The sequence below is a fragment of the Dokdonia sp. Asnod3-C12 genome, from assembly GCF_045063975.1.
Taxonomy (GTDB): domain Bacteria; phylum Bacteroidota; class Bacteroidia; order Flavobacteriales; family Flavobacteriaceae; genus Dokdonia.
In genome coordinates, this window is the sequence record NZ_JBEFNY010000003.1 from 3,015,684 (window position 1) to 3,131,026 (window position 115,343).

At 37.2% G+C, this 115,343-nt stretch carries 105 protein-coding genes (2 of these 105 cut by a window edge); 44 read left to right on the plus strand and 61 right to left on the minus strand.

What is annotated here, in order from left to right:
• Positions 1 to 1,973, minus strand: partial view of an ATP-dependent DNA helicase RecG gene (gene recG, locus ACJJVW_RS13620; RefSeq protein WP_405252557.1) — the 5' portion only. Its footprint begins 130 nt before the window's first position; only the first 1,973 of its 2,103 coding nucleotides appear in the window; the start codon lies at positions 1,971 to 1,973; the stop codon falls past the left edge of the window.
• Between the two features lie 82 nt (positions 1,974 to 2,055).
• Between recG and ACJJVW_RS13625 the strand changes: the two genes are divergently transcribed.
• Entirely contained in the window at positions 2,056 to 4,152 is a 2,097-nt protein-coding gene (locus ACJJVW_RS13625) for a M1 family metallopeptidase (RefSeq protein ID WP_405252559.1), read from the plus strand.
• Here ACJJVW_RS13625 and ACJJVW_RS13630 read toward each other — a convergent pair whose 3' ends face one another.
• The 20 genes from ACJJVW_RS13630 to ACJJVW_RS13725 form a co-directional block, all read right to left on the minus strand.
• Positions 4,153 to 4,671, minus strand: a complete 519-nt coding sequence (locus ACJJVW_RS13630) for a hypothetical protein (RefSeq protein WP_405252561.1) — start codon at positions 4,669 to 4,671, stop codon at positions 4,153 to 4,155.
• A gap of 164 nt (positions 4,672 to 4,835) precedes the next feature.
• Entirely contained in the window at positions 4,836 to 6,155 is a 1,320-nt protein-coding gene (locus ACJJVW_RS13635; protein ID WP_405252563.1) for an MFS transporter, read from the minus strand.
• Between the two features lie 189 nt (positions 6,156 to 6,344).
• On the minus strand, positions 6,345 to 6,851 hold the full coding sequence (locus ACJJVW_RS13640; RefSeq protein ID WP_379953092.1) for a hypothetical protein: 507 nt from the start codon (positions 6,849 to 6,851) through the stop codon (positions 6,345 to 6,347).
• 1 nt (position 6,852) lies between these two features.
• A complete protein-coding gene (locus ACJJVW_RS13645) occupies positions 6,853 to 7,764 on the minus strand; it encodes a helix-turn-helix domain-containing protein (protein ID WP_379953093.1) in 912 nt (303 codons plus the stop codon).
• Positions 7,765 to 7,893: 129 nt separating this feature from the next.
• Positions 7,894 to 8,853, minus strand: coding sequence for an SDR family oxidoreductase (locus tag ACJJVW_RS13650; RefSeq protein ID WP_379953094.1), 960 nt, complete (start codon positions 8,851 to 8,853; stop codon positions 7,894 to 7,896).
• A gap of 112 nt (positions 8,854 to 8,965) precedes the next feature.
• Positions 8,966 to 9,481, minus strand: a complete 516-nt coding sequence (locus ACJJVW_RS13655; RefSeq protein WP_405252566.1) for a GNAT family N-acetyltransferase — start codon at positions 9,479 to 9,481, stop codon at positions 8,966 to 8,968.
• 286 nt (positions 9,482 to 9,767) lie between these two features.
• Positions 9,768 to 10,346, minus strand: coding sequence for a hypothetical protein (locus ACJJVW_RS13660; protein WP_339844881.1), 579 nt, complete (start codon positions 10,344 to 10,346; stop codon positions 9,768 to 9,770).
• 212 nt (positions 10,347 to 10,558) lie between these two features.
• Positions 10,559 to 11,251 carry a hypothetical protein gene (locus tag ACJJVW_RS13665; protein WP_405252569.1) on the minus strand — a complete coding sequence of 231 codons (693 nt, stop codon included), beginning with the start codon at positions 11,249 to 11,251 and terminating at the stop codon, positions 10,559 to 10,561.
• 71 nt (positions 11,252 to 11,322) lie between these two features.
• Positions 11,323 to 12,183 carry a glycerophosphodiester phosphodiesterase family protein gene (locus ACJJVW_RS13670; protein WP_405252571.1) on the minus strand — a complete coding sequence of 287 codons (861 nt, stop codon included), beginning with the start codon at positions 12,181 to 12,183 and terminating at the stop codon, positions 11,323 to 11,325.
• A gap of 117 nt (positions 12,184 to 12,300) precedes the next feature.
• Complete coding sequence (locus ACJJVW_RS13675) at positions 12,301 to 12,795, minus strand: hypothetical protein (RefSeq protein ID WP_405252573.1); 495 nt, start codon at positions 12,793 to 12,795, stop codon at positions 12,301 to 12,303.
• A gap of 289 nt (positions 12,796 to 13,084) precedes the next feature.
• Entirely contained in the window at positions 13,085 to 13,459 is a 375-nt protein-coding gene (locus ACJJVW_RS13680; RefSeq protein ID WP_144783768.1) for a hypothetical protein, read from the minus strand.
• Positions 13,460 to 13,570: 111 nt separating this feature from the next.
• A complete protein-coding gene (locus ACJJVW_RS13685; protein ID WP_405252575.1) occupies positions 13,571 to 14,608 on the minus strand; it encodes a DUF4369 domain-containing protein in 1,038 nt (345 codons plus the stop codon).
• 94 nt (positions 14,609 to 14,702) lie between these two features.
• Positions 14,703 to 15,242 (minus strand): hypothetical protein, encoded by a 540-nt coding sequence (locus ACJJVW_RS13690; protein WP_405252577.1) that lies wholly within the window; start codon positions 15,240 to 15,242, stop codon positions 14,703 to 14,705.
• A 182-nt stretch (positions 15,243 to 15,424) separates the two neighbouring features.
• Complete coding sequence (locus ACJJVW_RS13695; protein WP_405252579.1) at positions 15,425 to 16,171, minus strand: hypothetical protein; 747 nt, start codon at positions 16,169 to 16,171, stop codon at positions 15,425 to 15,427.
• Between the two features lie 63 nt (positions 16,172 to 16,234).
• A complete protein-coding gene (locus ACJJVW_RS13700) occupies positions 16,235 to 18,052 on the minus strand; it encodes a metallophosphoesterase (protein ID WP_405252580.1) in 1,818 nt (605 codons plus the stop codon).
• The gene (locus tag ACJJVW_RS13705) at positions 18,045 to 19,067 is read right to left on the minus strand and encodes a hypothetical protein (protein WP_405252582.1); all 1,023 of its coding nucleotides are present in this window, start codon (positions 19,065 to 19,067) and stop codon (positions 18,045 to 18,047) included. Before ACJJVW_RS13705 ends, ACJJVW_RS13700 begins: the two co-directional genes overlap by 8 nt.
• Before the next feature lie 2 nt (positions 19,068 to 19,069).
• The gene (locus ACJJVW_RS13710; RefSeq protein WP_405252584.1) at positions 19,070 to 20,290 is read right to left on the minus strand and encodes a hypothetical protein; all 1,221 of its coding nucleotides are present in this window, start codon (positions 20,288 to 20,290) and stop codon (positions 19,070 to 19,072) included.
• 233 nt (positions 20,291 to 20,523) lie between these two features.
• Positions 20,524 to 21,120, minus strand: a complete 597-nt coding sequence (locus ACJJVW_RS13715) for a hypothetical protein (RefSeq protein WP_405252586.1) — start codon at positions 21,118 to 21,120, stop codon at positions 20,524 to 20,526.
• Positions 21,121 to 21,329: 209 nt separating this feature from the next.
• Positions 21,330 to 21,887 (minus strand): hypothetical protein, encoded by a 558-nt coding sequence (locus ACJJVW_RS13720; RefSeq protein WP_405252588.1) that lies wholly within the window; start codon positions 21,885 to 21,887, stop codon positions 21,330 to 21,332.
• 272 nt (positions 21,888 to 22,159) lie between these two features.
• Positions 22,160 to 22,771, minus strand: coding sequence for a GNAT family N-acetyltransferase (locus ACJJVW_RS13725; protein ID WP_405252589.1), 612 nt, complete (start codon positions 22,769 to 22,771; stop codon positions 22,160 to 22,162).
• A gap of 139 nt (positions 22,772 to 22,910) precedes the next feature.
• On the opposite strand from ACJJVW_RS13725, the gene ACJJVW_RS13730 reads away from it, so the two are divergent.
• The 3 genes from ACJJVW_RS13730 to ACJJVW_RS13740 all read left to right on the plus strand — a co-directional run bounded on the left by ACJJVW_RS13730 (position 22,911) and on the right by ACJJVW_RS13740 (position 25,374).
• Complete coding sequence (locus ACJJVW_RS13730) at positions 22,911 to 23,576, plus strand: Crp/Fnr family transcriptional regulator (protein ID WP_405252591.1); 666 nt, start codon at positions 22,911 to 22,913, stop codon at positions 23,574 to 23,576.
• An 82-nt stretch (positions 23,577 to 23,658) separates the two neighbouring features.
• Positions 23,659 to 24,735 (plus strand): hypothetical protein, encoded by a 1,077-nt coding sequence (locus ACJJVW_RS13735; protein ID WP_405252593.1) that lies wholly within the window; start codon positions 23,659 to 23,661, stop codon positions 24,733 to 24,735.
• A 114-nt stretch (positions 24,736 to 24,849) separates the two neighbouring features.
• Entirely contained in the window at positions 24,850 to 25,374 is a 525-nt protein-coding gene (locus ACJJVW_RS13740) for a TlpA family protein disulfide reductase (RefSeq protein WP_405252595.1), read from the plus strand.
• Here ACJJVW_RS13740 and ACJJVW_RS13745 read toward each other — a convergent pair.
• From ACJJVW_RS13745 to ACJJVW_RS13765, 5 genes are all read right to left on the minus strand, one after another.
• Positions 25,371 to 25,835, minus strand: a complete 465-nt coding sequence (locus tag ACJJVW_RS13745; RefSeq protein ID WP_405252597.1) for a hypothetical protein — start codon at positions 25,833 to 25,835, stop codon at positions 25,371 to 25,373. The genes ACJJVW_RS13740 and ACJJVW_RS13745 overlap by 4 nt on opposite strands.
• A 37-nt stretch (positions 25,836 to 25,872) precedes the next feature.
• Complete coding sequence (locus tag ACJJVW_RS13750) at positions 25,873 to 26,454, minus strand: tRNA-(ms[2]io[6]A)-hydroxylase (RefSeq protein WP_108879296.1); 582 nt, start codon at positions 26,452 to 26,454, stop codon at positions 25,873 to 25,875.
• Positions 26,455 to 26,489: 35 nt separating this feature from the next.
• Entirely contained in the window at positions 26,490 to 28,394 is a 1,905-nt protein-coding gene (locus ACJJVW_RS13755; protein ID WP_405252599.1) for a DNA polymerase III subunit gamma/tau, read from the minus strand.
• A 58-nt stretch (positions 28,395 to 28,452) separates the two neighbouring features.
• Positions 28,453 to 28,626, minus strand: a complete 174-nt coding sequence (locus ACJJVW_RS13760) for a hypothetical protein (RefSeq protein WP_405225157.1) — start codon at positions 28,624 to 28,626, stop codon at positions 28,453 to 28,455.
• An 82-nt stretch (positions 28,627 to 28,708) separates the two neighbouring features.
• A complete protein-coding gene (locus ACJJVW_RS13765) occupies positions 28,709 to 28,873 on the minus strand; it encodes a Lacal_2735 family protein (protein ID WP_144783786.1) in 165 nt (54 codons plus the stop codon).
• Between the two features lie 159 nt (positions 28,874 to 29,032).
• On the opposite strand from ACJJVW_RS13765, the gene ACJJVW_RS13770 reads away from it, so the two are divergent.
• The 5 genes from ACJJVW_RS13770 to ACJJVW_RS13790 are packed head-to-tail and all read left to right on the plus strand — an operon-like array spanning position 29,033 to position 31,920.
• The gene (locus ACJJVW_RS13770) at positions 29,033 to 29,317 is read left to right on the plus strand and encodes a 2TM domain-containing protein (RefSeq protein WP_339844845.1); all 285 of its coding nucleotides are present in this window, start codon (positions 29,033 to 29,035) and stop codon (positions 29,315 to 29,317) included.
• 6 nt (positions 29,318 to 29,323) lie between these two features.
• The gene (locus tag ACJJVW_RS13775; protein WP_298324540.1) at positions 29,324 to 29,635 is read left to right on the plus strand and encodes a 2TM domain-containing protein; all 312 of its coding nucleotides are present in this window, start codon (positions 29,324 to 29,326) and stop codon (positions 29,633 to 29,635) included.
• Entirely contained in the window at positions 29,635 to 29,979 is a 345-nt protein-coding gene (locus ACJJVW_RS13780) for a 2TM domain-containing protein (RefSeq protein ID WP_298324543.1), read from the plus strand. The genes ACJJVW_RS13775 and ACJJVW_RS13780 overlap by 1 nt, the downstream gene beginning before the upstream one ends.
• The gene (locus ACJJVW_RS13785; protein WP_405252601.1) at positions 29,976 to 31,112 is read left to right on the plus strand and encodes an amidohydrolase family protein; all 1,137 of its coding nucleotides are present in this window, start codon (positions 29,976 to 29,978) and stop codon (positions 31,110 to 31,112) included. The genes ACJJVW_RS13780 and ACJJVW_RS13785 overlap by 4 nt, the downstream gene beginning before the upstream one ends.
• A gap of 49 nt (positions 31,113 to 31,161) precedes the next feature.
• A complete protein-coding gene (locus tag ACJJVW_RS13790) occupies positions 31,162 to 31,920 on the plus strand; it encodes a LytTR family DNA-binding domain-containing protein (protein ID WP_013752352.1) in 759 nt (252 codons plus the stop codon).
• On the opposite strand, the gene ACJJVW_RS13795 is transcribed toward ACJJVW_RS13790, so the two are convergent.
• Both ACJJVW_RS13795 and pepT read right to left on the minus strand, forming a co-directional pair.
• Entirely contained in the window at positions 31,917 to 33,110 is a 1,194-nt protein-coding gene (locus ACJJVW_RS13795; protein ID WP_405252603.1) for an LETM1-related biofilm-associated protein, read from the minus strand. The genes ACJJVW_RS13790 and ACJJVW_RS13795 overlap by 4 nt on opposite strands.
• A gap of 58 nt (positions 33,111 to 33,168) precedes the next feature.
• Positions 33,169 to 34,410, minus strand: a complete 1,242-nt coding sequence (gene pepT, locus ACJJVW_RS13800) for a peptidase T (protein ID WP_405252605.1) — start codon at positions 34,408 to 34,410, stop codon at positions 33,169 to 33,171.
• 107 nt (positions 34,411 to 34,517) lie between these two features.
• Here pepT and ACJJVW_RS13805 point away from each other — a divergent pair, with 107 nt between their 5' ends.
• The 3 genes from ACJJVW_RS13805 to ACJJVW_RS13815 are packed head-to-tail and all read left to right on the plus strand — an operon-like array spanning position 34,518 to position 36,432.
• A complete protein-coding gene (locus ACJJVW_RS13805; RefSeq protein ID WP_405253111.1) occupies positions 34,518 to 35,552 on the plus strand; it encodes a quinone-dependent dihydroorotate dehydrogenase in 1,035 nt (344 codons plus the stop codon).
• Between the two features lie 44 nt (positions 35,553 to 35,596).
• On the plus strand, positions 35,597 to 35,758 hold the full coding sequence (locus ACJJVW_RS13810) for a hypothetical protein (RefSeq protein WP_013752348.1): 162 nt from the start codon (positions 35,597 to 35,599) through the stop codon (positions 35,756 to 35,758).
• A 56-nt stretch (positions 35,759 to 35,814) separates the two neighbouring features.
• The gene (locus tag ACJJVW_RS13815; RefSeq protein WP_405252607.1) at positions 35,815 to 36,432 is read left to right on the plus strand and encodes a LysE family translocator; all 618 of its coding nucleotides are present in this window, start codon (positions 35,815 to 35,817) and stop codon (positions 36,430 to 36,432) included.
• On the opposite strand, the gene ACJJVW_RS13820 is transcribed toward ACJJVW_RS13815, so the two are convergent.
• The gene (locus tag ACJJVW_RS13820) at positions 36,429 to 38,123 is read right to left on the minus strand and encodes an alpha-glucosidase (RefSeq protein WP_405252609.1); all 1,695 of its coding nucleotides are present in this window, start codon (positions 38,121 to 38,123) and stop codon (positions 36,429 to 36,431) included. The genes ACJJVW_RS13815 and ACJJVW_RS13820 overlap by 4 nt on opposite strands.
• 125 nt (positions 38,124 to 38,248) lie before the next feature.
• Between ACJJVW_RS13820 and pyrR the strand changes: the two genes are divergently transcribed.
• The 11 genes from pyrR (at position 38,249) to ACJJVW_RS13875 (ending at position 47,116) form a co-directional block, all read left to right on the plus strand.
• Complete coding sequence (gene pyrR, locus ACJJVW_RS13825; RefSeq protein ID WP_405252611.1) at positions 38,249 to 38,788, plus strand: bifunctional pyr operon transcriptional regulator/uracil phosphoribosyltransferase PyrR; 540 nt, start codon at positions 38,249 to 38,251, stop codon at positions 38,786 to 38,788.
• A gap of 5 nt (positions 38,789 to 38,793) precedes the next feature.
• Complete coding sequence (locus ACJJVW_RS13830) at positions 38,794 to 39,723, plus strand: aspartate carbamoyltransferase catalytic subunit (protein ID WP_298324571.1); 930 nt, start codon at positions 38,794 to 38,796, stop codon at positions 39,721 to 39,723.
• Complete coding sequence (locus tag ACJJVW_RS13835; protein WP_405252613.1) at positions 39,723 to 40,058, plus strand: ribonuclease Z; 336 nt, start codon at positions 39,723 to 39,725, stop codon at positions 40,056 to 40,058. The genes ACJJVW_RS13830 and ACJJVW_RS13835 overlap by 1 nt, the downstream gene beginning before the upstream one ends.
• An 8-nt stretch (positions 40,059 to 40,066) precedes the next feature.
• Positions 40,067 to 40,984, plus strand: coding sequence for a ribonuclease Z (locus tag ACJJVW_RS13840; RefSeq protein WP_405252615.1), 918 nt, complete (start codon positions 40,067 to 40,069; stop codon positions 40,982 to 40,984).
• A 6-nt stretch (positions 40,985 to 40,990) separates the two neighbouring features.
• A complete protein-coding gene (locus ACJJVW_RS13845) occupies positions 40,991 to 41,407 on the plus strand; it encodes a hypothetical protein (protein ID WP_298324579.1) in 417 nt (138 codons plus the stop codon).
• Between the two features lie 129 nt (positions 41,408 to 41,536).
• The gene (pdxH, locus tag ACJJVW_RS13850; RefSeq protein WP_339844825.1) at positions 41,537 to 42,181 is read left to right on the plus strand and encodes a pyridoxamine 5'-phosphate oxidase; all 645 of its coding nucleotides are present in this window, start codon (positions 41,537 to 41,539) and stop codon (positions 42,179 to 42,181) included.
• Between the two features lies 1 nt (position 42,182).
• Entirely contained in the window at positions 42,183 to 42,665 is a 483-nt protein-coding gene (locus ACJJVW_RS13855) for a SixA phosphatase family protein (RefSeq protein WP_405252617.1), read from the plus strand.
• A 2-nt stretch (positions 42,666 to 42,667) separates the two neighbouring features.
• Complete coding sequence (ppk1, locus tag ACJJVW_RS13860; protein WP_405252619.1) at positions 42,668 to 44,734, plus strand: polyphosphate kinase 1; 2,067 nt, start codon at positions 42,668 to 42,670, stop codon at positions 44,732 to 44,734.
• Positions 44,734 to 45,627 (plus strand): Ppx/GppA phosphatase family protein, encoded by an 894-nt coding sequence (locus ACJJVW_RS13865; RefSeq protein WP_405252621.1) that lies wholly within the window; start codon positions 44,734 to 44,736, stop codon positions 45,625 to 45,627. Before ppk1 ends, ACJJVW_RS13865 begins: the two co-directional genes overlap by 1 nt.
• 61 nt (positions 45,628 to 45,688) lie before the next feature.
• A complete protein-coding gene (locus ACJJVW_RS13870; protein WP_298324592.1) occupies positions 45,689 to 46,294 on the plus strand; it encodes a porin family protein in 606 nt (201 codons plus the stop codon).
• Positions 46,295 to 46,450: 156 nt separating this feature from the next.
• On the plus strand, positions 46,451 to 47,116 hold the full coding sequence (locus tag ACJJVW_RS13875; RefSeq protein WP_405252624.1) for an outer membrane beta-barrel protein: 666 nt from the start codon (positions 46,451 to 46,453) through the stop codon (positions 47,114 to 47,116).
• Positions 47,117 to 47,188: 72 nt separating this feature from the next.
• On the opposite strand, the gene ACJJVW_RS13880 is transcribed toward ACJJVW_RS13875, so the two are convergent.
• The 4 genes from ACJJVW_RS13880 to tsaD all read right to left on the minus strand — a co-directional run bounded on the left by ACJJVW_RS13880 (position 47,189) and on the right by tsaD (position 50,960).
• Positions 47,189 to 47,962, minus strand: a complete 774-nt coding sequence (locus tag ACJJVW_RS13880; protein ID WP_405252626.1) for a CDP-alcohol phosphatidyltransferase family protein — start codon at positions 47,960 to 47,962, stop codon at positions 47,189 to 47,191.
• A gap of 116 nt (positions 47,963 to 48,078) precedes the next feature.
• On the minus strand, positions 48,079 to 49,008 hold the full coding sequence (locus ACJJVW_RS13885) for a hypothetical protein (protein ID WP_405252628.1): 930 nt from the start codon (positions 49,006 to 49,008) through the stop codon (positions 48,079 to 48,081).
• Between the two features lie 204 nt (positions 49,009 to 49,212).
• Entirely contained in the window at positions 49,213 to 49,917 is a 705-nt protein-coding gene (locus tag ACJJVW_RS13890; RefSeq protein ID WP_405252630.1) for a 16S rRNA (uracil(1498)-N(3))-methyltransferase, read from the minus strand.
• Between the two features lie 2 nt (positions 49,918 to 49,919).
• Entirely contained in the window at positions 49,920 to 50,960 is a 1,041-nt protein-coding gene (gene tsaD, locus ACJJVW_RS13895) for a tRNA (adenosine(37)-N6)-threonylcarbamoyltransferase complex transferase subunit TsaD (RefSeq protein WP_339844806.1), read from the minus strand.
• A 21-nt stretch (positions 50,961 to 50,981) separates the two neighbouring features.
• Here tsaD and ACJJVW_RS13900 point away from each other — a divergent pair, with 21 nt between their 5' ends.
• The 4 genes from ACJJVW_RS13900 to ACJJVW_RS13915 all read left to right on the plus strand — a co-directional run bounded on the left by ACJJVW_RS13900 (position 50,982) and on the right by ACJJVW_RS13915 (position 58,645).
• Positions 50,982 to 55,442: a translocation/assembly module TamB domain-containing protein gene (locus tag ACJJVW_RS13900; protein WP_405252633.1), complete on the plus strand. Its 4,461-nt coding sequence runs from the start codon at positions 50,982 to 50,984 to the stop codon at positions 55,440 to 55,442.
• A gap of 199 nt (positions 55,443 to 55,641) precedes the next feature.
• Positions 55,642 to 56,628, plus strand: coding sequence for a 6-phosphofructokinase (pfkA, locus tag ACJJVW_RS13905; RefSeq protein ID WP_339844802.1), 987 nt, complete (start codon positions 55,642 to 55,644; stop codon positions 56,626 to 56,628).
• A gap of 16 nt (positions 56,629 to 56,644) precedes the next feature.
• Positions 56,645 to 57,646: a type I glyceraldehyde-3-phosphate dehydrogenase gene (gene gap / locus ACJJVW_RS13910; RefSeq protein WP_298324610.1), complete on the plus strand. Its 1,002-nt coding sequence runs from the start codon at positions 56,645 to 56,647 to the stop codon at positions 57,644 to 57,646.
• 132 nt (positions 57,647 to 57,778) lie between these two features.
• The gene (locus tag ACJJVW_RS13915) at positions 57,779 to 58,645 is read left to right on the plus strand and encodes an N-acetylglucosamine kinase (protein WP_405252635.1); all 867 of its coding nucleotides are present in this window, start codon (positions 57,779 to 57,781) and stop codon (positions 58,643 to 58,645) included.
• Positions 58,646 to 58,660: 15 nt separating this feature from the next.
• Here ACJJVW_RS13915 and ACJJVW_RS13920 read toward each other — a convergent pair whose 3' ends face one another.
• Genes ACJJVW_RS13920 through ACJJVW_RS13930 form a run of 3 tightly spaced genes read right to left on the minus strand, consistent with a single transcriptional unit; the run spans position 58,661 to position 61,361 of the window.
• On the minus strand, positions 58,661 to 59,089 hold the full coding sequence (locus ACJJVW_RS13920; protein ID WP_405252637.1) for a hypothetical protein: 429 nt from the start codon (positions 59,087 to 59,089) through the stop codon (positions 58,661 to 58,663).
• 40 nt (positions 59,090 to 59,129) lie between these two features.
• Positions 59,130 to 60,269: a GNAT family N-acetyltransferase gene (locus ACJJVW_RS13925; RefSeq protein ID WP_405253113.1), complete on the minus strand. Its 1,140-nt coding sequence runs from the start codon at positions 60,267 to 60,269 to the stop codon at positions 59,130 to 59,132.
• Positions 60,270 to 60,287: 18 nt separating this feature from the next.
• The gene (locus ACJJVW_RS13930) at positions 60,288 to 61,361 is read right to left on the minus strand and encodes a transporter (RefSeq protein WP_405252639.1); all 1,074 of its coding nucleotides are present in this window, start codon (positions 61,359 to 61,361) and stop codon (positions 60,288 to 60,290) included.
• 30 nt (positions 61,362 to 61,391) lie between these two features.
• Between ACJJVW_RS13930 and ACJJVW_RS13935 the strand changes: the two genes are divergently transcribed.
• From ACJJVW_RS13935 to ACJJVW_RS13945, 3 genes are all read left to right on the plus strand, one after another.
• The gene (locus ACJJVW_RS13935) at positions 61,392 to 61,661 is read left to right on the plus strand and encodes a DUF4834 domain-containing protein (protein ID WP_108878692.1); all 270 of its coding nucleotides are present in this window, start codon (positions 61,392 to 61,394) and stop codon (positions 61,659 to 61,661) included.
• Between the two features lie 89 nt (positions 61,662 to 61,750).
• Positions 61,751 to 63,313, plus strand: a complete 1,563-nt coding sequence (locus ACJJVW_RS13940; RefSeq protein WP_405252641.1) for an NAD(P)/FAD-dependent oxidoreductase — start codon at positions 61,751 to 61,753, stop codon at positions 63,311 to 63,313.
• 138 nt (positions 63,314 to 63,451) lie between these two features.
• A complete protein-coding gene (locus ACJJVW_RS13945; protein WP_405252643.1) occupies positions 63,452 to 64,276 on the plus strand; it encodes a hydroxymethylglutaryl-CoA lyase in 825 nt (274 codons plus the stop codon).
• A 53-nt stretch (positions 64,277 to 64,329) separates the two neighbouring features.
• On the opposite strand, the gene ACJJVW_RS13950 is transcribed toward ACJJVW_RS13945, so the two are convergent.
• The 6 genes from ACJJVW_RS13950 to ACJJVW_RS13975 all read right to left on the minus strand — a co-directional run bounded on the left by ACJJVW_RS13950 (position 64,330) and on the right by ACJJVW_RS13975 (position 72,491).
• Entirely contained in the window at positions 64,330 to 66,507 is a 2,178-nt protein-coding gene (locus tag ACJJVW_RS13950) for a B12-binding domain-containing radical SAM protein (protein WP_405252645.1), read from the minus strand.
• A 90-nt stretch (positions 66,508 to 66,597) separates the two neighbouring features.
• On the minus strand, positions 66,598 to 67,071 hold the full coding sequence (locus ACJJVW_RS13955) for a nuclear transport factor 2 family protein (RefSeq protein ID WP_405252647.1): 474 nt from the start codon (positions 67,069 to 67,071) through the stop codon (positions 66,598 to 66,600).
• Between the two features lie 5 nt (positions 67,072 to 67,076).
• Complete coding sequence (locus tag ACJJVW_RS13960) at positions 67,077 to 67,967, minus strand: dienelactone hydrolase family protein (RefSeq protein ID WP_405252649.1); 891 nt, start codon at positions 67,965 to 67,967, stop codon at positions 67,077 to 67,079.
• A gap of 83 nt (positions 67,968 to 68,050) precedes the next feature.
• Positions 68,051 to 69,601 (minus strand): M20/M25/M40 family metallo-hydrolase, encoded by a 1,551-nt coding sequence (locus tag ACJJVW_RS13965; RefSeq protein ID WP_405252651.1) that lies wholly within the window; start codon positions 69,599 to 69,601, stop codon positions 68,051 to 68,053.
• 118 nt (positions 69,602 to 69,719) lie between these two features.
• A complete protein-coding gene (locus ACJJVW_RS13970; RefSeq protein ID WP_405252653.1) occupies positions 69,720 to 71,456 on the minus strand; it encodes an alpha-amylase family glycosyl hydrolase in 1,737 nt (578 codons plus the stop codon).
• A gap of 78 nt (positions 71,457 to 71,534) precedes the next feature.
• On the minus strand, positions 71,535 to 72,491 hold the full coding sequence (locus ACJJVW_RS13975) for a tRNA dihydrouridine synthase (protein WP_379953118.1): 957 nt from the start codon (positions 72,489 to 72,491) through the stop codon (positions 71,535 to 71,537).
• 154 nt (positions 72,492 to 72,645) lie between these two features.
• Between ACJJVW_RS13975 and ACJJVW_RS13980 the strand changes: the two genes are divergently transcribed.
• Entirely contained in the window at positions 72,646 to 73,446 is an 801-nt protein-coding gene (locus tag ACJJVW_RS13980) for a helix-turn-helix domain-containing protein (RefSeq protein ID WP_405252655.1), read from the plus strand.
• A 64-nt stretch (positions 73,447 to 73,510) separates the two neighbouring features.
• The gene (locus ACJJVW_RS13985) at positions 73,511 to 74,662 is read left to right on the plus strand and encodes a serine hydrolase domain-containing protein (RefSeq protein WP_405252657.1); all 1,152 of its coding nucleotides are present in this window, start codon (positions 73,511 to 73,513) and stop codon (positions 74,660 to 74,662) included.
• Positions 74,663 to 74,775: 113 nt separating this feature from the next.
• On the opposite strand, the gene ACJJVW_RS13990 is transcribed toward ACJJVW_RS13985, so the two are convergent.
• The 7 genes from ACJJVW_RS13990 to ACJJVW_RS14020 form a co-directional block, all read right to left on the minus strand.
• Positions 74,776 to 76,044, minus strand: coding sequence for a nitrate/nitrite transporter (locus tag ACJJVW_RS13990; RefSeq protein ID WP_405252659.1), 1,269 nt, complete (start codon positions 76,042 to 76,044; stop codon positions 74,776 to 74,778).
• Between the two features lie 105 nt (positions 76,045 to 76,149).
• Entirely contained in the window at positions 76,150 to 79,290 is a 3,141-nt protein-coding gene (locus ACJJVW_RS13995; protein WP_405252661.1) for a DUF3427 domain-containing protein, read from the minus strand.
• A gap of 198 nt (positions 79,291 to 79,488) precedes the next feature.
• A complete protein-coding gene (locus ACJJVW_RS14000) occupies positions 79,489 to 82,941 on the minus strand; it encodes a pyruvate carboxylase (protein ID WP_405252663.1) in 3,453 nt (1,150 codons plus the stop codon).
• Between the two features lie 180 nt (positions 82,942 to 83,121).
• A complete protein-coding gene (locus ACJJVW_RS14005; RefSeq protein ID WP_144783846.1) occupies positions 83,122 to 84,936 on the minus strand; it encodes an acyl-CoA dehydrogenase family protein in 1,815 nt (604 codons plus the stop codon).
• Between the two features lie 176 nt (positions 84,937 to 85,112).
• A complete protein-coding gene (locus tag ACJJVW_RS14010) occupies positions 85,113 to 86,306 on the minus strand; it encodes an acetyl-CoA C-acyltransferase (protein WP_298324660.1) in 1,194 nt (397 codons plus the stop codon).
• 155 nt (positions 86,307 to 86,461) lie between these two features.
• Positions 86,462 to 88,870, minus strand: a complete 2,409-nt coding sequence (locus tag ACJJVW_RS14015; protein WP_405252665.1) for a 3-hydroxyacyl-CoA dehydrogenase/enoyl-CoA hydratase family protein — start codon at positions 88,868 to 88,870, stop codon at positions 86,462 to 86,464.
• Entirely contained in the window at positions 88,870 to 89,325 is a 456-nt protein-coding gene (locus ACJJVW_RS14020) for a MarR family winged helix-turn-helix transcriptional regulator (protein ID WP_013752306.1), read from the minus strand. The genes ACJJVW_RS14015 and ACJJVW_RS14020 overlap by 1 nt, the downstream gene beginning before the upstream one ends.
• A 301-nt stretch (positions 89,326 to 89,626) precedes the next feature.
• Here ACJJVW_RS14020 and ACJJVW_RS14025 point away from each other — a divergent pair, with 301 nt between their 5' ends.
• From ACJJVW_RS14025 to ACJJVW_RS14035, 3 genes are all read left to right on the plus strand, one after another.
• Positions 89,627 to 90,829, plus strand: coding sequence for an ATP-binding protein (locus ACJJVW_RS14025; protein ID WP_405252667.1), 1,203 nt, complete (start codon positions 89,627 to 89,629; stop codon positions 90,827 to 90,829).
• A gap of 211 nt (positions 90,830 to 91,040) precedes the next feature.
• Entirely contained in the window at positions 91,041 to 93,959 is a 2,919-nt protein-coding gene (locus ACJJVW_RS14030) for a PEP/pyruvate-binding domain-containing protein (RefSeq protein ID WP_405252669.1), read from the plus strand.
• Positions 93,959 to 95,206: a serine hydrolase gene (locus ACJJVW_RS14035; RefSeq protein ID WP_405252671.1), complete on the plus strand. Its 1,248-nt coding sequence runs from the start codon at positions 93,959 to 93,961 to the stop codon at positions 95,204 to 95,206. Before ACJJVW_RS14030 ends, ACJJVW_RS14035 begins: the two co-directional genes overlap by 1 nt.
• A gap of 61 nt (positions 95,207 to 95,267) precedes the next feature.
• Here ACJJVW_RS14035 and ACJJVW_RS14040 read toward each other — a convergent pair whose 3' ends face one another.
• The 4 genes from ACJJVW_RS14040 to ACJJVW_RS14055 all read right to left on the minus strand — a co-directional run bounded on the left by ACJJVW_RS14040 (position 95,268) and on the right by ACJJVW_RS14055 (position 101,503).
• Entirely contained in the window at positions 95,268 to 98,111 is a 2,844-nt protein-coding gene (locus tag ACJJVW_RS14040) for an Npt1/Npt2 family nucleotide transporter (protein WP_405252673.1), read from the minus strand.
• Positions 98,112 to 98,137: 26 nt separating this feature from the next.
• A complete protein-coding gene (locus ACJJVW_RS14045; RefSeq protein WP_298324686.1) occupies positions 98,138 to 99,034 on the minus strand; it encodes a serine hydrolase in 897 nt (298 codons plus the stop codon).
• A 159-nt stretch (positions 99,035 to 99,193) separates the two neighbouring features.
• The gene (ggt, locus tag ACJJVW_RS14050) at positions 99,194 to 100,885 is read right to left on the minus strand and encodes a gamma-glutamyltransferase (protein ID WP_405252675.1); all 1,692 of its coding nucleotides are present in this window, start codon (positions 100,883 to 100,885) and stop codon (positions 99,194 to 99,196) included.
• A 33-nt stretch (positions 100,886 to 100,918) separates the two neighbouring features.
• Entirely contained in the window at positions 100,919 to 101,503 is a 585-nt protein-coding gene (locus tag ACJJVW_RS14055) for an ACP phosphodiesterase (RefSeq protein ID WP_405252677.1), read from the minus strand.
• A 207-nt stretch (positions 101,504 to 101,710) separates the two neighbouring features.
• On the opposite strand from ACJJVW_RS14055, the gene glmM reads away from it, so the two are divergent.
• The 3 genes from glmM (at position 101,711) to ACJJVW_RS14070 (ending at position 105,110) form a co-directional block, all read left to right on the plus strand.
• Positions 101,711 to 103,099: a phosphoglucosamine mutase gene (gene glmM, locus ACJJVW_RS14060; protein WP_405252679.1), complete on the plus strand. Its 1,389-nt coding sequence runs from the start codon at positions 101,711 to 101,713 to the stop codon at positions 103,097 to 103,099.
• A gap of 58 nt (positions 103,100 to 103,157) precedes the next feature.
• On the plus strand, positions 103,158 to 103,514 hold the full coding sequence (locus ACJJVW_RS14065; RefSeq protein WP_405252681.1) for a hypothetical protein: 357 nt from the start codon (positions 103,158 to 103,160) through the stop codon (positions 103,512 to 103,514).
• Positions 103,515 to 103,604: 90 nt separating this feature from the next.
• On the plus strand, positions 103,605 to 105,110 hold the full coding sequence (locus ACJJVW_RS14070) for an aminotransferase class V-fold PLP-dependent enzyme (protein WP_405252683.1): 1,506 nt from the start codon (positions 103,605 to 103,607) through the stop codon (positions 105,108 to 105,110).
• A 5-nt stretch (positions 105,111 to 105,115) separates the two neighbouring features.
• Here the strand turns inward: ACJJVW_RS14070 and ACJJVW_RS14075 are convergent, their stop codons facing one another.
• Positions 105,116 to 106,021, minus strand: coding sequence for a lysophospholipid acyltransferase family protein (locus ACJJVW_RS14075; RefSeq protein ID WP_405252684.1), 906 nt, complete (start codon positions 106,019 to 106,021; stop codon positions 105,116 to 105,118).
• Between the two features lie 64 nt (positions 106,022 to 106,085).
• Between ACJJVW_RS14075 and ACJJVW_RS14080 the strand changes: the two genes are divergently transcribed.
• The 3 genes from ACJJVW_RS14080 (at position 106,086) to ACJJVW_RS14090 (ending at position 107,693) form a co-directional block, all read left to right on the plus strand.
• Positions 106,086 to 106,718, plus strand: a complete 633-nt coding sequence (locus ACJJVW_RS14080; protein ID WP_144783869.1) for a rhomboid family intramembrane serine protease — start codon at positions 106,086 to 106,088, stop codon at positions 106,716 to 106,718.
• A 49-nt stretch (positions 106,719 to 106,767) separates the two neighbouring features.
• Positions 106,768 to 107,451, plus strand: coding sequence for an SIMPL domain-containing protein (locus ACJJVW_RS14085; RefSeq protein WP_405252686.1), 684 nt, complete (start codon positions 106,768 to 106,770; stop codon positions 107,449 to 107,451).
• A gap of 62 nt (positions 107,452 to 107,513) precedes the next feature.
• Positions 107,514 to 107,693: a hypothetical protein gene (locus ACJJVW_RS14090; RefSeq protein ID WP_405252688.1), complete on the plus strand. Its 180-nt coding sequence runs from the start codon at positions 107,514 to 107,516 to the stop codon at positions 107,691 to 107,693.
• Positions 107,694 to 107,792: 99 nt separating this feature from the next.
• Here the strand turns inward: ACJJVW_RS14090 and rluF are convergent, their stop codons facing one another.
• On the minus strand, positions 107,793 to 108,575 hold the full coding sequence (gene rluF / locus ACJJVW_RS14095; protein ID WP_405252690.1) for a 23S rRNA pseudouridine(2604) synthase RluF: 783 nt from the start codon (positions 108,573 to 108,575) through the stop codon (positions 107,793 to 107,795).
• 96 nt (positions 108,576 to 108,671) lie between these two features.
• A complete protein-coding gene (locus tag ACJJVW_RS14100) occupies positions 108,672 to 108,866 on the minus strand; it encodes a cold-shock protein (protein WP_013752291.1) in 195 nt (64 codons plus the stop codon).
• A gap of 250 nt (positions 108,867 to 109,116) precedes the next feature.
• Between ACJJVW_RS14100 and ACJJVW_RS14105 the strand changes: the two genes are divergently transcribed.
• Together ACJJVW_RS14105 and ACJJVW_RS14110 are read left to right on the plus strand one after the other, a co-directional pair.
• Entirely contained in the window at positions 109,117 to 109,356 is a 240-nt protein-coding gene (locus ACJJVW_RS14105) for a DUF1456 family protein (protein WP_013752290.1), read from the plus strand.
• A 267-nt stretch (positions 109,357 to 109,623) separates the two neighbouring features.
• The gene (locus ACJJVW_RS14110) at positions 109,624 to 110,376 is read left to right on the plus strand and encodes a hypothetical protein (RefSeq protein WP_379953127.1); all 753 of its coding nucleotides are present in this window, start codon (positions 109,624 to 109,626) and stop codon (positions 110,374 to 110,376) included.
• A 2-nt stretch (positions 110,377 to 110,378) separates the two neighbouring features.
• On the opposite strand, the gene ACJJVW_RS14115 is transcribed toward ACJJVW_RS14110, so the two are convergent.
• From ACJJVW_RS14115 to ACJJVW_RS14135, 5 genes are all read right to left on the minus strand, one after another.
• The gene (locus tag ACJJVW_RS14115; protein WP_405252692.1) at positions 110,379 to 111,554 is read right to left on the minus strand and encodes a THUMP-like domain-containing protein; all 1,176 of its coding nucleotides are present in this window, start codon (positions 111,552 to 111,554) and stop codon (positions 110,379 to 110,381) included.
• A complete protein-coding gene (locus ACJJVW_RS14120) occupies positions 111,554 to 112,651 on the minus strand; it encodes an AI-2E family transporter (protein WP_298324722.1) in 1,098 nt (365 codons plus the stop codon). Before ACJJVW_RS14120 ends, ACJJVW_RS14115 begins: the two co-directional genes overlap by 1 nt.
• Positions 112,652 to 112,673: 22 nt before the next feature.
• The gene (locus tag ACJJVW_RS14125; RefSeq protein ID WP_405252694.1) at positions 112,674 to 113,102 is read right to left on the minus strand and encodes a TrmH family RNA methyltransferase; all 429 of its coding nucleotides are present in this window, start codon (positions 113,100 to 113,102) and stop codon (positions 112,674 to 112,676) included.
• A 96-nt stretch (positions 113,103 to 113,198) separates the two neighbouring features.
• Complete coding sequence (locus ACJJVW_RS14130) at positions 113,199 to 113,534, minus strand: hypothetical protein (protein WP_405252696.1); 336 nt, start codon at positions 113,532 to 113,534, stop codon at positions 113,199 to 113,201.
• Between the two features lie 28 nt (positions 113,535 to 113,562).
• Complete coding sequence (locus ACJJVW_RS14135; protein ID WP_405252697.1) at positions 113,563 to 114,210, minus strand: DUF4159 domain-containing protein; 648 nt, start codon at positions 114,208 to 114,210, stop codon at positions 113,563 to 113,565.
• A gap of 238 nt (positions 114,211 to 114,448) precedes the next feature.
• On the opposite strand from ACJJVW_RS14135, the gene ACJJVW_RS14140 reads away from it, so the two are divergent.
• Positions 114,449 to 115,343: the 5' portion of a pitrilysin family protein gene (locus ACJJVW_RS14140; RefSeq protein WP_013752284.1), read on the plus strand. It continues 425 nt past the right edge of the window; the window shows 895 of its 1,320 coding nt (coding positions 1-895); it begins with the start codon at positions 114,449 to 114,451; its stop codon lies beyond the right edge, outside the window.

A 115,343-nucleotide genomic window follows, 5' to 3' on the forward strand; every position in this document is an offset into this window, starting at 1 on the left:
TTAAGAATATCATTATCTCTTATAATATCGGCTATCTTGAGGTTTAAGGCGCCACTTTGTTGAGTTCCTGTAATATCACCAGGACCACGTAGCTTGAGGTCAACCTCGGCAATCTCAAAACCATCATTGGTGCGTGTCATCGTTTCTAAACGCACTTTACTGTCACTTGACAACTTATGACTAGTCATCAGGATACAGTAACTCTGCTCTGCACCACGACCTACACGACCACGTAATTGGTGTAGCTGACTTAAACCAAAACGTTCTGCGCTTTCTATAATCATCACTGAGGCGTTGGGAACATTTACGCCAACTTCAATAACGGTAGTGGCGACCATGATTTGTGTTTCGCCTTTGATAAAACGATTCATTTCAATCTCCTTATCGGTTGGTTTCATTTGTCCGTGGACGATGGAAATTTGATATTTTGGCATGGGAAATTCTCGCGAAATACTTTCATATCCATCCATCAAATCTTTGTAATCCATTGCCTCAGATTCTTGGATTAATGGGTACACAATATAGACCTGTCTTCCTAGTGCAATTTCGTCTCTAATAAACTTGAAAACTTTGAGCCTATTTGAGTCATATCTATGCACTGTTTTTATGGACTTTCTACCAGGTGGAAGTTCGTCTATAACACTCACATCTAGATCACCGTAAACGGTCATGGCGAGGGTGCGCGGAATAGGGGTGGCGGTCATCACAAGTACATGTGGAGGGTACTCGTTTTTATGCCATAATTTACTTCGTTGTTTTACCCCAAAACGGTGTTGCTCATCTATCACAGCAAGCCCAAGATTCTTAAATTTCACCTTGTCTTCTAGCAGTGCATGAGTCCCGATAAGGATGTTTAACTCGCCATTTTCAAGCTGTTCGTGTATGATTTTACGTTCTGAAGTTTTGGTTGAACCTTGTAGTAGTGATATACTGGTATTCAGTTCTTTACATAATTCTTTTAAACCGTGGTAGTGCTGCACTGCCAGGATGGCAGTAGGCGCCATTAAACAAGCTTGAAAACCGTTGTCAAGTGCCATAAGCATTGACATGAATGCCACAATAGTTTTTCCAGAACCTACATCTCCTTGTAAAAGACGATTCATCTGTGCATTTGTACCTAGATCATGACGTATTTCTTTGAGCACTCGTTTTTGTGCACCTGTCAATTCAAAGGGTAAATGGTCGTTATAAAAGGTGGTGAAATTAGGTCCTATTTTCTCAAATGGATACCCTTTTATTTTAGTTTTATGGTTAACATTTTTGAATGCTAATTGTAGCTGAATGTAAAAAAATTCTTCAAATTTTAAGCGGTATTGTGCCCTTGCTAAATGCTCTTGAGATTGCGGGAAATGAACGTTCAAAAGTGCCTCTCTTTTTGGCATCAATTTAAGTTCAGTTAAGATGGGTTTTGAGAGGCTCTCAAAGAGGTGATTTTTACACTCTAAAAAGAGGGTTTGCATCACACCATTTACCACCTTATTTGTGACTCCTCGATTGCTCAATTTTTCGGTAGATGGATAGACCGGTTGCATCGCAGATTTGATACTTTTTTCATGATCTGCAAGTAGCTCCATTTCTGGATGAGGCATGGAAAAATTACCATTGTAATAATTACATTTTCCAAAAATTACATAAGGAGTATTGAGCTTTATACTCTCCCTAATCCACTTATGTCCTCTAAACCACACAAGCTCCATTTGCCCAGTTTCATCTTTAAAAGTAGCAACGAGTCGTCGCCCTTTTCCCTCTATCATTTTGAGTCCTGAAAACTTACCTATTATTTGCACATCGGCATTATTACGTTCTAGTTCGCCTATTTTGTAATACTGCGTTTTATCGATATATCGATTAGGAAACAAGTGCATCAGGTCTTGAAAGGTATGAATACCCAGCTCAGAACGGAGCAAATCTGCTCTGTTAGGACCTACGCCTTTGAGGTAATCTATGGGAGTTTGTAAAAAAGTGGGATTCATTAAAGTAAAAATAAGGTCTTTAATTCAGATTTTCGAATTGATATTTAAAAGATAGTGGCTTAAAAGTTGTTATTTTTAAAATATGAAATACCTATTCCTGTTTATAATCACTTGTTGCGCTTTCGCGAAAGCGTATTCTCAAGAGATATCTGCACAAACCGCTACTGTTGATTTTAAGACCATCAATGCATCCTTGTCTTTAGATTTTGACAGTAAATCCATTTTAGGATCCGTTGAAACTACATTTACGATATTACAAAATGTAGATCAAGTAGTCATGGATGGCGTCGCAATGAAGGTTGTAGATAAAACACCGTCAATCACTGTCACTGCTACAGATAGTACCATTGTGCTCACTGGGGAATTTAAGGCAGGTACGACTTACAAAGCCCTATTTGATTACCAAGTGAAACCATCACAAGCGGCATATTTTATAAATAATAACGGCAAAAAAGAATTCTGGACGCAGGGACAGGGAAAGTACACATCACACTGGTTACCGAGTATAGATGATATGAACGATAAGATTGTTTTTGACTTAAAAGTAGCTGGACATAATAGCAAGACGATTATAGCAAATGGAATAGGAAATAGAGTTTTAAAGGATTATGGGGCTCTATTTTCTTCTTTTGATATGCAACAGCCTATTTCTAGCTATCTCGTTGCGCTCGTAGCAGGAGATTATGTTATGAAAAGCGAGACTGCTAGTTCTGGTGTTCCGCTAGAATATTATTATCGCCCTGAGGATTCGCTCAAAGTCGCGACCACTTACAAACACTCTAAAGAGATTTTTGACTTCTTAGAAACCACAATTGGAGTACCATTTCCTTTTCAAGATTATAAGCAAGTTCCCGTAAAGGATTTTCTATATGCAGGGATGGAAAACGCAAGTATCACTGTGTTTTCAGATAGTTTTATGGTGGATGAGATAGGCTTTACAGATCGCAATTATGTAAATGTAAACGCACACGAGTTGGCGCATCAATGGTTTGGAGATTTAGTAACAGAAACTAGCAGCGAGCATCACTGGCTGCATGAAGGATTTGCTACGTATTACGCATTGCTAGCAGAGCGTGAGATTTTTGGTGATGATTATTTTTATTTCAAGCTTTTTGAAACCGCAGAGCAACTGCGTGAACTCAGCGATATGGGCGAAGGGCAGAGACTCGTAGCTGCTGGAGGGAGTAGCCTCACGTATTATCAAAAAGGCGCGTGGGCAGTGCATATACTACGAAAACAATTAGGAACCGAAGCTTTTGATACCGCAGTAAGAAATTACCTGACTAAATATGCTTACAGAAACGTAACAACGGACCTATTTATGGCAGAAGTGGCCGCAGTAACAAGCGTGGATCTCACTGCATTTAAGAAAAACTGGTTGTATCAGAGCGCTTTTCAAGCTGAGGAAGCGCTTGCTTCCCTCAAGGAAAACGCATTCATGCAGCAGTATTTCCAATTGCAGTCGGGTAGAGCAGTGGCGCTTTCTTCTAAGTTTACAGCGCTTATGAATGCCATAGCTACAGATAACGATTATCTAGGCGCTGAGGCAATCTACCAACTCTCACAAGAATCAATAAATGCTACGCTTCCGGCATATAAAAGCGCCATGGAAACAGAGAATGTTTTTATAAGACAAGCTATCGCTAGTTCGCTTGAGCAAGTTCCAGAAGCGCTGGTACTTGAGTTTTATGAACTACTTAGTGATAAGAGTTATATCACACGTGAGCAGGCCATGATTAAATTGTGGGTATATCACCAGCAGCGCAATGACCCTAAGTCACAACGTAAAGTACTCGACCTTATGGATAATCAGCTGGGGTTTGCAGATGGCAATATAAGAACGCTGTGGCTTGCGTTATCCCTCGCGACACCACAATATAAGCCTGAAGAATCTTTAGCTCGTTATAAAGAGCTTATAGGTTATACAGCGCCATCTCAACCGTATCAGCTACGGGAGAATGCATTTAACTATTTAAGACAGCTAGGGTCTTATGAGGAGGAGAGCCTGCATAATCTTATAGAAGCTAGTGTACATCACGTTTGGCGTTTTCGCGAAAGCGCAAGAAAGCTACTTACTAATGCCCTTGAAAGTCCAAAAATAGCCGCTATGCTTCTAAATATAAAAAGCGACCTCTCAGAACAAGAAATCGCTTATTTGCAACGTATAATGGCGTTATAATTAGATAATCTCGCTTACTTCTTGCTTGATAAATTGTAAAGCCGTGTCGCTAGGAGCTGGGGTGTCCATAAGATCACGTAAGATGGTCTCACGCAATTTATCACTGGTATCCACTTTATCACTCATATTCGTTTTACGTATGAGGGCTGCAGTTGTACTTTTGGCAGTGCGCACCACGTTCCAGCACTCTTGAGTAATATAGATTTGCTGTGATAAGTTATGCTCAAATTCCTCTGTAATGGTTCGTAATAAAAGCGCTTCATATTCATTTGCATCATCACTGTAAGGCTTTACACGCGATACTAGATTGCCTGGGGAGATTCGCTCAAGAAATAGCGTTATACGTTCATAGGCTTGTAATTTTTGAGGTAACGCATTTGCCTGATTGGCTTTATGAAGTTGAAATCTGCGTTGTCCATCTTGCTCCTTTATGTATTGGCTAAAAAAGTAATATGCCAGCAACGCAACGATCACTGCGGGTAGAAGGTTAAAGGCTAGATTAGTAAGGTCTTGTGTCATGATAAGTAGGTTCTGGTTGCTATGTTCTGGATGAATAACAAACTTACTTGCTTTTTAGTATGCAACCAAATGGGATGTGATTATTCGCTTTCGCGAAAATTGGATTTGCATCAACCCATGCCATTAGATTTGAAATGAGAACTCAGTAATAAGTTGGCTCATAATTACCCGTTCACTTTTTCGACATTAGGTAAGCGGTAGCTTTTTATGGCACCCCAAAAGCCTAAAATAGATAGTACAACGATAACAACCTCTACGGATATCAAGGATAGCACAGCGCTCAATCCTCCTGTAAAAAGCAAAATGATCCCTATGATGGTGTTACTTACAGAGACATAATTTGTTCTTTCATTACCCTTTGCCATATCTAAAACATATGTTTTTCTACCTTGACGCACCCCACTGTGCGCAATACCGAGGATAAAGAAAGCCAAGGGATATAACCATAACTGTGCTTTTAAACTAGATGAAAAGCTTACAAGAATGACTAGTACAATACCGCAAAGCGAGGCTATAGTAACTGCATATGCCATCGTATTTTTACTAGATTTATCTGCCAGTTTTCCCCAAGATGGCGAACTCACAATAGATGCAAGTCCATTTGAGATAATGAGTAACCCTAAGAGATAGCTAGTTCCCTCAACGTTATTTTGTGCTAATGTGACGTAAAACGGTGCAGATAGGGCAGAGCAGAGTAGTAACGATCTTGCAATGACGAAGTTTCTTAGGTGGCTATCTTCTTTAAGTAGTTTAATATTATCTAGAATACTGTTTTGCTCACTCTTGTCTGCTGTAATGTCTGTTGGAAATTCTTTTATAAAAGCATAAATCACCGCTGCAATGATCCACATGGAAGCTGCAAAAAATATGAGGTTTGTATAAAACTGTATATCCTCATTAGTTTTAGACTTATAGGTAATGTACAAGCCTGCAGCAAGAACTAAAATACCAGCAAATGAGGAGGTATATCCTCCTAATTTTCCTCTCCTCGTTTTTGGGATAGTTTTTCCTTTTACATCCTTAGAACTCACAGAAGCTAGAGCACGCGCAAGGCTAAAAATGATTAAACATATAATAATTAACCACCCTGCAGTTTGTTTTTCAAATTGTAATGCCACAATCCCTATTGCAGCAATAGCAAGACCTTGAATAATAGCACCTAGCACCCATATGTACTTACGTATGGGTTTCTTTTTTACGTAATTTGAGATAGCAACTTGCGGGATAAGCGCACCAGACTCACGTATAGGGACAATGAGACTTATGAGAAAAACCGGTGCTCCCACATAATTCATGAGCCATGTGAGCACTGTTTTAGGATTACTTAGTGTATCACCTAGTTTTGTAAAGGTGTGTGTAAAGAGTATACTAAAGTAGTTTGTAGCAACATGTTTACAGGCCTCATCTGTAATGCCTTTACAAACCCGCTCATCGCCTTCATTATTTAAGTACTTGTAGAGATTATTGAGGGAAGATGATGGCATAAAGCGTATTGAGAAAATTACATAATAACAAAGCGATAAATATACGTTTATTATGTCTTTCAGTCTTTAATGGAAGTTATTGATGGATTAGTGCGCTTTCGCGAAAGCGTACTACTAGTGAAATAATGGTATTTGAATACGAGTATGCTAGTAACTTAATAGAGGTGTATATTATTGCTGGATTATAATTTATGACTGTGTAACATCAATCTGTAATTGTCTATGATATTCCTTTAACCTTTCATTTGCGTTACTATCTATAAGTAATATTACAAGCATCATTGCGATAGTTGTAATGCAACTAGCCCTCCAGTTGTTTTTGTCAATGAATACGATAAGTAAAGCTGCAGCAACTATAATAATAGGAATTACTTTAAAAACTATTAATTTGTACTCGTTCATAGACTTTTCTGTACGCTTAATTTCGGATGCTATAAATGCTGTAGTATTGGTGTTATAGTCCGTTTCAAAACTTGTAATTCTTTTATTATTTGCATAGAGTATACCAGTACCTACAACCAAGAGTAATGCTCCGGCTACTGCAGTTGGGATAATATATGCTTTTGCAATTTCTGTTTTTCCTAGGTGCCAAAATCCCACGCTCCCAGCTATAAACAGTATGGCAAAAAGGATAAAAAATTTTGAAGAAAAGACTTCAGCTTTTGCCCACTCAATGGCAATTTTTAAAATTTCCATATTAATTCATTTGGTGTTTTTGTCTATATGTACTCGGACTCATTCCTTCTTTCTTTTTGAATAATCTAGAGAAGTAAGCTGGATACTCAAACCCAAGATCATAAGCTACTTGCGAGATGGTCTTATGCGGATCTAATAAAACATTCTTGGCTTCGTCTATTAGGTAAAGTTGTATATGCTCTGTAGAGGTTTTACCTGTTTCCTTTTTAAGCGTATCACTTAGGTAGCGCTTTGATACAGATAGATGGGTCGCAATATCATCTATACTAGGGATTCCTTTTTCTTGTAGCTGGCCAGATTCAAAATATTGATTTAAGTAATTATTAAATAATTTAAGAAGATCATTAGATAGTTTTTTTCGGTTTATGAACTGTCTTTCATAAAAGCGGTTTGCATATTTAAGGAGCGTGCTTAGTTGTGATATGATAATATCTTTACTAAATGCATCTTGATTATTGTTGTATTCAAGCGCTATGTTATCTACAATGGATATCATCTGCTTTTCTTCCTTAGGAGATAGGTGTAAAGCTTCATTTACAGAATAAGAGAAGAAACCATACAATTTGATTTGCTTTGCTAGCTCTGTACCGTTTAAAAAATCTTGATGAAAATTAATAGAAAATCCCTTTTGATCATATACTACGCTATTATCCCATTGTAATACCTGCCGCGGAGCGATACATATAAGTGCACCATTTGTAAAATCATAGGTAGTGCGACCATAATTGAGCTCGCCTTTCATTATTTTTTTGAGACTTATGCTATAACAGTCATTTGTGATTGGAGGAGAACTATCTTTTGGGCAAGGTAAAAACCCATCTCCATGTGTAGTAAAAACGCTTAACATAGGGTGCTCTGGCATTGGTAGTTCTATATATTCTAAATACGCAGATAGTGTTTTAAAATGTTGCATGATGAGTCGTGAAATTAATGATACATCCGAAAGTCAATAAACCTTCTATAATTTAAGTAATTAAAGTAATCATTTTAAAGATATGGTATCGCAGAAAATAACACCTTCTTTAAAAGAATGTATTGATTATTATGATTTTAGATCCCATTTGAAATTGGTGGCTTTCTCTGATACCTGCCATAATTGTTTCATTACTGCTTTATCTTGAGCATGTGATTCTAGAGTACATTCACCCACAGGTCCCGTCCATTGCATTCTCCCTGTAGGACCATAATATCCTTTAAGATTTAGTAGTCTTTCCTCCTCTGTAGCACACATCACTTCTGGATATGCACCCTTTCGTGCAGATTGTACTAGTGGAGTAAGTGACATTAAGCCAAAAATGATCCTATCTTTAAGGCCACCGCTGTTTTTAATTAGTGTTGTGGCAGATGCTCCAGGATGGCATACATACACATTTACATTTTTTTTCGCAGCTTTAATTTTGTCTTGAAGCTCATATGCAAACATCATTTGAGCTAGTTTACTGTGACAGTACGTTTTATTAGGATGATAATTCTTATTCCAATTCATATCTTCAAACTGAATTGTTTTAATCCCCATTTTATAGCCTTCACTTGCTACAACTACAATACGCCCCTTTGAACTCTCAATTTTATCAAACAATAAACCACATAGTAAAAAATGTCCATAGTGATTGATACCTAAATGACTCTCAAAACCATCTGCTGTAAATGTTTGTTTAGGAAGCTGTGCGACAGCTGCATTACATAGAAGCGCGTCAATTTTAGAAATCTTATTATTTATAGTTAAGGCAGCTTTCCTTACAGATTCAAGATTTGCCAGATCCATTTTGATAAAAGAAACATCTACCTGAGCACCGAACTCATCTTTTAGAATAGTAATAGCATCTTCAGATTTTTTACTGTTCCGATTGAGCATAACGACTTTTGCATTTTTTTCTAACAATAGTCTAGCTGCTTCAAAACCTGCACCAGTATTTGCGCCAGTAATTAAAAACGTTTGATTAGTTAAGTCACCTATTCGCTCCGGTGTCCATCCTTCTTTACCAAATATAGTTGCACTCATAATTATTACTTTTTAGCTTAAGATTTATGAGGGCAAAATTAGTTGTAGCTATCCTTACTTCTTGTATACACATTTTCATAATACGTATACTTTTTGGTTTAATTGTTTATAATCAGTGCTTAAAGAGGTTCTTACCTAAGATAATGCGCTCGCCTCTATCTACAGATGTTACTTGATCCATATACTTCATATCAAGTTTTTCTAATACTCTTCTAGATGCTAGGTTGTGCGGACTTACAGTGGCTATAATCTGGTCAAGTTGTAGGGTCTCCGCTGCATATAAAATCCAGTGGTGACCTATCTCTGTGGCAAAACCTTGACCCCAGTGACTATCGTTTAATATAAAACCAAACTCACAATACTCTTTATCTTGATACTTAATTTTATGGATACCAGAGACTCCTATAAAACGATTGCTCTCTTTTAATATGACGCACCAGAAGCCAAATACAGGTTCTTGTTCATTTATAAAATCTGTATGAAGTAAGGAATCAAATTCGCTTCTAGTAAAAACGCTGCCTTTTAGTGTAGATGCCATAACCCGATTATTAGTGCAAAACATATCTGCAACATCTTCTAGATGTTTTGGAGATATTGGCTCAAACCTTAGTCTGATAGTTTCTAGCATAAATAATAATCAAAGATTAGGGAGTGGAACTTTATGGATTCTAACCTGCCAATAGTGATTAGCAGTTTATCTTACATTAAATATACAAGAATTTATGGTGAAGTATACGCTTTCGCGAAAGCGCAACAGCCATTGAAATATCTGTAAAAAAACAAGCTCTTAATACAATCATGAGCTACAACTTATAGCGCGAGCCAAAGGTTTATAATGGCATAGATTGAATTAAAAGCTTGTAGTAATGGACTAGAATGCTAACTGCTTAGTGCAGCTTTTTTATTCTAATGTCTTATTCCTCATCTTCATCTTCTTGAAACTTGAATTGGTGCGCTTGCTCTAATTTGGCTAGCTGTGTTAATTCGTTCAAGTAATTCTGCTCTTGAATAGAAAATGTAGTCATCATTTTTGAAGAGCCTCCAGATAAGATAAATGCGATTATTTCATCAATAAGGTTTATAATTTTATCCAACCATTTAGGCAGTTTGATACCTATCATATCAAGAATAGCGTAGATAATCTTTTTAATTTCTTTGATAATTCTATCAATTCCAAGTTTTCCTACGAGGGAGCCTATGCTAGGGAACATCCCTTTTGCATTTTTGGCAAGTGATACACCTGAGCTTATTTTTAAAACTTCTAGTACATCTCGTTCTTGTTGCTTAGATGACTTTTTTGAACCTTCTCTAATAAACTGATTGAGTTCAAAAATTTGATTATTAAGTGATGGTGCAAATGATTGTATCACCGCCTTTTCATCTTCGTCCTCTGCATTTTTTAATGCGTGCTCGGTGATTCCGGATACTAAGGTTTCAAATTCGCTTAAAAATTGTTCAAGAACGTTGTCTGATTTTTTTGTTTCTGTAGGCATGTCAAAAGTTTTATGATTTATATTGACACAAAACTATCTTTAGAGCATTGATATTTAGTTAGTTAATTGCTCATCTTCATTGAGCGTAATCTCCCTTTATACAGCGTGAAACAACTATTGGTTTAATAGGTTTTGTGATTAGATGATGGTTTTGAGGTATGGCAAAGTGTTAGATTTTACAAACTCAACTTCAATTTCAACTTCAACGAACCCTACCCACCAATTAATTCATAAACAGTACTATCGTTTATTGCAGAAATAGGCAATAGCTTCTTATCTAAATTCGTTGTTTTCTTCTTACCAATAGTGGACACTCTTTTACCTTCTATAAAGTTGGAGCTTATGTTTCCTGCTCCATCTTTTGCGGCGTTGCCGTAGTTGTTATATTCGGAGCCTATGAGCATATAGTCGTTGTATGTTTTGTCATATTTGATTTGTAACTCATAATCATGTCTCATCGATTCGTGCTTCACACTGATCACATTTGCTCTGGCAACTTTTATTCTTCGGTTAGGGTTTACATGTAAAAAGGCCGAAGTCAAATTACCGGTTTGGCTTTTGAGTACGAAAGAACCATCTGCTTGTCCTTCAAAAATCGCAAGTCGCACGTCTTTTGTGTTTGAGTAGTCTCTGTCGTTTTTTCCGCTGGCTAGTAATACCGCATAATCAGAAACGCCGTCTTTATTAAAATCTGACATTACTTTATTGAGTTCATTTCTAGAAATCACAAGTTCATAATCGCTCGGGATGAAATCATTAAAACGTTTGATTTTGCTTTTAACTTCCTCTATGGATTTTATTGTTGGTTGTACAACTTCCTTTTTCTCTGGAAGCTGCTCTTTCTTTTCGGTGTTGTTGCAAGAAATTAATACGATTGAAAGGAGTAGAAGTGTTAGTCTGTTCATTGGTGTGGTAATCTAAGGTCGTAAATGCTGTTGCTGGGTTATTTTAACACTAGGTGTTGCTGGTTGATTTGCTACTTTGAAAGCGCTTTTTGCACTTCAAGTGGTCTATCGGTTGCAAAAACGTCTACGCCAAGCTTTGTCCATTCTTTATAGAGTACATCGCCTCTTGCTTTGGCTTTTTTATCAAGGTTTCCTAAAGTTCCTAGCATGCACATCACTCCCTGTTCATGTAATTTGGCATATAATGATGGATCTGATTCTATGGTTCCCGTAAAAGCGACCATATTTTTCCATGGAATGCCAGAGCTAGCTGCCGTATCAAACTCTTTCATATTTCTAATGCTAACAGAAAGTACAACCTCAGGATTTAACTTGTAAAGTTGTTGTGCCGTTTCCATAGAGTAAGTAATAATTACCGATTGTTCTAAGGCATCATGTTCCTCTATAAAACGAAGTACAAGCTCTGGATCAACGCTGCGCTTAATGTCAACCGTGAGTATGGCGTTTTCCTTTTTTGCCCAGTCTAACACGTCTTTGAATAACGGGATTTTATAATTAGTGATGGAGTCAAAATCATCTTTTAGGTGGAGTTGTGAGAGTGTTGCCCAATCTTTTTGATCAACTCTTCCAGAGCCTGTTGTTGTTCTTTCTAGGGAACTGTCATGCATAAGAAATAGAACGCCATCTTCACTACTTGCCACGTCAATTTCAAACAACGCGTTTGGAATAGACTCTTTGATGTATTTCATGGTTTCTAAGCAGTTCTCAGGGTAGCCTGCATAACTTTTACCACCACGATGCGCACTGATTAAGGTCTCGCCATTCTCAGTATAACTAAAGAACTCTTGTAGCGTATTTGTTTTCTCTGTAGCCGGATTGCATCCTGCAATAAGAATTCCAACTAGGAGTAGGGGAAGTAGTAGTTTTTTCATTGGTGTGGTTGAATTGGGATTTTGGTTTTGTAAACTTAAAAATAAGGAATTGTAGAGGTTGTTAATCAGGGTTCTGTATTATTGTTAGCTATTCTTAATAAAATCTTCTTTTTTTGATTATCTAGTTTTCGATTGATCAATTCCTTTTTTTAATCTCCAGATGCCAATTCCAATTAATAATAGTGGTATTATACCGATAAGAGCTCCTGAATTTAATAAGAGTAAACCAAAGATCAATGGTAGTATGATCATTGCAATTCCTATAGCAATATTCTCTTTACCTTTTGCTTGAAGACTAATATGAATCAATTGAGCATATTCAGGACTAATATTATAGTCCTCTTTTAATTTTATATCAATTTCATCTTCTGGCATTAATGATTTTCGATAGCTTAAAATAGTATCAAATAAAGCATCATCTGAAATATGATATTTAATAGAAATTAAATATTTGGTTATATCTAATGCTCTATGTACTTCATTTCTATTAATAAGCTCTTCTTGTAGTAAAGGAATATATTCAGGCTTTATAGACTTAAGCTCTAGCACTAGTTTTAATAGTTCTTCCGTAGTAAAATTTTTATAATTTTCCTTTATTGAATTGCTTTCCATTTCTTTTCAAGAAGTATTATTGGTGGGTTATTAGGCTTTGTATACCTTTTAAATTGGAAATTATAAAATCACCTTCGTTTCACCTTCAATATGCATAAATTTTAAGTAGTGCGACCAACTTGATATAATGTTTTCATTTTCTGATATCCGAAACGTTGTTTCGGATATCAATAACGCAGACAACGTTTTCGGTTTGTTCTTTTTATATTTTGTAGAGAGCTTTTCGGATTTCTCATAAGTCAAATAGAACTTACGCATATTCTCTTAATTATCTAAAAGAATAAACCCTTTACTCAATCTTCAATGACAATAACACCCTTTGGTTTTCTATGTCTACATCTATTTCGTAGGCATATTTCCCATTTTCTAAGAGTCTTTCTCCTACATAATCTATAGGCTGATATGTAAAAGTTTCTCCATCAATTTGAAACTCAACAAAACCATATCTGTAAGCCGACTCAAAAACAATATACTCAGAGCTAGTGCCAGCAGCTAAATCCCCAAAATCAACTAAGTCGCCAGTGGTGCTAACTTGTATATTGTCATAATCAAAAGTGCTTACGTTTGTAATTCGTAGTTGTAAATTGTCTGGACTTGCATCATCATCTGATGAACATGCTAATAAAGTGAAGCTGATGAGTACTAAAAACAATAATTTTTTCATGATTAATTTTTGATTGTAATGAATGGTTTGTGAGTTGTTAGGTGATAGTAAAGTCTCGTATAAGTCTTACCGAGCGTAAATTATAAAATTACTTTTTAAATAAAACTATGACTACTTCAAAAGCTTATTAATCTCTTTTTCAATCGTGTTTGAGCCATCAGTAAAGCCTACGAACGATTTAATGATAATACCGTCTTGATTAATTAAAAAGCTATTAGGAATAGCGGTTACGGCATATTTTGAGACATTATCACCTTTCATTCCTTGTAAATCGGAAATATTAAGCCAATTAATATCATCCTTTTCGCTTGACTGTTTCCAGCCCATTTTATCAGTGTCAAGGGAATAACTTATGAGAACAAAATCGTCTTTGCTATATTTTTTAACCAACTCAGGAAACTCCTTTTTGTTTTGTAAACGGCAAGGACGACAACCAGCTGCCCAGAAATCTAATAAAATTACTTTTCCAGCATAGTCAGAGAGTTTGTGTTGTTTGCCTTCTAGATCTGCCCCTTTGATGTCTCTAAATCTATCTCCAGCTTGGATATCAATCGCTTTTGCATAGTTCAGTAACTCCTGACCCTTTATTGAGTTTGTATTGATTGTATCTAATTTCTCATAAAAGAGTAACAAGCTATCTTTTGAGATTTGTTTTTTCTTGTATAGTAGTTCCGTCAAGGCCATTTGGCTATTGGCATTAGCGTAGAGAAAGTCTACTTCTTTCTGAAACCTATTAGATGTATCGCTGTCTTGAGATATAGCGTTATATAAGGTATATAAATCTGTTTGCTCAGAGCCTGTTACTTTAGCATTAAGAAAGTCTGAGTACTCTCCTAGGACCGACATATTGGTATTTTCTAAAAAGAAATAAGTATAAGGTTCTAGTGGCTTACCGTTTTTATCATAAAAGTTCAAATAAGATAACGATGGTAGCGCTACTGTTCCAGAAAAGTCAAAGCGTTCATTAACCACAAAAGCTGAGTCTATATCCTTATCAATATCTCTATTAAAAAGAACAACTTTAGTGCTGTCAGGAAAATTTTTAGCTTGTACTGATAGGTTAAAACTATCAACTTTTGTTGCAGTCTTGTCATTCTTACAAGAAACAGACACCAAGAACACCAATAAAATAACAAAGAAGATTCTCAAGAGGATGGATTTAAGTTTGTTTGGTAATGGTTTTCTAAATGAGTTGTAGGGTAGGACTAGGCTTATTTTTAACTCAGTTCTTTGTTGTCTATAGCTATTTTATTGGATTCCAAACGTCATCTAACTGTTTAATCTTTTTATTCTGAACATGTGGGTCTGCAAAAATAAATTCAATAAATTCCATTTGAGAAATTCCATTTTGTTCACACATACTTACTATTTGTTTTTCTGTAAAGTCAGCCATAGAAATCACGTTAAATTTCCATTTACCATCTTCTTTTGAGAATTTCAAATTTACTTTAGGCGACAATACGCTACCATTTATAGCAAAGTCAGAAGTTGCAGTTTTGTCTTCAATTTTGATATTGGCAATTTCCATTCTTTTAATGGCATTAACTTTTATCGTATCCATTGTATTTACGTTGGTGTACATTTCAATCATTAAATCTTTTGGACTCATTTTCTTTAATTCTGAATCTTTGATTACAGACCTTGCGGATAATAAATTAATCTTGTCACTTATATTTAATTTAGATATCGCGATAGAATCTAGATCTAATATTTTAGTCAATAAATTTTCATAATATTTATGTGATTCCGAATCGCTCAATTGATAAAGTCTTTCACCATTCATTTCAATATTGGCTTTATTAAACTCATTGAAGGTATTTATAATTTCTTTCGTGTCATTATTGTTCTTACAAGAAACAGACAACAAGAACACCGATACAATAATAATGAAGATTCTCAAGAGGATGGTTTTAAGATTGTGAGGTAATGGTTTTGTAAAGATGTAGAAGGTTAGAAGTAGGGTTACTACAACTCATTACTATAACCTATCTCATCTAATTCGCTTTTAAGTTTTGGGAAGTCTTGATAATTGGGGTTTATCTTAAGAACTAACTCTTTTGTTATCGTACTACCAGAATAAATTTTTTCTATCAATGCTATATCAAGTTTTCTATGTTCAAATTCTTCTTCATAGTATTCCTCAGCCCAGTTTTTAAAGGTCATGGGATTTCTATCTAGTAAATGGAATAAATTGCTAGAACCATCCTCGTAATCATCATCAAGGTGTATTGCTTTTCCCATGTTCCAACTATCATCAGTTTTGGTCTGCCATACACAAAAAGTGGTTCCTATACTTTTCACAGGTTCTCCGTATATGAACTCGTTAAACGCTGGCGGTAAATTATCAAGAATTCCAAGGGCTATTTCTTGAGTTAGGGGTGTTTTGATTTCTTTTTTAGACCCAAATAACTTTGAAAACAAAGACTTAGTTTCCTTTACTTCAATTTCTTTCCATCCATTTAACTCACTTTCGTGATCAAACCCATTGATACACGTTTCATGTTCACTAAAAACGATTAGCATATGGTCACCTTGACCATTTCTCATCTCACAAAACTCTTCTGTTGCACTCCAGTCTTTTTGGTAAGAGTAATATCTGTACTCCCATTCTGGACATATTATTGCTTCTAGTGCAGCAAGAGATTTACAAATCTCTTTCAAAGCACTTGGATCAGGTAATAGATGTATGTTTTTAGTTGAGATTTGATTCATTTGTGAGTGGTGTTGGACTTGGTGTTTTCGAGTTATTTATTACAGTATTATTTAGGAGTAGACTTATTTTATATATTTCGATTCATCATAAAAAAGATTTATACAGCCTAAGCCGTCTTTAACAATTAAACAGGTTTCTCTGAAGTCATCACCATAAGGACATTTCTCTACTTTTAAACTTTTTACAGTATAGAATTCAATATTATTAACCTCTTCATCTTTTTCAATATCATAATTAGGTATTGTATTTATGAAATCATAGTTTAATATATTATTGTTTAATATAGACTCTCCAGTATAAAATAAAGAGACTACATATACTTTGTCTACATTTTTAAAAAAATCATTCTGTCTTTTTCTAATTAATTTTCTAATAGTTCTTCCATCATTAACAACATCAGTAATAATTAAAATGTTTTTATAATGATTACTTTCATTATTAAAATTTAGTTCATTTTCGTACTTATGATGTTCATCATGCCTATATGAATAAGGTAAAAAAGCATAAGGCTTATTAAATTTTATTGCTGCTTTTGATGATATTATATTTCCTTCATATCCTAATCCAATAATTAAATCAATTTTATTTGCAAACTTCTTTTTTTCTATAACATCAATAACTGCATTTTTTATGAAACTAAGATTGTCTTTATTTTCAATAAGTTTTGATGTGTCAATCCAATTATGTGCTCTCGAAGTTTCGCTCCAGTGAAAATGACCAGACTGGAAAAGATTTAATTCTTTTACTTTATCATATAAGATGTCTGTGAATTCTTTATTATAGTAGATCTTACTTTCTATTTTCTCAGGTTCATTCTTAAATTCTTTTTGATCAGCATCATCAAGTTTAGGTTCTTCACTTAGGATTTCTGTTACTTCACTTGGTGGTGGAGGAGTTTTTTTAAAAATTATAAATTCTTCGGGTTGCTTAAAAGTTTTGTTAGTTCTAATATCCCATTCGTATACTGAATCGTTTCCATTGGTTTTCTGAAGAGAGTATATTTTATTCGTTAAAATAACATCATCAGAAATTAAAATATTATATATTTTAAATGTTGAATCATATTTTTTGGAACTTAAACAACCAGAATCACTTGTTGTGATATTCCCTAAAAACAAACTTTTACAACTATTTGAATGTTCGTTACCCGTAAATACATATTCAACTCCATTAGTTAAAAGTTTATCAAGTAAGGACTGTCTATTTTCTTTGTCCCATTGACCATCATTTTTGTTCTCATAAGCAGATGTTAAATTATGATGAAAGCAAGCTATGTGCTTTTGTTTACCAGAAATTGGTATTGAACGTAATTCTTCTTCAAATTGTTGTATTGGAATATTTCCTAGTCTATTTGTTAAATTGAGTTTAGTACATGAGTTAATACCTAGCAGGTTAATTGAGTTTTCAATTAACAAATTATCAAAAATTATTTTGTTAGGGTCAAATTCTTTTTTAAGCAATTTGTAATAAAAATTTTTAAAATTTTCGAATTTGGCATTATTAACTTCTTTTAATGTACTGTTTTCATTTAGTTCTAATAAATTCTCAATAGAACGTCTATTTAAATCGTGGTCACCAGGAATTAATAATACATTTTTTTTGACAATATTTAATTCACTAATTATTTTATCAATAAATTTTAATGCAAATTCAAATTCTTTTATTTCCGCTCTATCTGTTATATCTCCTGTAATTAAAAGATATATTTGATAGTCTAAGAAGTCCTTTTTGATAGTTGAAATAAATTTATCAATAAAAAAAAATGAAGGCTCTTCATTTGAAGAAGTATCTAAATATGAATCATGATTGTTTACCTCTCCACCAATTTTTTTATCCAATGAAATATGTAGGTCTGATATATGTAATATTATACTATTCATGTGACTTTTCTAAATTGGTGTATATGTGGTAGTTTAACTCAAGGTTATTTTTATTTGAAATGGAAAAAACAGATATTGTTCTATCTATGTTGTCAAGCTTTATGTCTTCCCTTTTCAGAGTTTCAATTTTTGTAAGTGATACATTTCCTAGGTATTTACCGCCAGAAAATTCAATCAAATTTTTTGTTATTTTTACTTCTGTACCAAGGCAAACCAAATCTGAAACAACAATATATTTTCTGTTTTCAAAATTGTGCTTTTCAAGTTTATTATACAATTTTGTAATTGGACCTATTTTATCAAAAACTAGAATATCTAATTTTAATAATTTTGATAAGATAGAAACAATAAAGGTACTTGTTAAACTTTGACCAACCAGTATAGGTTTATTTTGAAGTTCGGGTTCCCATTGATGTTTTATTTTTATAGCGAGTCTATATAATGCATAATATATAAATGGATTTTCAGTGCTTATAAATTTTTTTAAATCTACAAATGAATGAAGATATACGAATGAAGATACATGTGGTTTTTCATATTTATCAATATAGTTCTTTAATCTATCTTTGAAATTAGCATAAAAAACTGCGCTACTTTTTATTTCAATTCCATATAATTCAGAACTTGTTTCAGCGAAAAAATAATAAATATCATAACCTTTTTTATCGTTGAATTTATTCTTTGAATTAACAATTGCATCTAATGATAATTGTTTAATTATTTTTTCTGAAATATTTAATAAAACTAATTTGTAATCAAGATTTCGAATTTCGATGATTTTATCAAAAATATTTGATTGTAAATGTTCAATGTTTTCAAAATCTAAGACTATGTTTTCTGTAGATTTAAAAGTAGACTCTTTAATAAAATTAAAAAGTCTATTTGCAGTTTCAAATTGTAAACTAGAAATATAAATACCTTGATTATCATCATTTAAATAATTAGAAGAAATAACTTCCTCTGCATGTAAATTGAAGTAACTATATTCTGGAGTTTCTATGAGAGATATTATCATAATTACACAGTTGGTATTTCTACTTCGATGTGAACTCCTTTAAATCTCACATTGTAAAACCTGATTGAAGAATATTTGAAATCATTATTGTATTTATCACAGATGTTTTTATATAGTTTTACAAAATAATCCAAAATTTCATTTTTGATTAAAACCATTTCTTTATTGTATCTATCATCATCTATACTATTTATTATAATATTCTTATGGTATTCAAAGAGTTTATCTCTAAGGGCACTTAACTCAAATAACTCGTTCCTCATTCGGTTAGATATGATAATTTGGGAATTATTTGTGTGGAGTCTAAAATATCCATTAGAATTTAAAACAACAGAAGTCATTAAATCGAATAGTCCGCGTCGGTTTTTTAAAGATGAAAAGAATAATGTTTCCATGATAAAATTTAAATTGCTTAAAATTTTGTCATTTACATTTAAAATTTTGAGAGAGTCAAGTTTTATTTTTAATTCTAAAGGATTGTAAATAAAATTTTCATCTTTTGATTTAATTGATTCTTCAAATCCAATTCCATTATCTGATATTGAGAATTTTGTAGAAAATTTATTGACAAACATTAAGGCAAAGGTGTTAGATTTTGAGTGCAAAACACCATTTGTAATTAGTTCGGACAAGATTTCAATATAAAAATCTGCTTTTAAAGAAGTGTTTTCATTATCAAACAACAATTCTTGAAAGTGTTCTCTTACAGTGTAAGTGTATTCTGAAATAAGAAAATCTCTTCTTTCATCTTCATTACCAAATACTTTAAGTTTTTCTGATAGATTATTGTCATTTAATGAGTAACACCTTACTCTATGCTCAGGTCTTGGATCTTTTTTAGTGAAATTCCCTAAGTAAGCTTCATCATAATGTAATATATCTCTTCCATAAGGGAAATATGGATTTGTATTGTCGCCAGCGATATTAAAAAAATCACTTTTTTGTAAAAATTTTAAAACGTCCTTGGTTGCATTATTATTATATAAAGATAGTTCAATAGGTTTTTTGTAAAATTTACTTAACTGCTCAATTAAGCTTAATAATAAAGGAATTGTAATTGGGTCAATTCTATAATTTGACTCAAAAACTAAATCATCTCCATGCTCAACCAGTTTAAAATCAATATTTTGATTCTCTTTTATATAAATAGCAACTTCTTTTAAAAATGAAGTATAAAAATTAAAAGTAGTTAAATTTTGATTGTTTTTTAAAATGCTTATCATTTTTGAATTTATAATATTTTTAGCTTACACCTAACGGTCGAGTATATGAAAAGTAACACTGAAAAAACGCAACTACCATTCGCTTAAACACAAGCCGAATTTTTAAATTTTACTAATTATTTTATTTTTGAGAATTTGTTGAATTTGGTGACTTTGCAAATAGACAATCATCTTTTTAATTAAACGCTAATTGTTCTATTCGCTACAACACTATATATAATGGTTGTAGCACGTTATTCTGCGAAATCTTTAATATCCTCTTTGATTTTTTTTAGATATGCTTTGTACGTACTTTTTTTATTTTCATGTTTCGATTTTAAATCTACTAACAATGTTTTTACTTCATTCAGTTTTTCATCAATTTCAGTTGTCGTATCCGATTCTGAAAATTCTATATTTTCCATTTGCTGTATGATAACAAATGACTCAGTATTTAAATTGTCAAATATATCTGTGTCAACATCATAAAACATATGAATATGATGATGTTCAAACGATTTTGGATTAGTATTTCGTTCAGATAATTTGTTGATTGTAGATTGAATTGATTCGTTTAAAGCTTCGGAAATACCTTGTTCAAGTTGGATGTCTATTTGGTGAATCATTAGTCCTATCAATTCTAAGTGTTCATAGTAAAATTCAGATGTTTTTTTAGCAGCTGCTAACTTTTCTGTCCAAAATTGCTTTTTCACATCATTCTTGTATTTTCTATTCTCCAAAAGAGTGTCGATAAGCGTTTTCAATATGAATCCAATTGCAGTAAAAGATGTTGCAATCAAAAAGGTTGCAACTTCACTATTATCTTGTAATATTTTAAAGAATTTTTCCATTTACGAATGACAGATTTAATAAGCTACAACGTGTCTGTATATGGCTAGTAGCGTGTAAATTAAACAATGGTTTTCGGATGAAACACAAGCCGAATTTTTAAATTTTATTATTATTTTATTTTTTGAGAATTGTCAAATTTGAAAATCTAGTGTCTTTCTAAAAACGTCCAGACTTAGTATTAACAAAGACTTGCATTATTTCTTAAGTGCTATGATCGGTGTTGTAATTTTTGTTTGCTCTTCCATTTTTTCCAGTCATTAACCTCTTCTTCTAAATCCTCTCCATCGTAACCAACGTCAGACATATACTTTCGATAATCCGTTTCCGTTTCAGAACTTCCCGAAATACTATTTGTTAATCCATTCACGAACTGAAATATATTATCTGCAATTTGAATATGACTGTTTTCCAAATTGTTTTCAAAAGTGAAAATTTTATCTATATCTTTTCCTTTAGTTCCCACGTGAATTCCCTCTCTTGTTGTACCAATAGTTATAAAAGCTAATTCCTTTAAATTATCTGTAGGATAAACTATTGGTTTAGAAAAGATTTCTTCATAATCCCATTTATCCAAGTAAACTTCTCCTCCTTTTAAATAAGGAAGGAAATATAAAGGTTTGTCATATTTAATTAATCTGTTATTCCACTTAAAATGTTCAATGAAAGTTTTAAAAATAGGTGGTAAATCGACTAGTTTTTTACCCAAACTAGATTCGCCCATATGTCGATATATTCGCGATTCTATAAAGTCTATTCCTTTTTCCATTCATGGTAATTTTAGTTGAGTAAGTTTTTTTATAAACACACAACTTGAATATATGAGCAATCTACCAAAACCCCACCCACAAACCAATGAATATCAGTTCATAAAAGAGCTTCAAAAGATTACTATTTATTGCTGTAAATAATCAATACCTACAAGCAAACCACTAATCTACCACCTCAAATCCAAACTTCCATACGGTAATCCTCATTTTGGGCCAAATAATTAAAAATAATAGTTTTTCTTGTAAATAAGGAAGGAGTGCGCTGTGATACTTAGCGCTTGCGAGGATCGCTTTCTAAGATGGCATATTCATAATTATCTGCCCAGCCAGTGCTTAGTGGGAGGATCTGTCTGCATCTGCCTTCTCTGGTCATGCCTACTTTTTCTAGTACTTTATAAGAACCTGTATTTTCTACTGCGCAGCCAGCTGTTATGCGGTGTAAGTGTAGGCTGTCAAAACAAAAATCGAGAATGGCTTGCGTTGCTTCGGTAGCATAGCCGTTGTTCCAGTAGTCGCGGTGTATTTTATACCATATTTCTGCTCTTTGGTATTTTGGGCTTCCTATTTTGAGTCCGTAGAGTCCTATAAATTTATGGTCTTCGCTGCGCACCATAGCAAGGGTGTGGTTTGTGATGTTCTCTTGGTTGTTATCTGCTATCCAGGGAGTGATAATTGCCTTGGTTGCTGCGATGTTCTCAGGAATGCCAAGTGCATTATATGCATCTGTTTCTGGTAGTGAGTGCAAGTTGTGTATCACATCAAGATCTGCAATCGTGATAGGGCGTAGGGTGATCCGTTCGGTAGTGAGTGGGAAGTGATTCATGGGTATTAAAGATACTATTTCGGCAGCAGTCACACTGTAAAAACCACCCACTAACCACATTACTCATAAAAGCATATAGATATAATGCGAGACATTTTCGCGAAAGCGTACTACACCCACAATGCTATAAACGCCTACTGGCTGTAAGGTTACAGAGTAGTTGCCGACAGATGTGTAACAATTAAATCCTACACGCGCTATGTCAAAAATCTGGTTTCTTGAAGATGTAAATGTTTTTAGCGTGTTGTGTCCCCACAAAACAAAGCAGTATAGAAAACGGCATAACTTCTCACAATACGGGAAGCAGGACTTTATTTACTTTGAGGAGGATGCGGCAAATAAGGTGTACTTGATAGAGAAGGGTAAGGTAAAGCTGGGCTACTATGCAGAGGATGGTAAGGAGGTGGTGCGGGCAATACTTACTAAGGGCGAACTCTTTGGCGAGAAGGCAATACTAGGGGAGGAGTCGCGCAGTGAGTTTGCACAGTCTATAGATGCAAAAACCTCGGTTTGCCCCGTGCCGGTGTGCCAGATGCAGGACTTAATGCGCAATAACCACAGTTTTAGCCTTAAGGTGTATAAATTTCTCGGGATCAGGTTTAAAAAGCTAGAGCGCCGTCTAGACTTGCTACTCTTTAAAGATGCTACCACACGTGTAAAGGAATTTATGAATGAGCTTGCCGAAGATTATGGCTACTGCTGCCCAAATACGGGTGATACCGTGATCAAACATCCATACACTCAAAAAGATATCGCGAGTCTCATAGGTACCTCACGACCTACGCTTAATGCGATTATGAACGAGCTTAAGGCGACGCAGTTTTTAGAATTTTCTCGCAATGAAATTCGCATAAAAGTGGCATAAAATTACCAAATGTAAGCTAGCTTACATTTAAGCAATATTGATGGTTTTAGATTTACCATATAAATCAAAAAAACTATCAATAATGAAAAAGCAACTATTAATGGGATGCTTCGCTCTAGGAGCTATCCTTGTATCGTGTGACTCTGACGACGATACCACCACAAACGCAATCACACCAGAAGCTGGCACACTAGCAGGAGGTCCTTTTTCCTTCTTTGTAGATGGAGCACCAGATATGGTAACGGGCGTGACACTCACTGGCGAACTAGCGGGAGATGTAACCACTTTTGTAGTGACAGATGATTCTAAAAACATCTTAGGAATCCCACCTACGCTGGAGGCGCTGGAGGGTGTAAACTTTGATGATGCTGGCGTGGGTGCTTGTTACATCTATCACCTTGCGTATCAAGATGGCTTGAGCGGACTAGCAACGGGCGAAAATCTTGATGACTTTATAGGAGATTTTGAACTGTCTAATTTCTTAACAGTAAATCGCAACGCGGGACCACTTGCTGCCGAAATCGTAGGAGGACCTTTTGAGTTTTGTGTAGACGGTACGCCAGATATGGTGAGCGGTTTATCACTTATGGGAGATTCTGTAGGATCTGAGAATAGCTGGGTGATTACCACAGACACTGGCGAAATTTTAGGATTACCACCTACACTCGATGCGGTGCAAGGTGTAAACTTTGACGATGCAGGAGCAGGAATCTGCCTTATCTGGTACTTGCGCTATGAGCCAGGACTAGATGGACTAGAAGTGGGAGCAAATGCAAATGACCTAACGGGAGTTTTTGACTTATCTGAACCTGTAGAAGTAGTACGTAACGAGGCCATCGCTGCCGAAATTACTGGAGGTCCTTTTACCTTTACCGTAGACGGCACACCAGATATGGTAAGCGGGCTAGGTCTTACGGGAGAGAGCGTAGGCGCTTTAAATAGCTGGGTGATCACTACAGATACTGGAGAGATTCTGGGATTACCACCTACACTGGCTGCGGTAGAGGGCGTAAACTTTGACGATGCTGGGACGGGCGTTTGCCTTATCTGGTACCTGCGTTATGAGGAAGGACTTACCGGTCTTATGGTGGGTGCAAATGCAAATGACCTAAGCGGTTGTTTTGACTTATCAGAACCTGTCACGGTTACTCGTAATTAAGTATAAAAAAACGTAAGTTTAATGCGTGTGTACGACTCATCGTGCACACGCATTTTTTTATTCCCTATGGCTCAGAAAAAAAGATTTAGTTGGCAAAATATAGTGTTCATCATTGTGATTCTCCTGCTTATTATCCCGCAGACGAGGACTCCTATCCAAGTGGCAATAAATAAGGTGAAGGTGGCGATATTTTCTCCGTCCGCTTTCGCGAAAAAGGACCAAACTCAACTCCAGTCTTTTGATTATAAAGTAAGCTCACTAGAAGGAATCCCAGCCGAAGTAGGCGTAGGGAAGGGCAAAGTGACTTTTATAAGTTACTGGGCAACCTGGTGCCCTCCGTGTATTGCCGAACTACCATCTATAGCCGAACTGTATGCAGATTATGGAGATAAAATAACGTTCTTGCTCATCACAAACGAAGATCCTGAAGTAGTCAAAAAGTTTATGACCAAAAGAGAACTAAAACTCCCAGCAGTTTTACCTGCGATGGAAACCCCGGAGCTACTTTTTGAACGCTCGATACCTACAAGTTATATTATAGATCAAGAAGGAAATATAGTGGTAAAAGAAACAGGTGCCTCAGACTGGAATAGCGATAGTATAAGAACCATTATAGACAACCTACTCGCCGAAGATTAATCTTCTACCCTCCAGAATATAAACGGAATTTCCATTTCCTCTGAGGAGATAGTCGCCGTAAGCACATCATCAAAGTAAGAATAGGTAATCACCTTCGGGAATTCATTTTCAGGATTTACTGCCGTAAATGACTTGCCATCATTCTCAGTGATTTTAAAAACGGTTGGCGTTTCATTAGGGCCACTTATCTGTAGTTGCCACTCGTTTTTCTTTTGTACAAGGCGTATGCGCTCGTTAAAAACGGTGTCCTCGTCTTCTAAGGTGTAACCATGACCACGTAGCTCTGTAGCCGTAACTGTTTTCCAGTGTTCAAAGGTCTCACTACCGCCTTTACTATTAGTTCGCTCCCAGTCTCCTAGTAGATAATCAAAAGGTGTGGTTGGTTTTTGCACAACAGCTTTCTCCTTACAAGCGATACAGCTCATTACTAAACAAGAAATGATAAGAAAACGTGTGCGCATATAAGCTTGTGTTTAGGTGAGAAAACTAGTGGAAATATTATCCGTGTATGGTTTCTGTAACACTAAGATCTTTCATCACCTGCTTTTCAAAATCTAGTAGCTCTTGCCACTTCGCATCTACTTTTGCTCTGTCTCCATACTGTCGAGCAAAATTTAAGAACATCGTGTAATGTCCAGCCTCGCTTATCATGAGTTTGCGGTAAAACTTCGCAAGCTTTTTATCTTCAAGCTCCTCAGACAGTAAGCGGAAACGCTCACAGCTTCTACCTTCAATAAGCGCCGCAACTAGCAAGCGATTTACTAAACTCTCTACTCTTGATCCTCCTTTTGGGAAAAAGAAGCGTAGCTTGTGCACATAAGCATCCTTGCGCTCACGACCTAGGTGTAATCCTCTTTCTACCATGATGTCATGCACCATTTTAAAGTGGCTCATTTCTTCCATAGCAAGATCACTCATTGCACTCACAAGCTCTGTGTATTCTGGAAAACCTATGATAAAGGAAATCGCACTGGAAGCAGCTTTCTGCTCGCAGTAGGCGTGATCTGTAAGTATTTCTTCAATGTTTTTTTCTACAATATTTACCCAGCGAGGATCTGTAGGTAATTTAAGGTGGAGCATCTGGATAGCTTCTTTATTTTCCATAGCGTATTTTTTTATAGGTCGAGATCAAATGTTTTCCTGAGGATATCTAGCGCAGGATTGTGTTCTCGTAGTTTGTCATATCTTTCTTGAGCAGTATAGGCATACTTGCGCTGTACTTCTTCATTTACCGTAATTCCTAAAGTAATATCATAATTGTTGAGACTACGTTTTAAAAATTCAAGTAGTGGCCCTTGAGCGCGTTCTACTTCAATTTTCATCGTCTCGTTAGGATATTCTAGTTCGATGGTAGTCCCATTCAATGTCGGCTGATCTGCTTCTAGGTTAGAGGCAATAATACGTTCTCCTTTTGCAAGAAGACGTTTTACATACTCTGCCCAGGCAGCCTGCATTGCGATTTCGGTAAATGGCTCCGTAGGTAGATTTTCTACATCTACTTTTTTGTTCGCTTTCTTTAGCTCTAGCTCCTTTTTACGCTGTAATCCTTTAAGTGACAACCCAGACACACGATCCTTGCGCAATGACAATTCTGGTACGCTAGGAGTGGTGGGTGATGCTTGAGGCGTTACAGGAGCAGGTTGTTGCGCCGCCGCTGTGTTTTGTGCAGGAGCTTCGTTTTGCGTTTGCGCTTGCGCTGCTTGTGGAGCAACTGTATTTGGTGCAACGGTATTTTCTTGTACAGGAACATTTTGCTGTACAGTAGGCGGCGGAGTAGGAGTACTCGTAGCTTGCGCAGCAGGTGCTGCTACTGGAGCAGCATTTGTAGCACTTGGTGCTTGTGTAGCTGCAGTATTATTTGGAGTGACTGCCGTTTGCGTTTGTGGTGCTGCGCCAGTCTGTGTATGATCTACTTTATAATAAGAGGGAGGTACTAAGAATGGACCGTCATTTTTTTTTTCTCCATCAAAAGTGATAGAGGCAAGTTGCATGAGACAAAGTTCTACTAGAAGTCGCTGGTTACGGCTGGTTCTAAATTTAAGATCACAGTCATTTGCAATATTGATAGCTTCCATTAAGAAAGCCATATCTGTCTTTTGTGATTGCTCGTAGTATTTTTTCTTAGTCGTATCGCCTACTTCCAGTAAATGAATCGTCGGCGGATTTTTACAAACCATTAAGTCTCTAAAGTGAGAAGCAAGACCAGCTATGTAGTGATGTCCATCAAAACCACGAGACAAGATATCATTATACTGTACGAGTACCTGTGGGATATCGTTTGTAAGCAGATAATCTGTGGTGGTGAAATAGGTATCGTAGTCTAGAACGTTTAAGTTCTCTGTAACTGCCTTTCGCGAAAGCGTTTTACCACTAAAGCTCACTACTCGGTCAAAAATGGATAAGGCATCACGCATCGCACCATCTGCTTTTTGAGCAATGATATGTAATGCTTCTTCATCTGCTTCAATACCTTCTTCTATCGCGATCTGTACAAGGTGCTTGCGAGCATCTGTAACTGTAATACGCTTGAAGTCAAAAATCTGACAACGAGAAAGTATCGTAGGGATGATTTTATGTTTTTCTGTAGTCGCTAGTATAAAGATAGCGTGCTTAGGAGGTTCTTCTAGTGTTTTAAGAAACGCATTAAAGGCCGCTGCAGAGAGCATGTGCACCTCATCAATAATATACACTTTGTATTTTCCTACCTGTGGCGGGATGCGTACTTGATCTATAAGACTACGTATATCATCTACAGAGTTGTTTGACGCTGCATCAAGCTCAAATACGTTAAAAGCAAAGTCCTCATCTGGACTTGTATTCTCGTCGGTATTGATTTGCTTTGCAAGAATACGTGCACAAGACGTCTTACCCACACCACGAGGACCACAAAAAAGTAGCGCCTGAGCGAGGTGGTTGTTGCGTATTGCGTTTTCTAAAGTGTTAGTAATAGCCTGTTGCCCAACAACATCTTTAAAAGTGGTGGGACGGTATTTTCGGGCAGATACTATAAAAGGTTCCATACTCACAAATATAATGGGGTACGTATTATTATGCTAGTGAGTATGGACTCTTTATTGCTTATTTATTAACAGTAAGTGCAGAGAGCTTTTGGTCAATTACATGCACCATAATCTGGTAGCTGTGACTAGCCATTTCATCTTTATTGCTCCATTTTTTTGCGTTGCACATCGCTTTTTTACGATATGCCATTAACCGCCTCAGTTTTGGCGATGAGTTGAATAGGGATTTCATACTAGAGTGTTTTTGTTTGCAGTTGTAAAATATAATTTTTTTTACAAATAGTTAACGATATGGTAACAATTTGTATAGAAAATTACGAATGCTGTGATATTTGCTTCTCAATCTCTGCAGCTTCTGCATATAAACTATCACTTGCACTTCTATCACTCTTAGATAGTTGGAACGCCCTTTCTAAAACCTTTTTGTGTTTTTCCTGAAGTTTTTCTACTTCGCTTTTCTTTTTAAATAATCCGAACATAACTTTTTTTTACATAAAGATACGGTTTATGAGAAGTGATGTCAACGAGTTTATGACAGTTTTACAATTCAGTAATGAATTTCTACACTTCGGTAAGTACTACTTTTTAAAAAGAAGGTTTGATATGATATTTACACCATCAAACAAAAAACAAACATCATGAACACATCAACAGAAAACACAAAGTACGATAGAGCAAGAGCAAGAGTAAGCGAGCTTAAAGAGTTTTATACGCACCTAGGGACATACCTCATCTTTGTATGCTTCTTCTTAGCATTAAACTTTTATACCACAGGTTTTTTCTGGGCTATATTTCCTATCGCAGGTTGGGGAATCGGAATACTAAGTCACGCTGCAAAGACCTTTGGCTGGAATCCTTTCTTCTCAAAAGATTGGGAAAAACGTAAGATAGATGAGTACATTCGTAACGAGGACTTTAAATAAGATAACATGGAAACGCAACAAGAAAAGTATCAAAGAGCCACAGCGCATGTTCAAAAGGTTAAGAAATTCTATAGTAGGTTAATTAACTCCCTTATTTTTATTGCTATTGTAGCAGTCATTAATTACTTCGTAAATGAGTTTCGTAATCCGTGGGTATTGTGGGTCATAGGCTTTTCATTGTTAGGGATTATTATAGATGCTATAAAACTCTTCGGGTTGAACTTCTTTTTAGGTAAAGGCTGGGAACAACGTAAGATAGAGGAGCATTTAAAAAAAGAAGAACAAGAATCACAGTCTAATACACTATTTAAAAAATAATGGAATCAACTACGAGCAAATACGAACGCGCAAAAAAACGTGTAGAAGAAGAGAAAGGATTTTACAGGCATCTCACCGTCTATCTGATTATAAATACGCTCTTGCAGCTATTCTATTCGGGGATGTTTTTTAACTTCGATGTGCTAGGGAATGCACCTTGGTGGGTACGTTATACAACACCATTTTTCTGGGGATTATCGCTGCTAGTGCATTGGATATATGTCTTTAAGGGCTTTCGCTTCTTTAAAGGGTTAAAGAAATGGGAAGATCGCAAGATTCAAGAATTTATGGATCAAGAGGAAGAAGAGTTTTCAAACCGCTTTCGCGAAAACAGGAAATCATGAGACATACGTTAGTTATCTTACTATTAGTAAGCTTTTACTCCGTGGGCGCGCAGCAAAGTTTTGTAGTAGAACATGTAACCTTATTTGACGGCACCGAAATCTTAGCAAATCAATTTGTAAAAGTAGACAACGGAATCATCAGCGAGGTGTCTTCAAACCCACTTACTGCACAGACTACTATAGACGGCACTGGGAGGTTCTTAATGCCAGCTCTTACTAATGCTCATGTACATACATGGGCGGCTCCACAACTACAAGAAGCAGCACAAGCAGGTGTTCTCAATTTGCTAGACATGCACGGCATGGAGCCAATGCAAGAGGTAATGATTAATCTGCGAGATACTTCTGGGAATGCTAGATTGTATCGCGCAGGATATGCAGCTACCACAGAAGGCGGTCACGGTACACAATACGGTTTTCCTATCCCTACGCTTTCGGCGCCAGAAGATGCGCAACAATGGGTAGCAGATCGTGTAGCCGCTGGAGTTGATTACATAAAAATCATTGTAGAACCTTGGAAAGCTACACTTGATAAAGAAACCGTAGCGGCTATTATTAGAGAAGCTCATAAAGCAGATAAAATTGCCGTAGTACACGTTTCACGAGCACAAGATGCTTTTGATGCACTCTCAAGCGGTGCAGATGGTCTCGTGCATATTTATAATGATGAGCCTCTCACAGCAGCACAGCTCGATCAACTTAATGAAGATGCAAACTTCTTTGTGATACCTACCATACTTACCACAGTATTGATTCAGCCATTGTACTACAACAAAACAGCCGAAGAAACTGCCGAAATAGAAGCGCGTCTCCTCAAGGAAGTTAAGCGTTTATATGATGCAGGTATTCCAATTCTAGCTGGTACAGATCCACCAAATGCCAATATTAATATAGGCAGCGATTTGTATAAGGAATTGGCTTTTTTCGCGAAAGCGGGATTACCTATGGAAGCAGTGCTAGCAAGTGCCACCTCATTACCGGCAGATAAGTTTTCTCTAGAGAACGTAGGTTATATAAAAGAAGGCTTTAAAGCAGATATGTTATTGCTTGATAAATCTCCCGTAGAAGATGTGATGCACATGAACTCGATAGCGAAGATCTGGAAAGAGGGCGTACCTGTCATACAAGAATAAAGAATTAGTATTTTTACGTACATCAAAAAAATCATCAAACAACCAATCCATGAACGTACTCATTATAGAAGACGAAAAACCATCTGCAAGACGCCTTAACAGAATGCTTGCCGAAGTAGGAGTTACTGTAAATGAAATGCTGCATTCTGTAGAGGAAGCTGTGGCTTGGTTTAAAACAAATACACACCCAGATTTGATTTTTCTAGATATCCAACTTTCAGATGGGTTGTCTTTTGAGATTTTTGATCAAGTAGAGGTGAAGAGTGCTATTATTTTTACCACTGCGTTTGATGAATATGCGCTACAAGCTTTTAAACTCAATAGCGTAGATTATTTATTAAAACCAATAGACGACGAAGATCTTGAAAAAGCAGTAAACAAGTATAAAGAGCGCATGCCTAAGGCACAAGATGTGTCACTTAACTTTGAAGACATCCGTAAGCTACTAGGCGCAACAGCAGTAGAACGTGAGTATAAAAAGCGTTTTACGACAAAAATAGGGCAGCATATAAAAATGATTCCTATAGATGAGATTGAGTGTTTTTATAGTGAAAACAAAGGAACGTATGCTGGTACAATAGATGGACGTAATTATTTGCTGGATACAACGCTAGAACTGCTAGAGAATGATCTAGAGCCTGAGACATTCTTCCGCGTAAGCAGGAAATTTTACGTAAACATCAATGCGATAGCAGATATCATTGCGTACACAAACTCAAGACTAAAAATAAAGCTGAACACCTGGAGCGAGCAAGAGATTATTGTGAGCAGGGAGCGTGTAAAAGACTTTAAAACGTGGATTGCTTAATCCTCAAGATTTTCATTAAAAGCGCTAGGTAGCATTGTCGGGATTAATCGCACGAGAATAGGTAGTAATAATCCGCCTCCTGGAAGTAAGAATACTGCGAGTGACGGTATGCTCTTGCAAATGTCAAGTAGTTGTTTCTTTACTAGTTTACGTTCTTCTTTAGATAAATCACGTGTAGTAGACTGACCTAGTAAAATCACTAAGTCACGACTCTCTCTTATTTCTCTCACAAGGCGGTTGCTATTGCGTGAGATAAGATTACCCACAGAAGAAGTCGTCTGACTATAAAAGTGCTTTATAGGATTACTGTATTTAAGATACGATATCTCTGTGCCGTGTTCCGTCAGGAATGTTTTTACGGCAAGTACAGCATCTAGGTAGCCTTTTTCATCAAGACCCATAATCGTACAGAACTGCATGATGAATTCGCGTTCATGCTTATCGATTTTCTCGTCATCCCATAAGGATAAGCTACATAAGTCGAGAAGGTATTGTTGCTCCAGAGGTTCTGTGATAATCCCGAGATTAATCTCAGAGACTTTGGTATGCGTGTGCTTTATGAGTTCGTTATAGCGTACAGAGCTTTCAAATAGCTTTATAAGGAGTTTGTTATATTCATCCTTACTTTCCTTTTGTTGCAATGCCAGCCATATAGATTCTGTAAGAACAGCCTCTAGGTTTTTTGCATAATCGTAGGGATCACCTTGGGTAATGAGGTAGTGATCAAAACTTAGAATATCTATAAACACTAAAGCATTAGTGATAAGATGACTAAAACTCTTCTGCAAGGCAGACTCATTAGTCTGCACTCGCTGATGGATAATCTTTTCCACCTTAGCAGCCGCAGATTCATTACCCAATGGAATTTTAATAAAGTATTGTTCCTTTTTATCTAACTGTCTATAAAACGAAACGATAGCTTCTAGGCAATCTTCTTGCCTAGCATTTGCAATCGTATCGTAATACGTAAAAGCAAGTGCGTCAAAGAGGTTAATCTTTGTTTTCTCCTGTACCGTCCACTTAAGTTGTGAGGACTCACTATCCAGCAAGGTATCTAGAGAGTGTCCATAGATAAAACCCTTGGCTCGTAGCGAATCATAAAATGCACGCTCATCCATAGGGTTCTTAACTAGATAGTCAAGAAGCTTTGGGAAGTGTTTATTTATCCAGCCAGTGGCAGAAGGATTCATAAGTGAGCTAATTTATAAAACGATAGTTATTCGAAATTCGCTAATTGCGAGCGTTGTCTTAAGCGTTCTTTTGTGCTGTGATTTCTGTAATTCTTACAATGACCTCAACGGCTTTCATCATACTCTCTACAGGTACATATTCATATCGCCCATGGAAGTTATGACCGCCAGCAAAAATGTTTGGACACGGTAATCCCATAAACGAGAGTTGTGATCCATCTGTACCACCACGTATAGGTTTGATAAGTGGTTCTATGTCTAGCGATTTCATTGCTTCCTCTGCAATATCCACAATGTGCATTACAGGTTCCACTTTCTCACGCATATTAAAGTATTGATCTTTGATCTCTACAGTCACTACTTCTTTTTCTAGCTGTGCATTAAGCTCATCTGCTAGTTGGATCATCATTTCCTTGCGAGCTTCAAAGTGTCCTTTGTCGTGATCTCTTATAATATATTCTAGCGTTGTATTATCTACGCTGCCAGTAATGTCATGTAAGTGAAAGAATCCCTCACGATCAGAAGTGTGCTCCGGAGTTTCTAGTCTTGGTAAGCTATTGATGTAGTCTGTAGCGATGTACATACTATTTACCATTTTGCCTTTTGCATAGCCTGGGTGTACAATTTTACCTTCTATGGTAACGACCGCCCCAGCAGCATTAAAGTTTTCATATTCTAGTTCGCCTATCTGGCTACCATCCATAGTATACGCCCATTCTGCACCAAATTTTTCTACATCAAATTTATGTGCGCCACGACCTATTTCCTCATCAGGAGTAAAACCTACGCGTATTTTACCGTGTTTTACTTGAGGATTTTTAAGCAAGTATTTCATCGCTTCCATAATCTCAGTAATACCTGCTTTATCATCTGCACCTAGTAGGGTGGAGCCATCTGTTGTGATGATGGTTTGCCCTTTATATTGCTTTAAATCATCAAAGTATTCTGGAGACAACACAATATTCTGTTCCTTATTAAGAACAAGATCGCCACCGTCATAATTCTCCCAAATCTGCGGTTTTACGTCTTTCCCCGTAAAATCTGGAGTTGTATCAAAGTGCGATATAAAACCAATAACAGGTACCTCATGATCAACATTGCTAGGGAGTGTTGCCATCACGTACGCATGCTCATCTATCGTTACCTCACTCATTCCCATTGCTTCCAGTTCATCCTTGAGCTGTCTCGCAAGATCCCATTGGCACTCAGTACTTGGCGTGGTGTCGCTGTTAGGGTCACTTTCCGTATAGGTAGTTACGTAGCTTATAAATCTTTTAAGAAGTGCGTCTTTATCAATCATAATGGGTGGTTGTGAGTACGCTTTCGCGAAAGCGTAAAAATCATCATTCAGTTCTGCTTCAAAAATACCTCTTTTTGGACTATTTTTGCACCACAGAAACGACCGAAATGTACAAACTCCTCATACGCCCAATTCTCTTTTCCTTTGATCCAGAAAAAGTGCATTATTTTACCTTTAGATGGATAAAGCGATTACATAAATTAGGACTCTCCGGACTTCTTAATCGTATGGGAAAGGTGGGAGACAAGCGACTAGAGCGCAAAGTGCTGGGACTTACTTTTAAAAACCCCGTAGGACTAGCAGCAGGTTTTGATAAAGATGCAAAGCTTTTTAATGAGTTAGGAGACTTAGGATTTGGTTTTATTGAGATAGGTACCGTTACTCCAAAGGCACAAGCAGGAAATCCAAAGCAGCGTCTGTTTCGATTAAAAGAAGATCAAGGACTCATAAACAGAATGGGCTTCAATAATGGAGGAGTAGCCGAAGCGGTAACTCGATTAAAATCTCGTAAAAACAACAACATTATCATAGGTGGAAACATCGGTAAAAACACCGATACCAAGCCAGAGGATTATACAGCAGACTATCTAACGTGTTTTCACGAATTACATGCTGTAGTAGATTATTTTGTGCTCAATGTAAGTTGCCCGAATGTTTCTAGTCATGCAAAATTGAATGACAAAGATTATCTAGAAGAACTTATAGGAGCTGTACAGCAAGCAAACAAGACGTATGCGGTGCAGCGACCAATTGTTCTTAAAATCGCTCCAGATCTTAATGATCAGCAACTAGATGAAATAGTATCGCTTGTAAAAGAAACTGGTCTAGATGGTGTGATTGCAAGTAATACCTCTGTAAATAGAGAAGGTTTAATAACCACGGACGCTCGCCTTGCAGAAATAGGTAATGGCGGATTAAGCGGCAAGCCAGTTACAAATCGTTCTACACGTGTAATTAAATACTTATCAGACAAGAGTAATAACTCATTTCCAATCATAGGCGTAGGAGGAATTCACTCTGCGCAAGATGCTCTTGATAAACTTGAAGCAGGTGCATCATTGGTACAGCTCTATACAGGGTTTGTATACGAAGGTCCAGGATTGATTAAAGAAATAAATAACGCCATTTTAGCGAAAGGATAGTAAGTTGCCATCGTCTAGTAACTACACGCTAATCAATTCATACCATGAGAAATTCTCATAAACTTATTTTTGCTTCCATTGCCGTCATGCTTTTTGCGATGAAACCTGATATCGCAACCTTTATCCCGCAATGGGCAAAGCTTGCTGCAGCAGGTCTTTTATTATTGCTGGGCTTTTACTCGATGTGGAAGGAACGACAGTGGTAGTGTTGTAAGCATCTTGTTTTTTCTTATTTTGCAATGACTAACTAACTAGTATTCCTTTGATAGAATCCATCATTGCTTTTCTAGCAGCAACTGCTTTACTTGCGTTTTCGCCAGGGCCAGATAACATCTATGTACTCACTCAAAGTGTTGCAAATGGCAGTAAATCTGGACTTGCAACCACCGCAGGATTAATTTCTGGATGTATTGTACATACTACACTTGTTGCTTTTGGGCTCTCGGCAGTGATTGCTGCTTCCCCTTTTCTGTTTTTTGCAATTAAAACGGTAGGAGCAATGTACTTGCTTTATCTAGCCTTTAAAGTATACCGTAGCGATGCGTCAATTAACCTCGCAGATGGTGCTCCAAAAAAGTCATACACGGCGCTTTTTAAACAAGGTGTGATTATGAATATCCTTAACCCTAAGGTGACCATATTCTTCTTAGCATTTTTCCCAGGATTCTTATGGGATCCGGAAGCAAACACGGTGTATCAATTTTATGTGTTAGGATTGCTATTTATGTTAGAATCCTTTGTCATCTTCGGGAGTATCGCACTCGTCGCAGGAAAAATCTCTCATGTACTTCGTACCAATAAGAACGCGGGTATTGTCTTAAAGTGGCTGCAAATTATCGTTTTTATAGGGATTGCTGTTTATATTTTTATAGACGGCTAGTTTTCTAGACGATACACAATCGCTTGCCATGGGCGGAGTGTAAACTCCTTGAAGGTCTTGTCATCTATTATTTTATCATTAGAAATGACTTTGATTTTCCTGTTATAGCTTACTGAAAGCGGTAACGAGAACTGTGCTGTATCCTCAGAGAAGTTTAGTAGCACTAAGAAACGCTCACTCTCTAGCGTTCGCGTGTAGCAATACACTTGGTCATGTTCTGGCTTGATACACTCATAAGCGCCATAAACAAGCGCTTGGTGCTTCTTGCGTAAGGCAGTCATTTGTTTGAAGTAGGAGAGTATAGAATCCTTTTTATTGAGTTGGTCTTTTGTGTTGACACCTATTTTGTAGTCTTCATTAAGCGTAATCCACGGAGTGCCAATTGTAAAGCCAGCGTTTTCTGTGTTATCCCACTGCATGGGTGTGCGCGCATTTTCTCTAGCGGCATGTTGTTCGCTGTCCATAAAGGCCTCAAGATCTCCGCCTCTGTTTTTTACAGTCTCATATCTGTTAATCGTATTAATGTCGCGATAATCTTCTATATCTGTAAAGCGTACGTTAGTCATCCCAATCTCATCTCCTTGATAAAAAAAAGGAGTACCGCGCATGGTTAATAGAAATGTTTGAAGTAGGGTAGCGCTGTTTCTCCAGTGTTCTGGAGTGTCATTTCCCCAGCGGCTCACAGTTCTCGGAAAATCATGGTTTGCTAGAAACAACGATCCCCAACCAGCTTTTGCAAATGCCGCATCCCAGTCAGTAAATACTTTTTTAAATTCAGGTAATGAGTAGCCTCCTTCACGCATTTTAAAAACCTCTCCAGGAGCACGATCTAAACTCATGAGGTCAAAGTGGAAAAACATATCCATCTCCTTGCGGTCTTCGTGAACAAAATCCAGCGCATCATTAATGCCTATTCCAGGGCCTTCTCCTACCGTAAAGGCATCGTATTTTGAGATCACCTCCGTATTAAGTTCGTTGAGGTATTCATGCACTTTTGGGCCGTTTGCGTAATACGCAATGTATTCATGAGGTTCTTTTGCATCAATTTCTGGATAACTTGTGTCTTTACTTATAAAGGGAATCACATCCATACGGAAACCATCGACGCCTTTTTTAAACCAAAAGTGCATCATATCATATATTTCGGCTCTCACTTTTGGGTTTTCCCATTTGAGGTCGGGCTGCTTTACAGCAAAGTAGTGTAAGTAATAGGCATCTGTTTGCTTATCGTATTGCCATGCATTTTCTTCTACATCAAAGTAACTCCATCTCTTTGGAGGTGTTCCTTTTTCTGCTGGCCACCAGTGGAAGTAGTCTCGGTAAGGATTATCACGAGAAGTCCTACTTTCTTTAAACCATTCATGCTCGTCACTACAGTGATTTACCACAAGATCCATCACTAGCCGTAGTCCTCTAGCTTTCATGCCTGAAAGTAACTCGTCAAAATCTTCCATAGTGCCAAACTCTGCCATAATCTTACGATAATCACGTATGTCATAACCGTTATCATCATTAGGCGAATCATAAATAGGGTTGAGCCAGATAATGTCTACCCCTAGACTAGCGATGTAGTCTAGTTTTTCTATGATTCCACGCAAGTCACCTATGCCGTTACCCGTGGAGTCACGATAGGATCTAGGGTAAATCTGGTATACAATTCCTTCTTTCCACCATGTTTGAGTTTGTAGCATCTTTTTCAGCGTTTAGGTTGTAACGAAGTTAGTAATAGATACGCTTTCGCGAAAGCGTAACAAACACTACCATCAATCCTTAGAATTATGTAACTTTGACCCCCGAACAGATTTCGGAAAATTCTATGAGCCAAAAAGTACTTCTTACTGCGACAGAGATTAACATCATTCTCAATCGTCTGGCTTGTCAACTCATTGAAAATCATACTGATTTTAAAAATACCGTTCTCATTGGGATACAGCCTCGCGGCGTGTATCTAGCAGAACGTATTAAGAAGTTGCTCACCACAGACTATGGCATTGAGGCTATCAAGTTAGGTTATCTAGATATCACGTTTTATCGTGATGATTTTCGCCGTAGCGAGAAAACACTAGAAGCAAATAAAACCAAAATAGACTTTATAGTAGAGGGTAAGAAGGTGGTCTTTATAGACGACGTCTTATACACTGGGCGTAGCATAAATGCTGCTCTTACTGCTGTGCAGAGTTTTGGGAGACCAGAAGAAGTAGAGTTATTATGTCTTATAGACAGACGTTTCTCTCGTCATTTACCTATCCAACCAGATTATAAAGGGCGTCAGGTAGATGCTATAAATGATGAACAAGTGAAGGTGTGCTGGGAAGAAAATGATGGAGAAGACACCGTATATCTAGTAAAAAGCTAACTATTATGAGCGAGTTGAGTGTCAATCATCTGCTAGGAATCAAGTATATCAATGAGGCAGATATTGAACTTATTTTTAAAACGGCAGATCATTTTAAGGAAGTGATCAATCGCCCTATTAAAAAGGTGCCATCACTACGTGATATTACTATTGCAAATCTCTTTTTTGAAAATAGTACACGTACAAAATTGTCTTTTGAACTTGCAGAAAAACGTCTAAGTGCAGATGTAATTAACTTTTCGGCTGCAGCATCATCTGTAAAGAAAGGTGAAACACTCATTGATACCGTAAATAATATTCTATCCATGAAGGTAGATATGGTAGTTATGCGACACCCTAACCCTGGAGCTGGCGTATTTCTATCAAAACATATCAAGGCAAGTATTGTAAATGCTGGAGATGGTGCTCATGAGCATCCTACACAAGCATTGCTAGATAGTTATTCTATAAGAGAACGTCTAGGTGATGTAGCGGGAAAAAATGTGGTGATTGTAGGAGATATTTTACACAGCCGTGTTGCACTATCAAATATATATGCGCTTAAGTTGCAAGGAGCAAACGTAAAAGTATGTGGTCCAAAAACGCTATTGCCTAAATACATAGAATCACTAGGAGTAGAAGTAGAGCTAGACTTGCGCAAAGCGCTTGAGTGGTGCGACGTAGCAAATATGTTACGCGTGCAAAATGAGCGGATGGATATTAGTTACTTTCCAAGCACAAGAGAATACACGCAGCAATACGGAGTGAATAAGAAGTTACTAGATTCTCTAGATAAGCAAATTGTAATCATGCACCCAGGACCTATAAATCGCGGTGTGGAGATTACGAGTGACGTAGCAGATTCTGAACATGCAATCATCTTAGATCAAGTACAGAACGGAGTTGCAGTGAGAATGGCAGTAATGTATCTTCTAGCTTCAAAAATCAAACAATAATGACGGTTACAGAAAAACCTACCTATACCATACTTACAGACGACCGCACAGATGTGCGCGATTTTGCATTATACTTAGAGAATATAGTACCAGATCACTATGATCAAAAGAATCTAGTGATTGATCTTCTCAAATATGATAATCTCACACTTGAAGATCTTGTGCAGTTTTTAAAGCTTTCAAACTACCAGCGTGCAGATAAGAAATCATTTGTCTTTGTAAATACAGGGATTAACTATGATGTTGTGCCTGATGAGATGATTGTAGTTCCTACGATTGAGGAAGCTGGAGACGTAATTGAAATGGAAGAAATAGAGCGCGATCTCGGATTTTAAAATATTTTATGTCTAGCAATCTACATCTTACTATTTTAGGTTGTTATGCAGCAGCGCCCAGCTCTTTTAAAAATCCTACCTCACAAGTTTTAGACATACGCAATCACTTATTTCTTATAGATTGTGGAGAGGGTACACAGGTTGCACTGCGCCGTAACAAGATTAAGTTTTCACGTATAAAGCACATATTTATATCACATTTACACGGAGATCACTTTTTTGGACTAATGGGAGTGATTACTACCTTTAGTCTTCTTAAAAGAACAGCACCGCTCACTATTTATGGACCTAAGGGTCTTAAAGAAATTATACTCTTACAATTAAAAATCACGCAAGGATTTACAAGTTATCCTCTGCGATTTGTAGAGATCACAAGTAAAGAACCTACGGTTATTTATGAGGATGATGAAGTGACGGTAACCACAATACCGCTTAAACATCGCATTTATACAAATGGCTTTTACTTTCAAGAAAAGCCAGGAGAGCGTAAACTAGACATAAATGCCTGCCTTAATTATGAGATTGATAAGGCTTATTACTCAAAAATTAAGCAAGGTGGTGATATTACTTTAGATGATGGAACGCTTATCCCTAATGATAAGCTTACCTTTGACCCATCTAAGCCTAAGAGCTATGCCTATTGTAGTGATACAGCTTATAAAGAAGCAATCGCTACACAAATTAAAGGAGCTACCGTGTTATATCATGAGGCGACTTTTTTAGAAAGTCATGCACATTTGTGTAAACCTACTGGTCACAGTACGGGGGCACAAGCAGCGCAGATTGCGGCAAAGGCAGAGGTGGGAAGTTTAGTGTTAGGTCATTATTCCATAAGATATGGAGATTTGAATCTATTTATAGAAGAAGCTAGACCTCATTTTGAGAATGTCTTATTAGGAGACGATGGTAAAGAATTTACATTTTAAAGCGTTATGATGGAAGAAGAAATTAAGAAAATAGCAAAACCAGTACTAGCAAAGTTGCAAGAGCATTTTGATATTTTGATACCTCGTAACCTATTTTTAGTAAGCCCAGACACGCAGCTTAAAAAGATAAATACCATCTATGGATCTACTTCTGTAAAAGGAAACATAAGCATTACTTTTAAGATGTTCATGCTAGAAGATCAGTATATGTGTGAGTATTTCTTACAAGCAGATGGATTTACAGAGCACCGTCGTTATAACATCTACACAGATCGTGTGGAGATGCTAGAGAACTTTGAAGGTCAGTTTGCTGCATCAGGAGTAGATGATGAGGACATGGATTATGAAGAGTTTACACGTATTAGAAAGCATAATGATAAAGTGAGAAAACTTTTAATTAAAAAAAGATTCATGAGGAAGTAGAAGTACGCTTTCGCGAAAGCGTGCACCTCAAAAATTTTATCTTTTGAAGAGTATATTTTAGTTCATTTTTACGAATTCTGAACTAATTCTGACTTTTATCTTCACCTCGGTCTTCGTACATTTACTGCAATGAACAGAGACTTACACGACTACAGAAAATCATACGAGAAAGGCGAGTTGCTATTAGAAAACTCGGCTTTAAACCCTATGGACCAATTTAAAACTTGGTTTAAGGAAGTTGAAGACGCCGGCGGCGTTGCCGAACCGAATGCGATGACTGTTGCCACTTTGGGAACAGACGGTTTTCCAAAATCAAGAATCGTTCTTCTCAAAGAACTAGATGCAGATGGTTTTGTTTTTTACACAAACTACACAAGCGAGAAAGGTGAAAGTATTGCTCACCACAATAAGGTGGGAATTTCTTTTTTCTGGCCTAATCTAGAGCGTCAAGTGATTATCAAAGGTGATATAGAAAAAGTAAGTACGGAGCGATCTGATACTTATTTTAACGCGAGACCTAAGGATAGCCAGTTAGGCGCGTGGGTATCTGATCAAAGTAGTGTCATTGCTGGGAGAGAAGTGCTAGAGGATAAGATGAAAGCACTTAAAGCCACTTATGAGGGTAAAGATATACCACGTCCAGCGCACTGGGGTGGTTATATTGTAAAACCTATATCTATTGAATTCTGGCAAGGTAGACCTAGCCGTTTGCATGATAGAATACGCTACAGACTAGAAAACAACCAGTGGATTAAAGAAAGACTAGCTTCATAATATGAAAACACTCTACCTCGTAAGACACGCAAAATCAAGTTGGAAATTTGATGTTATAGATCATGAGCGACCGCTCAATGAAAGAGGTCTAGAAGATGCACCTGCTATGGCAGCCCATATTTCGGAAACAATGCCTAAGCCAGATCTTATGATGAGTAGTGATGCGTTAAGAGCAAAAACTACTGCGGTATTTTTTGCCCAAGCATATGGAATTGATGATAAGAATATAGTACTCGATTATAAAATGTATGACTTTGCGGGCGAAGATCTGGTTGAGGTGATACGTAATGTGAGTGATGAGGTTAATTGTTTAATGGTTTTTGGGCATAATAATGCTATGACTAATGTGGTTAATACGTATGGAAATGAAACTGTAGATAATGTTTCTACAGCTGCATTTACAGCAATAACTTTTGATATTGATAGCTGGAAAGACCTTAAAAAAGGAAAGACGATTTATTACAAAGCTCCTAAAGAATTATAGTAATGACACAAACAGACGAAAATAGATATATAAACCGTGAGTTGAGTTGGTTGCAATTTAACGCTAGGGTATTACAAGAAGCTGCAGATGAAAATGTACCACTTATTGAGCGCTTTCGTTTTTTAGGTATTTTTTCAAACAACCTAGACGAGTTCTTTAGAGTACGATATGCTACCGTACGTAGAATTGTAGATGCAGGAAAGACGGGAAGAAAAGCCTTAGGAGTTTACTCTGCCGAGGAACTACTAGGTAAAATTACGGAGGTAGTTATAGAGCAGCAAACAGAAAGTCTCAAGATTCTTGAGGATATCTACAAGAAGCTAGAAGGAGAAAATATTTACATGCTCACGGAAAATGAGATTACGCTTCCGGAGCATAAAACTTTTATTAAAGACTTTTTTACAGATCAAGTATCTCTCGCTGTAGAGACCATCATACTGCGAGAAGATGTAGAGCTACCACGTATACAAGACCTTGATGCCTATCTTATGGTTAAAATGGTGCTTACAGATACAAAAAAGCCGCTCTATGCACTTTTAGAGATACCAAGTACAATAGATCGTTTTGTAGTATTACCTCAGGTGAATGGTAAGGATTACATCATGATGCTAGATGATTTGATTAGGTACAATCTTGATACCATCTTCAGCATTTTTGATTACGACAGTATCACTGCTCATATGATTAAAATTACACGTGATGCAGAACTTGACATAGAATCTGATTTAGGTAAAAGTTTCTTAGAGAAGCTCACGAGAAGTGTAAAAGGGCGAGAAGATGGAGAGCCTGTGCGCTTTGTATTTGATAAAACTATAGAAAAAGAAACGTTGCAGTTTCTACTAGATAAATTAGGGATCAAACGTAAAGATAGTATCATACCTGGAGGTCGTTACCACAACCGAAAGGATTATATGAACTTCCCTTCGTTTAATAGACAAGAATTGTATTATCCAAGCGTAAAGCCCTTACCTATACCTGGAATAAGTTTAGAGGATAGTCTTTTTTCTGTCGTGGCTAAAAAAGATTTTTTACAATACACACCTTACCAGAGTTTCTCTTATACCATCAAGTTTTTGAGAGAAGCAGCCTTAGACCCAAAGGTGAGATCTATTAAAATAACCATTTATAGACTTGCAAAATTATCAAGTATTGCAAGTGCACTTATAAATGCTGCTCAAAATGGAAAAGAAGTAACGGTACAGATAGAACTTCGAGCACGTTTTGACGAAGAATCAAATATGCGTTATGCCAAGAAAATGCAAGATGAAGGCGTACGTCTCATCTTTGGCGTTCCTGGTTTAAAAGTGCATAGTAAAGTCTGCGTGATTGATAGAGAAGAAGAAGGGAAGATCGTAAGATATGGCTTTATAAGTACTGGAAACTTTAATCATGCTACAGCACGTATTTATACAGATTATACGCTCTTTACGGCAAACAAGGAAATACTAAAGGATTTAAGCAAGCTCTTTAATTTCTTTGATACTAATTATATTGTAAATAAATATAAGCACCTCGTTGTAGCGCCACACTACTCGAGAAACAAGATGTACAGGCTCATTGAAGAGCAAATCGAGGTTGTCAAAAATGGCGGTAATGGTTTAATACGATTAAAGCTTAACAGTATCTCTAATTATGAAATCATCGACAAGCTTTACGAAGCAAGTAATGCTGGTGTAAAGATAAAGATGATTGTACGTGGTGTATGCTGTCTTATTCCAGGTGTACCAGGAATGAGTGAAAACATCGAAATAATTAGCGTTATCGATAAATTCTTAGAACATACAAGAGTCTACATTTTTGGAGAGCCGGGATGGGAGAAGGTTTTTATCTCTTCATCAGACTGGATGAGCCGCAATCTTGATAATAGAGTAGAGGTAACTGTGCCTATTTATGATGAGGATGTTAAGAAAGAAATAATAGAAACACATGAAATTGCGTGGAGTGATAACGTAAAAGCACGTGTACTCAATAAAGAGATGGATAACAGATACAAAAAGGATGATAAGCCAGTAATAAGATCACAATTTGCTACTTATGATTATTATGTAAATAAACTCTCTCAATTATAGTGCTTACCATAAAAAAATATGCTGCAATAGATATAGGTTCTAATGCAATACGTCTACTTATAGCAAATATTATTGAGCAGGAGGATGGTCCTACGCTATTTAGAAAAAATGCTTTAGTTCGTGTGCCTATTAGGCTTGGGGAAGACGTTTTTATTAACGGTGAGATTTCCCCAAAGAATCAAGAGCGCATGGAGGATGCCATGAAAGCTTTTAGATTACTGATGAATGCTCATCAAGTGCTAGAATATAGAGCTTGTGCTACAAGTGCGATGAGAGATGCTCGTAATGGTTTTGCTTTCGCGAAAGCGTTAAAGAAAAAAACAAATATTACTATAGATATCATAGACGGCGAGGAAGAGGCAAAAATTATAGCAGCTACAGATCTTAATAGTTTTATTAAGGAAGACCGAACGTATATCTATGTAGATGTAGGAGGAGGGAGCACAGAGATAACCATCTATCACATGGGTAGCATGATTGCATCTAGATCGTTTAAAATAGGAACTGTACGATTGTTAAATGATCTCGTCTCGCAAGAAGATTGGGATATTATGCAAAAATGGATTGCTTTAAAATGCGCAAACTATGATCATATAGATCTTATAGGATCTGGAGGAAACATAAATAAGGTATTTAAGTTAAGTGCAAAAAAGCCAGGTAAAACCTTATCATACCTATTTCTAACGCAATTATATAAAGAACTTAAGAATTTGAGTTATGATGAGCGTATAATTAAGCTAGAACTCAATCCTGACCGCGCAGACGTAATAATTCCTGCATTGCGTATCTATTTACAAGCAATGAAATCATCAAAAGCAAAACAGATTATTGTGCCGAAAATTGGACTTGCAGATGGTATCATCAAGAGTTTGTATCATTCTAACAATTCATAATGAGGATTTTAAATTTAACGTATATTTGCTTGTAAAACGTAGAATTACAAAACATTAGCTCATGAAAAAATCACTATTTTTTATTACAGGATTGTTTCTTTTATCTTTTTTTTCCATCAACGCTCAAGTTACTTCTGGATTTAAAGCAGGTGTGAATTTTGCAGATGTAAATGGATTATCTTTTGATAATGATGGTAGCTCTGCGGCAGATAGAATTGAAAACCAACTTGACGGTAAGCGCACAAGTTATTTTGTAGGTTTTCTAGTGGATATTCCTATCTCAGAGAAGTTGAGCTTTATGCCAGAATTTATCTTCTCACAACAGGGTAAAAATTTAGAAAGTTTTCGCCTAGATTACTTAAACCTTCCTTTAGGATTAAAGCTTAATCTAAGTAATCTGTATATTAATGCTGGGCCACAAGTAGGTGTAAAAGTCTGGGATCCTAATAAGTCTGGAATATTTTCAAACTTTGAAGCTTCTGCATTTGGAGGTTTAGGATATATCTTTGAATCTAATATTTTTATTGAAGCAAGATATACTTACGGTCTCACAGATATCTTTCAAGACAACAACAATTTTACTTTTGATAACGCTGATGAGACTCGATTTTCTGGCTTAGAAGGTAAAAATGCTGTGATTCAATTGGGAATAGGCTATAGACTTTAGAGCAAATCGTGTTCGTTATCGGGTGTAATTTGTTTTTTACAGTTTATTTACTTGGTTTTGTTGTTTTACTATAGAAAACTGATTTATACAATTTATCTTTATACTCTGAGGTTCCCAACGTTATCTCTATTTACTAATGACGAATATCTTTTAATTATGAAAAAAATAGTACTATCTATCATCTTTTTTGCATTTTTATGTAGCACACAGCTTTTTGCACAAGGCGTACGTTTTGGATTTAAAGCAGGTTTGAGTGTGAGTGAAATAAGCAATCTTGAGTACACTATCGTAAATACAGGTTTAGATGGTGACCCGGCTATTGCGCCTTTTAATTCAATAGATGAAGGTCGCTACGGATTTGCAGTTGCATTTCTTGCAGAAATTCCAGTAACTAACAAATTAAGCTTTCAGCCAGAATTTGCTTTTGCATCACAAGGAAACAAGTATGAAGGTGTTCGTTATGATTTTTTACAAATCCCTTTAGGATTACGTCTTAATCTTAATAGACTTTTTCTTATTGCAGGACCACAAGTAGGACTTAAGATTTCATTTTATGAGCAATCAGAAAATTACAAATCATTTGACTTTTCTGCATTTGGTGGTCTAGGATATCACTTTAACGAGAGCATCTTTGTAGAAGCTCGCTTTACAAAAGGATTCTTAGAGGTTTTTGAAGACGATGCAGCGGTACGTTTACCATATACTCCTGGAGAAGGAGATCCACAAGCAGATAATAATAGCCTTGTGAATGGAGATAACTTCCTTGTAAATGGATCAGGAACTAATCAATACATTACATTGAGTATAGGGTACCGTTTATAACCTACCTTATTATTTAATCAAAAAGCCCAGCTATATATAATAGCTGGGCTTTTTGATTTATAGAACTAGGTGTTACTCTTCGCTTGTAACGGTCATTCTAGTAACTATTAGAATAGGGATCATAATAGAATATGCTATAAAAAAAGGAATGATATAGTCTGCAAGCCCAACCACAAGAAACAATGCAATTAATAATAGTTGAAAACCTAGACCAAAAGTAGAAACTATTGTCATCAACCATTTAGGTGTAATAGACCCTTTCTCTGCCTTAGGGTCCAGCTTATAAATAATAGCGTCAAATGCGCCATACAACACTCTGTATGTTTTATATAAAAGGGTAACAGTACTTTGCTGCTCTCCTGGCAACGCCTTAGGAATTCCTATTTCTATAACACGACTTGTGGTGTCACCATCAAGCTTGCTGCGCAATATCACATAATAGTAATTATATAATGTTCCTTGCAGCTGGATGCAAAAAAAAGCAAGTACTGTCCAGTATAAACTAGTGTCAGTTATGAATCCGATAGTGTAAAGGATAGCGGCGTTTAAAAGAATATCAGATATCGAATCTAAATATCTTCCCGTGTATGAAGGAGTATTTTTAATTCTTGCGAGTTCGCCGTCTGCTGCGTCAAGAATTGATTTTAGAATCAGGAAAAATGCAGCCCAAAAGTAATATCCTTTCGTAATACAAATAATAGCAATAATGCCACTTACAACAAAAGAGTACGTTACTTGTACAGGCGTGGCAGCCGTGTGTTTTAGAGAAAGAGCGATACGGCGAGCTATGCTTCGGCCATAATCAGAAAGGTCAACAAATTTGTGTGCTTTGGGTAATTTTGACATAAACTTCTAGGTAGTAGCATTTTTAAAAACCTAGAAGGTGCATTTAAAACAGCAATTTATTTTGAGTGCAAAGATACGGGTTAAGTAGGTTTGTTTTGCTTTCGCGAAAGCGTAAATCAACCATTAATTTCGCGTTTTACAAAAGGGTATATAGACAGCATTAAAAAGAAAATTATACTCACTACAACTGTTATAGATATAAAACCGAAAACTACATGTAATCCGAAAAGAAGTGTAATGGTAGGTTGTATTACCCCAAACATAACGAGTAAAACAATGAGTATATATGCAACTGTGATAACTTTGGGAACCTTGCGCACAGACTGCGATGTAAGGCTTAGTAATTGAGGTAATACCTCCTCAGATAGATGCATCCCAAGTTTTGAAATAAGTTCTTCACTAAATCCCATTCCTCTATATCTTATGGGGTCTAGCTGTATAGCATACTTTAAAATTCTTTCTTGATGACGTTCATACACACGATGTATATCCAGTTCTTCTTTAAACTGATTATATTTAAATCCAAAGTAATGGTTCCAGCCCATTCCGACTTTATGCTCAGTCCACTTTTTGAGCATACGCACATCATATTCTTTAGGATTCATGTAGCCTTTTACACTGCTCTTACTAGGGTCATTGAGAAGTAATGCTTTGGTTTCTAGGTAAAGTATTTCTGTTTCTCCGTAGCGATCTTTCTCTTCAATATATTCTAACGCTAGTTTAGATCTTCCTTTGTAGAATTCTTTGACTAAAAAGTAATTGAGACTTGAGAATTCCTCGTCAATGTATTCTTTAAGCCCTGGTGCCCACACGGATGATCTTAAAAGAATATCTGCAATATCTCTAAAATAGTGAACTTGCTGTGTCAATTTTTGTATCTCTTGAGATAATGAATCTCCAGAAAACTTAAGACGGGCTGTTTTTGAAAGAATAAAACCAAGAAGAACGACAACAAGAATAGAACTCAAAAATAAGAGTAACAGAAGTATGTTTTTGAGCTCAGGTAGGTGGTCATTTGTAAAAAATAACTCTAAACTTATTATCATAGTAATGCCTCCGCAAACGCTCATAAGCGCCGGGATAAAAGGTACAACCGTCTTGACAAAATTGCGCAATTTTATCTAATCTTTTGATTAATAATAGGTTGGGCCTTTATCTCTTGTGGAGACGCAGGAAGCAAATAAACCATTAATATTTGAATTTACAAAATCTGGGTTTTGCTTTAGTGTTCTGAGTACAAATGCAAGTGATTACTCATTTACAAAAGCGACGCTGTGACAAGCAACTACAGCTGCTGTCTCTGTGCGTAAACGACTATTACCAAGAGACACAGGAGTAATACCTTGCTTGAGAGCAAGTTTAATTTCGGCAGTAGAAAAATCGCCTTCTGGACCTATGAGTATGGTGTATGAATTATGAGGTTTGAGATAATCTTTAAGTGACTCTTTTTTAAGATCTTCACAGTGGGCAATAAACGTGTTTTCTATACTGCGATGCTCCACAAACTCTGAAAATGACGTGAGCGGATGTAAGATAGGAAGATGATAGTGCAGTGATTGCTTCATAGCACTCTGAATAATCTTCATGAAACGCTCTTCTTTTATAACCTTGCGTTCACTATGATCACAAAGTAGTGGAGTAATCTCTGTAATACCTATTTCTGTAGCTTTCTCTAAAAACCACTCAAAGCGATCATTAAGTTTTGTGGGTGCAACAGCTAGGTGAAGTTTATAATCTCTAGGCTCTTGATAACTATAACTTTGTATTTGCAATCTACATTTGTTAGGATTTTCTTCTGCCACAATTGCAGTAAAAAGATACCCCTTTCCATTTGTGAGGTGAATGGCGTCACCTGTTTTTTTGCGTAATACACGTATTACGTGCTTACTTTCTTCTTTGGGTAGGGTATACGTATCGCTATCTATTGTTAATGTCTCGCTATAAAATAACTGCATTCTTATATTTTTAATCGTGATTGAGCACTAACGCCGAGGTCTTGATACGAGTTTTTATCCGATAGACTATTATATTTCAAGTAACCTACAATTCCTATCATAGCTGCGTTATCTGTGGTGTATTGAAATTTTGGTAAATAGGTTGTCCATCCATATTTTGACTCAGATGCTTTTAGAGCAGTACGTATTCCACTATTTGCTGAGACGCCACCACCTATGGCAATTTGAGTTATGCCAGTTTCTTTTACCGCTTTTTTAATTTTGTCCATTAAAATATTGACAATAGTATATTGGATGGAAGCACAAACATCATCACGACGATTATCTATAAAGCTTGGATCTGCTAGCTGTTGCTTCTGTACAAAATACATGATTTGCGTTTTAAGACCACTAAAGCTGAAGTCCAGTCCGCCTACTTTAGGTTTTGTAAAAGGAAAGGCCTTTGGGTCCCCTAGTTGTGCATATTTGTCAATTAACGGTCCTCCAGGGTAGGGTAGGCCTAAGATTTTTGCACTTTTATCAAATGCTTCGCCTACGGCGTCGTCTATAGTTTGCCCTATAACCTCCATGGTGAAGTAATCATCTACACGTACAATCTGTGTGTGACCTCCAGAGATAGTAACTCCTAGAAAGGGAAATGTAGGTTTACTATAGCCTTCTTCATCAATAAAATGAGCTAGAATGTGTGCTTGCATATGATTAACATCAATAAGAGGTATATCTAGACCCATAGCAAACGACTTAGCAAAAGAGGTACCTACAAGTAAAGATCCTAATAAGCCCGGACCGCTTGTAAAAGCTATAGCGCTTAGCTGATTTTTATCGATATTTGCCTTGCGTAAAGCAGCCGTTACAACGGGAACAATATTTTGTTGATGTGCACGTGAAGCAAGCTCTGGAACTACCCCTCCATATTCTTGATGAATGTCTTGGTTTGCAACAACATTTGAGAGTACCTTGTCGTTGTGTAAAACAGCTGCAGCAGTGTCATCACAAGATGATTCTATTGCAAGAATATAAGTAGAAGTAATCGTATTATTCATAAGGCACGTATGTTGCAGTAAGTGTACAAAGTTAAAACAATAAGCCCTATCAAGAAATTTAAAAAAATAGCACTTCGCACACTTCTAGTGTTATTCTTGCTTTTTGGGCTCATTCTATTGTTGTTTTCTCTTCCCAGCGTTCAAACTCGAATTGCTAAGAGCGTTACAGAGCGCATAAATAATACCTACGGTACCAGTATACAAGTAGAACGTGTAGGTCTTAAATGGAATGGAGATGTCCTTGTAAAAGGAACATTAATTAAAGACCATAAGCAAGATACAATGATCTACGTGAGAGAGCTTGCTACAAGTCTCTATAGCGTCCAGAAGGTGCTAGATAATAATATGGAGCTGGGCGATATTACACTTGAAGGTGTAAACTTTTACCTCACAAAGTATAAAGGTGAGGCCTCAGATAACTTAACGCTATTCTCTCGCCAGTTTGCTACAAATGCTCCTAAATCTGGAAAGGCTTTTATTATGTCTTCAGATAATGTGACAATATCTGAAGGTAGATTTATGTATATAAATGGAGATTTAGAAAACTCTTTAGTACTCGATTATCAAGACCTTTCAACTAATTGGGAAGATTTTTATCTCAATAGTAGTTCTGTAGATGCTCATATTGAGTCACTATCATTTGACGCCATTAGAGGATACCAGATAAGATCCCTAGATGGAACTTTTCACTATGATCCAGATTTAATAACGCTCAAAGATTTTTCACTTACAACAGATTTTTCTGCTATTGAAGGTGATATCAAGTTAGATACCTCAGATGGAGCGCTAGATGATTTTAATACGCTAGTGGAGGTTGAGGCCGCTTTCGCGAAAGCTAAAATATCTACTAATGATATACGTCCATTTTATAGAGAGATTGCTCCAGACATTGATTTAGATATATCTGGGAATGTAACTGGACATCTTAACGACTTTAGAGTGCCAAATCTTAAAGTAACAGGATTAGGAAATTCTGTGATAGAAGGTGATGTTTATTTTGACGGAGTAGTAAGCGGTGATGACTTTAGAATTTCTGGAACGTACAATAATCTTGAGACGAATTATTTTGACTTAAAAAGATTACTACCAGACGTGCTTTCTTCCTTACCACCAGAAATGTCAAAATTAGGCCAAGTTTCTTTTCGTGGCGCAAATACAGTTACGTTATCTACAGTGGTTACAGATGGTAATATTACTACAAACCTAGGAGATGTTTCCCTAGATCTCGTACTCAAAGGATTAAGAGATGCAGATAATGCAGGCTATGAGGGTAATGTAAAGTTTGACAACTTTAACTTAGGTAAACTACTAGACGATAATCGGCTTGGGGAGGCCACATTTGACATGGACGTTGAAGGAAAGGGCTTTATACAAGAAAACATAAATACGAAGCTCTCTGGAAGTATTAAAAGTATAGGTTATAATAATTACGTTTATAAAAATATTACGGTTTTTGGAAATCTTAAAGCACCAGTTTTTGATGGAGAGTTATTGCTCAATGATCCTAATGCAAAAGCAAAGCTTAACGGATTAATAGATATCTCAAAAGAGTTTAATAGCTACGATCTAGAAGCTCAAATTGACTACGCAGATCTCAAAATGCTCAATTTTATTAATGATAGCATCTCTATCCTTAAGGGGAATGTAATCATTGATATGAAGGGTACTAATGTAGAAGATGTATATGGTAGAATATCCTTTGCAGATGCTAGTTATCAAAATAAGAACAATACCTACAGCTTTAAAGATTTTGAAATTACATCAAAGTTTGACGCAAAAAAAATTCGCACCATTGATATCAACTCTACAGAGATAATAAGTGGTGAGGTACGTGGTGTTTTTAAATTTAATGAAGTTGTTCCCTTATTTAAAAATGCAATAGGGAGTTTATATACAAACTACCAGCCAGAGGTCTTGACTGAAGACCAGTTTATGGATTTTGAGTTTACTATCTATAATAAGATAGTTGCCATATTTGTTCCCGAGCTAGATTTTGAGCCAGAAACAATCATACGAGGTAGTGTGGTAGCAAATGATTCTGAATTCAAACTTACGTTCAAGTCGCCTAAGATAGATGCCTTTGGTTATATGGCAGAGGCTATTGAGGTACGTGTAGATAATAAGAACCCTTTATTTAATACCTACGTAGCTGCAGATAGTATAAACGCTGGTTTTTATGCGGTGTCAGATTTTAACCTCATTAATGTAACTCTTAAGGATACATTGTTCATGAGGTCAGAATTTACGGGTGGTAAACGTAATGACGATTCTTTTGATTTATCCTTATATCATACGATAAATGCAGAAGGGAACTCTGTGTTAGGATTTAAAAAATCAAAGATTATTTTTAAAGAAAAGCCTTGGTTTATCAATGAGCAAAATGATAGAAAGAACAGCGTAGTCTTTGATAATAATTTTAAAGATATCGATATTAATACATTAGTGCTGAGCCACAATGATGAACGTATTGATCTCAAAGGACAGCTTAGAGATAGCACCTACAAGGATATCAAAGCAAATTTTAAAAATGTTGACCTTGCTAAGGTAACGCCAGATCTTGATAGTCTTGATTTAGGAGGGCGTATCAATGGAAAACTAGATATCTTACAAAAGAATGGCGCTTATTTTCCTAATACATCTCTAGCCATTAAAGACTTTTCGGTAAATGGGACCAATCTTGGTCAGTTGGACTTAAATGTCACAGGTAACGCAACATTATCAAAGTATAATATAAAGTCTAAGTTAGAGCGTGACGGTCTCCGTTCCTTAACAGCAGATGGTAGTATAGAAGCATCTGGAAAAGTGCCATACATTGATATGGATGTAGGTCTCAAAGAATTAGATCTTAGTCCATTTAACCCAATGGGTAAAGGAGTCATAGATCAAATAAGAGGGCTTGCAAGTGGAGAGGCAAAAGTTATAGGCGATTATAGAAATCCTGACATCAATGGCAATCTCACGCTAGAGAATGCAGGAATTGCCATTCCTTATTTAAATGTAAACTACGACTTCAAAGGCATTTCAAATGTTAAGTTAAATAAGCAACAATTCATTTTTGAGGCAATACAGCTAGAAGATGTAAAGTATAAAACGCTAGGCGCACTTAATGGTTCTATAAGTCATAAGTCTTTTAGTGATTGGAAACTTGATCTTGGGATTTCGGCAACTAGAATTGCAGTGCTAGATACCGAAGAGGATCTAGAATCACTTTATTATGGTACAGCATTTCTAGAAGGAGAGGCCTTTATAAAAGGACCTACAGATAACTTGGTTATTGATGTTTTTGGAGAAACTGCAAGGGGTACTACTTTTAAAATACCGATAGATGACTCTGAAGCACTAGGTGATAACTCCTACATTAAGTTTTTAAGTCCAGAAGAAAAAGAGGCGCGCATAAATGGCGTACAAGTTATTACAGAGGCTGTAAAGGGACTTTCTGTTAACTTTGATCTAGATATTGATCCAGATGCAGAAGTAGAGGTTGTGGTTGATAAAGCAAACGGAAGTACTCTAAGAGGTAGAGGAGTGGGAACACTATTGATACAGCTAGATACTAATGGCAAGTTTATAATGAACGGTGATTTTATTGCTACCGAAGGTGTCTTTAATTTTAGGTACGGTGGTTTTATTACAAAGGACTTTGTATTACAACAAGATGCAAACATACGCTGGGATGGCGATCCAGCAAAAGCACTCTTAGATGTAAGCGCAATCTATAGAACGCAAGCAAATCCAGGAACGTTACTGCAAACTTCTACGGTAAATAGAAAGATTCCAGTAAATGTGGTTATCAATCTAGATGGTGAGCTACTCAAGCCAGACATTACTTTTGATATAGAATTTCCTGGAGCAGGTAGTACGGTGGTTTCAGAATTAGAGTTTTTACTTCAAGATAGAAATGCTAAGGAGCTTAATGCGATTTCCCTAGTATCTCAAGGAGCCTTTTTAAGTTCGGCAGATATTAATACGGCTTCGGCAGCGGTAAATAACTTACTTGAGACTACGTCATCTATTCTTTCTGGAATTCTCTTTAATGATGACGACAGTATTTTTGACGTAGGTATTGATCTTGTGCAAGCAGATCGTGACCCTACACTCGATGTCCAGTCTGCAGGTAGAGTGGGAGTGACGCTCTCTACACAGATTACAAACCGTGTACTCATTAATGGTAAGGTAGGAGTTCCTACGGGTGGAGTGAGTGAAAGCGTGATTGTAGGAGATGTCGAAATTGATTTTCTTCTAAATGAAGATGGAACACTTCGCGCCAAAGTTTTCAACCGCCAGACAGATATTCAATTTATAGGTGAGACAGAAGGATACACGCAAGGAGTGGGATTATCATATGCCGTAGATTTTAATACCTTTAAAGAATTGCTTCGTAAAATCTTTAAGGGTAAAATAAAGGAAGCTGTTGAGCAAGCCAAAGGTGAAAAAGACGTTCCTAAAAAAATTGCTCCAGATGGAGTACAGTTTAATCGCTAATTAGACTTTTTTTACGCTTTCGCAAAAGCGTATTTCCAATATTCCCCTTCTATTTTCTTCATTTTTTCTTCCAAATTCTCAGAATCTGAAAAAACTTTTCAAACGAAAACGTTTGAAATTGACAATCTCGCAAAATACCCTCTAATTCCTTGATATTTCTAGGGTAAGTTTCCTAAATTTAATTTTTATTGGCTCTTATATGACAAAAAAAATAAACAAAATCGCAGTTATGACCTCTGGAGGAGATGCTCCAGGGATGAATGCTGCTGTACGTTCTGTAGTGCGTACTTGTGCCTACCATAATATAGATTGTGTAGGTATCTACAGAGGTTATGATGGAATGATTGAAGGTGACTTTATTCCTCTTGACGCTAGAAGCGTGCGAGGGATTATTAATAAAGGAGGAACCTTTTTAAAATCTGCAAGGTGTCAACGCTTCAGAACAAAAGATGGTAGACAGATTGCACACAACGAGATGGTGAAGGCTGGTATAGATGCACTTGTTGTTATAGGCGGTGATGGAACTTTTACAGGAGCACTTCATTTTAGTGAAGAGTTTGATTTTCCAGTAATAGGTATTCCAGGAACTATAGATAATGATATTACAGGTACAGATCGTACTCTTGGATATGATACAGCACTTAATACAGCAGTAGAAGCAATAGATAAAATACGAGATACTGCACACTCGCATGACAGACTTTTCTTTGTAGAAGTGATGGGACGTGATGTAGGTCACATCGCTCTTAACGCAGGAGTAGGAGCAGGAGCAGAAGAAATTCTTATTCCTGAAGAAAACATGGGAATAGAAAGACTGGTAGAATCGTTACAACGTTCTAAAATATCAGGAAAATCTTCAAGTATTGTTGTAGTAGCTGAAGGTGATAAAATAGGTAAATCTGTTTTTGAACTTAAAGACTATGTAGATGAGAATATGGAGGGGTATGATGTACGAGTATCTGTACTAGGACATATGCAACGTGGAGGCTCTCCTACGTGTTATGATCGTGTTCTTGCAAGTAGGATGGGAGTAAAGGCTGTAGAGTCACTTCTAGAGGGTAAAAGTAATTTTATGGTGGGTACTATTCATGATATGATGGAGCTTACACCACTAGATGAAGCAATAAAAGGTAAAACTAAAATTAATAAAGAATTAATCCGTGTGTCAGAGATAATGACCACATAATTGTAAATAAGATAAGATGGCAAATTTGAAATTAGGAATAAACGGTTTTGGACGAATAGGACGTATTGTTTTTAGAGCAACTGTAAAGCGAGATAATGTAGATGTGGTTGCAATAAATGACCTTCTAGATGTAGAGCACCTTGCATATCTTTTAAAGTATGATTCTGTGCACGGTCGTTTTGATGGAACCATTGAAGTAAAAGATGGGAACCTAGTAGTAAATGGTAAAACAATACGTATTACTGCAGAGCGTGATCCTAAAAACCTTAAGTGGGATGAAGTGGATACAGATGTTGTAGCAGAGTGTACAGGTATTTTTACTACACTTGATACTGCAGATTATCATATTCAAGCAGGAGCAAAAAAGGTAGTGATATCTGCACCTTCTAAAGATGCACCTATGTTTGTAATGGGTGTAAACGACGAGAAATTAACAGCAGATCATAAGATTGTTTCTAACGCGTCTTGTACAACTAACTGTCTTGCACCACTTGCAAAAGTAGTAGAGGATAACTGGGGTCTTGAAGAAGGTCTTATGACTACAATCCACGCAACTACAGCGACACAACTTACAGTAGATGGTCCTTCTAAAAAGGATTACCGTGGAGGTCGTAGTGCACTTGTAAATATTGTGCCAGCTTCTACTGGAGCAGCAAAAGCAGTAGGAAAAGTATTTCCTGCGGTAGATGGTAAACTTACTGGTATGGCGTTTAGAGTTCCTACAGTAGATGTATCTGTAGTAGATCTTACAGTACGTACTAAAAAGGAAACTAGTCTAGAAGAAATTAAAGCTGCTTTCAAAAAAGCATCTGAAGGTTCAATGAAAGGAATCTTAGGATATACAGAAGAAGGAGTTGTATCTCAAGATTTTGTAAGCGATGATCGCACAAGTATTTTTGATGCAGACGCTTCTATTGAGCTTAACTCAAAATTCTTTAAGCTAGTATCATGGTATGATAACGAGTTTGGTTACTCAAACAAACTAGTAGACCTAGCAGAAAAGATTAACGGACTATAAGACCGTTTTTTATAATCTAATAGCTATTAATGATTAATGCATTAGTAGCTATTAGAATTATATTTATGCTATTATAAATGCGCTCTAGAGGCGCATTATTTTCTCTTTACACACAAACTTACACATTTCTATATGATCTTAGTAGTAGATAGCGGATCCACAAAAACAGATTGGATCGCACTTTCTGATGATGGTAAACACCTCTTCCAGACTCAAACTTTGGGCTTAAATCCGCAGGTATTATCACAAGAAATTTTACGTGAACGTATCGTAAATAACTTTGAACTATATAAGGATCGAAAAAAAGTAAAAGGGCTTTACTTTTATGGAGCAGGTTGTGGAACAACAAAGCCTCGCGAACTTATTAGAGAGGTATTTGATGAGATATTTAATGAGGCAAAAGAGATTGTAATTCAAGAAGATACCTATGCGGCGCTATATGCAACCGCTACAGAAGGTGAGAAGAGCGTTGTTTGTATATTAGGTACAGGTTCTAACTGTAGTTATTATGACGGTAAAGATATTATCCAAAAAGTAGTGTCCCTAGGTTATATACTTATGGATGACGCTAGTGGTAATTATTATGGAGCAGAACTTATAAGAGATTATAAATTCGGAAAAATACCTAAACATCTTGCGGAGAAGTTTGAGTCAGAATATGATCTTACTTCAGAAAATATCAAGAATCACTTGTATAAAAACCCTAACCCTAATACCTACTTAGCAACTTTTGCCCGTTTTCTTATAGAGAATAAAGATGAAGATTATTGCCAAGAGGTTATCAAAAAGGGACTTTCTCTATTTATAGAACACCAAGTTGTTTTACAGTTTCCAGATGCTAAGGAAATACCAATTCACTTTGTAGGTTCTATAGGTTTCTATCTCCAGGCAGAATTGAAAGAAGTGCTTAAAGGTTTTGGACTTACACCTGGTAAAATTTTAAAAAGACCTATTGATGGTCTAGTTGCTCATCACAAGCAACACATTTTACAAGCTTAATACACCTCGTAAAAATTAAGCTAGATAGTTTTGAAATAGGCCTAGCAGCAGGATTAAAATCCAAAGTATTACTCGTATCCAATTATGATGTACAAGCTTTTGTAGATCCTTATTGGTATGTTCACTTTTTCCAATCCGATTGTGAATAGGCACAAATTGTATTGCTGTAGATATCCAAGTGGCTAGAACTAAAGTCAGGTGAATTCCACCTAGCAAATACTGTTGGTTTACAAATACTACGTAAATGGACAAAAGTAATTGTGCAAGCATCAATGGGCCAACAACCATAGCAATAGCTCCTGTGTATTTCTGATGCCAGCGCACTAAATCTTCAGTTTTGTAATACAGAAAACTGGGATAAATTGTAAGCTGTACCATAAGGATTAACACTACGAGACCAAAATCAATAAGAAGTTGAAAAAGGCTTAGAGCATCTATCATCATAGGTAGTTGTTATTTGCTTTTGAGAACGTGTAAAGCCTTATTAAAAATCTTTTCTATACGTTCTTCTTCGTTTGTGGAGTATATGCTCATAGTTTTTCCACAGTTGCTGTATAGCTTTATTTTCTTCCAGCTCAGGATTCGTCTCAACTTGAGTAATACCTCGCTTATTAAAAAGCTCTTGCATTTTCTGGAAGATTACCGCAGTAACTCCTTTATTCTGATATTCTGGATCAATACCTATGAGATAGAACGCAGCAGTGTCATTTCGCTTTTTCGCTTTAAGCAAGTGATAAAAACCAAAAGGAAATAAACTACCATTAGCTTTTTTGAGTGCTTCGTTAAAAGAGGGCATCGTAATCGCAAATGCAACTAGTTTCCCATCTTTATCTTGTACACACTTAATGAAATCCGGATGTATGTACTTGATATACTTTTCCTTGTAATGATCAATTTGGTACTGCTGTATGGGTACAAACGTACTCAGCTTGTCATACGTTTTGTTAAGTAAGCCAAACATTTCATTTACATATGGCTTTACATCTGCAGAGGTTTTAAACTCTAGCGGACTAAGTTCATAGCGCTTGGCAATAATATCGGCAAACTTCTTAATTTTTGGATTCTGCTTTTCTGGCGGATCGATCTGTATTTTAAACTCTACCCATTCGGCAGCTTTTTCAAAGCCTAGTTGCTCAAAATGATCTTTATAATAAGGAAAGTTATACCAGGTAATCATGGTATTCATATACTCATAACCTTCTACAAGTAATCCTGCTTTTTCCATGTTTGAAAACCCTACAGGTCCCTCAATAAACTCGAGGTTATTTTCTTTCCCAATCTCAGTAACCTTGGCAAGAAGTGCCTTTGTAACTTCTATATCGTCAATGGCGTCAAACCAACCAAAACGCATTTTAGGTTTTCCTTGTTCTTTAATTTCAATGGCATTAATGATTGCGCATATTCTTCCCACTACTTTCTCTTTTCCATTTTCCGCTTTCGCGAAAGCAAGAAAATAACGAGCTGTAGCATTTTTGAAAACTGGATTTTTTGCTGGATCCATACTATCTAGCTCATCTGCCACGATAGGAGGTACCCATTTAGGTTCATTTTTATATAGGGAAAATGGGAACTTCACAAATTGTTTAAGTTCTCTAGGGGTTGACATTTCCTTAAGAGTAATCATCGATTGCATTTAGGGGAGTTAGTTTGTATCGTTGCTTTGACCATCTGGATCTACAGCATCTTTACGTTTCTTTTTATTTATGCGCTTTGCTTGTCTTTTAGATGAACTGTTCTTATCATCAGCCGCATTTTTATCTTCTATAATTTCGTCTTTCTCGTGTAGGTCTAGTCGGTATGATAACCCTGCCGAAACGTTCCATCGAGTTGGTGTGTCCTTAAAATTTACAAGACCACCTAAGTCCACTTGTAAATCCTTTGTAATTAAATATGCCGCACCAGCTCTCACAATATAATCGGCGTATAAATCGCCATTTATAAGTTGATACTCTCCAAATCCAGCAAATTTCTCATTAAATGAATGCGTTAGAGTAGTAATCCATGAGTTTGTAGGAAATTCAGTGCCTACTCTGTCTAAGATTATGTTATTTACCCATACCCAGCGACCCCAGTTATTCTGTAACACTAAAGCAATGTTAGGACTAATCCCGTCTTCGCGTACGGTGTTAAATTGACTATTTGTAAAGTCAAAAACACCGGCGGCATAAACACTTACTGCTGGAATTAATGTTTTCCACTTGAAGCGGTTATTAGCATGGTAACTGTATAGATTTACCTCGTCTTTAGCGTATTTATAAGGATCATAGACTAAATATTTTGCTCCTATTTGTACCGTTTCAAGTCCAGATATAGGATCTAGTGGTGCAGAGCCAGAAGTAAAGGAAACCTCGTTACGTTGATAACGCATAAGTCCATTTAGTTCTAGATTTTCAAAAAACAAACCATATCTTAAATTAAGATTATAGCCTATTATATCTGTATCTGTTTGTAATAAGGAGTGGGTGTCGTTACCTATATCAAAACCTGTCTCTACTTGTAAAACTCGAGTACCTACACTAAAAGCACCTTGGGATTCTCCAGGTCTGTTTGAATTAATTGTCTCAGTATATTGAGCAGTAGCCGTAGCCACGAGTGCGAAGTATATAAAGACTGAGGTTAAAAAACGCAACGTATGCATAGGTTTGTAGGTTAGTATATCAAATATAGGAGAATTTATCTTTTTTTTAAGCTTATACGGGCTATTGTTGCGATTCATAATTACTAATTTTGTCTAAAAGCTATATTTATGCTCTTAGTTGCAGAAATTCCTAGTTTCCTAAAAACATTAGCCATCATATTGATGGTTTATTTTGGGTTGCGATTCTTAGGTAAATTACTTTGGCCTTATCTCGTAAAATACATTACTAAAAAAGCGGGACAGAAAATGGAAAACGCTTTTAAAGGTTTCCAGCAGCAAGCACAACAAACACAAAGACCAACAGCTCAAACTAAAGATGTGCCTAAAAAAGCGTCAAAAGTGGTAGGTGAGTATGTAGACTATGAAGAAATAGACTAATCTTCTTTTTGTCTACAATTCCTAAAAATTACGTTTCAATTTTTAAATTCTAGTTCGGTTTCAAGATTGTAAGGACTTATCTTCGCGCTATGTCTACACTTGTTCAAATAAACGTACTCCCACACAAAGCAGAAGATGATGATTACATCGCAGAAGTTGCCTTTAAAAAAGCGCGACTCAGAGCAGATGATGTAAGAGAATGGGATATACGCAAGCGATCTATAGATGCTCGCAAATCACCAGTGAAAGTCTCACTACAAATTGAATTTTGGAAAAATGGAGAAGAGCGTCCCCAGATTCCTCCTTTTGTACCCCAAGATGTTTCAAATGCAAAAGAAATAGCGATTATAGGTGCTGGTCCTGCGGGATTATATGCCGCACTGCGCGCTGTAGAAGGCGGATTAAAACCTATTGTTTTTGAAAGAGGAAAAGATGTACGTGCGCGAAGACGCGATCTAGCAGCTATCAACAAAGAACATATCGTAAATCCAGATTCTAACTACTGTTTTGGAGAAGGAGGAGCAGGAACATATTCTGACGGGAAGTTATATACACGTTCAAAAAAACGTGGTAACGTACTTAAAGCTCTTGAGTGGTTTGTACACTTTGGAGCGGTAGAAGATATCTTAGTAGATGCACATCCACATATAGGTACTAATAAATTACCTAAAATCATTACTGCGATGCGTGAAGCTATCATCCAGTATGGAGGCGAAGTGAGGTTTGATACAAAACTTACAGATCTCAAGATAGAAGATAGTGCCATTACAGCAATACAGGTGAATGATACCGATTGGCTTGATTTTGATAACGTGATACTTGCAACGGGCCATTCTGCTCGTGATATATTTTACTTACTTCATAAACGCAATATTAAGATAGAGGCAAAGCCTTTTGCAATAGGTGTTCGTATTGAGCATCAGCAAGAATTAATAGATGACATACAATACCATTCAGATGGTGATAATCCGTACTTACCGCCGGCTTCTTATAGCCTAGTACAACAGGTTGATGGGTTAGGAGTTTACTCTTTCTGTATGTGTCCTGGCGGAATTATAGCACCTTGTGCTACAGATCAAGAAGAGATTGTAACTAACGGTTGGAGTCCTTCTAAGCGTGATAACCCGTATGCAAATTCTGGTATTGTAGTTAGTGTTACCCCAGAAGATTTACCTAATTACAAAGAGGGAGACCCTTTTGTGTGTTTAGACTTTCAAAAGTCTGTAGAGCGTGCATGTTGGGAAGCTGCAGGTAAAACTCAAGCAGCACCCGCACAGCGCATGCGTGATTTTATAGACGGTCGCGTGTCTAAGGATTTTCCTAAAACTTCTTACCAACCAGGAATTGTGTCGGTAGATCTTAATAAGGTATTGCCAGATATGATAGCCAAAAGATTGAAGAAGGCGTTCTTAGGTTTTGGACGAAAGATGCAAGGTTATCTCACTAATGATGCTGTAATACACGCTCCAGAAAGTCGTACATCATCTCCAGTTTCTATTCCTCGCGATTGGGAAACACTTGAGCATGTAGAGATTAAGGGATTATATCCATGTGGTGAAGGTGCTGGATATGCTGGAGGGATTATTTCTGCGGCTATAGATGGTATCAACTGCGTAGATAAAATTGTTGCAAAACAAGAAGCGCAGCAGTAGATGCTGTTAAATATTGTTGACAATTAAATTATAAAATCGTCACTTAATTGTCGCTTCTAGTTGTGATACAACAATTGAAACTGCTATTTTTACGTAGTGAATGAGAATGTAAAAATTATTGAGTGTCCACGTGACGCGATGCAAGGTATAAAAGACTGGATTCCTACGGAGTCTAAGGTTCAATATATACAATCATTATTACGCTGTGGTTTTGACACCATAGACGTAGGAAGTTTTGTGTCGCCTAAGGCGATTCCTCAAATGAAGGATTCTGCAGAGGTTTTGCACAGTCTTGACCTCTCAAAGACAGATAGTAAGTTACTTTCTATTGTGGCAAACTTGCGTGGTGCTCAAGATGCCGTGCAGCATGAAATGGTAGATTATCTTGGTTATCCATTTTCTATCTCAGAGAACTTCCAGATGCGTAATACGCATAAAACTATCGCTCAATCTGTAGATTTATTGAAAGATATTATAGAACTCGCTTCTTCTAAGGATAAAGAGCTCGTTGTTTATATTTCCATGGGATTTGGTAATCCATATGGTGATCCATGGAATGTTGATATCGTAGGGGAGTGGGCAGAGAAGCTCAGCAGTATGGGAGTTAAAATACTTTCATTATCAGATACCGTTGGCACCTCAGATGCAGAGACGATAGATTATCTATTCTCTAATCTTATTAAGCGTTATCCAGAAGTGGAGTTTGGCGCGCACTTACACACAACGCCAACAACTTGGCATGAGAAGGTAGATGCAGCTTACAAAGCTGGTTGCCGTAGATTTGACGGTGCAATTCAAGGTTTTGGCGGTTGCCCTATGGCAGCAGATGATCTTACAGGCAACATGCCTACAGAAAAGCTCATTTCTTACTTTGCTTCGGTAAAAGCAAATGATAATGTGAACGCAATGAGCTTTGAAAGTAGCTATAATGAAGCCTTAAAAATCTTTCAGAAATATCACTAGGAGTATTTTTCTTGTTACGCTTTCGCGAAAGCGTACTTCAACAACCTATTATCTTATATAACCAGTAGTCCTGCTTCTCGCAAACTGAGCATAGCCTTAGAATACCAGAATAACTCAAAATTTTCTTGCGTTTCCTCATACGAAGATTTGAGTGCTGCGTAAGTTGGTAATTTATCTTGATGTGGACTCGCCGTTTCTAGCATGTCAATTAGCCAAAGTGCATCTTGAGTATCTATCGTAATTTGTGTAGTTCCCGTTTGATCCTGAAACGTAAGCTCTGTTAGTTCGCGCTTTTTCTTTTTAAAAGTCTTTTGCATAGGAGCAAAGCCAAGCCACAAAATTCTAGAGGTAGATTTTGTATTAAACTGCAATTCGTCTTGAAGGCTATCTTCTATCACATGTGGATGTATCGTTGTGCGAGGAACCTCAAAGTCAAACCACTCTTGCAAGCCCTCATCAAACCCTATTCCGTGCATGTAGTTGAATAGGGATTTCTTGAGTCCGTAGCTGAATTTGCTATGGTCAATGCCTGTTTTATCACTAAAGTCTACATCATTATTTGCAAAGGTAATCGCATTGTAATGTGGAGTTACTCCGTAGCTTTCTGGGTCTTTACCTACAGGGCTGTGCGTGGTAAGGGCAAATTGATGCCAGAATCCAGATTGTATAATGCCCAGCTCAAAAAGCTGGCGTACCATCTCAAGGCTATCTATCGTTTCTTGCTCCGTTTGAGTAGGATATCCATACATCAAGTAGGAGTGCACCATAATATCTGCTTCGGTAAAATTGAGTGTAACTTGAGCAACTTGTGCAACAGTCACTCCTTTATCAATAAGCTTTAATAGTCTATCTGAAGCGACTTCTAGTCCGCCAGAAACGGCAATACAGCCAGAAGCTTTGAGGAGTCTACATAAATCTTTAGTAAAGTTTTTCTCAAACCTAATGTTTGTCCACCAGGTGACAACTAGCTTGCGTTTGATGATTTCAAGCGCAAGCGCTTTCATCAATGCAGGTGGTGCGGCTTCATCTACAAAGTGGAAACCAGTTTCTCCTGTTTGCTCAATAAGTATTTCCATACGATCTACGAGAATACTCGCAGCGATGGGCTCGTAAATTTTTATATAATCTAACGAAATATCACAAAAGGTACATTTTCCCCAATAGCAACCATGCGCCATGGTAAGCTTATTCCAGCGACCATCACTCCACAAACTGTGCATAGGGTTTGCAATCTCAATCACAGAGACATACTGATCAAGCAATAAATCTGAGTAATCTGGAGTACCTAAGTATGCTTGTTTATAGTCTTGACGGAGCGTATTATTTTTATAAGTAACCGCACCATTTTCAAGAATGAATGTGCGCTTATAGGTAGGGTTTTCAACGTTTTGCACAACATCTTCTACGAGAAGTTCTACTGGGAGTTCGCCATCATCTAGCGTAATATAATCTATAAATTCAAAGACTCTCGTGTCTGTTAATTCTCGTAATTCTGTATTAGGAAAACCACCTCCCATAGCCACTTTGACTGTTGGGTAGTGTTCTTTAATCCACTGCCCACATCTAAAAGCACTGTATAGATTCCCTGGAAATGGAACGGAGAGTAACACTAGTTTTGGTACGCTTTCGCGAAAGCGTGCTTCTAAAATCTCTATAGTAATCTCATCTATAATAGTAAGGTCATCTTGTAGCGAGGTGTATAACTCATCAAAAGAGTTTGCGCTTTGACCTAAACGCTCTGCATAACGACTAAATCCAAAATTAGGATCAATACACTCTACAATAAAATCTGAGAGGTCTTCTAGAAAAAGAGTGGCAAGGTGTTTTGCTTTGTCTTGCATTCCCATCTCACCAAAAGCCCACTCCATATCATCTAGCTGATCAAATCGAGAAGCACGTGGTAAAAAGTTACCGGTGCATATTTGTCTTGCTAGGGTTTGATTATTTCCTTGTAAGAACAAGATCACATCATCAAGTAGCTTAACATAGGTATCTCGCATTGCATAGATACGCCTGCAATTATCTGAAACAATCGTGTCATGCTCGTGAGCAATCTCAAAAAGCCTTGTAAACTCCTTAGATGAAAATAGTTGCAAAATAACCTCTATACCAAGATCCATCTGGAATGACGAAATATCCTTAGTATTTAAAAACCCTTTAATATATGCCGTAGCAGGATAAGGGGTATTGAGTTGCGTAAATGGCGGAGTGATGAGTAAAATATCTTTCAAAAAGAATGCTTTTTCTAACGGGGCATAAAGATACTTGAATTACTCCACACTATTGATATGGGTAACGTGACACTTTAAAAGGAAGCCGACTTATTGCGGATTTTTCTCCATGTAGTTTTTGAGCATCCCGTTGGTCTTTTTTTGAATCGAGTTGCGCATAAATCCTGACCATCCTAATAAAACTCCTGGCAACCCAAGTGCTTGTTTGGTCCAGCTATACATGTCGAAAGTATCGTGATGTTCTATGATTTTGCCATCCTTAAATGTAAAGTTTGCAGTCACATGATTTACTACGGGACGTTTTTTTGGTCCGTACGGATAGTGGGCTGTCCACTGTGCGCTTCCAGTGTTGGCCGTGGTTTCAATTTTACTATAACTCACTTTATTAGCTCCTTTACCACGCTCGATAAGCATGTGCCACATGGCTTTTGCTTCTTTGCCATGTAAGGTTCCAAACGCAGGATCAGAAAAAATAATATCATCGTGATAGCAAGCAGTCATTCCTGCAGCATCCCCGTTAGTAAAAGCTTTGTAAAATGTTTCAATAAGAGTATTGTGGTTCATAAAGACTAGGCCTTGAGATATGTGTTAAAAAATGCTATCGTTCTATCCCAAGCGATCGTAGCTGCTTTCTCGTCAAATCGGGGAGTCGTGTTATTATGGAATCCATGATTTACACCTTCATAAAAGTGAGCCGTATGCGGAATATTATTTGCAGTAAGCACTTTTTCAAAAGCGGGCCATCCGGCATTTACGCGCTCGTCGAGTCCTCCGTATTGTAGTAGGAGTGGAGCTTTGATTTCGGCGGCTTGCTCATCATCTGGTTGTCTTCCATAGAACGGCACAGCTCCTGCAAGATCAGGTAGTAATACTGCCATCATATTTGAAACCCATCCTCCAAAACAAAAACCTACCACAGCAACTTTGCCATTACAATCACCGTGGTTTTTAAGATAGTGATAGGCAGCTATAAAATCTTCTAGCATTTCTAGACGGTCGCGTTTGCGTTGCATTGCTCTACCATCATCATCATTACCAGGATAACCACCCAGCGGACTTAAAGCATCTGGTGCTAGGGATAAAAATCCAGCTTTGGCAGTGCGTCTTCCTACATCTTCTATGTACGGATTGAGTCCTCTGTTTTCATGAACAACAATGACTCCAGGTAATTTGCCTGTTGCATTTGCAGGTTTTGAGTATAATCCTTTAATGCTTCCGCCACCTTTGGGAGAATCGTACTGAATGTAGTCGCTATCGATAGTAGGATCATCTTGCGCTACGGTTTGCGTAGTTTCATAATCTGGTGTCATAAAACTAAGTAGCGCAGGTAGCGTTACTGCTCCCACAGCAAATACAGATAAGCGTTCTATAAAGATTCTTCGGTCTATTTTATTATGTGCGTAGTCATCATAAAGATCAAAAACTCCTTGAGCAATATCTTCTTTTCTTAATGGTTTCATAGGCTTTTGGTCTTTTTAATATGTAACGCTTATTTCAAAAAAGAGATGGGTACACTTTCGCGAAAGCGCACCCATTATTTTAATTAATCCATTCCTCCTTTACGGGTAGGAGATCTAGGAGTAGGCCATTCTCTAGGCTCTCCAGAACGACGATCTATAGGTAATACCGCTCGCTCACGAGAAGTAAACTCTGGGTCTTCACTAGCCATGTACGTTAATATTGCTGTAAGAATTACGTTGTTACGTATATCATCAAAAACAATTTTATCATAGGTGTCACGGTTGGTATGCCACGTGTAGTTCCAGTATGACCAGTTAAGGCTGCTTAAGCTAAAACCTGGCGCACCAGCAGCTTGAAAGGAGGCATAATCAGATCCTCCTCGTGCGGGAGCTCCTGGAAATGTAGTCTCAATCTCATCTGTAATTTCATTTGGCACTGCATGAAGCCATCTACTAAGATAATCGTAGCTTCTTAAGAATCCGCCACCATTAAGGCGTACTACACGTCCAGTACCGTTATCTTGATTAAAAGATGCCTGTACCTTTGCTACAATCTCTGGATGATCTTCTACAAACGCTCTTGAGCCGTTAAGACCTTGCTCTTCACTTCCCCAGTGACCTACAAGAATAGTACGCTTTGGGTTAGGATAGATTTTCTTTAGAATACGCATAGCTTCCATCATTACTAACGTTCCTGTACCGTTGTCTGTTGCTCCTGTACCACCATCCCAAGAATCAAAATGCGCCGAAAGTATCACATACTCCTCTGGTTTTTCGGTTCCTTTTATCTCGGCAATAGTGTTGAATGCAGGTACCGCTCCAAGTTCTTTTGAAATGGCTGTGATATTGATTTTTGGTGTATGTCCAGACTCAGCAAGTCGATATAACATTCCATAATCTTCTAGTTCTAAATCTACGGTTGGGATTTTCTTCGTGCGGGCGCTAAAGATTTTATTCACGCCAAAACCTCTTGACCAGTTTGAAGTAACAATCCCAACAGCTCCAGCATTTTCTAGTGCTTCCGGGAGACCTCTACTCGTAAATCCTGTTCGTTGTATGTTATCATTCCATAGGTTAGAAAGTGAGTCGCGTTGTCTTTTCATTTTAGCAAAAGACTTTTCGGTTGCAAACTCTTCCCAGTTATAATCTGGTCGTCCTGTGATTTGTGGCATGGAAAGGAGTACAATTTTTCCTTTTACATTTTTAAGCCATCTTTCAAAATCCTTAGCATCTTTTACAGTAGGTAAAGTGATTACTTCTGCAGTAACTCCTTCTTTTGATGTGCTAGGATTCCATGCGAGTTGTGTACCGCGTAGACTTTGTACACGTGGTTCTAGCATGTCTATGTGTGAGATACCACGTTCCCAACCGCGCCATTCTCCGTATTTTTCATTTCTTGCTTCAATTCCCCAAGATTTGTATTGAGCTACTGCCCAATCATTGGCAGCTTGCATTTGTGGCGTTCCTACAAGTCTAGGGCCTAGTACGTCGGTAATCTCGTGTGCTAGCGTTTCTAGCTGTGAGTTTGTGGTGGCTTCTTTAATAAGCGCCTGAACGGTTGGGTTGTCCTTTTGGGCAAATAGCGAAGTACTTAATACAAGTCCTAGCGCTAGTGTGCTGTATTTTAATTTCATTTGGATTGGTTTTTAAGATGGTAAAAGTTACGAATGCATTTTAAATTAAGAGCAACATCATTCACAATAAAGCAATTACACGCTTGTTAATTAAAATTATGCAGAGTTTTATGATTAATTAGCTATTAGCAATGACCGTTTCTATACCATTTAAAACATGAGTAACTGTAAATGAATAGTCAGCGAGATTTGCTTTTAAGGTGGCTGTATCATTGTCCTGTTTCCATTTGATTTCCAGCTGACTTACATCTTCACTTTCTATGGTCATCGTCCCAGAAAAAGCCGCAGCGGTGTTACGTAAACGCAGTAAGTCCAGTTGTTTTAAGACCACAGCTTTTTCTAGTCCGCGATCAATATCTTCTTGCGTTAATGTTGTTCGGTTGATTTCTTTATGACCTCCAGTTCCAGCAGCGTCTGCCGCCTCATAATCATTCTTTCCTGCAAAAAGGTCTAAGTACCAAACCTGCGGTATTCCTGGCATAAATACTTGTAGTGCACGAGCGAGTAGGAGCTTGCGGTCATCTTCGCCCAAGGCGCTGTAAAACGTAGCATTTACTTGATAGTAGGAGATTTTGTTTCCTTCAGGATCATAGATATTCTTGACACGTCCACCACGATGCAAGATCGTTTCAATGATATGTTCAATTTCGGCGTCCTTTAGAAGTCCTGGATGGTTATTTCCTTGCGCATCTGTGATTCCTTTAAGGTCGAGTACGGGTATCCCATCGTGGCAACCTAGCATATTTACGGTTTTGTAACCTTTGGCAATAACTTCTTGTGCCCAATGTACAAAAGCCGCTGTGTTTCCAGTTTCTATGGTGTGAATAACAAGCCCTGGGAAGAAAAAATCATAGATTTGATAGCCTTCAGAAGCTACTTCGTCGTGTAGACCTAATCCGTATTCTGAGTGAATTTCTGGCAATAAAGTAAGATCATACTTTTGCGCAATCTGGTTGATACGCTCTAGGTACGTCCAGGTTCCAGGTTTATTGAAAAAGTTAGTTTGTCCCACTTCCTTATGTAAGTATGCAAAAGCATCTAGGCGTAATATTTTACATCCAAAATCGGCTACTTTTTTTAGTGTTTCATCATAAAAATCCCAAACCATTTCAGAATTCCCATTTACATCCATTTGCCCTAGGTAAGAACGTTGTTGCTCTATCATCTTTAAAAGCTCAGGGATGTGAGGTGTTACGCTTTCGCGAAAGCGTACTTCAGAAATATCATATCCACCAGCAATCGCATTATTTACAAGTGCTACCGTATCCTTTTTATCTTCTTCTGACAGTTCGTTTAAAGTTTCTAAATCTTCAATCGTTATCGCGTGATACGTAATTTGCTGATAAAAAGTGTTCCAGTATGCACGTTCTGTACCATCGGGAAATAACACCTTAAGCACAGGCAGGCCTGGCTTGCGCATGAAGAGTTTATCGAGATATTCCTTTTTTGGAACTGCTACGCCGTTTTTATAAGAAGCTGTGTTGTTCTCCCAAAAGGTATTCCAGTCAATAAAAAAGTCTTTGTAGATAGAGTTGTCACCGTTTTCTAGCATGTCTTTAAACTGTGGTGAGCCTACAGAAAGATGGTTAAGCACAATGTCAAACTTAAGCATGACATCTAGCTTTTTAAGAGCATCAAGATCATCTTGCGAGACAAGATCCGTATTGATGTTATAATCAACTATCGAAAATCCGCGGTCTAGGTCGCTATTAAAAAATGTAGGCAAGACGTAAAATAAGGAGAATACATCCTGTAATTCTGGACGTTGCAGTAAAGCTACGGTATCGCTTAGTTTGTTACCTATACTATCTGGGTATGCATTAAGCATTACCCCGTTGGGAATCTTAGACTTCATAGACGCAAATTAATTATGAAATCTAAAAATAGCGAAATTGATAGAAGAAAACGCTTTTATCAACCGCTTAGCGTAAAATTATTGGGCTCTACGCTGCGCTGCGATAATCTCGCCAACGGCTTGCCTATATTTTACAGGATTTCCTGCCTTTTTAATTGCCTTATACACCTTTTGCGGATTGTGAGTAGACTGAGAGAAAAACTCCCAGAAGCCTAGCATCTTCATCTTGATAGGCGTAGGGCCAGACAATGCAGCATCATACTGCTCGTAAATTGTATCGTGAAAAGCTCTAAAAGTTTCCCAGCGTTTTGCAGGATACTCCGTCGTATCTGCTTTGATCATGCTTGGTAAAAACGGATCTGCAATGAGACCTCTACCTATCATAAAATGCTCGATAGAAGGAAATAACTCTCGCATTTTTCTAAACTGCTCGACGCTTGTAATATCACCGTTGTAGTATAGAGTGTGTTTTGCAACGTCTATACATTTCTGGAAACTTTCAAGATCAACACCACCTTTATACAGCTGTTTACCAAGCCGTGCATGAATAGCCACATTTTTAAGCGGATATTTATCTAGCACTTTAAAAGATTCTAAAATCTCATTTGGGCTCTCATAACCTAGGCGCATTTTCATAGAGATGGTCACATTAGACTCGCTATGTGCGCGATCAAGAATATGATCAATTTTTTCTGTGTTACAGATAAGCCCAGAACCCATTCCGCTTTTTGTAACCATCGGGTAGGGGCAACCTAAGTTCCAGTTTAGCTCTGTGTAGCCTAGCGATTCTATATATTTAATCACAAACATAAACTCATCTGCGCTTGCCGTCATCACCTGTGGGATTACCTCAAGTGTCGTGTTTGCCGCAGGATCAAGGTCGCGTTGATAAGAACCCTTTATCGCCATCTTCCCGTTGAGACGTATGTAAGGCGCATAGTAGGTATCTATACCACCAAAAAATTGCTGTTGCGCATTACGGAATCTAAAGTCTGTAAAGCCTTGTAGCGGTGAGGAAAGAAGGGTATAGGGCATTGTTTGTATTTGGTAGCAAAGATAAATTTAAAAAGGATGGTATAACTTATGTTTTTTACGCTTTCGCGAAATGAATTCGGGACGAGTTTTGCGAGAGCGTACCTTTCTAAAACAAATCCTCTTTGTATCCTCCATATATTATGACTAGCTTCGGATGGTGATTCTAGCACCTTCCATCCCAGAAATTCAAAAGCATATTGATCATTATTGGATACTCAATGATGCAGGAATTTTATCACTTGGAAGTCCGTTTATGTATGCCTATCCTGGCATTACGCCAGATATGATTATTGTATTAGAAGGGCATTACACGATGACTTACATGGGAAAAACGTATCATTCTGATGCGAGTAGGCTTTTTAGCTTCATTCACGATCAGGTTTACCTTGATTTATCTGCTCTTAAGCGATGTATTATTGTGAAGTTTAAGTCACGTGGTCTCTCATCCTTACGTCCATTTTTACGGGCAGATGCGCAAACAATTATGCGTGACTCTGTGGCGTGCTTAGATGATGTTTTTGGCGTTGCAATTAACAACTTCATTAGCCATTTAGATACACTTCAAGCTCCTCAAGTTGTTATTGCGCTAGATGAGTGGTTTCTCAAGCAGTACAATAAGCAAGCAGAAGGTTTTGTGGTAGCAATGGCGCAAGAAATAAGCAGCACTTTTGATATGAAAACCATCATGGATGCTACGGGATATTCATATAGCACCATGGAACGTCATTTTAAAAAAGACACAGGGCTTACTCCTAAGCGGTTCCAGTCGTTGCAACGTTATAAACTTGCCTTACGAGAGTTGTACATCACTCGTAATAGCGACTGGCAGCATTATGTAGTCAAATATGGGTATTACGATCAGTCGCATTTTATCAAAGATATTAAGCGCTATACCTACCTCACTCCAGGGCAATTATTAAAAACCGCTGCCTTTATAAAAGTGCGACCTATGTAATTGTGACGAATTTTTACAATGGACGTTTTCGCGAAAGCGTCATCTTTATAAAAAATAAAAACCAATGAAATTCAGATACTTTTATATTGCTCTTTGTGCTTTACTTACAAGTTGCGGAACTTCTCAAAAAGCTGTTGATTATGATGCAAATCCAGCTATTAATCTTCAGCGTATTTTAGATGAAGAGACAGGGGAGAAGTTGGCTCACTCCACGGGTTTATCACTCACCGTAATTTCGCCTAAGCTTGATATTGACTTTACAGGTGCAGCGGGCTTTGATAGTTTAGAAAAGGATAGAAAACTTGATGCGGCACAACCTTTTAGGATTGCAAGTCTTACAAAAGTCTTTGTAGCGGTTGCTATTATGCGCTTACGCGAAAATGGCCAACTAGCATTAGACGATGCTATCACACAGTACATTAGTCAAGAGCATATTGAGATACTAAGAAAAGGTGGTTATCATCCAGATGCAATTACGATACGTCAATGTTTAAATCACTCTAGTGGCCTTTATGATTATGCCGAAGGTGGTCCAGAATATATTGAGGTAGCTTCAAAAACACCCTCAAGACGATGGACGAGAACAGAACAAATCCAGTTTGCGATGGATTATGGCAAACCACATGCAACACCGGGAATAGAAGAGCATTATAGCGATACAGGATATATATTACTAGGTGAGATTATAGAAAAACTCACTAATACAGGGCTAGCCGAAGGTTTACGAAGTCTTTTAAAGTTTGATGAAATTGGGATGAATGCCACCTGGCTTGAAACCTTAGAACCTAAGCCAGAAGTATTACTACCGTCTGTAAAAAGATACATGGGAACGCTAGATGCGTCAGACTGGGACGCCTCTGTAGATTTATATGGTGGTGGCGGTCTGGTTTCTACCACAAGAGATTTAGGGATATTTCTTCAAGCGCTTTTTAACGGTAAGATTTATGAGCATGAAGACAGTCTTGCCGTAATGCTTCTACAAAAGGATTATGCTGCTGCGGGAAAGCAACTACCTGAACAGCGACTAGGTTTTGGCAGTATACAAGGAAAGAAAAACGATATTGTAGCCTATACTCATTCTGGTTTTTGGGGTACACTTTTTATTCATTTCCCTAAGTATCAATGTAGCATCGCAATTAATGACACTAACGATGCAGATAGTGAAGCTTTGCAACGTGTAATTAATTATGTGCTTTGGTTAGGTAAGCAGTCATAAATTATAATATATACTAAAAGTTCCCTGCTTTTTTACGCTTTCGAGAAATGAATTCGGGACGAGTTCTGCGAAATGAATTTGGGATGAGTTTCACGAAAGCGTGCACTTCAATATTAGAGGCTATTATTCCGAACAGAAAATCGATAAAACAGTACAGAAGCACCCAACCCAACTGCCGAAAACGCAGCAAGTAGCCAGAACACAGCCTCGTGACCCGCACGACTAGGCATCCCGTCTAAAAAGTAGCCAATCATAGGTCCTGCAAAAATATCTGGGGTGTAGCCTATAAATGAAATAACGCCCACAGCAGTACCCGTCAGATGCAACGGAATATTTCCTTCCTTCATGACTGCAAAATACAGTACCCGTGCAGCATACACACCTACGGCTGTGATAATGATAGAGATAAAGAATAGCAGGGTAGTTCCTTCTTGAAGCACTCCAGAAGCAAATAGTATGGCGCCAAAAACTGACAGTATAAAACCTATCATCAAGTATACAGATGCTCTAGATCTATCAGCTAGAAAACCTATAACAAGGCCTACTACGGGACGTATAAAGAGTAAGAAAGTACCCGTTTTGGCAGCGTCCACCTCATTGTATCCCATGACTACATTTGCATATAGCGAGAAGATATCTGTGATTTTGTAGCCCACATAGGCACATAAAATAATAATCATTAATAAGGGAACAGAGGGAAGTTTGAGTACCGTTTTTATGGTGTTCAAAGTAATTTTTTCCTTGTTTATTTCTTCTGCTTCTACATCACTTTTGAGAAAGAAGAATACGAGAACTCCAATAATTGCTACAATGGCAGAAGAGTAATAGATTACAGAAGTAAACGCCTCCGCTTGGTGTTCTGGTGATAGTTCGCTTCCATTTTCTGGAGCAAACAGCGAAAAAATAAGCACACCCAACGCTCCAAATAACGCACCTACAAGGCCGCGACCGCCATCTAGAAAGCCGAAGGCTTTCCCTTGGCTTTTCTCACCACCCCAAACACGTGTGGCTTTTATCATCGCCGCCCAAAACAAGAAAATCGTCGTAAAACCCCAAAAGCCATACAGCACTTGCAAAGTAACTAGCGACGGATTATTACCATATACAAGTCCGCCAAGGGCGGTGAGCACAAGCGCCACCCCCATTAACTTACGAGGAGGAAACTTATCTGCCAGCGGACCGCCAAAAAGATAAGACACCAACGCTACCAGACCATAAATAGAAAAGCAAAACCCAAGCTCCGTATTTGTAATCTCAAACACATCAAGCACCGTCGCTCTAAAAACTCTAGCTAGCACAAATGGCAATATAAAAACCGCCTCTCCCGCTAGTATGAGTAATATGATATATGTAACGGAATGTTTTTGCGGTTTGGCGTCCATAGGTTGAGTGGTGGTCGTGTTTTACTCAAAGATATGGTTTTGGTGGGGATGGATAGATTATTGTAAATATTTCAAATACGTTTACTCGAAATGTAGATAGATATCCTAAACAATTAATTTGGCTGACTCGTTCCAAATATATTTTGGTAAAGGCTCTTCTAATTCCCAATTTATATTCATAGGTTTTGAGCCTGAATAGTCTTTTAGTTTGCCACGTCCTATAAATACATATCCAATTGTATTTCCATATTCATCTTTGGCTTGTTCTCTCAGAAATAGAAGAATAATCTTTTCATTTTTTTCATGTTCTATATAAGACAATCCTTTACCAATATCCGGTCGAGCAGAATTTTGTGTTTGCCAGTGAAATAGTGACTCTGTTACTGCATAATCGTCGTACATGGTGGTAGGCGAAAAATTTTCTTCTGATTTTATAAGATTTATAAATAGAATTTCAGTATTCAACTTTTTATTTTCAGCAGCTCCTTCTCGGTTTGAAGATTTTTTCTCAAATGTACTACTACCAAATCCTGCTAAAATTTGGTCTCTAGTGTATCGAGCGTGAACTTTCAATGGTTGAACATATGGAAGAGAAATATCATATTCTTTAAAGTCTATTTTATCAATAAGAATCTCTAGAACTTCTTTCAATTCTTTAACTAATATTTTATTAGCTCCTATTTTTCTAATGCTCTCCTCTAGGTTTTTAAATCCTGCCTCTTTTTGCCAAAAATCATAATGTAGCATTAATAACATTTTCTGTTCACTCTCAGAGTATTCTTCAAGTTTTATGTCAAAGTTTTTCTTAGTTAAAGATAATAGAAAATTGAAATAGCTTGATGATTTGCATGACAGCCATTTTTTACCAATTGTAGAAACTATTTCTTTCTCATTAGTTTGAGGGAAATTCGGAATTTTTCCAGCAATTTGACATAGCCTTGACCAACAGCCTTTTTTATAAATGGTTTGAATAGGAATATTTGTAAAGTCAACAAAATTGGTAAGTGTTAGCTTAAGGTCAGTTTTATTATTGAAAGTTTTTATTTTATCAATAAGTTGATTGCGGTTGAATCGCGTCGCATTTCGAATATTATTTAATATTGTTTTTTTTGCTATTTTTTCAAGAATTATAGAACAACCTAGAGGTAAGTGAGGAAACTCATCTTCTATTTCTTTCATTACAGAACTGTTGGTTTTCCCAATCAAGGCTCTAAATTTATTTTCAAAATTATATTCAGGTTTTGCATTACCAACAAAGTCTAAAACAGTTAGACAATCTTTACCTTCGGAAAGCCTCAATCCCCTGCCTAATTGTTGTAGAAAAACTGTTAAACTTTCAGTAGGTCTTAAAAATAATACCGTATCAATCTCAGGTATATCTACACCTTCGTTAAAAATGTCAACTACGAAGAGATAATTAATAGTTTTCATTTCTAAGTCTCTGCGTATTCGCGTTCTTTCTATTTTGTCAGTATTCCCAGTTATAAAATTAGCACTTAAACCTGCTAGCGTAAACTTCTCAGCCATATATTGAGCGTGTTCAATTCCTGCGCAGAAACATAGAGCACGTACTTCATTTATATCATTGGTATATTTTTCTAGACCACTTATTATTTCTCCTACTCGGATATCATTTTTTGTATAAATCTTTGTTAGTTCAGATGCCTTATATTTTCCTTTTTCCCAAGTAACTCCAGATAAATCTATACTGTCAGAAATTCCAAAATAATGAAATGGACAAAGAAGTTTGTTATTGAGTGCTTCGGGTAATCTTATTTCTGCTGCTATTCTACTCCCAAAATCTTCCTTTATATCTTCACCACTCATTCGTTCCGGTGTGGCGGTCAAACCTAAAAGAACTTTAGGTTTGAAATACTCAAGAATTGTTCTGTAACTAGAAGCTGTAGAATGATGACATTCGTCAATAATTATGTAGTCGTAATAATCTGGAGATAGGTCTAATGAATTTAATTGGTTTTTTACAGTTTGTACTGAAGCGAAAACATTATTGTATGAAGCAGGTACTTTTCCATCACCCCAAAATTCACCAAAATTTTGATCTTTTAGGACAGCTTGAAATGTTTGTAGAGACTTATGAAGAATTTCTTTTCTATGAGCTATAAATAGAAGCTTACTTGATGAATGAGTAATTTTAAATCTTTTGTAGTCAAAGGCAGCAATCATTGTTTTTCCTGTACCAGTGGCTGCGACAACAAGGTTTTTATGCTCTTTGTGTACAGTTCGCTCAACTTCTAATTTTTCTAAAATTTCTTCCTGAAAAGGATAAGGCTTTAGATCAAAATAGGTCATCAAACTATTTGAAATATTTGGAACTCCTCCTTCTTTAAGAGCACCGATTAATTTTTCCTGTTGCTTTTTGTCATCATAAATTTCAAAGTCTCTATTTTCCCAATAGCTGTCAAAAATCTTTTCAAATTTTTCTATAATATGAGGAACTTCTTTAGTAGTTATTTTAATGTTCCATTCTAAGCCATTTGTTAGTGCAGAACGAGAAAAATTTGAAGAACCTATATAAGCAGTATGAAAACCAGTGTTTCTTTTAAATAAGTATGCTTTCGCATGTAATCGTTCATTTCCTGTATTATAAGATATCTTGATTGTAGTGTTAGGTAAATTTGACAATAATTTGATTGCTTTATAATCGGAAGCCCCCATATAGGTTGTTGTAATGATGCGCAACTGACCTCCATTAGAAACAAATCTTTTTAATGCCGGTTCCAGGATTCGTATTCCTGAAAATTTGATAAAAGACACAATTAAATCAATTTTATCTGAAGAAAGAATTTCTTTACGAAGTTCACTTTCGAGCGAAATTCCCTTATTCGACCCAGTAAATAATTCACTATGAGTCAATCTCGTATATGGAGTTATTTCCGAAAGCTTCAAGTCCATATCAGAATAATAATTATCTGCTTTGGTAAATACACCTTTTAGTATACTGCCTTCGTTCTCAATTATATCATTTTCAAAGTTTACATTTTCTAATTCATCACGAAGTAGTCTAATTATTTTATTGGCGATACTAATTTTCCTGTTAGTTTTATCTGAGTTCTTAATTAGATTAAGCGCCTGTTTAATAGAATAAAAAAGATGTCTTGAAAGTATGAGTGAAGCTTCGTCTCTATCAACGGGTACTTCTTTAATATAAAAGACATCCGCATCTATGGTTTCTATTTTTGTTCTTACCAATTTAGTGATGATCTGTTCATATATACCTTCCTCCATAACAGTACGAAATAATTTGATAAAGTTTTAAAGGCTGAAATTAATGAAAATGTTTATCACAACTATGAGGTTACCCACAAATAGAGAAATTAATTTGATTTATATCACCCACAAAAAAACCACCCAATTCCTCGGGTGGTTTTTAGTTTGTTACACTTTCGCGAAAGCGTACTTATAAGAAATCAATAGAGCAGCGCACTACTCAATGGTAATGATAAGGTCATTTTGTGAGACCATATTGCCGTCGCTTACGGTAATGGATGCTACGCGGCCGTCTTTTGAGGCGACTACGGTGGTTTCCATCTTCATGGCTTCAATGATAAATAGTGGGTCGTTTTCTTTTACCTCTTGCCCTTTTTTAACAAGCACTTTATAGAGAGATCCTTGTAGGGGAGCGCCTATCTGGTTGCTGTCTTCTGGGTCTACTTTAAGATTTTCTTCTTTCTTAATGTTGAGCGAGGTGTCGTGTACTTCGACAAAGCGGTTTTCACCATTTACTTTAAAGAACACGGTGCGCATTCCTTCATCACTAGGTATCCCAATAGAAAGTAACTTGATGATGACCGTTTTACCAGGCTCTAGCTCAATGAGAATCTCTTCTCCTAATGCCATACCGTAAAAGAAATTCTTAGTAGGTACGAGGGCTAGGTTGCCGTACTTCTTGTAATTTTCATGCGCTTGCTCAAAAACCTTAGGGTAGAGCATGTATGATAAGAAGTCTTCCATCTCTAGAGGACGTGTAAATCCTTTTTGGAATTTGGCCGTAAAGGTTTCATATTCCTTGTCAAAATCTACAGGAGCCAGATGCGCGTTAGGGCGATCTGTATAGGCGTCTTTATTCTTTAAGATGATAGCCTGTAATTTTTTAGGGAATCCGCCTACTGGCTGCCCTAAATCGCCTTTAAAGAAATTAATCACAGATTCTGGGAAGGAAATCGTGTCGCCACGTTCCATCACATCTTCTGGCGTAAGGTTATTAGTCACCATAAATATCGCCATATCACCCACTACTTTTGAGCTAGGTGTTACTTTAACGAGGTTTCCAAACATACTATTTACGGCAGCATACATCTTTTTTACTTCGGCAAAGCGATCACCAAGACCTAAAGCAGTTGCTTGTGGTCTTAGGTTAGAATATTGCCCTCCAGGAATCTCATGTTCAAAAACTTCTGCCGTTCCTGCTTTAAGTCCAGACTCAAAAGGGTAGTAGAGTTCGCGGGTGTCTTCCCAGAAATTTGAAAACTGATTGAGTTTCTCCATTTCAAAAGGATGCTCACGTTCTTGATATTTCATCATCTCCACGACCGCATTAAAGTTAGGTTGAGACGTAAGTCCTGATAGTCCGCCCAGGGCTACATCTACCACATCTACATTTGCTTCAATGGCTTTAAGATAAGTAGCCGTCTGTAGTGATGATGTATCATGTGTATGTAAGTGGATTGGTAAGTTTACGGTGTCTTTAAGCGCTGTTACCAGTTCTGTAGCGGCATACGGTTTTAAGAGTCCTGCCATGTCTTTTATGGCAATCATGTGTGCTCCTGCGTTTTCAAGATCTTTTGCTAGCTGGGTATAATACTTAAGATCATACTTAGTTTGCTTTACATCTAGAATATCTCCGGTGTAGCTTATCGCACCCTCGGCGATACCTCCTGTGAGGTTACGCACATACTGGATGCTAGGTTCCATGGCTTTTACCCAGTTAAGCGAATCGAAAATTCTAAAAATATCTACACCGTTCTCCCAAGATTTTTCGACAAATTTCTCTATCAAGTTATCTGGATATGCCTTGTATCCTACACCATTTGATCCTCTTAAGAGCATCTGGAAAAGAATGTTAGGCACCGCTTTACGCAGTTCGCGCAGGCGTGTCCACGGGCTTTCGTGTAAGAAACGCAGACAAACATCAAAGGTTGCACCTCCCCAAACTTCCATACTAAAGGTGTTAGGGTGATTTTTTGCAAAACTAGATGCTACCTTAAGCATGTCATACGAACGCATGCGTGTAGCCAGTAGGGACTGGTGAGCATCACGCATGGTCGTATCTGTAAAATGTATCTTTTTTTCTGCCATGAGCCATTTACAGAACTCCTCTGGACCTAGCTCTGTGAGTAAGTCTTTGGTTCCTTTCGGGAAAGGGTCTGAGAGGCTGTATAATGGGGTTTCTGGTGTTCTAAAAATCTTAGAGTCATCCTTTTTCTTTACGTCAGAATTTCCATTCACACTAACTTCTGCAAGAAACTGAACCACTTTTGAAGTTCTGTCTTGTGATAGTTTGATGTCAAATAGGGAAGGAGTGTTCTGTATAAAGTTTACGGTAGTTTTTCCGTTTTTAAAGGTATCTGTCTGGATGACATTTTGCAAAAAGTGAATGTTAGTCTCCACACCACGTATTCTAAATTCCTTTAATGCTCTAACCATCTTACGAATGGAGCCATCAAGCGTTCTACCATGTGCAGAAACTTTGACAAGCATAGAGTCAAAAAACGGACTTACTTTATACCCTTGGTAAATACTTCCCGCATCAAGACGAATTCCCATACCAGAAGCACTACGGTAGGTAGTAATCTTCCCATAATCCGGCGTAAAGTTATTTACAGGATCTTCGGTTGTAAGTCGGCATTGTATCGCAAAACCATAAGTACCAATAGATTCTTGACCGTAAATCTTAATCTGCTTGTCTGATAGGTTATAACCTCCAGCGACAAATATCTGAGTTTTTACGAGATCGATGCCTGTTACCATCTCAGTAACCGTATGCTCCACTTGAATACGCGGATTTACTTCAATGAAGTAAATATTATCATCTGCATCTACCAAAAACTCAACGGTACCAATATTGTTGTAGTTTACTTCGGTAGCAATGGCAACGGCATATTTGTATAGATTATCGCGTAGTGTTTGTGATAGCCCGTAAGAAGGAGCCATCTCTACCACCTTCTGGTGTCTACGTTGTACAGAGCAATCACGCTCATACAAGTGTCTAATGTTACCGTGAGAATCTGCTACAATCTGTACTTCTATATGCTTAGGATCTTCTACATATTTCTCTAGAAACATGGTATCATCACCAAAGGAGTTAAGCGCCTCATTACGAGCCGAGTCAAAACTAAGCTGTAAATCTTCTTCTTTACGAATGATGCGCATCCCTCTACCACCACCACCTGAGGCAGCTTTAAGCATCACTGGGTAGCCAATTTTTGTAGCTTCAGAAAGTGCAATATCTAGTGTATCTAGCGCAATTTTATTACTTTCTATTATAGGCACATTACACTTTTGTGCTACTTTTTTTGCAGTGATTTTATCACCTAGCGCATCCATTACCTCAGGTTTAGGACCTATAAAAATGATGCCGTTTTCGGCACATTTTCTAGCAAAGGTGGAGTTTTCAGACAAGAAACCGTATCCAGGGTGAATGGCATCTACATTTTTTGATTTGGCTAGATCAATAATCTGATCCATATCAAGGTAGGGCTTGAGTGGCTCATTATTCTTGCCTATTTGGTAAGACTCATCTGCTTTATTGCGATGTTGTGAGTATCTGTCTTCGTAGGTATAAATCGCAACTGTAGCGATATTAAGTTCGGTACAGGCACGCAGTACTCTAATAGCAATTTCCCCGCGATTGGCGACAAGGACTTTTTTAATTTTCATTGTATAAGATAGGTTGTTGTGTTACGAAATCGTTGTAGTAGTAGGGTACAAAAAAAGCCACTTCAATAGGAGAAGTGGCTTTGATAAAATTAAATTTTCGCGCAAGCGAACATAAACACTTTTAAGTCATTTTCAATACGTAATCTATTACACATAGTTTTAGTGACTTATTAAGATATATTATGCGTCAAAGCGATATTTTCCATGTTGCTCAACATCTGCAGCAATCTGGTTACGTAAGCCTATTACGTTAGGCTGGTTTGTATACTTTGTAAAACGCTTAAGACCCATAAGCATCATACGTTGCTCATCACCTTCGGCAAAAGAAATGATAGCTTCTTTAGCCTTAGTCTGGATAATATCTACTGCGTTAAATAAGTATAGTTGAGTCATTGCAAGTTGCGTTGCTTGGCTCTCAAGACCTGTACGTTTGATATTCTTCTCTGTACGTAAGATTGCACTCTCAGACATATAGATTTCAATCAAGATATCTGCAGCAGCCATTAGTAATTGCTGGTGTTTCTCTAGCTCTGTTCCATATTTCTTTGCAGCAGATCCTGCTACCATTAAGAATACTTTCTTAAGACGCTTAAGAAGATCTTTCTCTTCAGATAATGTTTCAGAAAAGTCTGGTGTATCAAAAGAAGGAATACCCATAAGCTCTTCACCTACAGCAGTAGCAGGCCCCATAAAGTCTACATGACCTTTCATAGCCTTCTTCACCATCATTCCTACCGCTAGCATGCGGTTAATCTCGTTTGTACCTTCATAGATACGAGCGATACGAGCATCTCTCCAAGCAGATTCCATAGGAGCATCTGCACTAAAGCCCATTCCTCCAAAAACTTGGATACCTTCATCTGTTGTATTCTGTACATCTTCAGACACGGCAACTTTAAGGATAGAACACTCAATAGCATATTCCTCAACACCTTTAAGCTCTGCTTCTTGGTGTGTGTTTCCTTCTGCATGACGCATAGCGATACGATCCTCTATGTTTTTTGCTGCTCTGTATGATGCAGACTCATCTACATATACGTTTGTTGCCATAGTAGCAATCTTTTGCTTGATAGCTCCAAAGTTTATGATAGGAGTTTTAAACTGTACACGCTCCTTAGCATATGTTACCGCTTCATTTACTACACGACGTTGTGCATCAAGACAAGCAGCTGCAAGTTTAATACGACCTACGTTAAGTGCGTTCATTGCAATTTTAAATCCGTTACCACGCTCAGAAAGCATATTCTCTGCAGATACTACAGTATCGTTAAAGAATACCTGACGTGTAGAAGAAGAGTGGATACCTAATTTCTTCTCTTCGTCACCTAGTGTGATTCCGTTAGAAGGATCATTTTCTACGATAAATCCTGTGATGTTCTTATCGTCTTCTATTCTTGCGAATACGATAAAAAGGTTACAGAATCCTGCGTTTGAAATCCACATTTTCTGTCCAGAAATCTTGTAAGATTTTCCATCTTCAGAAAGTACAGCTTTTGTTTTTCCTGAGTTTGCATCAGATCCAGCACCTGGCTCTGTAAGACAGTAAGCACCAAACCACTCACCAGTAGCAAGTTTAGGTACATATTTTTGTTTTTGCGCTTCGTTACCGTATAAAGTAATTGGCATGGTACCAATTCCTGTATGTGCTCCAAAGGCAGTACTAAAAGATCCAGTTGCACCAGAGATGTAATCACAAACAAGCATTGTAGATACAAAGCCCATTCCTAATCCACCATACTCTTCTGGTACTGCAACACCTAGTAAACCAAGTTCACCAGCCGTACGCATTGTTTCCTCTGTGTATGCATAATCTTTCTTTTCAAAACGCTCCCAGTGTGCCCATAGATCACGATCTACAAACTCCTTAGTACTATCGCGCATCATTCTTTGCTCTTCGTCAAGATCTTCCATTGTGAATACATCTTCACAAGCTGTTTCTTTTACGATAAATTGTCCACCGCGTAGGATATCTTTTTTTGTTTCTTCTGTTGCCATAATTTGATATTAGATTCGAGATTTTAGACGTTAGATAGGGGTAATCATCCTTCTAAAATCTGATCTCTATGTTTAAATTGTGTTATTCTTTTTTTAATTTTTCTTTTCCCGCTTTCGCGAAAGCGAACTTTAAATAGATGAGATGCTCCTTTTAACAGAAGATCTCATCCATAATATTATTTAAGGAATTCGTAAATTCCTGCTGCTCCTTGTCCAGTACCTACACACATAGTTACCATCCCGTATTTACCTGACATATCACGCTTGCGCATCTCGTCAAATAACTGTACCGAAAGTTTACCACCTGTACATCCTAGTGGGTGACCTAAAGCGATAGCTCCACCATTTACGTTTATAATATTTGGATCAAGACCTAGCTCGCGTATTACCGCAAGAGATTGTGATGCAAATGCCTCGTTAAGCTCGATAAGCTCAATATCATTTTGCTTAAGACCTGCTTGCTTCAATGCCTTAGGAATCGCAGCTACAGGACCTATTCCCATAATACGTGGTGGTACACCAGCCGCAGCATAGTTTACCATACGTGCGATAGGCTCGATGTTAAGTTCTTTTACCATTTCCTCACTCATCACCATTACAAAGGCAGCACCATCACTCATTTGTGAAGAGTTACCTGCAGTAACACTTCCTCCAGCAGCAAATACTGCTCTAAGCTTTGCAAGCGCCTCTTTACTAGTTCCAGCACGTGGTCCTTCGTCTTTATTTACTGTGTAAGATCTAGTAGCTTTCTTACCATTTGCGTCGATATACGTTTGCTCCACATCAATAGGAACAATCTGATCTTGGAAACGATCTTCTGCCAGTGCACGTAGTGCTTTCATGTGAGAGTTGTATGCAAACTCATCTTGATCTTCACGAGATACCTTGAATTCATTTGCAACAGCCTCTGCCGTGTTACCCATTCCCCAGTAGTAATCTTCGTGCCCTGTTTTTACAATGGCATCGTAGTTTAATTCTGGTTTAAATCCTGTCATAGGTACAGAAGACATAGACTCTGCACCACCAGCGATAATACAATCGCCCATTCCTGCTTGAATCTTTGCTACTGCCATCCCGATAGTTTCTATTCCAGAAGAACAGAAACGGTTTACCGTTACACCAGGTACATCAATAACGTCAAGTCCCATTAATGAGATAAGACGCGCCATGTTAAGACCTTGTGATCCCTCTGGCATTGCATTTCCTACGATTACGTCATCTATGCGTTTTTTGTCAAATTCTGGCAGCTCCTTCATCATATACTGGATGGTTTCTGCAGCAAGCTCATCTGCTCGCTTGAATCTGAAGACACCTTTGGGAGCTTTCCCAACGGCTGTTCTATATGCTTTTACTATATATGCTGTTTTCATATTAACAGTGTTTCTTTATTAGATTATAATTCCCCTCTTTGAAGAAGGGCTAGGGGAGATGTTATCGTGGTTAGAAAGTTATATGCTGATAAAATCTAAACTCATACATCCCCACCAACCTCCCCTTCAAAGGGGAGGCTAAGGGCATTTCTATATTAGTTACGTAAAGGTTTTCCTTTTTGTAACATATGCTGGATACGCTCTAAAGATTTTCTCTCTGTCGCTAGTGATAAGAACGCCTCACGCTCTAGGTCTAATAAGTACTGCTCAGAAACTCTTGTAGGTTCAGAAAGATCTCCTCCTGCCATTACATAAGCGAGTTTATTTGCAATCTTCTTGTCATGCTCAGAGATGTAGTGAGAAGCTTCCATAGAATCTGTTCCTACTAAGAACATCCCTAATGCTTGCTTACCTAATACAAGTACATCATTACGTTTTACCGGTTGTGTATATCCTTGGTCTGCCATCTGGCGTGCTACAGCCTTTGCCGTTGCAATCTGACGATCACGGTTTACCACTACGATATCTTTACCGTGCTTAAGAATGTTAAGGTCATAAGCTTCATGAGCAGAGGTAGAGACTTTTGCCATACCAATAGTAAGGAAGTGCTCTTGAAGTACGTTTAATTGTACATCACCCTTATCAAACTTATCTGATGCTCTTAAGGCCATTTCCTTAGATCCACCACCACCAGGTATTACACCTACACCAAACTCAACGAGTCCAATATAAGATTCGGCAGCAGCTACAACGCGGTCAGCATGAAGTGTCATCTCACATCCACCACCTAATGTCATACCGTGAGGTGCAACCACTGTAGGGATAGCAGAGTAACGAAGACGCATACACGTATCTTGGAAATATTTTATAGCAGCGTTAAGCTCATCATATTCTTGCTCTACGGCATACATGAAAATCATTCCAATATTTGCACCTACAGAGAAGTTAGTACCTTGATTTCCTATTACTAGTCCGTCGTAGTTTGTTTCGGCCATATCAATAGCCTTATTTAATCCTGCAAGAACATCACCACCTATAGAGTTCATCTTAGAGCGGAATTCTACATTTAAGATTCCGTCTCCTAGATCTTGTACAGATACTCCAGAGTTTGAGAATACTTCAGTTTGTTTTCTAATGTTATCAAGAATGATAAATGAATCTTGACCAGGTTTTTTTACATGGGCTTTCGCGGAAGCGGAATATACATGCGTAGCCCCATCTTTTACAGAATAGAAAGTCTCGATTCCAGCAGCAGTCATATCTGTTACCCAAGAGGCAACCTCAAGACCTTCTGCTTTCATTAGTTCGATACCTTTTTCTACACCTACAGCATCCCAAATTTGGAATGGTCCGTGCTCCCAGCCGAATCCAGCCTTCATAGCATCATCTATCTTGTAAAGCTCATCTGTGATCTCTGGAATACGATTTTGTACGTATGCAAATAAGTGTGCAAAAGACTTACGGTAAAATTCACCAGCCTTGTCTTTACCACCTACAAGCACTTTAAAACGATCGTATACATTATCGATAGTTTTAGTAAGCTCTAAGGTTGTAAATTTTGCTCTTTTTGCAGAGCGGTAATCCATTGTATCTAGGTCAAGCGTAAGGATTTCTTTTTGTCCTGTCGCATCAACATTCTTTTTATAGAATCCTTGACCAGTTTTTGAACCTAACCATTTATTTTCCATCATCGTGCTGATGAAACCTGGTAAGGCAAATAATTCTTTTCTTTCGTCCTTAGGGCAGTTCTCTGCAATACCGTTTGCAACATGTACAAGCGTATCAAGACCTACAACATCTACCGTACGGAAGGTTGCAGATTTAGGACGACCTATTACTGGTCCCGTAAGTTTATCAACCTCCTCAACCGTCATTCCCATTTCCTTAACGGTATGGAATAATGACATGATAGAGAAGATACCGATACGGTTACCTATAAACGCTGGAGTATCTTTTGCTACTACAGATGTTTTTCCTAAAAATTGCTCACCGTAGTTATTTAAGAAATCAAGTACGCTCTGGTCTGTTTTTGGTCCAGGGATGATTTCAAATAATTTCAGGTAACGCGCAGGGTTAAAGAAGTGTGTCCCACAGAAGTGTTTCTGGAAGTCTTCACTACGACCCTCAGACATAAACTGGATAGGAATACCAGATGTGTTTGAAGTAATAAGTGTACCAGGAGTTCTGTGTTTTTCTAAGTTTTCAAAAACTTGCTTTTTAATATCAAGTCTTTCTACAACTACTTCTATAATCCAGTCTACATCCTTCACTTTTGCAATATCATCCTCAAGGTTTCCTGTGGTGATTCTACTTGCAAAAGACTGGTTGTAAATAGGAGAAGGCTTACTTTTTAAAGCAGTAGTAAGTGCATCGTTTACCATGCGGTTACGAACTACTTTATCTTCAAGTGTAAGACCTTTTGCTTGCTCTTTAGCATTGAGTTCTCTAGGTACGATGTCTAGTAAGAGTACATCTACACCGATATTTGCAAAATGACAAGCGATACCGCTTCCCATAATTCCGCTACCGATGACGGCTACTTTCTTTATTCTACGTTTTGCCATTATTTTACTAAGGTTTCTTTTTGGTTAAAAACTTTTCTATTTTGAATCAAATCATTGATGGTATCAATAACTTCATAAAAGTTGTTGATTTTTTCTTCACTTATAGTATTTCTCACAGCACCATTAAAGGTCTTTACTTTTGTTTTTGAGAAATCTCTTTTTTCTTTTCCAAATGGAGTAAGATGTATAAGAACACCGCGTCCGTCTGCTGGATTAGGTTTGCGTTCTATCAAGCCTTTTTCTTCCATAGTCTTAAGCGTACGAGATAGGGAAGTAGCTTCCATACCCATACGAGGACCTAATGCTGTAGATGGTGTTCCTTGGTCTGGATCTATACTTAATAAGGCAAAACCAACGGCCATCGTTACATCAAACTCTGCTGCTTGTTCATTATACATTTTCATTACTGCTTGCCAAGTGGCTCTCAAACAGTAGTCTATTGTTTTATCATTCATAGGGTTTTATTCCGAAATCGTTGTAAATATACAATAATTTACTATGCACGCACAGTAGTTTTTGCGAATTTTATTGATTTCTACTATTTATTTTACTTGAGTAGTTGCTAATACATTGACTGTAATATACCTCAAGTTCGTAGAATTTTTGTAAATTCTATGTTATTATATCGTCTCATGTTATTCAATACAGTCAAAATGATATTGTATAAACGCTATAACGTTAAAAGTAAGCCATTATCTTTGTCCCTTGAGCCGAACTGTTCAACACCCTAAAACGGCTCTTAAATGTATCGCCAGTATGATAGCACCAGCAACACCAGTACATGAGTTTAAGCGCATGAAAGCTTTGCATGGTCTAGAACTTCTAGACACAGCTCAAGAACCAGACTTTGATTACATTACTAAACTTGCTGCTTACATATGCAATACGCCTGTAGCTTTAGTGACACTTGTAGATGAAGATAGGCAATGGTTTAAGTCTAAAGTAGGGTTTGCACCTTGTGAAACCTCTCGAGATAGCTCATTTTGTGCACACGCGATTTTAACACCTAATGAGATTTTTGAGATTCCAGACGCTACAAAGGATTTGAGGTTTGTAAACAACCCACTTACTAAGGGTGAGGCGCCAGTTATATTTTATGCTGGAATCCCATTGCGTACTAAGAACAAGATGGCTGTAGGATCATTATGTGTGATTGATCATAAGCCTAATAAACTTAATCAAGAACAACGAGAAGCACTCATCACATTAGGTAAGCAGGTAGAACGTCTTTTTGAATTACGATCTGTAAATGCTAAGCTAAGAGCTGCCAAGGAGAACCTCACTAAGCATAATTCTTTACTACAAGATTTTGCAGGGACCGTATCTCACGATCTTAAAATGCCACTAGCAAATCTCATATTGACATCAGATATTTTAAAGAAAAAATATAATGACGAGATAGATGAAAAAGGTAAAAACTATTTAAGTTATCTTAAAAAGTCATCTATGTCTATGAGTAAGTATATCACTAACATTCTTACGCATTATGAGAGTACCGCTTATGATAAGGATGATGTGCATGAGTTTATGCTTAATGATATGCTTGAGGATCTTGTAGATCTTCTCAATATCAATTATGAGTGCGACGTTCATTTCCCAGAAAATAATATAGAGTTGCATTGCAATAGGTCTGCACTTGACCAGATTTTCTTAAACCTTATAGGGAACAGTCTTAAGTATAATGATAAGAAGCATACGGTAATAGATATCAAGGCCACCCAAACGTCCAAGCATTTTGAATTTTCTATAAGAGACAATGGTCGTGGTATAGAAGAGGATAAGGTAGATAGTATTTTTACGTTATTTAGTACCGTAGGACATCTTGATAAAAATGGAGAACGCGGTCATGGAATCGGACTTTCTACAGTACAAAAACTTGTAAATAACCTTGGTGGTACGATAAAAGTAAAGTCGGAGCTTGGGAAATTTACAGAGTTTATTTTTACAATAGCGAGATAGCTAAGTGCGCTTTCGCGAAAGCGTAACGCTTCATATTATTGGTGATTCAAGCCTATAAATTTTATCGTAGGTGTATGGCTACCAAATAGGCTGGCTGTAGGCTGTAATAGTTATTATTAAGTTAATTATCACTTAGATTTACGTTAATCTCTAGTCAATCAAATTTGGACTAACCTATATTAGTCCAAACAATCAAATCAAACAACACTACATGTTGAAAATTACCCAGTTATTGCTTACAAGCCTTACTATTTGTATAGCAAGTACAGTGTATGCGCAGGACCTTCCTGTGGCATCTATAAAAAAGAGTATTGAATCATATAAAGAAAATGCTCGTGGTCCTTACAAAAAGATTGAATGGTTCTGTAAAGATGGTACACAGCGTGAAGCCCGTGACCCTTGTCCAGATGACATAGGTGGTGGTGTACAACATGCCAGTTACAGTGATGATCTTATCGCTCTTGGTAAAAAGCATCATTTATATGTAGCAGATATACTTGCAAATACAGATAAAGAACTTTTTTGGGATGTGGCAAACGACCATAGCCGCATTAAACAATATCAACTTGCTCGCTACTTAGGAAGTGTAGATGATGGATGGGTACAGCGCAAATCTCAATTTTATAGAGGAGCTGTACAATCTGAAGATGAAGAAGCATGGGGTATCGACTTTTATGAGTGGTTACTGCGTAGCGATACGAGACTAAGACAAAATTACTATTTACTGCGTCAAACATTGCGAGATATACCACACGATGGTGATAGTAACATTGCACAACGTATGCGTAGCGAATCAAAAATCCTAGCCGAAGATTATCCTAAGTTTATGGATGCCCGTATTAAGATACATGGTAAACCTAGCGTGAGTGATATCCAGATGGTACAAGAATTTAGAGCAAAGCATAAAGGCAATCTTTCTGATAAATTAAAATCTCAGTTTGATGCTTTAGAAAAAACAATGGCTGCATTTTATGCACCTATTAACTTTAAGGAATTACAAGCACAAGTAAATCGTGTTTCTGTAAAAAATGAGCTCACAGAACGTATTACAAGCTTTCTTACAAACAGCGAGCGTGACGCCTCTCCTGAAATATTAGTGCCAGAAATTGCAGACATTTTGTGCTTAATTCGCCAAGAGATAGAAACTTTAGATAGAGGGAGTGATAAGCTCACAATGCTTGACCTCTCTAACGAGCTTGAAGATATACTTCTTATAAAAACACAAGAATGGAAACCAGAGACACTCAAGAGTTTACTATATAAGATTCAGACGTTGGGTTATGCCGCAACGGGAACAGGACTTATAGAAATGAATGAGTGGGCAGCGGTAGAGCCTTATCTTATTGCCGATAGCTACCATAATGATAAGAGCGTAGCACAACTTAACGATTTTCTTGCCACATCAAGAGGACTTGTAGAGTGGAGCGCTTCTCAGGTAAAAGCAAACTATCAAGAAATTGTAGATATTTATGCGCAGTTTGAGCCTAAGGCATATGGCTTCATAGATGATCGTGTACGCTCATCTCTTGCTCTTGATTTAGGGGAGAGTGTCAGTACGTTAGGAGCTTTTATAGCAAAGCATTCAGGACTTGAAAACAAGGTGATGGATATAGATGGACAGTCTTCTGTACGAGGATTAAATCCTGGCTATGCTTATGGTGAGCTTGTCGTTATAGAAGGATCTCCAGAAGGAGTGGAGGTAGATACGGAGAAGATTTACGTTTTTGAAAAACCGCCATCAGATCTTAAACCCGTTGCTGGTATTATGACTGTGTCAGAAGGTAACCTTGTCTCGCACGTGCAATTACTTGCTAGAAACTTAGGTATTCCTAATGCGGCCTTATCTCAAGAAAACCTTCAAGATTTGAGTAAGTATAGCGGTAAGAATGTGTTTTATGCAGTTTCAAACAAGGGAAGCGTTATCATAAAAGGCGAGGACGATATTACAGATGAGGAACGTGAGTTATTTACAAAGAAGCAGCGTTCTACTAGCCAAGTAACGGTGCCTGTAGAAAAAATTCAGCTTGAAAAAAAAGATATTATAAACATGCGAGATCTTGATGCAAGTGCATCTGGAAAACTTGTAGGTCCTAAGGCGGCAAATCTTGGTCAGCTTAAAAAGATGTTTCCAGATCAGGTGGTAGAAGGACTTGTGATTCCTTTCGGAATATTTAAAGATCATATGGATCAAAAGATGGCTAGCTATGATGGTTCTTACTGGGAGTTTTTAAATAACGCTTTCGCGAAAGCGGAAGACATGAAAACCTCTGGCGCATCGTCAAAAGAGATAGAGACCTTCCAACTAGAAGAGTTGAAGAGGTTGCGTGATGCGATTAATGTAATGACACTTAAGCCGTCATTTGTGAATAGCTTGCGAGCAGATTTCCAGAAAGTATTTAAATCACCTATCGGCAAAACACCTGTGTTCTTACGTAGTGATACAAATATGGAAGACCTTGAAGAGTTTACAGGCGCAGGATTGAACCTGACGCTCTTTAATATACTTGATGAAGATAAAATATTGAAAGGGATTAAAGACGTTTGGGCTTCTCCATACACGGAGCGTAGCTTTAAATGGCGCCAGCAATATTTGAGTAATCCAGAAAATGTATTTCCATCCATTTTAATTATACCATCTGTAGATGTGGATTATAGTGGAGTGATGATTACCAAAGGAATTAATCAAGGGACAGATGAGGATCTTACAATCGCCTTTAGCCGTGGAGCAGGAGGAGCAGTAGATGGCCAAGCTGCCGAAACTAGACTTGTAACAGCAACAGGAAGCAGGTTACTTTCTCCTGCACGTCAAGCAGATTATATACGCTTGCCGGCAACGGGAGGTGTGAAGAAGAACATCGCAACCTTTGATGAGCAAATTCTAAACGAGAAAAACATAAATGATATACGTGCAATAGCTCAGTCTATAAGAACGCGCCTTCCAGAAATGACAGGGTCTACTTATGATGGAGCTTATGATGTAGAGCTTGGATTTGAGAATGACAAATTGTGGTTGTTTCAGATCAGACCTTTTGTAGAGAATAAAACGGCAAAGACTTCTGAATATTTAGAATCTATTTCGCCTGTAATTAATGAAGACTTTTTAATAACCTTAGACGCACCAATAAACTAATGAAGACATTTATCACATTTACATTTATTGCATTATCCACACTTGTTGCCACGATAATTTATCCTATAGATGGTTATGACAGCACTGGAATCAAAAGATTGTATCGTCTTCAAAAAATGGAGAAAGATAGCATTACTAATAAACGTATTCCTAATGGAGCTTATTTAAAACTAAATGATATTAAGTTAAATTTGCTTTCGCGAAAGCAAGATTCTCTTGGTGCACTTCTCGTTGAAGATCCAGAATTTGCGCGTGCTATTGCAAGAATCACTCCCGGCGGAAACTACTCCCTTGCAGTTCTTGATATGAGCGATCCAGAAAATTTGAAATATGCAGCTCATAGAGAGAACGCTGGTTACCAGCCAGGAAGTGTGGGTAAAATTGCCGTACTAAACGGTTTTTTCAATGAGCTTGCAGAGACTTATCCAGATGATTTTGCATTACGTACAGGACTTATGTGTAATAAGCGCGTGAAAGCACGTTACTGGGGTACAGGAGATCACCACACCATTCCTATCTATGATATTGAAAAGGATAAACTTACAAAACGCCAAGTAGTGGCAAGTGATGAGTTTTCATTATACGAGTGGGCAGATCATATGGTTTCTGTAAGTAACAATGGAGCTGCAAGCGTATTGTACAGAGAAACGATGTTACTAGACGCTTTTGGCAGAGATTATGCAGACTTAACAGAGGAAGAGTCTGAAAATTACTTTGTAGAGACAGACAGAGACTCTCTTACAAGCCAAGCAAACAGAGTTGTAAATCAGCCTCTAAGAGAGCTAGGTATAACAGAAGATGACTGGAGACTAGGAGGGATGTTTACCCGTCCTGCTGGAAAGTATGTAGGTCGTGAAGGTGGTAGTATAGGAACTCCTAAAGGCCTCATGAAGTTTCTGGTAGCCTTAGAACAAGGAAACGTTATAGATGAAGAAAGCTCACTAGAGATGAAGCGATTACTATATATGACAGATAGAAGGATACGTTATGCACAATCTAATAGACTTGATGATGCCGCTGTGTTTTTTAAATCTGGATCATTTTATAAATGTGATCGCAGTAAAGACCCAGGATGTAAAGATTATGCAGGAAATGTATATAACTATATGAACTCCGTAATCATTGTAGAGCAGCCTAATGGAAAGAAGTACATAGTTTGCTTAATGACCAATGTGCTTAATAAAAACTCTGCTGGAGCTCACATGTATCTAGCAAGTAGTATTGATGAGGTGGTGAATCCATCCTAGTCATCATAATTAATAACTTTAAAAATGCCCATTAGAACTCATCTAATGGGCATTTTTTTTATTATTTGTTAGCTTTCTGAGAGCTTTTAAGACCTTGTAGAACTCTCGTTGCTAGCTTGCTTATGCCTTTGTTTCTATGTTTAGTAAAGGATTGTGTGATGGGAATATATCTCGCATCCTCTAAGATTTCTATAAGATGTAGCATGGCGATATTCATTTGCCTGCTTCGGTTTCTTATTAAATTACGAATAGTTTGAAATTCTGACTGGTCTTCTATTTCAAAGTGTGCTGTATCTGCTCCTTCTGTTTCAATAATATTGTACTCTAGTAACGGTAAGATCTTATTCTTAAGTTTAATGTGAAGAAGATTATCTAGAAATTCGATAGCGTTCACTTTTGCATTATCATCATCACTTTTTAAGCCAAGAAAAGCAGCTGTAATGTCGTCTTGGTTATAGCGTATGCTCAGTAAGGTAAAAATACTATTCAGACTTAAATCTACTTGCTCTCTTAAAATCATGACAATCGCCTCACGAGCAAGTAAAATTTCTGTTTCCTTTCCATTTATGTCTTCGCTTAGGGAAGTTGTATTTACAAGCTTTATAAAGGTTGAAAGGGCATTTATGGTGCTTTGATAATAGTTGCTTTCCGTTAGGATGTATTTTGTTATGCGTCGCTTATCTATTACTAGAGAAGGATTTTGCGTACTTAATTTCAACAATGATTTTGAGGCATTCTTGCGTACGATAAGATTATTACTAGCTAGAAACTTATATAATATGCGCACTGCATTCTGAGAATTAAAAGTTGCAATAACCTTAGGTAGATTTCTTTTTATGTCAAGGCTAAAAGCATCCTCACTTTCTAACTGAAGCAGGGTTTTGGTAATTTCTGGTCCGTACTGGGTTAAACTTTTTATAGCAGTCTTACGTAAGTCTTTATCTTCCAGATATTGCAATAGGTGTCCTACAAATAATGGATCTGTAGTGATACCTGCAGCTTGAATTGCCTTTCTAGCAACAGAACGTTGCTTATTGCTAAAATGAATAGAGATGAAATAATAAAATTCTTTCATCCCAGAGTATGCAATCGTTAGCAGTAATTCTGATGTTTCTTTTTGATTTTCTAATCCTTCGGGAGTTCCTAGTCTCTCGATTTCTTTGGCAATACGATTTCTTAAGTCAAATCGCGTAGCGAGGCGATCATTAGTGCGCGCATCTTGTGCGAGACAAAGTAATGCCGCTTTTGATATTCTTTGATTAGGGTGGTTGAGGTATTCATTAAAAACGCTTTCGTCTTCTAATTGGGTATGATGCAATAAGTATTGTAATACAGCGAGTGTGAGCGCATCATCTTCGTTAGAGAGTAGTGTCTTCACCTTAGCTAGCGCTGTCCCTTCTTTGTAAATATATAATTCTTCTAAAGCTGCTTTTTTTACAGCGTTAGAAGGGTGATCGAGAAGTTTTACAATATGCGATTTAAGAGGATTGAGTTTTGTAGTAGATAACCTCGTAAGGAGCGTTAGTATTTCTTGTTCTTCACCAGTTTGTAAAATACGTCTCGCGGTAGAGATTGTTCTATCTTCTTGGAATGTCTTCTTAGAACTCTCCTTATTGAGAAGTAAGCTCTTTAAGTTAGTTCTGAAAGAGTCAAAATAAGCATCCCTTAGTTTGTAAATTAAAATGAGCCAAACAAATAGAAAAAAGAGTGTGAGTACTGTCACAAACTTAGTATCCAGCTCCATTCCTTTTATTACAAAAATGAGTAAAAATCCTGCAAGACCTGTAGCAACACTGTCTACTACGATGTCTATAAATGATTTAGCTTGATTTTTTATTGCGTAAGGTATGGGTAAAATAGAAAGCTCGGCAGCTGCTTTGTTTATTGATTGCTTGAAACTACCATCTAATCCTTTGATAATGATAAGTACCCAAAGCTCAGGTACCGTAAGAAATAGGAGTGATCCCAAAGCAATCCCTAATGGAAGGATGAGCATGGTTGAGGTTACCCCAAGATAACTGAGCACTCTGTTTGTGATAAACAGCTGAATTAATAGTGCAACGACATTAAATGAAGAGAACCAAAAACCCAAAAACGAAGCTAACTCATCTGAATCTGGCAATGCCCTATGCGCAAAATCACTGAATTGAAAATCTACGAGCTTAGCAACAACGACACTTACACCAATTATAGACGCGAGGTATAGTAAATGCTTTGATTTTGATATGAGTTGGTACGCATTGCGGTCTGGCGAAGTTGCTTGATGAACCTCTTTCTTTCTAGAATATACGGTAAGCGTACGAAGCCTTAAATTCCATATGTGGTGTAAAATGGGAACACATGAGAGAATAAGAATACCTGCTATGAGAATAGAAACCTTATTCCCGAACATTGCAGAAATAAGCGTTGTCAAGTATCCTCCAAAAATACCTCCAGCAATAGCACCAGCACCTATAAAACCAAATAAGCGCTTAGCTTCTCTAGCATTGTACACCATGTTTGCCAGTATCCAGAACTGTGACGTTACTACAACTGCAAAAAGCGATATGAGAACATAATAGAGATAAAGCACCCAAACTTCAAGAAATTTGAAGTGTAGCGCTATAGAGAGAATAATAAAAAATAGACAAAAAGCAGAGAGTGTGATTGTCGCAACCCTCTTAAAAGAATATTGTTTAAGCGCTTTGTTATAAAAAAACGAACTAATGATGGCTACCACGGCAACCATGAGATACCCATAGGGTAATTTTTCTGCACCTAGGGCAGAGAGGAAAAGTGCATTTACTGTAGGCTTAACAATGAGCAATACTGTAATCACCAAAAAGATGTACAGTTGCATAAAAAAAGAGATGGTGATTTCACCATCTCTTATATCAAAGGCTTTTTTATAAAGTCTTTTTATCATTAATTATGTTTGGATTGTGAGATGCTCTAGTTGAATGCTAAAGCTCGTGATTTTTTCATTGCTTTTTCTAAAGGAATTACTAAATCTCTAACAATCTGCTCTCCTTGAGAATCATCTATAAGAGCAACCAAAATATATTTACGCTCAGGTCCCCATACTAACACAGAATCTGAGTGCCAGTTTTTCCATGATCCGGACTTTCTATAGATATCAGCTTTTGGAGCAATTTTATCTAATGTATTTACAAACTTGTGGTGTAATGCAGGATCTTTCATGATTTTAAGCATTTCTAAAGATCTTGCTGGGTTAATAAGATTTCCCATCGCAAGTTGGTAATAGAAGCTACATACTTGTCTTGCAGTAGCAGCATGGCTAAGACCTTTCATAGGTTCTGGATGGCGTCTCCCGCCTGCAGCATATCTCTTTCCTACCCATAAACCACCACCTACTTCTTCATCATAAAGTTTAAGCTGATCGCTACGTAATACTTGTTCTATTTTTTCATAACCTACACGGTCAATCATACGCGTAGATGCAGCATTATTTGATTTACTGATCATAAGATGCATATCCTTGCGCACTTCTTTAGAATCTTTGAGTTCGCCATTTTCTATAGCATCCATAGCTGCAAGTAAAATTGCAATTTTAGGTAGACTAGCTGCATACATCATAAACTCATCGTTTAATCCTGCATATTCTATTCTATCTACATTACTCATATCTACAATACCAATAGACATTTTATTTGCTTTGACCATGCTCTTCCATTTAGGATTCTTTGCTATTTCTTGAGAAAGTAGTTCTTGAAGAATAGGACTAGAATGTGTCTCTAGTGGAGCGACATCACTTACCGCTAGTGGAAGATTTTGTGCCGTCATCACTGAGGCAAGGAAGGAGCACATAAAAAGCGCAATGTATTTCATAAATATATGTTTTTTTAAAGGTTTCTTATAGTATACAAAAAGGCTGCCAAAGATAGCAACCTTTACTGTTAAAACGATGATAACGTCCTATAATCAACTATAGTATTTACTGTATTCTTAAAGTTATTATAAAATTGGGTGTTATACTCGTGAAGCTATTTAGAACCCTACAGCAGTATCATCTCCACGTCTATCTGCGCCACCTTCTAATGTGCCGTCAGGAAGCACTAAAATACCGTCTACTTTTCCGATAACTGGAGATTGTTCTTCATTTGTGTTGTATCCCTTTTCTTGTAACCCTTTTATGGTTTCAGCATCAAAACTATTTGGTTCAAATAATACAACATCTGGTAACCACTGATGGTGAAAGCGTGGTGCATTTACCGCTTCTTGCATAGTCATTCCATATTCATGAACGTTAAGAACCGTTTGTAATACAGAAGTAATTATTGTTGATCCTCCAGGAGTTCCTACGGTCATCCAGAATTCTCCATCTTTTTCTACTAGGGTAGGAGTCATACTTGATAGCATACGCTTCCCTGGTTCAATCTTATTTGCCTCGGCACCTATGAGGCCAAACATATTGGGCACACCAGGTTTGCTAGAAAAATCGTCCATTTCATTATTTAAAAAGAAACCTATCTCGTCTACATATAATTTTGATCCATAAGCACCGTTAAGCGTTGTTGTCACGGCGATTGCATTACCGTACTGATCTATCGCACTGTAGTGTGTGGTTTCCATACTTTCATAACCTGGTAACTTCCCGTGGCTCATATCACTTGAATTTGTGGCGGTATCCCAAGAAAAAGAATCCATTCTATTTTTTGCATACTCGTCAGACAGTAATGTTTCCAGCGGAATTTCAACAAAGTCTGGATCTCCTAGATAAAAGCTACGATCTGCATAGGCACGTCGCTCGGCTTCGGTAAGTAGCTGGATGCTCTCTACCGTATTATGTCCATATTGTGAGATGTCATATGGTTCAATCATCTGCATGATTTCAGATAAACACACACCACCAGAACTGGGAGGACTCATGGAGATAATTCTTAAGTTATCATATTCAAAAGTTACGGGAGTACGCCATTTTGCTTCGTAAGCGGCAAGGTCCTCCATCGTGATGATTCCACCCTTTGATTGTAGGTAGTTCACTAACTTCTGTCCAGTTTCTCCTTTGTAAAATTCGTCTTTACCATTTGCGACAATACGCTCTAGTGTTTTTGCAAGGGCTTCATTTTTGAGGGTAGACATTTTCACGAAAGCGTTTGCATATAAAATACTATCTCCATTAAGCTCGATAAACTTCTCGCGCAATGCGTCAAATCGTTTGGCTTGACTCTCAGTTACCACATATCCATTACGAGCAAGATCAATGACCGGTTGTAAAATTTGAGACATAGGTAAAGAGCCAAACTTCTCGTGTACGGCAAACATACCCGCAAGACCTCCAGGAACACCCACAGCAAGGCTTCCCTCTGTGCTCAAGTTAGGAATCACATTACCATCTTCATCAAGGTACATATCGTGCGTAGCGGCTGCGGGAGCCATCTCTCTATAATCTAGTGCGCCTATCTCGCCATCCTTAGTACGATATACTAGAAAACCACCACCACCTAGACTTCCTGCAAAAGGATATGCCACGTTAATCGCCATATCTGTTGCAATCATGGCGTCAAAAACATTACCGCCTTGCTCCATAATTTCTGATCCTATGCGTGAGGCTTCTTCTCGAGCAGAAACTACCATTGCTTTTTGTGCAATTAATCCATGTATGGGCTCAGGAGTAGGTGTTTCTGTCTTGCACGTTATAAATAAAATAGGAGAGAGGAGTAATAGTAATTTTTTCATGTGGTTGTATTTTCTAACGTAAATATATCAAACTTATAGTTCTTTAAGTTTTAATGCAACAAATGCCTGCAGCTCCTCAAAAAACCGTGTAAACTCATCTTCAAAGGCTTCATAATGTTCTGCTAGGTCTTCTATAGCCTTATCCATCGCTACGCGGCGTTTTGTGCGTATATTCATATTATAGAGCACTGTGCCTATTCCTTCCATAGTCGCATAACTGAGTAACCAGTTTTGTTCCATCATAGGGATCATCATTTTCTGAATTCGGCTCGTGAGCAGATGGTGATTATCCTCAAGTAATTGATAAAAATTTGTGATGTATATGTCTAAAGGCGTGTCGTGATAGTTCTTCCAGTTTTTGGCAAGAAAGTGATCGTATAGAATATCTACAATCACACCAGAGTAATGTCCATATTTCTCGTGAAGCCGCTTTGTACTTTGTTTTACAATGGGGTGACTGTCTGTATAACTATCTATCCAGCGATGTATTAAAATCCCTTTCTGGATATCATCTGAGTATTTGAGGTACTTTTTACCTTTTATACCATCTGCCATAAAGTTGCCTATGGTTTCTTGTGGTAATCCGTCTGTAAGGTAAATGTGTGCAAGGAAGTTCATATAGAGAACAAGATAGTTGTTGCAAGTTGTATTATCAATGGTTACTGGGCAAATAATACTTAAAAAATCAATGTTGCGATAGTTACGCTTTCGCGAAAGCAAAAAAACTTAAACATAATTTAAATTGCGTCATAAGTGCTATCGAGTTCAATTCTTTACTTTTGCGTCATCAATCAACTAACACCTAATCTCAGAATATCATAATTTATGACACTAATAAAATCCATTTCAGGAATACGCGGAACCATAGGAGGACGCACAGGAGATAACTTAACACCAGTAGATGCGGTTAAATTTGCTGCAGCATATGGAGCCTGGCTCAAGAATGACCGTAACAAAGAAACCTACAGAGTAGTAGTAGGGCGTGATGCTCGTATCTCTGGATCAATGATACAAGAACTTGTGATGAATACCTTAATAGGAATGGGGATTCATATTATAGATTTAGGACTTTCTACCACGCCTACCGTAGAAATCGCGGTACCTATGGAACATGCAGACGGTGGAATCATACTCACGGCTTCTCACAACCCAAAACAGTGGAATGCTTTAAAGTTATTAAATAGCAAAGGAGAATTCTTAAACGGAGTAGAGGGAGAGAAGATCCTTAAGTATGCAGAAAATGAAGACTTCACTTTTGCTGAAGTAGATGATCTAGGTGCTATCACAAAAAATGATGCTTACATCGATTTGCATATTGAAGAAGTAAAGGCTCTAGAACTTGTAGATGTAGATGCTATTAAGGCTGCCAAATTTAAAGTCGTAGTAGATGGTGTAAACTCTACTGGAGGTATTGCAATACCAAGACTTCTGGAAGAATTAGGAGTGGAGGCAGTAAAATTATATTGTACACCTAATGGAGAATTCCCACACAATCCTGAGCCACTTAAAGAACACTTAGGTGATATCTGTAAGATGGTAGTAGATGAGCGAGCAGATTTTGGTGTCGTAGTAGATCCAGATGTAGATCGTCTTGCATTTATAGATGAGAAGGGTGAAATGTTTGGAGAAGAGTATACGCTTGTTGCCTGTGCAGATTATGTACTGGGAGAAACTAAAGGAAATACGGTTTCAAATTTATCTTCTTCTCGTGCCTTACGTGATATCACTAGAAAGCATGGCGGAGAATACTTTGCAAGTGCTGTAGGAGAGGTAAACGTAGTGCAAACTATGAAAGACCAACACGCTGTAATAGGAGGAGAAGGAAATGGTGGAATCATTTATCCAGCATCACACTACGGTCGTGATAGCCTGGTGGGAACTGCATTGTTTCTGACGCACCTTGCGAAGCTTAAAATTACCGTGAGCGAACTTAAAGCTAGTTATCCTCCATATTTTATGAGTAAGCAAAAAATCCAGCTCACACCAGGTCTTGATGTAGATGCATTACTAGAAAAAATGGCTGCAAAATATGCTAATGAAGATGTATCAACGGTAGACGGTGTAAAAGTAGATTTTGAAAACCACTGGGTACATCTACGTAAATCTAATACAGAGCCTATTATTCGTATTTATACAGAAGCAAGCACACAAGAAAATGCAGATCAAATCGCAAATGATATGATTGCTACTATAAAGGAGGTAGCTGGCATATAATCATTGACAGTAGTAAAATCATAAAATCAATTTCGGTCTATTTGAAATCCACATTATAATGATTAATTATCGCATAATATTTTCTCTTGTTTTTTTACTCGGTTCTATCAATGTCTTTTCACAAAACAACCTTTCTAATGAAAAAGAAAGTAGACAAGCCATTAGGCTTATGAGTAAGGAGGACTTGTCAAAATTTAGAATAGATACTGAGGAATCTGAAAACGAAGTATTAGATTTTAAACTACGAGTAGATAAGCGTCAATCAATTCTTATAAAAGGTAATAAAATTGATGGAAGAGGTTTGTCTCTTATTCAAAAAACATCTCGTGGATCAAAGATCATCGTATATGATATAAGACGAAAAATTGTCGACTCATTAAAAGTTGGAACCCATGAATTTGTTGTAAGAGAATAAAATTTATGTTCATACAATTTTAAAAAGGAGCGCCACGGCGCTCTTTTTTTGTTGTCTTTTTTAATAAATTTACATCCTAAAGTTTTGATTATGAAAACATTAAATCCTATTAAGTCTAGCGGTAAACTAGAGAATTACTTTACACGCTTTCGCGAAAACATTGTAGGTGTGGATCAATACTTTACTTCACCTTATGGCACCCAGCGATTACTATATACAGATTGGACAGCCTCTGGGAGACTGTACGGACCTATTGAAGATAAAATGACACGTGATTTTGGTCCCTATGTGGCAAATACACATACGGAGACTACTGTCTCTGGTACTGCGATGACCATGAGTTACCACAAAGCCAAGGATATCATTAAAGAGCATGTACATGCAGATCAAGATGATGTTCTCATTGTAGGAGGTAACGGAATGACGGGAATGATCAATAAATTCCAACGCATACTAGGTTTAAAAGTACCTGAGAATATAAAAAAGTTTGTAACCGTACCAGAGGAGATAAAACCTATTGTTTTTATCTCTCATATGGAGCATCACAGTAATCAAACTACCTGGCTAGAAACTACAGCTAAGGTTGTAGTTGTTCCTGCTAAAGAAGACGGGCTTTTTTGTATAGAAATGTTTGAAAACGAACTTCTTAAATATGAGAATCATCCGTTTAAAATTGCTTCTATAACAGCGTGTAGCAATGTAACAGGTATCCAAACTCCGTATCATGATGTAGCAAGATTAATGCACGCACATGGCGGACTGTGTTTTGTAGATTTTGCTTGCAGCGCGCCCTATGTTAACATAGATATGCATCCAGCAAATCCCGAAGAACGCCTAGATGCTGTTTTCTTTTCGCCACACAAATTTTTAGGAGGCCCAGGATCTTCAGGTGTATTGATTTTTAATAAAGGATTATATAAAAACGTCGTACCAGATAACCCAGGCGGAGGTACCGTTTCTTGGACAAATCCTTGGGGAGAGCACAAGTATATTGATAATATAGAAGAACGTGAAGATGGAGGTACACCAGGTTTTTTACAAACCATACGTACAGCTCTGTCTATAAAGCTCAAAGAAGAGATGGGCGTTGGTAATATTATAAATCGTGAGCACGAGCTTATAGATATTATCTGGAAAGAACTCAATGAAGTACCGGATATTAATATTTTGGCTAGTAATCACAAAGACAGGTTGGGAGTAATCTCATTTTACATAAGTGATTTACACTTTAACCTTGCTGTAAAAATGCTTAATGATCGTTTTGGAGTACAAACGCGCGGTGGATGCAGTTGTGCAGGTACTTACGGTCATTATTTACTCAACGTAGATCAAAAAACATCTAATTCACTTACCTGCGAGATCGACGCTGGTAATTTAATTCACAAACCAGGTTGGATTAGAATGTCTATACATCCTACACTCACTAACGAAGAGGTTTTATATGCTTGTAGTGCCATTAAAGAACTAGCATCAAACCATAAAGAATGGTCAGAAGATTATCGTTATCAGACGCACTCAAATGAGTATTTACACAGGGATGATGCTGCTACGTCAAAGAGTAGAAGCGAAGCGATAGACCAGTGGTTTGAGTTTTAAGAGACTTAGGCCTTCTTTATTTTAGAAAGTATCTCTTCCTTTTTACCTAGAAGTTTAAAACGCTTATGAGTCCATAAGTAGTATTCTGGACGTGCAAGAATTTGTTTTTCTAGCGCTTTCGCGAAAGCGTTAGTAACCTCACCTTCGCCAGTTGCTGAAGCATTAGGAGTTAGTAACTCAAAGGTTCCTCTATAATGACCTCTGCTTATTTTTTCTGTCCCAAAATATATCACGGGTAGAGAAAATTCTTTGGCAATACGTTCAACACCAGTAAAAAAAGGTACTTCATGACCTAAAAATTGAGTCCAATAATGTGCTTTATGATACCTAGGTGTTTGATCTGCCACAAAGCCATAAGTGCCTACCTTATTATCATTTTCTAGTCGTTGTATGTAGCGCACAGTTTCTTTTGAGTCAATCATAAAGGTATTCCATCGTCCCCTTATTTTTCTAATAAGGTTGTCAAATTGCTTATGCTTAATTTTTTTATATACAGCATAACCAGGATTCTCCATAGAAAGTTGTAGCGCAAAAATCCACTCATAACTAGCATAATGTCCCATCATCAGGCAAGTGCTCAAACCATCTTTATCATATTGAGTAATGAGTTCCTTGTTTGTAAACTGGTAACGCTCTAAGAGATCTTCTTTCTTAATATTCATAGACTTGATCATCTCTAGAAACATGTCGCAAAAATGGCTATAAAACTCTTTTTCAATAGTCTTAAGCTCATCATTAGACTTGTTTGGGAAAGTAAGTCTTAAGTTATATCTCACCGTTTTCTTACGGTAACCTATGACATGATAAACAAGAAAGTAACAACAATCTGAAACGATGTATAAAGCTCTAAAAGGAAGTACAGAGAGTAACCATAAAAGGGGATAGAATAACCAGAAAACGACTACTTTCATTCAGATTTTGTTAAGAAATTGATAGCACAAATATAGCTATCTTTACAAGTAAAACTTAGTATTTATGGCGGATTTACATCCAGTTACAATTGCAATTATCTTAGCAAATGTTTTATTCTCTATGAGTGGTTTTAATAACTACTCTATGTTTGAAAAATACAAATTTAATATAGGTGCTATACGAAGAGGAGAGCAGGTGCGTATGGTATCTTCTGCCTTTTTACATGCAAACACGCAGCACTTATTATTTAATATGCTCACGTTATATTTTTTTGCAAATGCTGTGATCTATACCATAGGTGTACCTAAGTTTTTAATGGTATATCTATCCAGTTTACTCTTAGGTAATATTCTGTCTTATTTTCTACATAAAGATGAATATCATTACTCGGCAGTAGGAGCTAGTGGAGCAGTAATGGGTGTTGTGTACGCTGGTATTCTACTTAACCCAGGACTAGAAATTTACTTTTTACCGGGTTGGGTATTCGGAGTAGGATATATGATTTATTCCATTTATGGTATGGTAAAGCGCAATGATAATATAGGGCATGATGCCCACTTTGGTGGTGCTATTGCGGGTTATGCAATCGCGCTCATTTCGGTTCCAGAGCTCCTAGAAGTAAGATTACCTATTGTGCTTGCGCTTGCAGCACCTATACTTGTTTTCTTTGTATTATTTAAAATGGGAAAGATTTAAGAAACTATGGTATCAACTTTGTTATCTTAATTGTCTAAAACAAACAAATATGAAATATCTAACAGCAATATTATTATTTACGGTAATGAGTCTAACTGCACAATCTGATACTATGGAACCACTTGTAAATGTCACAGGAGAAGGAATTGTAAAAGTAATTCCAGATGGCGTATCGATAAAAGTTCGCGTAGAAACTCAAGGGAAGGAAGCGCAACAAGTAAAGGCAGAAAATGATCAATCTATAGACAAGGTGATTAAGTTTTTACGTTCTCAAGGAATTGATAATAAGTATGTACAAACAGAATACATTAATCTTAATAAAAATTACGATTATAACAGCAAGACGTATAATTACAACGCAAACCAAACGCTCACTATACAGCTCAAAGAATTAAAAATGTATGAGGGTGTAATGACTGGACTTCTTAATTCCGGTATTAATCGTATCGATAATGTACAATTCACATCGTCTAAGATGGATGCTTTAAAGGCAGACGCTCGTATAGCAGCGATAAAGGATGCAAAAGAAAAAGCAACAGCATATGCAGAAGCGCTCGGACAAACTATAGGTAAGGCGGTACAAATAAGTGAGCAAGGCACTTCTTCACCACAACCACCTATGTATAAAGCAAGAATGATGTCTATGGAAATGGACAACTCAGGAGGAGAAACCATTGCACCTGGTGAGCTTATTATCACAACTAAAATAGCTGTGAGCTTTAAATTAAACTAAGCTTAACTATTCTTAACGACGTGTTAACCATATCATTTAGAATAGCTCAGTATCTTTAATATATGAAAAAGTTAGATGAAAACAATAATAAGTCAGAGCGAAAAAAAGAAATAGAAGCACGCATCGTTAGAGATAATCCCAATCCTATATCCATAGGAAATGGTGTACATCGAGAAGGATCAGATTTAGCTAAGATAGAGGCTAATGATGAGGCGATATTACGAGCTAAGAACGAACAATAGTAAAAGGTATTTATAGAAAAAGGCAAAGAATGTATATTCTTTGCCTTTTTTATTTTCTAGATTTTAAGATAACGCTTTCGCGAAAGCGTAACTAAAATATTATCTATTTCTAGAACTTCTTAAATCTTTATATTTTGGTTCGGCGTCTTTTTCTGACTGTGTCTTCTCAGAATCTGCTACAAGTACATAGATTTCTTTCATTTCTTCTTCTGTTATATAGCGCCATTTTCCCTCCTCCACGTCTAGTGAAACATTCATAATCCTGTTACGCTTTAAACGTGTAACCTCATAATCAAGTGCTTCACACATGCGGCGTATCTGGCGATTGAGTCCTTGAGTAAGAATGATTTTAAAAGAAAATCTACTTAACTGTTCTACGTGACAGGTACGTGTTACAGTATCAAGTATAGGTACGCCATTCCCCATCTGTTGAATAAAAGAAGGTGTGATAGGTCTATCTACCCACACTTCGTATTCTTTCTCGTGATTGTTACGAGCGCGTAAAATTTTATTTACAATATCTCCGTCATTAGTTAAAAAGATAAGACCTTCAGAAGGTTTATCTAGTCTTCCTATAGGAAATATGCGACTAGGATAATTAATGTAATCAATGATATTATCCTTTTCTACACGTGTATCTGTTGTGCAAACGATACCTACAGGCTTGTTAAAGGCGATATAAACAGGCTTTTCTGTAGGAGCAGAGATGAGTTCGCCATTTACGTGAACCTCGTCACCTTGCGAGATCTTTGTTCCCATCTCTGGAATTCTACCATTTATGGTCACTCTTCCTTGCTCAATCAATTTATCGGCAGCACGGCGGGAGCAGTAGCCCACTTCACTTAGATATTTATTTATGCGTGTTTGTTTTCTTTCTTCCATAGAGCTACAAAAGTACTATATAATTGGACAAAAAAAATGCCAGTCGTAAGACTGGCATTGCAAGTTCATAAAAGTGAACTAAAAAGTTATATGTGCTTAGTCAATTACTCTGACGTTTACTGCATTTAATCCTTTTTTACCTTCTTTTAATTCAAACTCAACAGCGTCACCTTCTCTTACCTCGTCGATAAGTCCTGTTACGTGTACGAAGTGCTCTTGGTTTGCTTCTTCTTCATTGATAAATCCAAAACCTTTAGTGTCGTTGAAGAATTTTACTGTTCCTTTGTGCATTGTAATAATTTAAATATGTTAAGTTGCAAATTTACAGTTATTTAATACAGAAACTATTAATTGTAGTTAATTGTTTTAAAATAGTTTTTTATACGCTTTCGCGAAAGCTAAAACCCTTGTAATCGCCATTATATAGGGCTTTGACTAACTAAAAGTTGTATGAAAAAAGTCGCTATTTACTGAAATTAGGTCTCGTATATGATAAAGATTGTCTGTCTAATCTCGTAACTTGCGCTCAAAACCGACAAGTATGGCTCTTACAAACAACGATATCTTTAAAAAATTACGAGTAGCACTTCAATTGCGTGATGATGAAATCATTGAAATCTGTAAACTCGTAGAATTTCAAGTATCTAAGAGCGAACTAGGAGCTATTTTTAGAAATCCTGACCATCCTAAGTTTATGGAGTGTGGCGATCAGTTTTTACGTAATTTCTTAAATGGTCTTGTGATTCATAAGCGTGGACCGATGCCTCCTAAGAAGAAGTAATTATTCTTCATTCTAGCTATGTAAAACGTTTACCTATTATAGCTCTAGCATTTGTCTAAAGTGTTTTTTATAAGTTCTTAGAGCATTATTTGAGAATGTTAAGTGCTATAGTAAAGCGGCATAAATTTGTTTTTTTACCAAATGCTTTAAAATTTAAAAGCACCAATGGCTACAAGGTTGTAGAACAACGAATTATATAGTCGCTCGTCGAAATTTTAACATTAATAGCATTGCAATTACTAACTTGGCTCTATAATGAGTTAGTTTATGCGTTTACTGTTTTATATTGCTTTTTGCCTTTTAGGTAATACGGTACTTTCACAAGTTGGAATAGGTACCGCAGACCCTCAAAATGACTTACACATTAATGGAGGTTTGCGCATAGATGATAGCCCGTTGGGATCAGATGATGATGCTAGGAGTAGATTGCTAGCTAGAGATGCAAACGGAGATATCGTAACTGTACAATCAAGTCAGATAGTTGAGAGTGTTGCAGTCCCTCAACTTGCTTATCAAGCAAAATTTGGGGTTACCACTTCTAGTATTTTTGAAACATGTTCTCCATGTAATTCAAATGACAGTCGTAGGATTGAATTTGTTGATCCAGTAGTAAACATTAATAACACTTCACTAGTAACTTTAATAGATCCAAGTGCAACAGACGGCGATGAATATTTTCAAATTGAAGCCGACGGATTCTATAGATTTGAGATTAACACTAACATTACTTTAAGTGGCTCGACAGACTTTTTAATAAATTTACAGCTTGATAACGATAAAGCGACACTACCTGATGAAACAGATAGTTTTAGAGTTTTTGGAGGAGTACCCAGAGGAAACGTGACTGCTGCTCTTTCTTTGCCAATTTATGCTACAGATGTGCGATTTTATAACGCTGGAGATCGTATTACATTAAGTCTATCTATGGCCTATGTAAGCACATCAGGGGGACGAGAGGTGTCTAGTTTAAAACCTATAGGGACTTCATATATAGGTCAGGTGATTATAACAAAATACTAGAATTAAATTTTACTTGTTTTTATAACAACGAGTTCACTGTTTTCAAGCGTTGTAAAAAATAAGTAAACGTCACCTCCATCTTTAATCTTAAGCTTCTTGCGTATATCTTCTACCTTCATAGGGAAATTACGGGTGGTGATATTTGCCTTATTGATTTGCAGTTCTTTTGCTACTTTCTTTGAGTAGGGTAGTACCTCTAAAATTTTAAAGCGTCTTCCAGCAAAATCTTTTAACTCTGCCGATGTGTAGAGATGTGAGTGCTCATGAAGTTTATCTACTTTAAAATGATCACAAATCCAATGAAAAGCTCCGCTTTTCATAAGTGCAGCATTGGGCTCATATAGATATGTTTGGGGTACCGCATATGTGGGAGTAGATTCAAAAATTGCGGTATAATCAAATGTAAGTGTAGGATCTTCGGTATCTAAATTAACGACGGTTACTTGAGGTATACTCATTTTCTTAGGCGATAGCTTCCACAGTATTTCTTTTACCTCGTTTTTAAGTGCAACAATATGAATTTCGGCAACATGTTGTAGTTCTTCTAGTCCTGCAGATATATCTAATAATGGCGCAGTTTTAATCCATAAGCTATCACACTTAGATAGTAATAGATTTTTATATAAAGGAACATTAGGTAGGCAGTCTTTAAGCATAAATACTTTTCCCTTTGCGTCTGTACGTCTTCCAGGGTCTAAGAAAATGGTATCGAACTTCTGCTCAGTTTTAGAAAAGAATTCTATGGAATCACCTACTATAAAATCAATATTAGATTGCTGTAGTGTTTGCGCATTATTTTTCGCGAAAGCGGAAAGCTCACTATTCATTTCAATGTGCGTAACATGCTTTACTATTTGAGCAAAGTAAAATGCATCAATACCAAACCCACCAGTTCCATCAACAATATGGTTACCTTCCATAAGACTCGCTTTGTAACGAGCTGTAGCTTGTGAAGAGGTTTGCTCTAGGTTAAGTTTTGGTGGAAATAAAATCCCATCTGTTTCATGCCACAGCGGTAATTTACCCTTTGCTTTACGTTTGCCTTCTAGCTGTTGCGCTAGTTCTTGAACGCTTATTTCTTTGAACGGACTACCTTTGAGAATGAATGAGTGTAGTGGTGTTTGCTCATGAAGCTTCAAATAATCAAGCACTTCTGGCTTTAAAAGCATAGTGTTCATTACAAATCTTGTGTAAGTTTTTGAACAATTTTGTATTCACTTAAAAATTCCTTAGAAATCACTTTAAGTGCAGTATATACAGGTACGGCAAGAATCATCCCGAATACCCCAAATAGTAATCCTGCAATAATGATTGCAAGAAATATCTCTAGGGGATGTGATTTTACACTATTTCCAAAAACGAATGGTTGTATGATAAAATTATCTACCATTTGTGCAGCTCCATAGCATATAAAAATCCAAAACAGCTTAGGTAATATCACAGTTCTAAAATCCATATTGATATTACTAGATGTCACAAGTAATAACATGACACCTCCACCTACCAGCGGACCGATATAAGGAACTAGGTTTAATACCGCACAAAATAATGCAATTGCAAGTGCATTGTCTATCCCAAAGGAAAGCAAGATAATCGCATAAAGTACAAACATGGTAAACACCTGTATGATGAGTCCTATGAAATAGCGAGATAGCAAGTATTTAATCTTTTCAAAAACACGTAAAAATTTACCTTCATTACCTCTCCTGGCAAATACTAACAAGCTGTTTACTAAAAGTCTATTGTCTTTTAAGAAAAAGAATGTGATAAAAATAATAGCAAAAATCCCTATTCCTGCAGCTCCTAGATTTCCTATAATACTATTTAGAAACGTTGGTATAATCCCAAAATCAAAGTTCTTTACAAAGTCGGCTTGTTGTACACCTTGTATGATGGTCATTTTATTAATACCAAAGTAGGCGGCAATCTCTCCGTACAATCGATTAATATTCACCTTTACATCATCAAAATTAATCTGACTAAGATGCTGGCTCTGATCAATCACCACTGGTATAAACAAGGCGAGCACTCCCATAATAATCATGATGAGTAGGAGAATGGTCACTACGGATGCCCAAGTAGGGCTAAATTTAAGCGAGTAGCGTAAAAACTTCACAATAGGTCTTCCTACTAGTGATAATACTGCAGCAACGGCGAGGTATACAATTACACTTTGGATGGTGTAAAGCAGCCATAGCACCATGAGAACGCCTACTACAACGCCTATTGCTCGTAATATACCTATGCTTATTATTTTTGCTTTGAGTGGTTTCATTTGAGGCTGCAAGATACTATAATTATGACCTTGTAAGTTCATAAAGTGCAATACCTGTAGCTTGTGCTACATTCATACTACTATTAATACCATACATCGTAATATGCGCTATGTTATTGCATTGCTCCAGTGTTTCGTCCGTAATTCCTATGCTTTCTGCACCTATAATTAGAGCAACTTTATCTAATCTAGAAAAATCTATTGTGCTCATCGGTTTACTATTTGATGTGATTTCTAAGGCAATACTAGTAAAGGAAAGGTCATGTAGTTCTTGTAATGTATTTTTTATAGTATCGCTTGCGCGAAAATGTATTGTCTTTTCTGTATTTCTAGCTGTTTTACGTAAACGGCTGCTTCTTGTATCTGGTTGATTTCCGCAGAAAATAATTTCTTTTACACCAAAGGCATCTGCTAGCCTAAAAATACTTCCAGCATTTGCAGGACTAGTCATATGCTCACAGACGAGGATAATCTCTTTATTGTGAGTGGATGGTTTATGATGATTATGGGCGAGTTGCACAGTATAGGGAATTAGGATTGTAGCCGACTATTTATCGTCTACCATTACTTTATTAAAATTATTCGCCTGTTGACTAGCATATGAAAATGCAAGAATAGGAATACTAAATGTTAGGGTTGCTATCCAGCCAAGATTCCATAAAAATATAGTCGATATTATACCTAATAATAAACCTATTGAAACTATTTTTATATCGGGTTTTGCGTGAACTCGATTAACTCTTCTTTTAACTTGGGTTCCACAATGATTACATCTGTCATTTATATGATTGCCGCATTCTTCTTGTAATTCAAAACGATTGCTAGCTTTAGTATTAAAGCTATTTTCTTTTTTACATGAACTACAGTAATAGTATAATTTCAAAGGTCTAGATTTTTAAAAGGAATATAAATTAGTTCTCAAAAGCATACTTAACAATATTGGCACCCATTTGTAGTGCCTTCTCGCGTACGCTTTCTGGGTCTCCATGTACTTCTGGATCTTCCCAGCCGTCACCCAAGTCTGATTCTGTAGTGAAAAGCACAACAAGTCTATCTTCATAAAAAAGTCCTAGCGCCTGTGGTCGTTTGCCATCATGCTCGTGGATTTTAGGTAGCCCTTTAGGGAATCTATATGCGCTGGAAAAGATAGGATGGGTAGCGGCAAGTTCTCTAAGTTCTTGCTCTGGAAATATTTTTTTAAGTTCCTTAGGCAAGTACTCAGCCATTCCATAGTTATCATCTATGTGTAAGAAACCACCACTTATAAGATAATTGCGCATGTTTTCTACATCATTATCTGTAAAAAGAACATTTCCATGTCCAGTCATATGCAATAGTGGATATTGGAATATGTCTGTACTACCAGCATCTACAGATACGGGAGTAGAGTTCATCTTCGTATTGATGTTTTTATTACAAAAAGTAATGAGATTAGGTAAGGCTGTTGGGTTACTATACCAGTCTCCACCTCCTTTATACTTAAGCACTGCTAGATCTTGCGCTTTCGCGAAAGCGAACATAAATAACATGATAACAAGTGCGAGAATACTACGCTTCATAGAGTTTTTCATAAAAAATAAAAATAGTGAATACCAAAATGATGGAAGTCCTAATTAACAAGAAAGTTAAACAAGAAAGCTAAAGTTCTCTTAATTAGTGTTATTCAAATGATTTTGTAGGAATTTAAGCACAAATACCTTGTAATTCGTCAAATGAGTATATAAATTTACTCCTGTAAAGTTGTAACAATTTTATCTTGCTGCGACTTACATACTAACAATAACTTTAAAATCTAATATGAAAAAGAAAATGTATGCTTTAGCAGCTCTTTTGTTAAGTGGCGTTGCCCTTAATGCTCAAGAGGTTAGCTTTGAAGAGTATGATCTTGACAATGGAATGCACGTTATTCTTCACCAGGATAATGGCGCCCCTGTAGTAACAACATCTGTAATGTATCACGTAGGTGCAAAAGATGAAGATCCAAGTAAAACTGGTTTTGCTCACTTTTTTGAACACTTACTTTTTGAGGGTACAGAAAATATTGAACGTGGCGAATGGTTTAAGGTAGTTTCTTCAAATGGAGGACAAAACAATGCAAACACGACACAAGACAGAACGTATTATTACGAAGTGTTTCCTTCTAACAACCTAGAATTAGGTCTATGGATGGAATCTGAGCGTTTATTACACCCAATCATCAATCAAATAGGCGTAGATACTCAAAAGGAAGTAGTGCAAGAAGAAAAACGTTTAAGAGTGGACAATCAGCCATATGGACGTTTTCAAGAAGTAATAGGGAAGATGCTTTTTAAGAAGCATCCATACCGCTGGACAACAATAGGATCTCTTGATCACCTTGCTAGTGCAACACTAGAAGATTTTCAAAAATTTAGCGATACCTATTATGTGCCAAATAACGCAGTCTTGGTTGTAGCTGGAGATATTGATCTTGCAGAGACTAAAGAGATGATTAATAAATACTTTGCGCCTATCCCAAGAGGTAAAGACATTGCACGTAGCACGTTCAAAGAAGATCCTGTGGTACCTGTAAGAGAGAAGTTTTATGATCCTAATATCCAGATTCCTGCGATATTCTTAGCTTACAGAACTCCTGCTCAAACAGAAAAAGATGCTTATGTGTTAGACATGGTATCATCTGTATTAAGTGATGGTAAGAGCTCTAGACTTTACA

Bases quoted from the DNA above. Each gene is read 5' to 3' on its own strand.
- ACJJVW_RS13625 (WP_405252559.1), top strand. From the start codon at position 2,056: ATGAAATACCTATTCCTGTTTATAATCACTTGTTGCGCTTTCGCGAAA.
- ACJJVW_RS13630 (WP_405252561.1), bottom strand. From the start codon at position 4,671: ATGACACAAGACCTTACTAATCTAGCCTTTAACCTTCTACCCGCAGTG.
- ACJJVW_RS13635 (WP_405252563.1), bottom strand. From the start codon at position 6,155: ATGCCATCATCTTCCCTCAATAATCTCTACAAGTACTTAAATAATGAA.
- ACJJVW_RS13640 (WP_379953092.1), bottom strand. From the start codon at position 6,851: ATGGAAATTTTAAAAATTGCCATTGAGTGGGCAAAAGCTGAAGTCTTT.
- ACJJVW_RS13645 (WP_379953093.1), bottom strand. From the start codon at position 7,764: ATGCAACATTTTAAAACACTATCTGCGTATTTAGAATATATAGAACTA.
- ACJJVW_RS13650 (WP_379953094.1), bottom strand. From the start codon at position 8,853: ATGAGTGCAACTATATTTGGTAAAGAAGGATGGACACCGGAGCGAATA.
- ACJJVW_RS13655 (WP_405252566.1), bottom strand. From the start codon at position 9,481: ATGCTAGAAACTATCAGACTAAGGTTTGAGCCAATATCTCCAAAACAT.
- ACJJVW_RS13660 (WP_339844881.1), bottom strand. From the start codon at position 10,346: ATGCCTACAGAAACAAAAAAATCAGACAACGTTCTTGAACAATTTTTA.
- ACJJVW_RS13665 (WP_405252569.1), bottom strand. From the start codon at position 11,251: ATGAACAGACTAACACTTCTACTCCTTTCAATCGTATTAATTTCTTGC.
- ACJJVW_RS13670 (WP_405252571.1), bottom strand. From the start codon at position 12,183: ATGAAAAAACTACTACTTCCCCTACTCCTAGTTGGAATTCTTATTGCA.
- ACJJVW_RS13675 (WP_405252573.1), bottom strand. From the start codon at position 12,795: ATGGAAAGCAATTCAATAAAGGAAAATTATAAAAATTTTACTACGGAA.
- ACJJVW_RS13680 (WP_144783768.1), bottom strand. From the start codon at position 13,459: ATGAAAAAATTATTGTTTTTAGTACTCATCAGCTTCACTTTATTAGCA.
- ACJJVW_RS13690 (WP_405252577.1), bottom strand. From the start codon at position 15,242: ATGAATGGTGAAAGACTTTATCAATTGAGCGATTCGGAATCACATAAA.
- ACJJVW_RS13695 (WP_405252579.1), bottom strand. From the start codon at position 16,171: ATGAATCAAATCTCAACTAAAAACATACATCTATTACCTGATCCAAGT.
- ACJJVW_RS13700 (WP_405252580.1), bottom strand. From the start codon at position 18,052: ATGAATAGTATAATATTACATATATCAGACCTACATATTTCATTGGAT.
- ACJJVW_RS13705 (WP_405252582.1), bottom strand. From the start codon at position 19,067: ATGATAATATCTCTCATAGAAACTCCAGAATATAGTTACTTCAATTTA.
- ACJJVW_RS13710 (WP_405252584.1), bottom strand. From the start codon at position 20,290: ATGATAAGCATTTTAAAAAACAATCAAAATTTAACTACTTTTAATTTT.
- ACJJVW_RS13715 (WP_405252586.1), bottom strand. From the start codon at position 21,120: ATGGAAAAATTCTTTAAAATATTACAAGATAATAGTGAAGTTGCAACC.
- ACJJVW_RS13720 (WP_405252588.1), bottom strand. From the start codon at position 21,887: ATGGAAAAAGGAATAGACTTTATAGAATCGCGAATATATCGACATATG.
- ACJJVW_RS13725 (WP_405252589.1), bottom strand. From the start codon at position 22,771: ATGTGGTTAGTGGGTGGTTTTTACAGTGTGACTGCTGCCGAAATAGTA.
- ACJJVW_RS13730 (WP_405252591.1), top strand. From the start codon at position 22,911: ATGTCAAAAATCTGGTTTCTTGAAGATGTAAATGTTTTTAGCGTGTTG.
- ACJJVW_RS13735 (WP_405252593.1), top strand. From the start codon at position 23,659: ATGAAAAAGCAACTATTAATGGGATGCTTCGCTCTAGGAGCTATCCTT.
- ACJJVW_RS13745 (WP_405252597.1), bottom strand. From the start codon at position 25,835: ATGCGCACACGTTTTCTTATCATTTCTTGTTTAGTAATGAGCTGTATC.
- ACJJVW_RS13750 (WP_108879296.1), bottom strand. From the start codon at position 26,454: ATGCTCCACCTTAAATTACCTACAGATCCTCGCTGGGTAAATATTGTA.
- ACJJVW_RS13755 (WP_405252599.1), bottom strand. From the start codon at position 28,394: ATGGAACCTTTTATAGTATCTGCCCGAAAATACCGTCCCACCACTTTT.
- ACJJVW_RS13760 (WP_405225157.1), bottom strand. From the start codon at position 28,626: ATGAAATCCCTATTCAACTCATCGCCAAAACTGAGGCGGTTAATGGCA.
- ACJJVW_RS13765 (WP_144783786.1), bottom strand. From the start codon at position 28,873: ATGTTCGGATTATTTAAAAAGAAAAGCGAAGTAGAAAAACTTCAGGAA.
- ACJJVW_RS13770 (WP_339844845.1), top strand. From the start codon at position 29,033: ATGAACACATCAACAGAAAACACAAAGTACGATAGAGCAAGAGCAAGA.
- ACJJVW_RS13775 (WP_298324540.1), top strand. From the start codon at position 29,324: ATGGAAACGCAACAAGAAAAGTATCAAAGAGCCACAGCGCATGTTCAA.
- ACJJVW_RS13780 (WP_298324543.1), top strand. From the start codon at position 29,635: ATGGAATCAACTACGAGCAAATACGAACGCGCAAAAAAACGTGTAGAA.
- ACJJVW_RS13785 (WP_405252601.1), top strand. From the start codon at position 29,976: ATGAGACATACGTTAGTTATCTTACTATTAGTAAGCTTTTACTCCGTG.
- ACJJVW_RS13790 (WP_013752352.1), top strand. From the start codon at position 31,162: ATGAACGTACTCATTATAGAAGACGAAAAACCATCTGCAAGACGCCTT.
- ACJJVW_RS13795 (WP_405252603.1), bottom strand. From the start codon at position 33,110: ATGAATCCTTCTGCCACTGGCTGGATAAATAAACACTTCCCAAAGCTT.
- pepT (WP_405252605.1), bottom strand. From the start codon at position 34,410: ATGATTGATAAAGACGCACTTCTTAAAAGATTTATAAGCTACGTAACT.
- ACJJVW_RS13805 (WP_405253111.1), top strand. From the start codon at position 34,518: ATGTACAAACTCCTCATACGCCCAATTCTCTTTTCCTTTGATCCAGAA.
- ACJJVW_RS13810 (WP_013752348.1), top strand. From the start codon at position 35,597: ATGAGAAATTCTCATAAACTTATTTTTGCTTCCATTGCCGTCATGCTT.
- ACJJVW_RS13820 (WP_405252609.1), bottom strand. From the start codon at position 38,123: ATGCTACAAACTCAAACATGGTGGAAAGAAGGAATTGTATACCAGATT.
- pyrR (WP_405252611.1), top strand. From the start codon at position 38,249: ATGAGCCAAAAAGTACTTCTTACTGCGACAGAGATTAACATCATTCTC.
- ACJJVW_RS13830 (WP_298324571.1), top strand. From the start codon at position 38,794: ATGAGCGAGTTGAGTGTCAATCATCTGCTAGGAATCAAGTATATCAAT.
- ACJJVW_RS13835 (WP_405252613.1), top strand. From the start codon at position 39,723: ATGACGGTTACAGAAAAACCTACCTATACCATACTTACAGACGACCGC.
- ACJJVW_RS13840 (WP_405252615.1), top strand. From the start codon at position 40,067: ATGTCTAGCAATCTACATCTTACTATTTTAGGTTGTTATGCAGCAGCG.
- ACJJVW_RS13845 (WP_298324579.1), top strand. From the start codon at position 40,991: ATGATGGAAGAAGAAATTAAGAAAATAGCAAAACCAGTACTAGCAAAG.
- pdxH (WP_339844825.1), top strand. From the start codon at position 41,537: ATGAACAGAGACTTACACGACTACAGAAAATCATACGAGAAAGGCGAG.
- ACJJVW_RS13855 (WP_405252617.1), top strand. From the start codon at position 42,183: ATGAAAACACTCTACCTCGTAAGACACGCAAAATCAAGTTGGAAATTT.
- ppk1 (WP_405252619.1), top strand. From the start codon at position 42,668: ATGACACAAACAGACGAAAATAGATATATAAACCGTGAGTTGAGTTGG.
- ACJJVW_RS13870 (WP_298324592.1), top strand. From the start codon at position 45,689: ATGAAAAAATCACTATTTTTTATTACAGGATTGTTTCTTTTATCTTTT.
- ACJJVW_RS13875 (WP_405252624.1), top strand. From the start codon at position 46,451: ATGAAAAAAATAGTACTATCTATCATCTTTTTTGCATTTTTATGTAGC.
- ACJJVW_RS13880 (WP_405252626.1), bottom strand. From the start codon at position 47,962: ATGTCAAAATTACCCAAAGCACACAAATTTGTTGACCTTTCTGATTAT.
- ACJJVW_RS13885 (WP_405252628.1), bottom strand. From the start codon at position 49,008: ATGATAATAAGTTTAGAGTTATTTTTTACAAATGACCACCTACCTGAG.
- ACJJVW_RS13890 (WP_405252630.1), bottom strand. From the start codon at position 49,917: ATGCAGTTATTTTATAGCGAGACATTAACAATAGATAGCGATACGTAT.
- tsaD (WP_339844806.1), bottom strand. From the start codon at position 50,960: ATGAATAATACGATTACTTCTACTTATATTCTTGCAATAGAATCATCT.
- pfkA (WP_339844802.1), top strand. From the start codon at position 55,642: ATGACAAAAAAAATAAACAAAATCGCAGTTATGACCTCTGGAGGAGAT.
- gap (WP_298324610.1), top strand. From the start codon at position 56,645: ATGGCAAATTTGAAATTAGGAATAAACGGTTTTGGACGAATAGGACGT.
- ACJJVW_RS13915 (WP_405252635.1), top strand. From the start codon at position 57,779: ATGATCTTAGTAGTAGATAGCGGATCCACAAAAACAGATTGGATCGCA.
- ACJJVW_RS13920 (WP_405252637.1), bottom strand. From the start codon at position 59,089: ATGATGATAGATGCTCTAAGCCTTTTTCAACTTCTTATTGATTTTGGT.
- ACJJVW_RS13925 (WP_405253113.1), bottom strand. From the start codon at position 60,269: ATGATTACTCTTAAGGAAATGTCAACCCCTAGAGAACTTAAACAATTT.
- ACJJVW_RS13930 (WP_405252639.1), bottom strand. From the start codon at position 61,361: ATGAATCGCAACAATAGCCCGTATAAGCTTAAAAAAAAGATAAATTCT.
- ACJJVW_RS13935 (WP_108878692.1), top strand. From the start codon at position 61,392: ATGCTCTTAGTTGCAGAAATTCCTAGTTTCCTAAAAACATTAGCCATC.
- ACJJVW_RS13940 (WP_405252641.1), top strand. From the start codon at position 61,751: ATGTCTACACTTGTTCAAATAAACGTACTCCCACACAAAGCAGAAGAT.
- ACJJVW_RS13945 (WP_405252643.1), top strand. From the start codon at position 63,452: ATGCAAGGTATAAAAGACTGGATTCCTACGGAGTCTAAGGTTCAATAT.
- ACJJVW_RS13955 (WP_405252647.1), bottom strand. From the start codon at position 67,071: ATGAACCACAATACTCTTATTGAAACATTTTACAAAGCTTTTACTAAC.
- ACJJVW_RS13960 (WP_405252649.1), bottom strand. From the start codon at position 67,967: ATGAAACCATTAAGAAAAGAAGATATTGCTCAAGGAGTTTTTGATCTT.
- ACJJVW_RS13965 (WP_405252651.1), bottom strand. From the start codon at position 69,601: ATGAAATTAAAATACAGCACACTAGCGCTAGGACTTGTATTAAGTACT.
- ACJJVW_RS13970 (WP_405252653.1), bottom strand. From the start codon at position 71,456: ATGAAGTCTAAGATTCCCAACGGGGTAATGCTTAATGCATACCCAGAT.
- ACJJVW_RS13975 (WP_379953118.1), bottom strand. From the start codon at position 72,491: ATGCCCTATACCCTTCTTTCCTCACCGCTACAAGGCTTTACAGACTTT.
- ACJJVW_RS13980 (WP_405252655.1), top strand. From the start codon at position 72,646: ATGGTGATTCTAGCACCTTCCATCCCAGAAATTCAAAAGCATATTGAT.
- ACJJVW_RS13985 (WP_405252657.1), top strand. From the start codon at position 73,511: ATGAAATTCAGATACTTTTATATTGCTCTTTGTGCTTTACTTACAAGT.
- ACJJVW_RS13990 (WP_405252659.1), bottom strand. From the start codon at position 76,044: ATGGACGCCAAACCGCAAAAACATTCCGTTACATATATCATATTACTC.
- ACJJVW_RS13995 (WP_405252661.1), bottom strand. From the start codon at position 79,290: ATGGAGGAAGGTATATATGAACAGATCATCACTAAATTGGTAAGAACA.
- ACJJVW_RS14000 (WP_405252663.1), bottom strand. From the start codon at position 82,941: ATGAAAATTAAAAAAGTCCTTGTCGCCAATCGCGGGGAAATTGCTATT.
- ACJJVW_RS14005 (WP_144783846.1), bottom strand. From the start codon at position 84,936: ATGGCAACAGAAGAAACAAAAAAAGATATCCTACGCGGTGGACAATTT.
- ACJJVW_RS14010 (WP_298324660.1), bottom strand. From the start codon at position 86,306: ATGAAAACAGCATATATAGTAAAAGCATATAGAACAGCCGTTGGGAAA.
- ACJJVW_RS14015 (WP_405252665.1), bottom strand. From the start codon at position 88,870: ATGGCAAAACGTAGAATAAAGAAAGTAGCCGTCATCGGTAGCGGAATT.
- ACJJVW_RS14020 (WP_013752306.1), bottom strand. From the start codon at position 89,325: ATGAATGATAAAACAATAGACTACTGTTTGAGAGCCACTTGGCAAGCA.
- ACJJVW_RS14025 (WP_405252667.1), top strand. From the start codon at position 89,627: ATGATAGCACCAGCAACACCAGTACATGAGTTTAAGCGCATGAAAGCT.
- ACJJVW_RS14030 (WP_405252669.1), top strand. From the start codon at position 91,041: ATGTTGAAAATTACCCAGTTATTGCTTACAAGCCTTACTATTTGTATA.
- ACJJVW_RS14035 (WP_405252671.1), top strand. From the start codon at position 93,959: ATGAAGACATTTATCACATTTACATTTATTGCATTATCCACACTTGTT.
- ACJJVW_RS14040 (WP_405252673.1), bottom strand. From the start codon at position 98,111: ATGATAAAAAGACTTTATAAAAAAGCCTTTGATATAAGAGATGGTGAA.
- ACJJVW_RS14045 (WP_298324686.1), bottom strand. From the start codon at position 99,034: ATGAAATACATTGCGCTTTTTATGTGCTCCTTCCTTGCCTCAGTGATG.
- ggt (WP_405252675.1), bottom strand. From the start codon at position 100,885: ATGAAAAAATTACTATTACTCCTCTCTCCTATTTTATTTATAACGTGC.
- ACJJVW_RS14055 (WP_405252677.1), bottom strand. From the start codon at position 101,503: ATGAACTTCCTTGCACACATTTACCTTACAGACGGATTACCACAAGAA.
- glmM (WP_405252679.1), top strand. From the start codon at position 101,711: ATGACACTAATAAAATCCATTTCAGGAATACGCGGAACCATAGGAGGA.
- ACJJVW_RS14065 (WP_405252681.1), top strand. From the start codon at position 103,158: ATGATTAATTATCGCATAATATTTTCTCTTGTTTTTTTACTCGGTTCT.
- ACJJVW_RS14070 (WP_405252683.1), top strand. From the start codon at position 103,605: ATGAAAACATTAAATCCTATTAAGTCTAGCGGTAAACTAGAGAATTAC.
- ACJJVW_RS14075 (WP_405252684.1), bottom strand. From the start codon at position 106,021: ATGAAAGTAGTCGTTTTCTGGTTATTCTATCCCCTTTTATGGTTACTC.
- ACJJVW_RS14080 (WP_144783869.1), top strand. From the start codon at position 106,086: ATGGCGGATTTACATCCAGTTACAATTGCAATTATCTTAGCAAATGTT.
- ACJJVW_RS14085 (WP_405252686.1), top strand. From the start codon at position 106,768: ATGAAATATCTAACAGCAATATTATTATTTACGGTAATGAGTCTAACT.
- ACJJVW_RS14090 (WP_405252688.1), top strand. From the start codon at position 107,514: ATGAAAAAGTTAGATGAAAACAATAATAAGTCAGAGCGAAAAAAAGAA.
- rluF (WP_405252690.1), bottom strand. From the start codon at position 108,575: ATGGAAGAAAGAAAACAAACACGCATAAATAAATATCTAAGTGAAGTG.
- ACJJVW_RS14100 (WP_013752291.1), bottom strand. From the start codon at position 108,866: ATGCACAAAGGAACAGTAAAATTCTTCAACGACACTAAAGGTTTTGGA.
- ACJJVW_RS14105 (WP_013752290.1), top strand. From the start codon at position 109,117: ATGGCTCTTACAAACAACGATATCTTTAAAAAATTACGAGTAGCACTT.
- ACJJVW_RS14110 (WP_379953127.1), top strand. From the start codon at position 109,624: ATGCGTTTACTGTTTTATATTGCTTTTTGCCTTTTAGGTAATACGGTA.
- ACJJVW_RS14115 (WP_405252692.1), bottom strand. From the start codon at position 111,554: ATGAACACTATGCTTTTAAAGCCAGAAGTGCTTGATTATTTGAAGCTT.
- ACJJVW_RS14120 (WP_298324722.1), bottom strand. From the start codon at position 112,651: ATGAAACCACTCAAAGCAAAAATAATAAGCATAGGTATATTACGAGCA.
- ACJJVW_RS14125 (WP_405252694.1), bottom strand. From the start codon at position 113,102: ATGACTAGTCCTGCAAATGCTGGAAGTATTTTTAGGCTAGCAGATGCC.
- ACJJVW_RS14135 (WP_405252697.1), bottom strand. From the start codon at position 114,210: ATGAAGCGTAGTATTCTCGCACTTGTTATCATGTTATTTATGTTCGCT.